The organism is Pristimantibacillus sp. Z349TD_6, from assembly GCF_056173205.1.
In genome coordinates, this window is sequence record NZ_CM149662.1 from 7,037,672 (window position 1) to 7,153,014 (window position 115,343).

The following is a 115,343-nucleotide window of genomic DNA, read 5'->3' on the forward strand; positions in this document are numbered from 1 at the left end:
CGTTAATTTACGTTTGCTCCCAATATTCAATTTCATCTATGCCGTCCTCCTTACGTTTTCTGTGAGGCAATATGTACTTCATGAAAAAGCTTTAAATAAAAGGGCTGCCGCTGGCAGCCCTTTATCTATTGCTATAATTTAATTTTTCTTAAGGAGCTTGCTAATGATAACGGCTGCTTGCGCTCTGTTAGCTATGCCTTTTGGAGCATAGGAGCCGTCCGTCATGCCGTTGATCACGCCTTGTTCTGTCAGAAGGGCAATCGCTTCTTTCGCATACGATGCCATTTTAGCTTGGTCGCTAAATTTACTTAAGGCACCCTCTACGTCACTTGCTGCTGCATCCTTATTGATGAGCTTCAAGGCGTTGGCAGCCATAATAGCCATTTCCTCACGTGTAATTGGTCGGTTAGGATCGAATTTGCCCTCTCCTACACCTTGAGCCAGTCCTGCTTTCACCGCTGCAGCTACTGAAGCGTAGAACCAATCCGACGTGTTTACATCACTGAATTCTACCGTGGCAGAAGCATCTGCTAGTTGATAAGCGCGAACAAGCATGGTCAAAAACTCAGCTCGCGTTACTTGTTTAAGCGGTGCAAATGATGTGCTGCTAATACCTGTAATAATGCCTTTTCCAGCCAACTCCTTAATTGCGTCTCCAGCCCAAGCCTCGACAGCTCCTAAATCTTTAAACTCAGGAACGGCAACTGGCGTTGGTGTAGGAGTCGGTGTTGGCGTTGGTGTTATAACTGGATCCGGTCCGCCGGTGCCTGGGTCCGGTGTTACAACAGGTCCCGTCTCCTCAGCAAATGCCGCTGTAAATATTGCATTGGCCACCACTCTGAACTGCTTTTGCGGGTGTGCTCTGTTCAGCAAATCATTCGCGAATAACGTGACATTAATTTTTCCTTTTTTGTAGGTGAAGCCAATCGTTTTACCTTTTACTTTATCATTTCCAGGCCACCAGCCTGCTTTAAAGAAGTCAGCATCCGTACTTGCCGTTGCCAACACCTTTGCATTTGCTGGAGTAGAAGTGATCCATGAACCCGATGCGGTGTAGAAGTATTCTTTTGTATCATACGCAGCCGTAATCAAATGCGTCTGATCCAGCTCTGTTTTGAACAAGCCTTCATGAGAGCTTCCTGTCGTTGCGAAATCGAATCCTGGCAGCAGCGTCGAACCCTTCATCGTGTTCATTGCCGATCTTCCGAATCCAATATAAGGCTTGCCCTCACCGATCAGGTTCGTGCTTGCTTGTCCGCTTGTGTTAATCAGTACATCGCTTGCCGCCATATCCGTTGTCACAGGGAAGCCCAAATCTTTTAGAACAAAAGCAGGGACTCCTGTTGCGGATACCGTCGTTAATTTCAACAGCGGCCCTTCCTTGCTGTTCTTATTGTCAAAGGCTATCACATCTAACAAATATTTTTTGGAAATAGACTGGAGATCCGCTTTGGAAACAAGGAAATCTCCTAATTCATAACCTGCAGCACCTTTACTCAGCATCGTTACTGCTTTCTTAGCTGCAAGCAATTCATTTACTGCTTTAATAGCCGCATTGCTTGTATTTCTAATGACATACTGTTCTGCGTCGCCTGGAATGGTCGTCTCTGGGATTACGACTCCAGTAACGCTCGTCGTTTTACCGGAGAAGGCTCCATCCTGACGTACCACATAACGATCAAAACCTCTCATATCAGCAAAACTTTGAACGATTTCGGCATACATTTCAGAGAAATCCGATACATCAAAGCCATCATACAATACGAGGTTAGCGTAACCCCTCTTCGCTTGCTTCATGTTGACAACGTAAGAGCCAATTGGATAAACGACCTCGCCAATCGTCACAGGTGTCGTGGTTTGTTCAACTTTGACGCCATTGCTCAGCAAGTACTGAACCATTTCATACGTTGCTAGGCGGTTTTTTTGCAATTCGCTTGCTACAGGAAGAACATAATAGTCTGGGAAGAAATTAGTTTCTGCACCGCGCGGTCTGCCAATCTCTTGGTCAGCAGCATTCGTCAAATATTTATCAACGGTACGGCTGTCTGTATTCTCGACTCCGCGTTTATAAACTTCAAGCTGGTTCAAAAACAATTTTTCTTTGTTTTCTACTACATACTTGGTTGCTGCAACGCTCGCATAGAAGAGAGCAGAAGTGGAATCCTCGTTAAGCTCTGGAATTTCCAGCGTATGGCCTAAAGCACCATGGTGCATCGCATAAACAGCTGTATATGCAGGAGATGCATCATCCCAGCCTGATTTATTTGGGCCATCGTTTTTTTGATGAGATTCATACGGAATTTCATAGCTTGTATATTTGGTATTAGCAATACCTGCTTTACCCATCGCATTCGCTTGCTCGAGCATGCTTCCAATCAATAGATCGTACTCGAAGTTCGGATCATGCGGCGGCGTACACGGCTCGATCAGGAAGCTGCCTACGAAACCGTGCATATCCAAGAAGGAAAGCGGCGACCATTTGGCAATTTCTTTCGTTACGATTTTTGTTTCGGGCTGCGTTTGATAGGAATTATCGCGGTTCAAGTCAAACGAGTTGGCATTTGCCCGCGTATTCAGGGAGCGTCCATCTGGATTTTCCGTGAAATTCATTAAGAAAATAGCATTTTCAAGCGCATCATTTACGTTTAACGTAACAGGCAGCGGATTAGCAGCATCCTCGTTCGTATTAAACGTGATGTTATCCTTCATCCCCATTTCCCGGAAGAAGTTAAGAATAACGTCAACGCCAGGCGCTTCATCCGGATGGATGTTGTTAAGCCATACTGGAACTTTATAGTCTGTGAACGTGCCATTTTTGATTTTATCCTGCAAGCCCTTCGGATCATTCATCATAGCAGGCATCGTTTCATTTAAGTATTTGTCTACAGACGCTTTGTCCTTTGCCAAAATCGTAAAATATATGTTTCTGCCCTGCACGGATTGGCCAAGAACCTGCGTTTCGACATAGCGATTATTTTTCGCATTAATTTCTGCTGTAATCGCGTCAATCTCTGGTTTAATTTCATCATACGAATGATAGCTGTCATACACATTAAGCTTAATTGGTGCTGTCGCGATGGTGCGGCCATTCTGATCTAGAACAGCAAAATCACGAGTACCAAGCATTGCCGGGTATCTGGAACGGTGAGAACCTGACAAGTTGGTTGTGTTGTAAATAAGGTCAAACGTAACTTGCGCTTTAACCGTCGTTCCATCCAGCACTGGCGTCCCTTCCAAATAGATGAATGGGTCTCCCGAATACGAGTTCGTGCCCCACTTTTTCCATTCGGTCAGAGGTTTCTCGCCATAGCTCCATTTCAGATCTGCAAGCGTTACGCCTGCCGGCAATTCGAAAGAAACGTCAATCGTTCTTTTTTCTGTTATGGATGCTTTATCTTTGCTTAGTTGAAGCTTCTCAGGTGCAAGCTCTTCTACTTCTAGAAGAATGCCTGTCAGCAATTTTGTAAATGTGGTTAAATGCTCTTGGATTCTTCCCGGGTAAGCAGATTCGATGTAATTAAGAGTATCTTTTGCTGTGTGCCATATCTCTCCATCCAGTGTAGTTTGCGTATAACCATCCTTGTCGCCAAGGGTCCAGTTCGTCGCTTCCAAGTAGGCATAAGGAATGCCTGCTTTCGAGAATGGCGCATGATCACTCCAGTCACCTGTTGTGCCAGCTGGGTACTGAGGATTTTCGCCTGGATTGGTAATGACGGAAAGATCAAGGCGATCAGCAATGCTAAGGCCTAGGTCACGAACGAAACCTTTTGAGCCTTTGCTGCCATAAATGTACATATTGTCACCGACAGCCACACTGTCGAGGTTAATCATCGCAACTGTGTTTTTCTTATCTTCTGCAGTCATTTGAGACACATAATATTGAGAACCTCTAAGTCCTTGCTCTTCCGCGCCAAACGCAATGAATTTAATCGTATACGGCGTAGCTAGCTTGGACACTGCTTTCGCTGATTCCAGCATAACCGCTACACCTGATGCATTATCATCAGCACCTTTGCCTGCATTGACGGAGTCATAATGCGCGCCTACGATTATAACCTTTGGCGAGGTTCCTACTTTAGTCGCTACGATGTTATTTGAATTAACCGTTGTCCCACTGCGAGTATAGCTGAACGGCTGAACCGCAGTATTAAAGCCTAATTTTTCAAATTCAGCCTTTACATAATTTCCGGCTTCAACCTCTTTCGCTGTACCCGCAACACGAGCACCGATTGTGGTCGCCATATAATTAAGATAATCATAAGCACTTTTGCCAACCGAATCTTCCGGCTCAGCAAATGCAGAGACGATCAGCGGCTCCGTATCCGAAGTTTCTTCCAGCCCCGTTGTTTCTGGAGCGACTGCAGTCTCCTCAGCAGGAACCGAACCTGTATCGGCACCTTCCCGCGCATATGCAGCACCAGGAGCAATGATAGAGAAAATGAGCATTAAGGAAAGCATGAGTGCGAGAAGCTTTTGAGAGATAATCTTCTTAGACATGTTCTTCCTCCTTTTTTGTCTAGCAATTAATCCAATAAACAGAGTGCAGCCAAATGACAGATTAACAATGCTATACTCATCACTCCCATTCCGCTTTTGCGTTAATCAATTTTGACTTAATCTAGGATGCGCCTTATGTATATGTGGGTAAAGCGTCAAAATTTGTATACAATATACTTCTTTACGTGAGATAGTGTAACATCAACATTCCATATAGACAATGATATTTTCAGAAATTCGATCAAAATTCAATAAAAATCAATCTTTTATGTTATTTTATATAACATTAAACCTTAAGAATACCGACCATTATTCATTCATAGTTTAATAGACGTAAGCTTAGCTTGCGTGAACAATAGCATATAATCATGTCCGCCAGCCTTTGAATCTGTACCCGACATATTAAATCCCCCAAAGGGATGAACCCCTACTAACGCTCCCGTACATTTACGATTAATATACAGATTGCCGCAATGCATTTCCTGCAGCGCTGCTTGAATACGATCCTCTTCCGCTGAGAAAAAAGCCCCTGTCAGACCAAACTCCGTATCATTGTAAATATGAATAGCCTCCTGCCAATCCTTCGCCTTAGCTATGGCTAGTACAGGCCCGAATATCTCTTCTTGCATTAACGAATCTTTTGGAGCAACATCAGCGAATACCGTTGGCTCTATGAAATAGCCGCCCTCTATTCCTTTTCCTCCGCCTACTATTAATCTACCTTCACTCTTGCCTCTCTCAATAGCATTCAAAATCTTGTCAAAAGAAGCTTTATCAATAACAGGCCCGATTGCCGCATTCTCTTCCGGTGAACCCATAACAAGCTTGCTCGTTCTTTCTTTCACTTTTTCAATTAGCTCATCATACACATCTGCTACAACAATGGCTCTTGAGCCTGCCGAGCATTTCTGTCCTTGAAACCCAAATGCAGATGCTACAATAGCATCAGCAGCAGCATCGATATTGGCCGTTTCATCTACGACAATACCGTCTTTCCCGCCCATTTCCGCTACAACTCGCTTCATCCAGATTTGTCCCGGCGCTTGTTCAGCTGCCAGCCTATTAATACGCAGCCCTATTTCCTTCGAGCCTGTGAAGCTAATGAATCTGGTCTTTGGATGGCTAGTCAAGTAGTCGCCGATTTCTGCACCGCTTCCCGGCAAATACTGAATAACATCAGCAGGCATCCCCGCCTCCACCATCAGCTCATAGAACTTGTAAGCAATAATCGGAGTTGTAGATGCAGGTTTCATAATAATCGTGTTGCCTGCAACAATAGAGGCACTAGCCATTCCAGCGCATATTGCCAGCGGGAAATTCCAAGGCGGAATAACAATCCCAACGCCCAGCGGAATATAAGTCAGCCGATTGTCTTCACCCGCTAGCTTAACCAGCGGTTTTAGCTCATTGGTTTCCGCTAATTTCAACATTTCACGTGCATAATAATCCATAAAATCAATCGCTTCTGCCGTATCCGCATCGGCTTCTGCCCAGTTTTTACCCGACTCAATTACGAGCCACGCCGAAAAATAGTGCTTCCGCTCCCGCATGAGCGCTGCGGCTTTCATCAAGCAGCTCGCCCGTGTCCATACCGATGTATGTTTCCACGTTTCAAAAGCAGCAAGCGCTGATTTCATCGCCTGTTCAGCTAATTCTCGGCTCGCTTTTGCCACTTCGCCTACTACTTCATCCGACTTTGCCGGGTTGCGTGATACGATATAATCAGAGGTATGAACAGCGTGACCTCCAATATGCAGCGGATATTGCTTGCCTAATTCCGTTCTCACATGAGCAATTGCTTCCAGAAAGGCAGCACGGTTCTCAGCATTGCCAAAATCAGTCATCGGTTCAGTAACAAATGGCGTTACATTCCATTCTCTCATTGTCATTCCCCTCTACTTCCACATATTTTTCAGTACAAACCAAACGTTATCAGGTCGTTCTGCCAGTCTTCTCATGAAATAACCAAACCAATCTTCACCGTAAGGAACATAGATTCTTTCTCTATAACCATCGCGAACGAGTTCATCCTGCAGCTCCTCGCAAATGCCATAAAGCATTTGGAACTCGAATTGCTCCACTGGAATTCCCTGCTCTTTGATGAACCTTTTTGCGGTCTCAATGATGGCACGATCATGGGTCGCTATCCCTGTGTAGCTGCCGCTCTGCAAATGCATCTTTATTAATCTCTCAAATGATTGATCGACATCCGTTTTCTGCGGATAGGCAACCTCTTCAGCTTCTTTATAGGCGCCCTTCACCAGTCTTAGGTTGGAACGATTAAGTCCTAGCTCATGAACATCCTGCTCCGAACGAAACAAATAAGCTTGAATAACGATACCTACATGGTCATATGACTCTCGCAGCCTCTTATATAGATCAAGAGCAGGCTGACAGTGAGAGTAATCTTCCATATCGATTCGAACAAAAATGTTCATTTTTGCAGCGGCATCCAATATCGTTCTCATATGCTCCTCGCACAGCTTGCTGTCCAGATCCAGTCCTAAGCTTGTAAGCTTTAAGGATAAGTTCGCATTTGCATTAGAAGCAGCAATTGCCTTAAGCGTGCGCAAGCACATATTTGCCGAATGGGCTGCCTCTTCCTTGCCTCGAACAAATTCACCTAAATGATCTAAAGTTGCCATTTTTCCTTGTTTATTAAGCTTCTTGACCGCTTCAATGGCGCTGCTTATTTCAACCCCAGCTACAAATCGGCTAGCTCCCAGCTTGAGCCCATATTTACGCGCCAAGTTCCCAATCCGACTGCTTTTTCCGAGAGTCAGAAAAAAGCTCCTCATCATTTTTTCCATAGCGAACCCTCGTCCCCTAACCGCCTAGATTCTATATGATTCGTTTGCCAAGCAGAGAGGTCGCCATCTCAACCGCAAGACGAGAAGTACGCATGCCTACATCCAGCAGAGGATTTACTTCCACAATATCCATAGAGGTTACGCGGCCTGTTTCAGCTAGCAACTCCAGCGCTAAATGCGCTTCGCGATAGCTTATTCCGCCTGGAACCGGCGTTCCTACACCGATAGCTTCCGCCGGGTCCATACAATCCATATCAAAGCTTACATGCACACCATCCGTACCGCTGCTCACAATCTCTATCGCCTTCTCCATGACTGCCTTCATGCCCATTCGGTCAATGTCATGCATCGTGAAGCAAGCGATTCCTTCTGAGCGAATAAGCTCCTTCTCGTAATGATCCAAATCACGCGCTCCGATAATCACTACATTTTCTTTCTTAATGAGCGGTCCAGCTCCCGGTATATCGGAAAGCTTAAACTTCCCTAGACCCATCGCTACCGCAAGCGGCATACCGTGCATATTCCCGGAAGGAGTGGTCTCCTCTGTATTCAAGTCGCCATGCGCATCAAACCAGATAATGCCCAAATTATTGTAATGACCAGTCAAACCAGCTAACGAGCCAATTGCAACACTGTGGTCTCCCCCTAATACGAGAGGAAAAGAGTCCGCAAGCACTGCGCGATAGACCTGTTCACCTACTAGCCCGCTCATCTCTTTCACTTCAGGAAAATATTTCATCTTGGGCTGCTTCGGATCAAGCACGCCATGCCTCGGGCAGCTGACCTCGTAGTTGCCAACTAAATCAAATCCCATGCTTCTGATTTGACGTGCAAGCCCTGATTGAATAATGCTTTCCGGTCCAAGCTCCGATCCTGCGCGGCTTCCGCCCATCCAGAACGGAACGCTTATGAGTCTCACTTTTTTGCTCGCCATAAAATCCGTCCTCCCCGTCTTGTTAAGATTCGCTTCCCCAATGCTTCCCATAGTGAACATCCCCTTCCTTAAGCTGTCTCCGTCCGCAAATTCATCCCTTATTCGGATTGAAGCACAAGCGCAATCCTTTCTATCGCCCAATCGATCTCTTCTTTCGTAATAATGAGCGGCGGCGCGAACCTTATGGTCGTGTCATGTGTTTCTTTGCACAAAAGCCCTTCCGCCATCAGACGTTCACAGTATGGCCTCGCTGCTGTATCAAGCTCCAAACCGATAAACAAGCCCTTACCGCGAATTTCCACAATATGCGGTGAACTAATTTCAGCTAATTGTTCTCGAAAATATTTCCCCAGTTCATCCGAACGCTCTGCCAGCTTTTCCTCCTCAATGACATCAATCGCTGCTGAAGAGACCGCACAAGCCAGCGGGTTGCCGCCAAACGTAGATCCATGCGAACCAGGCTCAAAAACATTTAAAATCGTATCGTTTGCGGCGATTGCCGAAATGGGCATTACCCCGCCGCCCAGTGCTTTGCCCATAATATAAACATCTGGTGTTACATTTTCCCAATCGCACGCAAAGCGTCTGCCTGTACGTCCAAAACCGGTTTGAATTTCATCGGCCACGAACAGCACATCATTTTGTTTGCACAAAGCGTAGGCTCCTGACAAATATCCTTCCGGCGGAATAATGATGCCCGCCTCCCCTTGAATCGGCTCAACGAGAAAGGCAGCTGTATTTGGCGTAATCGCCTGTTCAAGAGCAGCCAAATCGCCATAAGGAACTAGCTTGAAACCTGGCGTAAATGGCCCAAAATCCTTTTTGTATTCCTCCGTTGATGAGAAGGAAGTGACCGTTATCGTCCGACCATGAAAATTGCCTATACAAACGATAATTTCCGCTTGGTCGTGCTCCACGCCTTTCTCGCGATATGCCCAGCGACGAACCGCCTTAATGGCGGTTTCCACCGCTTCTGCTCCCGTGTTCATTGCCAAAATTTTAATTTTACCCGTGTAATTAACGAGCTTTTCATAAAACTCGCCCAGCTTATCATTGTGAAAAGCACGTGAAGTGAGCGTTACTTTATCCGCTTGATCCTTAAGCGCTTGAATTATCTTTGGATGCCTATGACCATGATTAAGAGCGCTGTACGCACTAAGCATATCCATATACCGATTGCCTTCAGGGTCGTTCACCCAGACACCTTCAGCCTCCGAAATGACGATAGGCAGCGGATGGTAATTGTGTGCGCCGTATCGATCCGACTGCTCCATGACAACCGCTGTAGATTTGGTAGATGTCATATCGATGAAATCACTCCCTGTAAATTTGTATACAATATTCAATTACTGTTATAAAAAAACCTGGATTGATTATTAACCACCAGGAATTTACAAACTAAACGACCTTGCTGCTATAAAACCTTTGCCAAAAAATCTTTTGTTCTCGGATGCTGAGGATTTTGGAATACCTTCAGCGGCACTCCCTCTTCAACAATGCAGCCGCCATCCATAAACAGCAGCCTATCGCCAACCTCGCGGGCAAAACCCATTTCATGCGTTACAATAACCATCGTCATTCCGTTTTGAGCAAGCTTCCGCATGACTTCAAGCACCTCGCCAACCATCTCAGGATCGAGTGCTGACGTTGGTTCATCAAACAGCATCACGCTAGGCTGCATAGCTAGCGCTCTCGCTATCGCAACACGCTGCTTTTGTCCGCCTGAGAGACGATCTGGATAGGCATCTTTCTTGTCTTCGAGCCCCACTAAGCGCAGCAGCTCCACAGCTTCTACATTTGCCTGCTCTTTGCTCAGCTTCTTTAGTTTACGCGGAGCAAGGGTCAAATTTTCCAAGACGGTCATATGCGGAAATAAATTAAAATGCTGAAACACCATGCCCATTTCTTGACGAATCCGATTTAACTCCGACTGTTTATTTATAATTTCACGATCATTCAGCTGAATATGACCAGCCGACGGCTCCTCCAATCGATTCAAACAACGAAGAAAGGTGCTTTTCCCTGATCCGCTTGGTCCAATAACAACGACGACCTCGCCTTTGCGAATTACCGTGTCTATCCCCTTCAATATTTCGTTTTTTCCATAAGATTTACGCAGCCCTTTTACGACTATCATCAGCTTCTCAACTTCCTCTCTAGCACAGCAAGCAGCCTGGATAATGTAAATGTCATGATAAAATATAAAGCGCAGGCAATTAATAACGGCTCCATCGGCGAGTAGGTGATGCTCTGAACCGTCCGAGCATTGTACATCAGCTCCGCAATGCCTATGACGGATATAAGCGAGGAATCTTTTATAATAATGATGAATTCATTGCCGATTGCCGGCAGCATGTTGCGGAAAGCTTGCGGTAGCACAATGTACCGAAGCGCCATACCTCTACTCAGACCCAAGGATCGAGCCGCCTCCGTCTGCCCCCTGTCGATCGCTTCGATTCCCGCTCGAAATACCTCTGCCATATAGGCAGAACTATTAATTGTGAGCGCTACCACTCCGGAAATGAAAGGCGGAAGATTTATACCAAATCCAGTCAGTCCATAATGAATAATGAAGATTTGCACGAGCATTGGGGTGCCTCGTATGATCTCGATATAGGTAGAGGCCAAAAACTTAACCGGCCAGAAGCGCGAGATTCGCATTAATGCAAAGAGTACCCCGAGCACTGTGCCGAGCGCCACGCCGAAGAAAGACAACTCCAGCGTGACCAAGGCTCCTCTCAAAAAAAACGGCCAATATTCTGTCAGGAAACCGAAGTTTAAATCCATATCCAACTACTCCGTCCGCTCTTTATTCGCCAACCAGCTCATTGGCCTCAACGACATAACGATCAATTTCGCCACTTTCCTTCAAACGAGCAATCGTTCCATCAATTTTATTAAGCAAATCTTGGTTGCCCTTCTTAACAGCTATGGATACGCCAGCTTCTTCTACGGGCTGCTCAATCTTCACTTCAGACACTGCAATATCCGTTTGGGCCACTGCGTATTGATCCGCAACCGGTTTTTCTAAAATAATGGCATCTACACGACCGCTCTTCAGCTCCAAAATCAGTTCAGGAATTTTAGCTAAAGCCGTTAGCTTCGCATCGGCGATTTCCTGTGCAATGCCTTCTTGAATCGAACCTTTTTGAATACCGATTTTTTTGCCTTTTAAATCATCCAATGACTTGAATTGCTCAGCTTGGTCCTTTTTCACCAAAACGCCTTGGCTAGTCAGGTAATAGATTTCAGAGAAATCAACGTTCTTTTTACGTTCTTCCGTAGGCGTCAGACCTGAAATAACCATATCTACTTTTCCTGTATCAAGTGCGAGCAGCAGACCATCAAAGTCCATATCTTGAATTTGGAGCTCAGCATTCATATCTTTTGCAATCTCTCTAGCAATTTCAATATCAAAACCTACGATCGTATCTTTACCGTCTATCATCTTATGGAACTCAAAGGGGGCATAATCTGCACTTGTACCCAGGGTAAGCGTTGTTTTCTCTACTGCTGGAGGATCTGTTGCCGCGTTATTGTTCGTTGCAGCTGGCGTATTTTCCTTATTGTTTTGACCACATGCCGAAAGGACGACCATAACCGAAATAAGCAGCAATGATAATTTCTTTTTCATTTCCATCTCTCCCAATTCATTATCTGATTTAGTCTAAAATCCCCCGAATTGAATACGGAGTTAAATCTGTATACAATATACATATATGATGGTAGTAATTATAACATCGGTTTCCACTATCTACAATGTTTTTTTATGAATCTATTAAAAATAGTTATTTCTATGTGAGTTATTATGACACCTTTCGACATATTCATACGCTTGTCTAATATCTGGATCAGATGATAAAATAGTGAAATCATCTACTGTACGAATGCATATTCAATTACCTAAGACATTTCTCTATCCCATATAAAAGTTAAACAGCAAACAACTTCACCTTATTAAAGTAAGTTAGAACAGGGGAACCTACATGCAATCACCTAAATACCAATCGTTAAAAGACCATGTTTACGAGTATATCGCTCAAAAAATCCAAGATGGCACATTACTGCCGAATCAAAAAGTTAATGAAGCTGAAATTTGCAAAAAACTAGATATAAGCCGTACGCCTACCAGAGAAGCATTATTTCAACTATCCTCCGACAATCTCCTAGATTATTTACCTAGACGCGGCTTCACGGTCAAAGCCTTCGATTCCAAGAAAAAACTCGATTTTTCCCGAATTATTGGAGTGTTGGATGCACTCGCTGCTACCTTGTGTATTGATTTGCTTCAGCAGCCTGACTTCACTGAAATGGAAAGGCTTGTCGACAAAATCGATCTTGATATTAGCAAGCTGTATTTTTCCGATTATCATATGGACCAATACAACTTCCATGATATTTATATAAAGAAATGCGACAACCCTGTATTAATTGAAACGTTGAATTCATTAAAAAACAGCTTTATTCGTCAATCCTATGCAAGTGAAGACAAACCAAAGCTCGCAAATGTGCTAAAGGAAGTAAATGCGGAGCATCGAAAAATTCTTAACTTGTTCAAAGCGAAGGATAAAGAAGCCTTGGAAGCTACGCTTAAGCATCACTGGCGCATTATTGATACTGAGATGCTCTAATGCCATACAAAAAAGGCTGCCAGCTTGAAGCTGGCAGCCTTCGTTTATGTACTTCCGAACCTATCACCTAGCGATTAATAGTTTATTAAACTCTAGCAATGGGAGCGGCTTATGATAGTAATAGCCCTGCGCTTTGTCGCAGCCAAGCTGCTTTAGCTGTTCATATTGATCCAATGTTTCTACGCCCTCCGCAACCACCTGCTTCTGCAGGTCATGCCCCATCGACACAATCGTCTTCACGATGGATAAGCCGCCTTGATAGGCATCCATATCAGTAATAAAGGAGCGGTCAATTTTGATAATAGCAATCGGCAGCTGCCTTAGCACACTTAATGAGGAATAACCTGTACCAAAATCATCAATGGCGATATGTATACCTAAAGCAACAAGCTCATCGAGCATCTTTCTAGCTACATTTAAATTATTAACGACCATGCTCTCCGTAATCTCCAAGCATAACCGATCAGGCTCAAGGCCGCTGCTGCGCAAAATCTCCTGAACCTTGTTTACGAAATCCGGCTGCATGAATTGTCTCGACGAAACGTTCACCGACAGCATAAAATCATTCCAGCCTTGCTCCTGCCACAGTTTACCCTGCTGACAAGCCTCCGCAATAACCCATTGCCCGATTTCATTAATTAATCCCGTTTGCTCCGCCAGCGTGATAAATTCTCCTGGGTGCACCATGCCAAGCTCTACCGATTGCCAGCGAATAAGCGCCTCCGCCCCTATCAGCTGTCCGCTTGCCAAATTAATCTGCGGCTGATAATGGAGAACAAATTCCTTGCGTTTCAGTGCTTTGCGAAGATGCTTCTCCAGCTTGACGTCCCGCTGTACTAGAGCAATCATCTCATTCGTATACAAACGATATTGATTGCCTCCGCTATGTTTCGCATTATACATGGCAATGTCTGCCCTCTTGATAAGCCCATCAGAGCTGTCATCATCAAATGGATGGACACTAATTCCAATGCTGCCGCCTAGGTAAAAATCTTGCCCTTGAAGCGTAATCGGCAGCTGAAAGGCTAAATGAATGTTTTCGGCAAGCGATACGATCTCATCATATTCTTCCGCTTCTTTAATTAAAATAATAAATTCATCTCCGCCCAGGCGGGCCAGCAAATGCCGATGGTCCACATTTTGGCGCAGGCGCTGAGCAACGTCAATTAAAGCCTGATCACCAAACTGATGTCCAAGCGTATCGTTTATCAGCTTAAAGCGATCCAAATCGATAAGCATGACTCCGAGCAGCGCTTTTGATGATTTCACAGCTTTCAACGAAGCTTCCAGCTCTCGATTAAAATGATAGCGGTTAGGCAGCTTAGTCAATGTATCGTGATGTGCCAAAAAATGTATGAGACGCGATTCTTCCTGCTGCTGCGTAATATCCCGAATGACCATTAACAAAAACCAGTCCTTACCCTCAGCCATCATTTCCGTATCAGCCAAAATCGCACGTTTCTGGCCTTTTCGATTCACTATGGTCAGCTCACGGTTTCTCCATGCATCCTTCGGAAAGGAAGCAGCAAAGGCTTCCTCCATGTCTTTGCGTTCGTTCATAACGATGAATTCAGATAAAGAGCGATTTTCCAGCTCCTCTTCCTTCTCAAATCCAAGTATACGAAGCGCACCAGGATTTACTTCTTTCATGATCATATTTTTGTCGATCATAATGATGGCGGTTGGGGAAAAATGATAAAGCAGCTCATATTTTTTGGATGTAGAAGGCAAGAAATCATTTTTCATATAGACACGAAGTGAAATACTCCATATTATCGTTGTCAAAAAAATGACTGAATCTGAAATATAAACATAAGGCGAGAAAGCAGTATATACAATTAAGACCCCGATCGTCGCCAGCTGGTAAAATAGATTGGCTTTAAACAGCACCATAAATCGTTTCCGATCAACGCTGTTATTCGCTTTATAATGGGCTATTAGACAAATAGCTACATTAAGCAATGAATACATGACCAAAAAACCATAAATAACAGTCATAGCTGGAGCAACTTCGATTTGCTTCCAAAAACCTTCTATCCGAACCCCTTCAAGCAAATATTCTCTTCCTCTTATGGCTAGAAGCAGAAAATACATTATAAATGGTATAAACGCTATGCCTATGGTGCTCCATCGAGAAAGCCGATGATAACTGTTTGTTGCCGTAAGATGAAGCAAAACGCTCATGCTTACCGCGGCTATAGAAGCCGGGTACACCATATAAGCAGAAATATTCAGTGCATACTCGGCAGATAACAGCTGCTCGAGGTATTGAAAAAAAATCATACTCGCCAGCAAACAAATGGTAAGGAAGGCAAGACGATTCTCAATATGCTTAGCGTTTCGTCTTATAATAACTAAAGCGGTGTCAATCATATACATGACGGGAAAGATAAAGAAGAGCAGAAGCATTATGGATTGATAGTCACTCATATGATGAAGCCACCTCGCTGAACATTATTCAAAAATACAATTCACATTTTTATCCAAGCAATAGTACCATTATAAAACTTAAATATCGGCAGGACAACGAGAAAAAGACGGTTAAACAGAGAGCTTCCCTGTCTAACCGTCTTTCGTTTCATAAGAGCGCCATGGCTCACCGCGCGGGCTGCTCTTTGTTATTTCTATTTTCTGCCCTTAGCCGCGCTTCCACCTTTAAATACGGTACTGCCTTTAGTCATGTTAGCGCTTTTAGCATTAGGCGTATTTTTATCGTCCGTTTTACCTTTTTCACCTTCAGCGCCTTTAGCACCTTGGTTTCTGCCAAATACCTTCTTCGCTAACTTCTTTTTTTCCCCTGCTTGCCAGCGATTCCAGCCTTTTTTGTCCGTTCCTCTGCCGGTTCCGCCTTTACCCTTTGTACTACTCATATTATCACTCCATCATGTCTTCTATGCCGAGTTAAACCTCATAAAATGCAGCTAAAGCATCTATCAGAATCTTGTTCCTCGTTATCATTACTTATCAGTATACCATTAATCCTGCACTTGGATTCTTATGATGGCTTTTAAATTTTAAATTTCGTTATGCTCTTCGTTTGTTATTCTTAATAAACATGAACCTTATCGCTCATGATTTTCCGAAGAATATTTTTATGTCGCTCAGCTCTAAGGACCAAAGCCTTTAGCGCAGCAAACGCTTCACCAGCTTGTTCGAGGTAATACTCGTCGCCAAAAAGCGTGTATAATCTCATATAATCATTATATTCATCCAGCCATTCATTGAAGTAAGAAGAGATCATTCCCATCACTCCCTTAATTCGATTATAGAGCAAGAACATTAAGATTTTATGAAAAAAATAGGAGGAAAAACATAAAATCATTCTAGCTGTTTATGTTCTTATCGTTTATAGTATATTTTAAAGTTTTCTGAATATTCCCAAAAATGTTTACACACCATTAACAAATGCTGCCCCAATCTATTTATCCTTCTCTATACTATTAAATAGGAAATAACAAAAAAGTTAAATAGAAACTTCAGTTATAATTGTTTCTTATTTTATGGCAGAATAAACAGCTGCTTATTGACCAGAGAATGGAATCCTTTGTATTATGAATTTGCTGACAAATAGAAAGCGCTCACAGCTATCCCGCTTCAAGACATGTTTTATCTTATGAAGACTAGTATTTGAACTCATTGGAGGTCTAAAAAATGACATTAATCGATCAAAACGCAATTGTTCTATTTCAAGGCGACAGCATCACGGATGCTGGCCGCAACCGAAATGACTGGGCAAATCTAGGATCGGGTTATGCAAATCTTGTAACGTCTTTGTTTACGAGCAAATATCCTGAGAAACAAGCTACGTTTCTGAACCGCGGGATATCGGGTGACCGTGTCATTGATTTGGAGCGGAGATGGGAAGTGGATTGTCTTGATTTGAAACCAAGCCTGTTGTCTGTTTATGTGGGCATTAATGATACTTGGCGCCGCTATGACAATAATGATCCACTTAGCACGGAGGAATACTATACCACTTACCGCCGCTTGCTGAGCAGAGCAAAAGAGCAGTTGAACGCTAAGCTTGTTCTAGTCGAGCCATTCGTGCTTCCAGTAAATGATAGCCAGAAGCAATGGCGTGAAGATCTTGATCCAAAAATTCAAGCTGTCCGCGAGCTCGCTGGAGAATTTAAAGCCATTTATGTTCCGCTTGATGGTTTGTTCGCACAGGCTGCAACGCAGACAGGCCCGGCTTATTGGGCTCCCGACGGTGTTCACCCGTCTCCTGCAGGTGCCGCACTCATTGCTGAAGCATGGCTTCAAGCGGTAAAAGCATAAGCGATTTAGAAGACTTCTGCTTAGTGGCAGCGATACTTATAAAGAAAGGAGTAGGCGCATACGCAGCCTACTCCTTTCTTTTACTAATTATTCATCAGCAGGATAACGAAGACCCCACTGCTTCCTGATCGTATCAAGCGTCTCCATGATTGCTAGCGTCTCATCCAGCGGAATGATTGAACTTTCGAGCCTTCCCTCACGGAGCGCATTCATCGCTTCCTCAGCTTCAAATGAATAACCCTCTGCTTCACGGTCGTCCTCGATCGACTCTGCAGCACCCTGTTTCGGGTGCAGATATGCTGATTTACCGAACAAGAAGTTTGGCACATGAATATGCCCCTTCGTTCCATAAATATAAGCATCATTAACCATTTCAAGCTGTACCGCTCCATTCAGCGATGCAGTACGTCCACCTTCATATTCAAATAACAATGAAAACTGCTCGTCTACTCCCGTCTCGCCAAGACGAGCACTGCTCATAATTTTGGATGGCGCCCCTCCGAAAATTAATGATGCGAAGGAAACGGGGTAAATACCAGCATCCAGCAGTGCCCCGCCGCCCAGCGCAGGATCAAGCAGACGGCTTTCCGGCGCCCAGCCGATATCAAAGCCAAAGTCAGCTTTAAGCATTCGCACTTCTCCGATTTTACCATCCGCAATCCATTCCATAACCTTAAGAATTGGCGGTAAAAACCGTGTCCACATCGCTTCCATAAGAAATACTCGTTTCTCTCTGGCTAATGTTATGATTTCTCTTGCTTCCGCAGCATTCATTGTGAATGGCTTCTCGCAAATGACAGCTTTGCCAGCACGCAATAAGGCGAGCACATTATCTTTATGGATGGGATGCAGCGTTCCTACATAAACAATATCGATCTCGGAATCTTGCGTCAGCTCTTCAATGCTGCCATAAGCGCGTGGAATATTATACTCTTTGGCAAAACGCTCTGCCTTCTCTAGGTTTCTACCACCAACTGCGACTAGCTCTGCGCCCTCTGCAAATGCTAAATCTTTAACAAACTTTGAGGAAATCCAGCCTGGACCCAAGATGCCCCATTTCATTGTTTGTACCGACATATCCTTATTCACTCCTCTGAATAAAAAATGTACATTTGTTGCTAGCTCCCTATTATCGGTCGCTTCCACCGCACCATTTCAAAGCCTGTTTTATCGTTGCTTGATACTCTTCCATCTGCAGCACGGATAAGAGATGCCCTGGTGTAAGCACGCAAACTCTTCCTTCGCCTTGCTCCCTTATCCAGCCTGCTGGCTGCGTGCCATGCTCTGACTCCGAAGTCATCAACACTTGAATGCGATCGTCGATAACCTCCATAAAATAATGCTCGTCATGTACTGTAAAGTCCTGTGCATGCGCCTTGTCCCATGGCGTTTCGTCCTTATGAACGATCGTAACGGAACAAGCGGCCGGATGATGCTGGAATACCCCGCCTACAAGCTCAAAGAAAACAGGCTCATCACGATAGCCCACCGTTCCTGCATGCAGCACCAGCAATCCTTTTCCTTGCTCAACATAGCTCTGGAATTGCAGCTGAATCTCCTCAGTGAGCCAAGGCGTTGTATCTGTTGCCGACACTTGGTTCGACTTGGCAAGCACAACCACATCCTGCTGATCCATCCACGCGCGCGACCATTCTGATGCATGCTGGGTATAATCGAGCTGAAAACCTTGCTTGCCGAGCGGCTCCAAGCCTTCCTTAATCAGCTTGCTCGGGTGCCAATAATCGTCGCAAATAATGCCGATTTTCATCTCTATCATCCTCTCGCTTCTATATTAGCATTACTCCTATAGAAATTGTTTTAAATTGTTAAAACTAATAGCCAAGCTCTCAAACGGATCACGTCTGCATACATCCTGCTCGACTACATACCACTCTACTCCAATCTCTCTGCATGCTTCAATAATCGCTTTGAAATTCAAGTTTCCTTCGCCAATTTCAGCGAACACTTGCTTATAGTCAACGATTTCCAAATCTTTGAGATGAACAACACCCATACGGCCTTTAACCTGATGAATCGCATCCACCGGGTTTACTCCGCCAACATGTACCCAATAGGTGTCGAGCTCGAATCCAACTGCAGCCGGGTCGCTTTCTTGCTGCAAAATATCCATTCCTGTTCTGCCTGCAAACTTCTGGTACTCAAACTGATGATTATGGTAAATAAACTGCAAGTCATGCTCCTTCAGCTTTCTTCCAATTTCTGTCGCTTGCTTCGCAAAGGTGGAATAGCCCTCCCCGCTAGTGCGGTACTCATCCGGAATAGAGCCTAACCCAACATACTTACAGTTCCACAGCTTATGCATTTGCACGGTATTGTCAAAGTCATTGACCATAGAATCAAGACTTACATGCGTTGCACAAATACGAAGCCCTTCGGCATCTGCTAATTGCTTCACTCTTTCTGGAGCAATAGGGCCTATTCCCGATACTTGAACCGCTTCATAACCGATTTCTCTTACCTTGCGCAGCGTCTGCTCCAAATCCGCTTCATTCTGGCAATAGTCACGCAACGTGTACAACTGTACTGCAATATTTGATAAGTTCATTTCTTCGCCGCCTTTATCATAGATTTGGGTTAGCTTACATGGTTATAGACTAATTGTAGCATTATTAATGAAAGCGCTACTTTACTGAGGTTAACCAAGCATACCCCGCCAATTGATTATAATTGACCAAAAGGACGCTTTTCTTTTAAAGGTGTTGAAAAAAGCGCAACAGGAGCTCCGCACTTTCGTGCTTGGAAACCCCTATTGCGCTTTGCAAACTATCTATTCGTTAACCTTCGATCAGCTTCTTGTATGCATCCATTTGGCGCTGCAATTCTGCAAGCACCTTGTCGTAGCCAGCTGTTTTCAGCTTGCTGCGGAATTGCTCTACGGCTTGAGCCGGGTCTCCTGCTTTACCATACGTAATCGCAGGCCCCATCTCGCCCGATACCTGTGTAATCGCCGTTAATTCAGCTTCTACCGGCGTTTTATCAAATACAAATTGGCCGTAAGGGTAAGGTTTTTTGATTTTGTCATATTCCGCGTACAATGTTTCTTCGAGCTGATCCCAAGTTGTTACGCTCGGAATTTCGAATTTGTCGACACGTCCACCCCAGAAATCCGAATAGAAGGAATCCTTAGCCTCGTTGTAGGCTGCTGGCTGCTGGCGTTTGCCGTCTTTCACTTCGTATTGAACGCCTTCCAAACCGTAGTTGATCAAATGATAAATTTGCTCGTCATTGCGAATTAAATCATAAGCCATGAGAGCGCGCTCAGGGTTTTTGCTGTGCGCTCCAAGCGATGTTCCTCCGTGCGTGATGGAGAGCTCCGTCAAGTTATTGCCGCCTGTACGAGCAAATGGGAACATTTGCAGCTCAGAACCTGGTTGATCCTTATCCATATTAACGCGCAGCCCGCCAAACGTTTGTGTATGATGCTGATCTAGTCCCGACAATCCAGCGCGCAGTGCGGAGCGGTTGTCGTTTTTGTTGTTCAGCACATCCTCGCGCCAGTAGCCTTTATCTGCCCATTCCTTCATTAACGTTGCGAAATTAAGAAATGTGTCTTCGAATACAGGGCTCACTACCGTATACTTCTCTTCAAATGATTTGGTCGTGTACACTGGCAAATAGCCCGTTGAAATTGGTAGCTCTAATTGGTCCGTGTAGGACGCTGCATACCCGCCAAATGTGCTTGTTGCTGCAACAGCATCCCAAGGAATAACGCCTTCTTTGTTATCTTTAATATATTGCAGGTATTTACCAATGCCTTCCCAATCTTTAATTGGATCCGTTATGCCCGCTTCCTTCGCCCAATCTCCACGATAGAAGAAGCCATGGTTAACCCACTGTGTGTAATCATTTTCTGGAATCAAAACGATATTTCCTTTATATTTGCTCTCCGACCAGTCCTCTTCAGGAATTGAATTCCAGGTTTGCGGCGCATATTGCGGCAATAAATCATTCAAATTCATAAACGCGCCACGCTGTGCATTGCCCCATGTATCAAGCCAGTCCGTACCAATCGTAATCAAATCCACCGCTTCGCCGGATGCCAGCAGCAGATTATATTTCGTCTGCCAATCTGCCCACTCGACCCATTTCCACTCCAGCTCGGCGTTGATTTTTTCCTTCATCAGTTTATTAACCTCAGCCAGTACCTTCTCGAACTGACCGTTTTTCGGCTTATCGCCAAGTACGACATAGCTGATTTTTACGAATTTGGACGTATCTGCTGCTTTATTGCCATCTTCCGTGTTCGTGCTCCCCTTATTGCCGCTTTCCGTGTTTGTACTCCCTTTATTGCCGTTTTCCTTTTTATCTCCGTTGCTGCCGGAACAGGCCGCAAGGCTGATGATCATCATTACAGCGATTAGCAGAGCGGAAATCTTCTTGAAGTTCGACATCTCACTTCTCCCCTTTGTTTTCATGATTCGGGCTTCGCCCTTTATGTGAAGAGACCCTTGCAGGCCTGCGGCACATCAGCCTTTTACAGCACCTACTGTAATTCCCTTAATGAAATACCGTTGCACGAATGGGTAGAACAAAATGACAGGGCCCGTCGCAACCACCGCGGTAGCCATCTTCATCGATTCCAGCGGCATATCACGAAGCTGCACATTAGATGCAGCGGATGAATTGCGGATAAAGTCAGCGCTGGTTACGACATTGTACAAAAACAGCTGAAGCGGCCTGTACTTCATATCCGCCGAAAGGAACAGCATTGAGTTGTACCACTCATTCCAGTAGCCAAGGGCGATAAACAGCCCGATGGTTGCTAACGCCGGCGTGGTCATTGGCAAAATCAGCTTTAGAAAAATGGTAAAGTCGCCTGCTCCATCGATCTTCGCTGATTCGGTAATGGCATGCGGGATTGAACGAACGAAGCTTTTCATCATGATGATGAGAAATGGACTAAGCAGTCCCGGAAGAAGAATAGCAAGATAATTGTCCTTCAGCGTCAAATATTGCGTCATCAGCAAGTAAAAGGGCACAAGGCCGCCGGAGAACAGCGTCGTGAAATAAATGAAAAACGAAATGCCATTTCGATAGCCGAAGTCAGGGCGCTGAAGCGCATAACCCGTCATCGCCACGAGAAAGAGACCAAAGACCGTTCCAACAATGGTGATTCCCATCGTGACAAGGTAAGAGCCAATAATGAGATCGGGGTTTTCAAACACGATTTTGTAGGCAAAGGTGCTAAAATCGCGCGGCCACAAGTTGAAGCCGTACTTTTTAATCGTGCCTTCTGCTGTCAGTGAGGTGCCAAGCACGAGCAAGAAGGGCAACAAACAGCATATCGAAAAACATGTAATGAAAAGATAACCAAAACCTTTGACGATGATGCCACTTATGTCTGTCCGAATGCTGCGTGATTCATCCCTATTTTCCATATGTGACACCTCCTAAAATAACGAGTTTTCAGGCGAAGCCTTCTTCACAAGCCAGTTGGCTGTTAAGACGACTACAAAACCGAACAAGGATTGATATAAGCTTACTGCGCTGCCAAGCGAGAAGTTGAAGTTTGTCATCAGGGCACGGAATACGTAAGTCTCGATAATATCCGTTGTTGGATATAGGGCTGTGTTGTTTGCGCCTACTAAGTTGAAAAACAAACCGAAGTTGCCTTTAAGAATGCCGCCGAGCGAGAACAGCATCAAGATGATGAAGGTTGGCTTTAACCAAGGAAGCACGATGTAAATAATGCGTTGGAAGGCGTTGGCGCCGTCAATCTCGGATGCCTCGATAATTTCATTGTCCAGCCCCATGATGGCTGCAAAATAAATAATCGAGCCGTATCCAGTGGACTGCCATAGGTAGGTGAGTACGATGATAAACGGCCATATTTTCGGATCAGAATAGGTTTTGACAGGCTCCATGCCTAACGATTCCAGCAAGCTGTTCAATAAGCCGTAGTCATAGCTCAAGATGTTGTAGGCGATAAGCCCGATTAGAACGGCAGATATAAAATGAGGTAAAAACATAAGCGTTTGCGTGATCTTCTTGAACCATTTGCGCCGAATCTCATTCAATAGAATAGCTACAAAAATTTGCATGACATTTCCCAGCACGATAAATACCAAATTGTAAGCTACCGTATTAAATGAGAGCCGCCATAGATCACCATTCATGACGAGAAAGCGAAAGTTGTCAAATGCAACAAACGGGCTTTTGAATATGCCATCGGAGTAGTTGTAGTTAATAAAAGCTAGATACAAGCCGGGCATCGGCAAGTAAGCGAATATAAGAAAGAAAGCGATGGCCGGCAAACACATGATTAATAACGTTTTGTTGTTCCAAAATCGCCTAAGCTTGCCGCTGCTCATTCGCTTCTGCTTCCTTTGGGGAGCCCGCTCGACTATGGTCGTTTCCATCCTTCTTCCCCCTTGTCGTAAATGCTAGACGGATATGAATTGAATTGCTTCCAAACGCCCTTGCTTCTCTTGATCAACCGCTTCCAGCAGTATCGTTAAGCTTCCTTCTCCACCTTCATACCAAGCTCCCGGCAAGTAAAAGGAATCCGGGCTTCCGCCTGACATGACCGGCCTGCTCGTTTGGCTTGGCAGCCATAGTCGTCCAACGATTCTTCCTTCCAGAAACACTGTCAGTTTAAGGCTAGTGCCGGAAACCTTCGCTCTCCAGCCTTTGCCTGCTTCCGAATTTCCGGTAGTCGCATACAGCCATGCGGTTTCTCCTGGCTCCAATGAGATGGGGAATTCGGTTGTTCCGCTTTGCGGCCGCAAGCTTTCCGCATGCTCCAGAAGTTCTTCCTCCTCTGCCGCATAAACTGTAAAGTTGTCCGCCTCTTGGCCTTCATACAAGTAAACCTGCCCGGATGGTAAACCGAGCACTCTCTCAACGAATACAGTAAGCTCTACGGATTGCCCTGCCGTCACATGCTCAGAGATATTAAAGTGTGGATCAAACGGATGCACCTCGCCTATTTCCTTTCCATTTACAAAGAGCCTAGCAAGCGATTGAATGCCTTGGAAATGCAGCGTCCACGAGTCTGCCGCTTCCGATGCATGGAATGTTTTACGGTAATATTCGAAAGCCGGATGATCAGGAGACATCCAGCCTCCAAAATTAACAATCGGCCACATGCTGCTATCGGGCGGCTCGATCAGCTCCTTGCGCAAAATCCGATCCGCAGCCCGGTAAACACTCCAGTTACGGCTAAGGTCTCTAACCTCTGTAATGGCTGAAAGTCCTTTAATCCCCTTCATCGCATGCAATCGAAGTCCGGGAAGCCTAGCATCGTCAAAGTTCGAATGTCCCCATATCTCCACTCTGGCAAGCAGCTTTCCATCTTGCAGACCATTATCTAGATGAAGGTAAGAGCTGCCTCCGCCAGACACTGCCGTTCCCGCGTATTCTCCTCCTGCATAAAGCGACACAACATCACTGCCTGAGCGAATGAGAATACCTTTTACCGCTTTGTCTTCAGGCAGTCGAACCGTCGCTTCATACCAAGCATACCCTCGGTAAATTTCATGCTGTTCCAAGTAATTTGCTTCTCTTGAAGCGGATGGGCCTCTCTTATCCTTTTTAATCATAGGTGATGCCGCATCAAAATGATTTAGGCGCCACTCAGCAGCTGCCAATTCAGTGCGATCCGAGTAATGGAGGGGCTGGCCATGATTAATGGTGTCGTCAGCATCGTTTAACCCTACGGAATAAAGCGCTTTCATTCTGTCGGTAATAAATAGCTTCAACGTATGTCCATCCGAAGTAATAATCGAACATACGCTATCTTCTTTACCTTCAAAGGCGATCCTGACCTTGCTTCCCTCTATCGTTTCCACAGTTGCATTCAGAGCTTTCATATCCACCAGCGCTGCATCTAGCAGCAATACAATTTCGCCATAACCTTCTGTATGAAATGCAAGACTTGCACCTGTATCATTTGTTTTTGCCATATATAGCTCAGCTGTCGAGTTCTCTAGTAATCCTTCGACACCCCAATGCTGTAAAGGAACTTGAGAAGGCAGCGCTAGTGACCTGCCCGATTTGAGCTTAAAGCTGCTCGCAGCTTTTGTATTCGTATCATTCTCCATCACGATGGCTAGTTCTTTATCTTGATTATCTAAATTCGTAACAAATAGGAGATTTCCGCCGCCCTTTAACTGCAGGGCATAAGGGCCAACAACTCTATCGCTTTGTCCAATCAGCTTCCAATCCGTGCTTAAGCCTTGGCTTGCAGCCTCAGCGAGCGGAGTGCCGTAAGCTGCAATCATCCGTCCAAGCAGCCTGCCCTCATACGCTTCCTCGCGGATATGCCCTTCAGGAGAAATCATTCCGCCAAAATCATAGTCCGACGTCATAAACGCTAACGGCTTACCCCAGTTGTTCGTCGCATTCGTGAAGCCAAAATCCGTTCCCGATACCTGCAAATACGGACCGAGCAGCTTGGCGCCGCAGGAGAGCAATCTACGTAGGAGGTAATGTGCCCGGTTCGTCTCCGTTACGAGCAGCGGATAACCTAATTTAGCTAAGGTTCCACTGTAGTGAAGCACCTTGTCTTCAAATTCGGCCTCTCGATTATCCGGATAGAAATTACAGGTCGGCACCACATCCTCTGCGAGTCCCGATGCTTGCAGCAAGCCGCCCTGACCGGCACAAGCGAACAGCGGTACGGTTATTCCGTGATCAAGCACCATATCGCGCAGTGCACTAATATATCCTTTGGGGTCATGACAATCATAGAAATCGAGCTCATTATCCAGTTGAACACCGATTACCGTTCCGCCCTCACCTGCTTGGTTCTGCTTTAGCAAAGGCAGGATGTGATCAAACCATTTGGAAACATAGCCGAGGAATTCAGCATCGTTATCGCGAAGCTTCAGTCCCTTCGTAAGCAGATAAGCCGGAAGCGCTCCGCCATCCCACTCCGAGCAAATGTAGGGACCAGGTCTTGCGACGACGTATAGCCCTACTTCGGCAGCCGTTGTTAGGAATGCGGCAATGTCACGCTCTCCGCTGAAATCCCATTCTCCTTCAGCTGTTTCATGATAGTTCCATGGAAAATACACATCGATGCTGTTATACCCAAATGCCTTCAACTGCTCCATCCTCTCCTTCCAAAGCGCGCTTGGAATACGGAAGTAAAACAGCGAAGCACATAGCAAAATATGAGGGGTTTCCTGAATCTTCACGGCATCCGCATCAAATCGCACGGCTGCTTTCGCTCCAATGTCCATGACCATGTCAAAACCTCCAACGAATTAGACTAAAAACCCGAAATGTGTAACCCGTTTCATGTAACCCGTTACATTTTTAGATAAAAATAAATACACGTCATGACCGGGATAAACAGAACGCAATTCTGTACGGTTCGCTGATGTGTATTTATGTGCTAGCTTCTGGAAAGAAGCGATCTCGCTGTAAATGTAACGGGTTACATTATTGTAGGTGACACCTTGTTATCTTTTCACATTTTGATTGTATTCAACATTGTAAGCGTTGTCAATAATTATTTAAAAACGCAATTTCAAGCATTATTTTGCTTTGAAGGTGGAGCTGTAGACTCTCTTACAACGAGCTCCGGCCTTAATTTGGTGCTCTTATTAACTTTATTTTTCGTAATCATTTGGTGGAGCAGTTCCGCTGCGTTCCGGCCTACCTCATAACATTTTAGAGAAATCGTCGTTAATTCTGGAATGCTGTTCGAGGCATAAGGAATATCGTCAAACCCAATCAGCGATAGGTCCTGCGGCACGCGTAGCCCTGCTTTGTGAGCAACTTTCATAACGCCGATAGCCACTAAATCGTTCGCGCAAAATATAGCGGTTGGACGCTCGGGCAGCTCCAGTAGTTGATGCATTAGCTTCTTACCCGCTTCAACGGAAAAACCGCCATCGCGTATCCATTCCTTGCGAGTTTGGACTCCGTTTTTCTCCATCGTTTTCACAAAACCGCGAGTACGCTGAATCGTATTGGACATGTTTTTGTACCCGCCTACAAATGCAATATCCGTGTGCCCTAAGTCAATCAAATGCTGTGTCGCAAGCTCTGCGCCCTCCAGCTCATCGGCATATACACGAGTCATCCCTTCACCGGGGAGATTGCCGTTAATGAGCAGCAGCGGCACGCGTTTACTAGCTTCAACCACTTCGCTTACAAGATCTTTGCTTGGCTTAGCAAGGTTAATTCGCCCGCCTATCATCACAATGCCGTCTACTTGCTTCTCCATCAGAATACTCAAATATTGCGACTCTCGCACATATTGATCTGCTGAATCTCCGTTCGTTGATACCGTATCGCATAGAAAAAAAGTGTAGCCTTTGCTTCGCGCTTCTTGATCCAAACCTGACAAAACCTCTGGAAAAAAAGGGTTCGTAATATCTGGCAAAATAACGCCTATCATTCCCGTTTCCTTCTTAAACAGGCTTCTTGCAATGGCATTCGGCTGAAACTGATGTTTCGCAATTAACTCCATAACTCGCTCTCTGGTTGACTTTTTTACCGGAGCCGTATTATTAATGACGCGCGACACAGTGGCTACTGAGACGTTCGCTTCCCTAGCAATATCATATACAGTAACCGGCTTGATAGCAGCTCACTCCTCAGTCCAAAGTTCTATTCTTCAGTAGAATAACAGACTTTTGTTTAAATAGAAACGAACATTTCCTATTATTTACAACGAAAGCCAAGAGGAACTAGAGCGCTTTCCCCTAGACTCCGCCTGGCTTGTGCTGCCTATTTATTCACTTTTCTCCGAGTTAAGCTCGGTAAGCTGTCTTCGTGTTCCCCATCTCATGTCTCCGCTTTATCCATACGCTCACGCCAGCTGCTGCCATAATCATCCCCGTGGCGACAAAGATCCAGTGGATGCCTAAGGCTAGGCCTAACAAACCTCCGATGAGCGGACCAAGCATCGCACCGAACTGATTCGCACTTGTCGTTAACCCAAATGATCTGCCTCTAAACTGCTCATCTGTGCTTTGGACAACCAGCGTATTGACGATAGGCGCTATGCCAGCCATAAACAAACCAAATATGAATTGCACGATAGCGAAAAGCCATAATTGTTGGACAAAAAACTGCATGCTAATGATTGATCCCGCGCAGAGCAGGCATACGACGAGAATCCGGTAGAAGCCCTTCTTTTCACCAAGCCTTCCCCAAACTGGCGATGCCAAAATGCCTGCTATTCCGATAAGCGAGAGCACAAAACCAGCTGACAGCTCCGCTCCTTGCAGCCCCCCTTGCAGCTTGGCAATATGAAGGGTAATTAGCGGCTGTATCATATTAATCGATAGCTGAACGATAACGAGCAGCAGCAGCATACTCATGAGTGCACGATTGCGAAAAGCCATCCGATAAGTGATTGGCTTTTCTTTTTTCTTTACGGTCGCTGCCCCTTCAGATGTGTCCGCTTTGCCTTCCCTCACCCATACAATAACCGCCACTGTCGCAGCTAAAATAATAAACGCAGCGACAACAAAGGATCTGCGAAGTCCAAATGCTTCAGCCAACAGCCCGCCGAATAATGGTCCGAGAATACCGCCAGTCATCGTACCCGCTTGCATCATGCCAAGGCTCCAGCCAAGCTTCTCCTTCGGTGCAACTGATGCTACGATCGACATGGATGCTGGAACAAATCCACCCACAAAGCCATGCAGCATTCTCACGCCGACGAGCTGCCATGGCGTTTGCACAAAAGCGATCAGCGCGTAAATAATAGCTAAGCTGAGTCCTGCTCGGATGACCATTTTTCGCTTCCCATACTTGTCTGCAAGCATCCCCCATAAGGGAGCCATCACTGCTCCGACGAGGAAAGCTGAGGAATGCACAATTCCAGCCCATAGGTTGACGGAGCTTTCCGGCACCCCCAAATCGAACAGAAATAGCGGCAGGAACGGTACGGACATCGTATAGCTTGAGCTGCAAAAAAGAACGCCGAACCATAAAATCCACATGGTACGCTTCCATGGTTCCATACTCGGCAACCTCCAGTCTGCCTTGCTTTGCAATTTCCGTGTCATTTACACTATTAACCACTATACGCCTCCTTTACCATTTGTTCAAAAACCACTATAAGGTGCAAAAACAAGAAAACCCGAGACAAACCACGTCAAATGATGGTTAACGAGGTTATTTGCGCTTAGAGGGGCAGTCTGGAAAATGGCATCTTAATACCTAGAGAGCGACCTGCTTTTCTAGCTGGCACCATTTTATCCCCAAAAAACAGAAGGGGCTGTCCCAAAAGTTAGAACCTATGCGTGCTTACAGCTCCATTTCCACCTCGAACAAACGCCGCCGCAACTCTGTAAGCGCATATTTGTTCTTACAGACAACAAACCTAGCCTTTTCTCTTGCTGTAAGAACCTATGCGTGCTTTCTGCTCCATTTCCCACCTCGAACAAACGCTGCCGCAACTCTGTAAGCACATATTTGTTCTTACAGACAACAAACCTAGCCTTTTCTCTCGCTGTAAGAACCTATGCGTGCTTACAGTTCCATTTCCACCTTGAACAAATGCCGCCGCAACTCTGTAAGCGCATATTTGTTCTTACAGACAACAAACCTAGCCTTTTCTCTCGCTGTAAGAACCTATGCGTGCTTACAGTTCCATTTCCACCTTGAACAAATGCCGCCGCAACTCTGTAAGCGCATATTTGTTCTTACAGACAACAAACCTAGCCTTTTCTCTCGCTGTAAGAACCTATGCGTGCTTACTGCTCCATTTCCACCTCGAACAAACGCCGCTGCTGCTCTGTAAGCACATATTTGTTCTTACAGAAAACAAACCTAGCCTTTTCTCTCGCTGTAAGAACCTATGCGTGCTTACTGCTCCATTTCCACCTCGAACAAACGCCGCTGCTGCTCTGTAAGCACATATTTGTTCTTACAGAAAACAAACCTAGCCTTTTCTCTCGTCTTAAGAACCTATGTGTGCTTACTGCTCCATTTCCCATTTATTTAAGCAAACATAAATAGACCAAAATAGAAAAATGGCGGCACTGGAATTAGTTCCTGTGCCGCCATTTTTTCAATATTCTTATGATTTTTAATTAAATTGAAGTATCTCTTCAGCGAGTTTAACTCTTTTTGGACACCCTCTTGCTGCTACTTAACCGACGCCGCTAAAATATCGCCATAAGCCCAGTGCTTGCTAGTAACATCCTTCCACGGGGATGAGGTTACGCCGACTAGATTGCCTCTGCCGAGTACTTTGTTGATCATGCTGACTGCTTCAGCACGTGTCAGCGCGTTATTAGGCTTAAAGCTTCCATCCGCATAGCCATTAGTGATTCCAGCAGCTTGCACATTTAGAATAGCTGCTTTTGCCCAATGGTCCGAAATATCCGTAAAGCCCGCTCCCGTTTTGGAAGCATCCCCAATTAGCGATGACACCAGCTTAGCCATTTCAGCGCGTGTCATTGCTTTTTCAGCACCAAACGTTCCATCTTCATACCCTTGCATTAAGCCCATTTTTGTTACTTTGGAAATCGCATCCTTCGCCCAATTGCCTGCGAGAACATCATGATAAGAAATGTCCGCCGCAGTTGCTTTCTGCTTAACGATTCTTGAGAGAATAACCGCCATCTCAGCACGGGTAATCTTGTTTTCTGGCCTAAATGTACCATCCTCATAACCATTCATATAAGCGGCATCCAAGCTAGAATCGGCTAAGCCCTCCACATGGACGAGTGAAAAAAGACTGAATTTATCGACTGTGAATTGAAGGCCCATCTCGCCCTTGTCATTAAACGGTACGATAATGCCCTTCATCAGCTGCTTCGTTCCGTCGCTGTGCTCGATATATACAGCCAGGTCCTCCCTGTCTGCTTCGCTCAGCTTCACATCCTTCAAAGGCAAAATGAGGGTTACATTGCCTTTTGGCATATTCGTTTCAATGCTCATCGGACGGCCTATTATAGATGCATCTATATTTCCTGCAACGATCCTTAACATCGCTTCTTTATTCGCTCGACCCGCAATTTCCTGCTTCTTTGCTTCCTCCTTAACCGGTGTAAAACGAATGAACAGATCCTCCAGTGATGACTGAAGCAAGCCGCTAGCCACCATTATCTTAACGTTTTCTGTCGATATACCTAAATCAATTTTTGCATCTGCGAACACTTTATTTGCTTCCTTCGGCAGAGTGACAGAAGTTAGTGTTACTTCATCCTTCGTATCAGGAATCGTGATATTAACCAATTTGTGTCCTGCTGCTGTGACGCTGTTTACAGCTTTTTGCGCTTGATCAACAGTAATCGGCACATCATCCGTTTTCTTGCCATCCGCTTGTGTCGTACGCGTGATTACAACATTAGCGGCATTTTCAACTTCAATCGTGATGAGCTCCTTAGCTGGAGCACTCGTGGTTATAGGTGCCGATGTTGGTGTTACCGACGGTGTTGCCGACGGCGTCGGCGCTATTGTTTCTTCCGGTGTTGCTGTTGGCGTTGCTGACGGTGATGCTGTTGCCGTTGGCGTCGCAGATGGCGCTGTTGTTGGCGTTGCAGATGGCAACGTCGCCGCATTCACCTCAAACTTCACACCATCCACCAACATATATTCGCCGGATTTTTTAACCGCCTTAATCGTATGAACGCCATTTGCTAGCCCAGATATGCTATATACCGCTTGCTGGGTCAGTCTGCTCGCATGATGCGCGCTTACTGTTTCCTTAAATACATCGTCAACGTAAATGTCTATGTCGCCTTGAGAAGCTGACTTCGGCGCAATTAATGTTATGCCGGTTCCGGTGAATGAATATTCAACATAATCGCCATCCGTCTCCGTAGCGTGCAGGTCATTTTGATAATCGCCTTTATAGGAAATGGCTAAGCTCAACGCTCCATCCGGCTGTGCGGCAAGATATTCTTTTTTAACTGTAATCACACTACCCGATATCGTGTAATCACTGCCCGCTGCAAGCGTTGCAGCACCATTCGCAATACCGAGTAGATTACTGCCATCAATGCTAAGCGTTGTCGTTACATCGGCTTGTGCTGTCTTGTCAAAGCTTGCAGCATCCGGACTAATCATATCTGCAATTCTAAACTGTAATTGGTCTAACAGCATATAATACCCGGATTTCTTAACGACCTTAATCTTATGTGTTCCTTCAGACAATCCCTCAATACTATAAACCGTCTGCCTAATTTGCCGGCTAGTATTGTACGTGCTGATCGTTTGCTTAAACACGTCATCCACATAAACTTCGATATCCCCTTGCGAGGAATCTTTCTCCGTTACGATCTCAATGCCTGTTCCCTCAAACCCATATTCAAAATAATCGTTGTTCGCCTCCGTGTAATGGACATCATCCTTGTAATCGCCTAATCCACGATTTCTGCCATGCTGCCATGCACCCTTATAAGAGATTCCGCTATCATCATTATTAATAGATACATAGCGGCCTCTAGACGTATCGCTTACTGCGATAGCCAGTATTTGCGCAGCTCCACCGCTAAAAGACAACGTCAGATTGGTCATTCCATTTGGCTTAGCCGCAAGGAATTCCTTCTTAATCGTAAGCTGGTCGCCTGACAACTGATAATCGACGCCTGCCTGCAAAGCCGCCGCACCATCAGCAATACCGCTCAAGCTGTTTCCGTTAAAGGTAAGCTTCGTCCAAATATCTGCTTGTGCATTCGCTCTTTTGTCGAAGCTTAATGCGCTTGGAACCATTGTGCTGTTCTGTCCTGTCGTATCGCTTACTGAGATGGACAAAGTCTGTGCCATTCCGTGATCAAAGCTAAAGCTTAGACTCACCATGCCGAGCGGCAATGACGCCAGATACGCTTTATTAATCGTGACTGTATCGTCCAAAACGATATAATCGGTGCCTGCCGCCAACGTCGTTGTACCATTCGAAATACCGACAAGCGTATTTCCATTCAGCCTTAACGTTGTTGCGATATCTGCCTGCATATCTGCCTTCTTATTGAAACTGGCTGTGACTGGGTTAATTGTGCTGTTAGCAGCAGATGAATCACTTACAGCAATCGCCAGCGTCTGCGTCGCTCCGCCATCAAAGGTAAAGATCAAGCTCACAGTCCCAAGTGGCTGTGCCGCCAAATATTCCTTTTTAAGCGTCACCACATTGCCATCAACCGTATAATCCGTGCCCGCTATCAAGGCTCCCGTACCGCCTGCAATACTGCTAAGGCTGCTTCCATCGACTGTTGTCGAAAGAGTAAAATCAGCCTGCTGCCCATCAGCCTTATCAAACATTCCACTGCTCGCGCTAATTAAATCCGGTACACTAATTCTCAGCTTATCGAGGAGCAGGAAGTAACCAGACTTCTTCACTGCTTTAAGCGTATGGGTTCCGTTAGTGAGTCCTGTTATGTTGAATACTGGCTGCTGTGCCAGCCTTCCGATGTTATAGGTGCTGATCGTTCGCTGGAATACGTTGTCCACATAGATGTCTATTTCACCTTGTGAAGGGTCCAGCTCGGTAATGAATTCAATGCCCGTTCCCGTAAACGTATACTCAAAATAATCGTTGTTGTTCGCCTCCGCATAATGCACATCATCCATATAATCGCCAAGTCCGCGGTTATAGCTGCGGTTCCAGCCGCCTGTATAGATAATAGACGGATGATCATCATTGATGGAAATTGACCCGCCTACAGAGGTATCCCTTACGACTAAGGAAACATGCTGCTCCGCTCCTGCACTGAATGAAAAGGATAACGCTGTCGTTCCAGTAGGAAGCCCCGCTAAATACTCCTTCTTAATCGTCAGCTGGCTTCCTGATACGGTGTAGTCCGTGCCAATTGCCAAAGGGGTTCCTTCATGCGCAGCGCCCGTTAATTCATTGCCGTTTAACGAGGTCGTCAGCGTAATATCAGCTTGAGTGGACAGCTTCTTATCAAAACTCACTGTTGCAGGGGTAACCCTGCTATCCCTTATCGTCGTATCGGTTACGGTTATAGTAAAGGTTTGTGATGCCCCGCCGCTAAACGCAAACGTTAAATTCGTGATGCCTGCCTGTCTTGCTGCTAGGTACTCTTTTTTAATCGTAACGGTATCACCTGATACGCTGTAATCCGTACCAGATACCAGTACCGTTCCATTGTTAGTGATACTATTCAGTGTATTTCCATTCAGCGTCATTACCGTCGTAGCATCAGCCTGCTCCGAAGCCTTCTTATTAAAGCTTGCCGCAGATGGGCTAATACTGCTGTTTTGCGCTGTGTTATCCCTTACATCAATAATGAGATTTTGCTTGTCTCCGACTAGCTCCTGCCCGCCGCCACGAACCCAGTGGCCCGAATATTTCATTCCGGTATCGTCGTCATTAGCAGCTGCTGTTCCATCCTGTGCCACTACTTTGAACAACCTCGAAGCATGCGAGGCCAAATTTTCATCACTGTATCCAGTCGCAAATAAGCCCAAATCCTCATGGCTCCACAGATCACGGACAGTGGCTGGACCGGTGATGCCAATATCACTCCAATTCACGTTCACCGTCGCAGCAGAATTGCCGAGATTAAAGAGTCCCACCGTATAGCTTCCATCACCATTATTCGCATACCACACCTGCTGCTCCGTCGCTGTCGATACAGGATGCCCCGGCCTGCCAGCCTGATTGACCGCGATTACTTCTTCATTCGTCAACAGCTCGATGCCGTAATCGTCCAAATTTGTCATGTCATTGCCGATGTATAATTGCGCCGATGAAATCGCCCAGAACGACATTGCCGTCATCCGCTCGTCCTTCGTGATGCCGTCCATTGTTCCGTTTCCGATATTCAATGAATCAAAATCATTCCAGCCGCCTGGACCTGCATGACGCCAGAACTGCTCTGCTTTCGGGAATAATCTAGCGATATTAGGCCAAGCCGTTAAACCTCCGTTGCCGCAGTAGCATTCGATGTCCCAGTCCACACGCCATCCGTTTGCATACTGCTTCCAGTAATCGATATATTTGATATCAAGCGCCCAGGAAAGCTCCAGCCAAATTTGGTGGGGGGCCAGCGCCTGCGACCAAGCCTTTACATCGTCACGCGCATCCAGCGAAAGGTCAGAAATGCCTGAGCCTGGCGTCACGCTGTCAAATTTCAAAAAGTCGATGCCCCATTCTCCATAAAGGTCGGCAATTGAATTTATGTAGCTCTGCGCACATGGCTGGCTGAAATCAATTTTGTAGCCAAGCCCCCAATAATCCGACTCCTGAATCGGCTGAGCCGCGATGTCCTTCATTGAGCAGCCGGGAGCGCCATAGATCGGCAGATCCTGATCATACGCTTGCGGCGATAAACCTGGAATGCCATACAAGCCGATCTTTTGCCCATTCGCATGGACGTAATCAATCACCTCTTGAAAGCCATTTGGATATAAAGTTGTACTCGGGATTGGCCGCCCATACTCGTCCATTCCGCCATTCCATGCCGCATCGATATTAATATACTCGTAGCCATATGGTTGAAGCTTCTCATGCATGGCATCCGATTGCGCTTTAATATTGTCTGCGTTAATCCACTGCCCATTGCCCGTATAAACCTGCAAGCTGTAGCTGCTCCAGCCCATATATGGCTTCGCAGCTAATCCATTATTCGCCGCCTCCGCAACATTTGTTTTTGGTATCACGATTCCCAGCTGCGCTGTAATCATCACAACGATTAGCAGCCACAAACGTGATTTCTTCATTATTTGCGTCATTATTTAGCTCCTTTGTTTATGAAATAGGATCAGGCTTTCATCTCGCAATAAAGAACCTGATCCTTTGAAATCACTATTATTTAAATGATTGGTCGTACGCTTTTTGCAAAATTTCGAGATAACGATCGATCTTCAGATCCTTGAGTCCCTTCACGTAACCGTCCCAATCTTTCTCAAGCGATTTGTTTCCGGTAATGAATTGAAGCGCATTTTGCTCAATAAACGACTTAATGTTTGTTTGCAAAATGCTTGCCTCATCGATTTCCGCTGAATCAATCCAAATTGCCCACAATGGGAAAAGCTCCTTCGGCTCGTGGCCTTGGTACAGAAGCGTCGCTTGGTACAATCTGCGCTCATAGTTGGCGGAATCATAAATATCCGTACCTTGAACCCAGCTGTCTCGGTATTCTCTAGGCATGTAGAAGTGAGCCGTTCCGCTCCAGCCTGCATTACGAGGGGCTTCACCTTCAACCGCAGGAATCGTTGCTACCTTCGGTGTAACGCCTTCTCCAAGCGCTACCTCGCCTTCCTTCGGCTTTCTCCAGTCGATGCCTTCCATGCCGGAAGCGCCGTTCGTTTGTCCTTCTTCTGTAAACATGTAATCAACCAATTTAATAAGCGCAATTTTTTGTTCTTCAGATGCTTTATTTGTGATTACAAATTTTGCTCCCGGCGCAACGCCGCCGCCATCATGAGTCGCGAACGAGCCATGTGGTCCTGTAAGCGGAGGTACGGGGTTGTAATCAGCTGAGTTTTTATTGCCTACATCGATATTTACGAAGATAGCAGGATGCATGCCGGCGCCAGCGCCCAAAATTTGAGCATCGCCATTTTCGCCAATCTTTTTGAAGGCTTCCGCGTTTTGTGCAAAGGCACCCGGATCAATTAAACCTTCATCGTATAACGATTTAATGTACGTTAAGCCTTCTCTCCATTCCGGCTTAAGCGCAGCCGACTCTACTTTGCCATTGGTTAGATTCAAGTAATTGCGGTCATCGTCATAAACAAAACCATTCATGAGGAATGGAATGACGCGTACGCCAAAGTCCTCGATTGAACCGCTAAGCGGCACTTCATCGGCAATGCCATTGCCGTTTGGATCTTGTGTTTTGAACGCTTTCAATACAGCCTTAAACTCTTCAGGCGTTTTGGGCATTTCCAGCTGCAATTTATCCAGCCACTTCGTATTCAACCACATTTTGTTCGGATACGAGCAGTGGAAGCACTGGCTGTAAGCGACAAGTCCGTAAATATTGCCATCGGGTGCCGTGTTGAACGCTCTTAAGTCAGAGTTATTTTCCATAGCTGCTTTGATGTTCGGCGCATATTGCTCGATCAGATCGTTCAGAGGCACCAACACCCCTTGTTTTCCATACTTCACTACATCAGCCTGCGTGAATTGATCAATATAACCAGGAAGCATATACGCATCCGGATAATCTCCGCTTGCTAATGAGATTTGACGTTTTTCCTTCGCGCCATCCGGTGGAGTCGTTTCAAATTTAAGTTTTATGTTGAATTTCTCTTCTACAAATTTGGTGAATTTATTCGTAGCCATATCGATATTCGGCTCTTGTACCGCAAATATCGTAATTTCAACCGGTGCGGTTGCTCCCGTCTCTTCCGATTGTGCCTTTGGCGTATTTGTTGCCTTATTCGTGTTGGAGGTTCCTTTATTATCCGAGCACGCGGCAAGCACCAAGCTGATCATCAGCATGATTGCGAGCAAACTTACGAGTCTCTTTTTCAAATGTATCGCTCCCTTTTTCGATTTGTGCCATACTTTTGTATTGCAATTACACTACAAATGAACCACCTCCTCTCATGCAAACCAGCGCAGTTACTAACTCTTTCCGGTTAGCCTTTGACTGAGCCAACAAGCATCCCTTGTACGAAATAACGCTGTACGAAAGGATAAATAATAAGAACCGGCAGCGTAGCGACTACGATCAGCGAATATTTAAGCAGCTCTGACAGCTGCTGCCTTTCCACTTGCTTCAAGGCATCCGTTACGCTTGCGCTGTTGTTCATAATGATGATGCTCCGCAGAACGAGCTGAAGCGGAAACAGCTTCGCTGATTTGAGGTAGATCAAGGCATCGAAGTAGGCATTCCACTGACCTACGCCGTACATTAGGAAAAGCACCGCAAGAATGGGCTTGGATAACGGAATAACCACGCTTCGCATAAATCGGATGTCGCTGCAGCCATCAATCTCGCTTGCTTCAAACAATTCATCTGGAATGGACGACTGGAAGAAGGAGCGTGCAATAATGACCTGCCATACCCAAACCGCATTCGGAATGAGCAGCGCCCACCGCGAATCGATCATGCCAAACTCCTTCACGACCATGTACGTCGGAATCAAACCGCCGCTGAAGAGCATGGTGAACGTAATGAGCATCATAATGACGCTGCGGCCAAAAAAGGATTTGCGCGACATCGGATACGCAATCATGACCGTAAGCGCTACGCTGATCAACGTTCCTGCTGCGGTATAGAATAGCGAGTTCCCGTACCCTCTCATAATTTCCGGCGTATCGAACAGAACCTTAAAGCCCTTAAAGGAAATATCAACGGGCCACAGCCAGACACGGCCGGAAGTAACGGCTGCCGGGCTGCTGATCGAGCTGCTGATAATATAAATGAGCGGATAAATAACCGCGATCAACACAACCGCCAATATGGCATAAATAATGAACAAAAAAATCTTATCGCCTGTTGAATCCTTAATCGTTTGTCTGATTGGTGCCTGCGATGCTATCTTCGTTGATGCCATAGGCGCACTCCCCTTTTACCAAATGCTTGATTTCATAAACCGTTTGGCCAAACCGTTAACCGTGAACAGCAGCAAGAGATTGATGAATGAATTAAATAAGCCTACCGCTGTAGCGAAGCTGTAATTGGCATTTAAGAGCCCAATTTTGTACACGTATGTGGCGATTATTTCGGAATTAACGATATTGAGCTGATTTTGCAGCAAATAGATTTTCTCGAAGCCAATCGCCATTACGCTTCCTACATTTAAAATGAGGATGATCGTAATCGTCGGCAAAATGCCCGGCAAATCTACGTGGACGATTTTCTGAAATCGCGATGCGCCATCCACTTTGGCAGCCTCATAAAGCGTAGGGTCGATGCCCGCAAGCGCCGCCAAATAAATGACCGCGGAATAACCAGCCGTCTGCCAAATATCCGACCAAACAAAGATCGATCGGAACATGCTGGCTTCACCAAGGAAGTTGACCGATTCCATTCCGAAGTAGTTCAAAGCCACATTCACAAAGCCAAGCCGCGGCGCCAGAAACATCATAATGATCGATACCATAACGACTGTAGATATAAAATAAGGAGCGAAGGTGACCAGCTGTACAAGCCGTTTGAAACGGCCATTTCGCACTTCATTAAGCATCAATGCCAAAATAATTGGAATCGGAAACCCCGCGAGCAATAAATAACCGCTGACGTATATGGTGTTCTTGACCAGCGTCCAGAACATCGGATTTTCAAAGAAAAGCCTAAAGTTTTTGAGCCCGACCCATTCGCTGCCCCAAATGCCTTTGATAACGTTGTAATCCTTAAAGGCAAGCACCGCATTCAGCATCGGGTAATATTTAAAAATAAGAAAAAACAATACAGGCGGTATAATGATAAGGTACAGCTGCCAATGCTTCTTGAAGCTTCTGCTCGCTTCATCTGCAAGGCTGCGCTTGCTCTTTTGCTTCAGCAGCTTGTTATTCAATACAATCTCTTTTTCCAGAACAATCCCCCCTAGGTAGCTAATGGCCGATGAAATGACAGCGCTTTCTATACGATGATCATAGTAGAAATCTACATTAGCCAAACAGGTACATTTGCGTCTTTTAACGTACAATAACCCCTGTTTTCAGGGGGCAAATCGCCGCAGCGGCGTACAATTTTCAGGATTGCTGCTTATAAACGCCAAAAAAACCCGACTGCCCCAAGCAGTCGGGTTCTTGCTTATGCATTTCTAGTGCATAGGTTTGTTTTGGTCATATGCTTTTTGCATGATTTCAATAAAACGATCAACCTGCATATTCTCCAGTCCGCTTACGTAAGTATCCCAATCCCTATCCAAATCCAAGTTGCCGGTAATAAATTGAAGCATGCTTTGATCGATGTAATTCATCAAATTTGTGCTCAGCATTCCCACTTCATCCGCTTGTGCCGAATCAAGCCAAATGTTCCACACCGGAAACATTTCGTCAGGCTCATGTCCTTCATACAGCAGAGTCGCTTCAATAAGCCTTCGCTCATAGCCGTCGGGCGCGTATATGTCTTTGCTTGCGACCCAGCTGTCTCGATAATCTCTTGGCATATAGAAATGCGCCATCCCGCTCCAGCCAGTGTTCTTTTGCTCAGTGCTTTCGATGGGGATCAGCGTTGCAAATTTGGGCTCCAGCCCTTCACCAAGCGCCGCCTCACCAGCCACCGGCTTTCGCCAGCCTATGCCTTCAAGACCCGATTGCGCTAGAGTTTGTCCTTCCGGCGTGTACATGTAGTCAACCATTCGAATTAAGGCAATTTGCGCTTCTTTGCTCGCCTTATTCGTAATGACAAATTTAGCACCCGGTGATATGCCGCCGCTGGCAAAGGTAGCATAGGAAGCATACGGCCCCGCAAGCGGCGGCAGCGGTGCATAATCCTTCGTTCGCTCACTCACGAAGATAGCAGGATGCATGGCTGCAGCAGCGCCGAGAATGTCAGCATTTGCATTGTCTCCAGCTTTTTTTAGCGCCTCGGCATTTTGAATAAAGGCTCCCGGATCAATTAAGCCCTCGTCATAAAGTGATTTAATATAGGCAATCCCTTCCTTCCATTGCGGCTTATTGGCCGCTGTATCCACCTTCCCATTATTCATATATAAATAATTGCGGTCGTCATCATAAATGAAGCCATTCATCAAATAAGGAACAATATGAACGCCAAAATCTTCCGTCGAGCCGCTCAGCGGAACTTCATCCATAAAACCATTTCCGTTCGGGTCGTTTTGCTTGAACGCTCTCAGCATCTCTTTGAATTCCGCTGTCGTTTTGGGCATATCAAGCCCTAACCGTTGAAGCCACTTCGTGTTTACCCACAATTTGTTTGGATAGGAGCAGTGGAAGCATTCACTATAAGCAACAAGCCCATAAATATTGCCATCAGGGGCTGTATTCAAAGCTTTAAGCTTCGGATCTTTCTCCATCGCAGCTTTAATGTTCGGCGCATATTGCTCTATGAGCTCATTTAACGGCAGAAATACGCTTTGCTTGCCATACTTCAACAAGTCGGATTGTGTGAACTGGTCAATGTAGGCCGTTAAAATATAAGCATCAGGAAAATCGCCGCTTGCAAGTGAAATTTGCCGCTTCTCTTTTGCGCCGTCCATCGAAATAATGTCCCAATTAAATTTGACATTAAATTCATGTTCAAGCAGCCTCGTAAAATCATTTGTTTTCAAATCGATGCTGGTATCCTGCTGGGCGAACACATTAATCTCGACCGGCTTGTCTATGGAAGCAAGCGAGGCTGCATCCGTATGAGCTGGCTCATTGCTCTGCGAGCATGCGGCAAGCAGTAAAACGACAAGAAATATAAGCGCAGATAGGCCTGCAATTCTTTTCTTCACTCTAAACCTCTCCTTATCGGTAACTGCGCTGAACGCTTACACTTCGATCGATTGTCGATATGAGCTTGGCGCAACGCCCATGACTCGCTTAAAGGCTCTGCGGAACGAATGAGAGCTGTTATACCCGACGCGAGCAGCAATTTCATCAACGGTATAAGCGTTCGTCCGTAATAAGGAGGAAGCCTGCTCTATACGAATCATCTCCAAATAGTCAGAAACATTAATATCCGTAACCTCTTTAAACAATTGTGAAATGTATTTCTCCGGCCGCTCCACCCGCTCTGCAATGCGGTATAAGGTCATCTCGGAGTCGCTATAAGCCTCAGCAATAAACCGCTTAATTTCCTCGACGGTTTGAATATGAGCATGATTTTTTTTGCTGTTGATGACGCTGCATAATGCTTCTACAATTTCGATGATCTCCTCCTGTATAGCCGCCATTGGATTAGAAGCTTGAATGCCGATGATTTGATTTTTCAACGCATGCAGCAAATCGGATTCCATGAACGTTTTCTGGTCAAGCAGCTTAAGCAGCGTACCCTTCAGCTCGCCGATCAGCTGCTGCTTCATCTCGATAGAGAGCTGCTTATTCTCCATATTAATATTCATAACCGAATGAATCATCCGCCTTGCCTCATCTGAATCTCCCGCACGAATGGTGCTAATCAGGCGCTGCTCAATGTCCATTGGATAATAATATGTCGCTGTTTCAAGCCTAGAGTCCGTAAACCATACGAAGCTTTTTTTGCTATTAAACTCGGCATACTCGATCGTTTGTTTCGCTTGCTCATAGGAATGGCTAACGTCAAGAATAGTCGTGAACGCATCTCCGAATGCTGCAGTGACCGAAATCTTATACTCCCTATAGGCGATATCGGACAGCTTCTCAAGAATATGACTCATTCGCAGCTTAGCTGCTTCGATTCCATACTCCCCTTCCATGGTCGTTATAATCGTCACAATTCGATCCGAGCCAAGATCCGTCATATGCAGCTGGCTGTCCAGATCGATTAACGCCTTTTTCAAAATGAGTCTTGCTGCATATAGCTCGTTCAGTATTTCTACGTTGTCCATGCCGGAGTATCCATTAATCTGCAAAATACCGACATAACCCTCATTCGTATCAAACCGCGTATCCGCCTGTACAGCCGCTGCCGTAATTTCCTCAGTGGTGTGAAACTCCCCAGCAATTAACCGTTTTAAGAAGCCATCTCTAACTAAAGGAAGCTGGCGTTTTAATTCCGTCTCCAGGTGGCGATTGCTCGTAATGATGCTCGATATGTTGCCCTGCAAAAAATCATATTCGTTTCGGCCCGTAAAGCCATCCTTTCCGAACTGCTCCTTCATCACCGTAAGCAGCCTATTCATTGGTGCGCTGTTTCGGTAGGACAGGAGCAGACCAGCCAGCAGGCCGAGAAGTAAAGCGATGCCTGTCACCAGCCAAGTAATGTGTTTAATTTGATTTGCGTTTTCCATCAGCACCTGCTTTGGAATTCCCGCTCGATAGGTCCAACCATTTTTTTCGGAATGAATCGTAATGACGAGATCATTATTATAAAATTGACTAACTTTGTCTTGGATGAGGCGTGAATCCGAAGACAGCAGCTTGGCATTTTCCTCGCTAATTCCGCGCAGTCCAACTGTATTCCCTTGCGCATCGCTAATATGAGCCCAGCCGCCGTAACGATCCTCTACTCCCGCGAGCAGGCTAGATATGTTTTCTTCATCAATCATGACGACCACAGTGGCAGGTGATGAGCCGCTAAAGCTGTCCAAAGGGAGCGACTGCATATACGTAACGACGGAGGATTGTTTGGCATTGCTAGTAAAGGAGCTAAGAGGCATAATTTCACTTCGGTGAGTTTTGTCCAGTACTGTTTCCTTCCATTCCGCGAGCGTAAGATCGTTATAATGAAAGTTCTGATAATAATGTTCGGGACGGAAATAGGCGGAGCCCTGCGTAAAGATCACATCATAGTTATTTAAGTAGATAAAATAGTTTTGCAAAAAATCATTTGTCTGGCTAAACGGCGTTACCTGTCTCACCATGCTCCAAATGCCATAAACGTTGACGATGTCGCCTTTTTTCTGCTCATTCATTAATTTATTTAAATCAGGATTCAAAGCGAGCTGCCTTGTGAAGCCCTCAACCTCAACCATCCTTCTCTCCAAAATATCTTGGCTCCGCTGCAGCAATGTGACGCTATTCTCAATGGAAATGGATTGTGTCACCGAGATTGAAGTACGATAGGAAACGTAGCCCGCTATGCTTGGAATGACCAAAATAATAAGATATGAAATGAGAAATTTCCGAAAAATGGTTGAGTACTTTGGCACGGTCAACCCACCTCCTTTGATTGTTAGCGCTTACATAAGATAGGCAGCACAGAAGCCTAGAAACAACAAAAGAGCTTCGCTCATTTATAATAACTTACTGACGCGAAAAGACAACTACTATTAAAAACAAGTAGTTGTCTTATTCACTAACTAGGCACATTCCGTTTAAGCTTCTTGCTGTACTAGAGCTTTCAAGTCTTTATCAAATCGATAGACGCGGCCGGGAATCAAAGAAACTTGCACTTCCTGCTCACCGAATCTTACGACCGTTTCCCCTGCAGAGAAAGCTTGAATCGTCGCTTCAGTCAGCACGCCATTTTCCCATGAGACGTCAACCTCTACATTTCCTTTGGCACGCAGTCCTTTGTATGAACCTTTGTTCCAGACAGCGGGAAGCGCTGGAAGCAGGTGAATTTCGCCCGGCTGGCTCTGAAGGAGCAGATCCGCTACCGCCGCAGTTCCGCCATAATTGCCGTCGATAACAAAAATATTCGTCTCCGCTCCGGCTACACCCGCCTTGGAATAGGTCAGCATATTATCGAAGCACAGCTCTCCAATTAAATGAGTGATATGCTTTAGCGCGCGATCTCCTTCGTACAATCTAGAGAAGCCGGTGGCGAACAGTACCGCTGTAAATTCAATATCCTCCAGCTCATCGGTCTGCATTCGGCCAATCAACGTTTGCTTAGCGGCAGCACTCAGCTCCGGCGTCTTCCGCGGCGTAATTTGATTGCTCGGGTATAAGCCAAATAAATGAGCAAGGTGGCGATGCTCCGGCTGCGCCTCCTCATAATCCTCGAGCCACTCCTGCAGCTGTCCTTTTTTCCCGATCATGAGAGGCGGCATCAGCAATAACGCTTGCTCCAGCTTCTCTTGGAATTCAGAATCCATTTGCAGCAGCTTCGCCGACTCTAGGCAAAAGGTGAACAAATCCCATATCAGCTGCTGGTCCATCGTCGACCCCATCGACAGCTGCTGAGCTTCATCCTTGCTGCCGTTCGGATAAAAGCTATTCTCCGGCGAATTGGACGGTCCGGTTACGAGCCAGCCATAAGTAGGGTGCACAGTCATATAATCAAGGAAGAAGATCGCCGATTCCTTCATAACGGGATACGCCTGCTTCATTAGGAAATCGCGGTCCAGCCCATACTCATAATGCTCCTTCAAATGCATCGCAATCCATAATCCGCCTGTTACATTCAGTCCCCAGCCCGTCTCCCAGCCCGGAGCCGAGAAACCCCAAGCATTCGAGAACACATGCGCCACCCAGCCCTCGCTTCCGTAGAAATCCTGAGCTGCTTGCCTGCCCGCAACAGATAACCGTTCAATATAATTCATCAAAGGCACATGGCATTCTGCCAAATTACTTATTTCCGTCGGGTAATAGTTCATTTCCGTGTTGATATCCAAGTGGTAGTCGCAGCTCCAAGCCATGCGATTCGCTTCGCCATCGTTCCACACGCCTTGCAAATGCAGCGGCAGCGGCGAATCCTCGCGCGAGCCTGCAATCGTTAGATAACGGCCATATTGGAAAAATAAAGCGACTAAATCCGGATCATCATACTGCCCGTTCCGAAGCTGCTTCATCCGCTCGTCTGTTGGCAGCTTCGCACTCGCCGTATCGCCTAAATCAAGAGTCACACGAGCGTACAAATCGCGATAATCTACAATATGATCCGCTCTTAGTCGCTCATAACCTTTGGCAATAGCATCTTTAATTTGCGCATGGCATTCCGAAGCCCAATTCTCATTTGACCTGCCATAATCCGTATTCACCGCGAAATATATAAACGCCTCATCCGCTTGCGATACCTTGATTTCATTACCAGCGGTTTCGATAATGCCGCCCACAGCAACGACCTTAACCTTGCCCTCGCAGAACACACCACATTTTCCGTTGCTGTGCACATCTTCCGTCGCTTGCCCGCGGAATCCAATTGCATCGTCATCCGCAGCTGATGTTGCAAAATCTCCGGTTCTTCCTTGAATGCTCAGCGAGAAGGATATTGCCCCTTTTAGCTCACTCTTTATGCGTGATACAACAATACCATCGGCATGCGTAGCGAACGTCTCACGTGTTATTTTGCCGCCAGCGCTTGTATAGGAAGTTTGTACGATTGCCTTTTCCAAGCTTAACTCACGTACCAGATCTTCCCCTTGCTGCTCGAAGCGCAAATTGATATCGCACACAGATAGGTTTGTGCCAAAGTTTTGCTTCTTCGGCTGCAGCCCTTGCTTAGCAAGCCGGTCTCCCTCGCTATAATTGCCCTTGAAAAACTGCTCTCTCATCTGCTCCAAATTGGCTTTCGGGTTTCCGTTTCCTTGAATGCGCTCCACTTGACCCGACCAGTAAGTAATTTCTGTCATGCTCCAGGTTTCGCTTTCTATTCCACCGTGAATGACCGCGCCTATTCTTCCATTCCCTATCGGCAGTCCTTGCTTCCAATCGGCTGCTGGCCCTGAATACCAAAGCTTTGAATGATTCATGCAGTCCCCATCCTTCAGTTATAAGATTCGTATAACAAATGATTTGTCAATTTCCCTGCTATCTATCGAATACGGAATTCATTAAAATATTTAGGAATGATTTCAGTGGAAGCGCCCGGCAGCTCCGGCAGCACATATTGTCCATTCTTGACGGTTGCCGGTTCAACAAAGATCGTTCTGATCCAAGGGATATACTCAAGCATAATTGCCCCCGGCGTAGCCGCCACCAAATGCTGGTGAATTTGTCCCATATCGCCGACATGCGGGCAAATTGGTATGTCGTATGAAGCAGCCAGCCCCGCGACCTGCAGCCACTCCGTAATACCCGCAACCCGCGTAACATCAACCTGACAATATTCGATAGCGCCTTGATGAATATAATCACGGAACGCATATTTCGAGTACACATGCTCACCGAGTGCAATCGGAACATTTAGTGCATCTGCCAGCTTCTTGTGGCCTAGAATATCATCAGGATTAAGCGGCTCCTCCAGCCAAAATAAATCAAATTCCTCCAGCTTCTTGCCCCAGGTCATCGCCGTATTAATATTCCATTGCTGATTAACGTCGATCATAAAGATCACCTGATCGCCAATCGCTTTGCGCACCGCCTTCACTCGGTCATAATCTTCATGTGGATCGGACTTGCCAACCTTAATCTTCACCCCCGTAAACCCCTGCTCGACAATGTCCGTGACATCCTTCAGCAAACGCTCCTTCGACCAGTTCAACCAGCCGCCGTTCGTGTTATAGGCTTTGATGCCTTTTGATTTATGTCCGCCAAGGTACTGCCATAGAGGCTTGTTGGACGCCTTCGACATAATGTCCCATAACGCTATATCCACAGCAGCAAGCGCCATATGCGTAATGCCAGCCCGTCCGATCCAGTGCATTTTGCCATACCGCAGCGTCTCCCAAATCTCCTTTACCATAAAAGGGTCCTTGCCGATCAGCTCCGGTGCGTAGTAACGTTCAATCGTGTCGACGATCATATCATCGCCATGGGCGCAGGTTCCTGTGTAGCCGTATCCGACGTAGCCTTCATCTGTAAAGATCCGAACGCCAGACAGCCCCCAATGCGTCGCCACATTAATCGCATCCGTTATTGGCGGGTCGATGGGGACATGAAGAACGAATGTTTCCACTTTTGTGATTTTCATCGTTTGTACTCCCTTCCTTTTGTTTAATAGCCTAGCGAAGCTCCGCCCTCAACCGGAAGAGCTACACCCGTTACGAAAGCCGCTTGCTGCGAAGCCAAATATAGTACCGACTGCGCGATCTCCTCCGAGGTTGCCGATCGGCCAAGCGGATGCATCGCATTCAGCGCATCCAGCGCTGCTGCTTGATCAGGCTGCTGTCTCAGCCAATCTTCCAATAAAGGCGTCATCACACCCGCCGGACACACGCAGTTGACTCTTACACCATCCGCTGCAAAATCGAGCGCCAATGACTTCGTCAGCGCAATAACGGCACCTTTGGAAGCAGCATAAATCGGATTATTCCGCTGCCCGATAAGACCGTTCAGCGAAGCCATATTCACAATCGCGCCTTTGGTTTGCCGCAATAGCGGAATCGCATGCTTGATCATCAAATACACGCCCTTCACATTTACCGCAAGAACATGGTCAAATGACTGCTCATCGATTTCCTCAAGCGGCTTTGGCAGAATAACCGCTGCATTGTTATACAGAACATCGAGCTTGCCGAATGTCTGAACCGTTTCTTTCATAAGCGCTTCAACCGCACTCTCATGTGATACATCCGTCTGAATTGCCTGCGCACATATATATGGAAGCCCTTTCAAAATTTCTTGTTGTTTATTGATTTCATCAACCACGCGCTGCCCTTCATGCTCATTCCAATCCGCTATGACGACTTGTGCGCCCTCTGCCGCGAACAACCGTGCGCTTTCCTCGCCGATACCAGAACCGCCGCCGGTTATAAGCACAACCTTATCTTTAAATCTCAAAGGCATTCCTCCATATACACGCAATCGTTAAGCTAGCTAAAGAAAAGATTTATGTTGTTAATTGATCCACATCAGCTATTGCTGTTCATTCCCTAATATTTTTGTTATTGTATCATCTATACAGGAACGTGTATTTGATCAGACATCCATCAAGTTGACAATTCATCCGCTAAATTTTATATGAATATACCAAAGAAAAGGGTGTTCGCTTGAAGAAGCTGAACGAGATCACGCCTCATGTCGGAGATTCCATGTATTACCTTTACGATGGTAGCTCCAATGAGAAGCTGCGCATTTGCAGCGTTTATGCCTTTCATTTATTTACTGATGGTCCCGGAGAAATGGAGATTGACGGCAAGAAATACCCCATCAACAATCGTACGCTGATCTTTCTTAGGCCAGAGCAGCCTCATGCCTTCCATATTTCATCCGACCATCCGCTGTCCTCCTATAATCTGTATTGTGATCTTTGGAATCAGAGTGATCCCGTCTCTACCAATCGAACGTTCATCTACGCCCCGGAGCCGTTCGAGCTGAATACCGTCGCCCCTTCCATGGCATGTGATGAACTCGACACCCTGCCATGCGTATTTTCCTTGCAGCCTTATCCAGAGCTGTACGATTCCTTCTTAATGCTCGCTAAGCTGTATAACGATTCGCAATTTTATCGAACAGAGATGATGAACAGCTTGCTCTATGCTTGGATTCTGAACTGGTATAATACGATTCATACGCACCAGCCTACCGATTATCGCATCGTCCGCTTGCTCACGCATCTAAACGCTCATCCTGAGAAACGCGAGTCCGTCGAGACATGGTGGGAATTTTGTGGGCTGAAGCGAACCTACTTTCATGCTTTGTTTTTACGAGAAACCGGACTCACGCCAAAAGCCTACCATCACAAGCTGCTCATGAGACGCGCTTCCCATCTTTTGCTCGAAAGCGAGCTGAGCGTGACTGCCATTGCCGAGAAGCTTGGTTATGCCTCTATCCATCCTTTTACACGCCATTTCAGTGCCTTCTATGGCACCAGTCCAAAGCATTACCGCATGCAGCCTCAGTCAGAGAAATGACCACCCCAGTGTGCAGCAACAAAAAAAAGCTGGAAGCACGTATATGTGCTTCCAGCTACAAAACAGTATATGTTGCTCGTCCGTAAGCACACATACGTGCTTATTACGCCAATTCGACGTGTGCGCAACAACGAAAAATGGCTGTAAGCACACATTTGCGCTTACAGCCTCAAAATAGCCTATGTGGCTCGTCCGTAAGCACACATACGTGCTTATTACGCCAATTCGACGTGTGCGCAACAACGAAAAATGGCTGTAAGCACATATTTGCGCTTACAGCCTCAAAATAGCCTATGTAGCTCGTCCATAAGCACACATACGTGCTTATTACTCCAATTCGACGTGTGCGCAACAATGAAAAATGGCTGTCACGCCTCTTATTTGAAGGCGGTCAACAACGACTTTGCTTCCTCATGTTCGGGCTCCATCGCCAAAACTTGATGCGCATATTGTAATGCTTCTGGCTCTTCGCCCTCTTCATAGCAGCAAATCGCCAGCTTGTAGAGTGCATCCACAGTCGTCTTGCCAGCCTCCATCGAACGCTCCAAATATATCCTCGCATCCGCATACAGCTCCAGCTCATAAAGCAGACTTCCGCATGTCAAAGCCAAATGGTGCTGCTCATTCATCGGATAATAGCCAGCCCACATCATGTGCATGCCCTGCCGAAAATCATCGGCTTCTTCGTCGCTGCTATCTGGCAGCAGCGACTGTATGCGCTCAGCGCTTTGAATGAACAATTGCGCATCGTAGCGGCTGAGTCGCCAGAAAGCTAAAATAGAATAAAGCTCTAGCGATTCCAAATGCTCATCAAACCATAACTTCAAGCTAAAGAAATCATCCGGTCCAAAACGTTCGACAAAACGACGATAAGCTAAGCGTGTGTTCGCATAGGTCGCTGGCTTCTCCAGCATGATGATGCAGCCGACATTCAAATTTTTATAATGATGGTTAGTAAAATAGGACAATGCGCCCTTTTGTTCAAAAACATGCTGTATCGCATGATAATTGGCCGTGAGCGAAAAGCTGCCGTGATGAATCAGTTCGGGCGGCTCAGCAAATGCCCAGTTCTCCATTCGGTGATCGCCTTTATCGGATGTAAGCAGCACAAATCCCGCTTGTGATAACCGTCCAAGCCTTTCAAGACAATCCATCCCAATCTCCGGGAAGAGGATATGCGAATCCTCAAGCTGCTGCTTATACAGCTCAATCACATTCCGATAAGGGTACGATTGCTCTTCATATTCGGCTGCTCTACGGTAATGATACTCGGGCTCTATGCTTACCAGCATGTCCGAAACATCTATGCCATCCGCCTCAGCAGCAGGTACCGTGAAGGACACCTTACATTCAAAAATATGACCTTCATCCACATAAATGAGCTCCTGCGGAATGCTGTCAAAAAAATAATTGGCTACAAGCAGCAGGGGCTGCTTCAGATCTGCCTGCTTTATCGTAACACCCGATTCCGTCAGTTGAAGCTCTGTATCACGTACTGCGTCAAACTTAGCGAAATCGAGTATTCCTTGCTGGACAAATGGCTGCAAGCGTTCATGCTGCTGCCAATAGGCAATATTTTTGACTGGCAAATCACTCATGATGTAACGAAACGGCGGAAGGTCCATACCAGCAAAATCTATCAGCTCACATAACGCCGTCAGCACTTGATAGGCTAGACGACCCGAGCCTGCTCCTAGCTCAAGGATCGTAACCGGTTCCTCCGATATACCACCTAACCTTGCTCTATCCTGTAAAAATCCAAATATGATCTCCGCATAAGCAGACGCGATCACAGGATTGTTCGTAATGTACTGCGGCACTTCATCATTTTGCCATGCCTCGATGCCCTGCTCTTCAAAATAAGCGCGCTGCAGCTCCCAAATCGGCGCTTCGCTAAATCGATAAATCGGCTGATCGCTATTATTATTCATTCTTTTAAACCTACTTTGCTTAATGTAATAAAAGAATTAAACTGGCCTTATCCAAATATCCTAGGTCAAATCCATCCGCTTTAAACCTAGCATCTGTATGCAGCCTTGTCCACTCTCACCTTAATGAATCAGCGAAACGGTTTCACCTGCCATACACAGAAAGAGAAGACGAGCCTGCAGGCTCGTCTCCTCTTTTGGCTATATTAGACGAATTAAAATACCTTCGTCGTCCATGATTCACAGTTCCATGTATCGGTTACAACATCGCGGTAAAATTCTGGTTCGTGAGAGATAAGCAAAATGCTGCCTTTGTACGCCTTAAGCGCACGTTTCAGCTCGTCCTTCGCGTCGACATCCAAGTGATTGGTTGGCTCATCCAGGACTAACAGGTTCGTTTCGCTATTGATCAGCTTGCAAAGGCGAACCTTCGCCTTCTCGCCGCCGCTAAGCACCGCAATTTTGCTTTCAATATGCTTGGTCGTCAGCCCGCATTTCGCGAGTGCCGCACGTACTTCGAATTGGGAGAGTGAAGGGAATTCCTTCCACACTTCCTCAATACACGTATTGTAGTTTGCATCCTTAATTTCCTGTTGGAAATATCCGATTTGCTGATGCTCCCCGCGCTGTACCGTACCCGATATAGCTGGAATTTCGCCTAAAATACTGCGCAGCAGCGTCGTTTTACCAATACCGTTCGCCCCTACGAGAGCAATCTTCTGACCGCGTTCCATACGAAGATCAAGCGGTCTCGACAATGGACTGTCATATCCGATAACAAGATCCTTCGTCTCGAATATGAGCTTGCCGGAGGTTCTTCCGTCCTTGAAGTTGAACTGCGGCTTCGGCTTTTCCTTCGCAATTTCAATGACTTCCATCTTATCGAGCTTCTTCTGTCTCGACATCGCCATGTTCCGCGTCGCTACGCTCGCTTTGTTGCGTGCTACGAAGTCCTTCAGATCAGCTATTTCCTGCTGCTGACGCTTATAAGCCGATTCAAGCTGCTGCTTTTTCATTTCATGAACCTGTTGGAAGTATTCATAGTCGCCCACATAGCGGTTCAGCTCTTGATTCTCCATATGATAAATGAGGTTAATTACACTGTTAAGGAACGGAATATCATGTGAAATGAGAATGAATGCATTCTCGTACTCTTGCAAGTAACGCTTCAGCCATTCGATATGCTGCTCATCGAGATAGTTCGTCGGCTCATCGAGAAGCAAAATGTCCGGCTTCTCCAGCAGCAGCTTCGCTAGAAGCACCTTCGTCCGCTGCCCTCCGCTCAAATCATTAACGTCCTTATCAAGACCAATATCCGTAAGGCCAAGACCACGAGCCGTTTCGTCAATTTTCGCGTCGATCATATAGAAATCCTGATTCGTCAGCGTATCCTGAATCATTCCAACATCCTCAAGCATTTGCTCGAGTTCCTCTGGTGTCACATCGCCCATTCTGCCGTACATATCGTTCATTTCTTGTTCCATATCGAGCAGGTACTGAAAAGCTCCCTTCAGCACATCCCGCATCGTCATTCCTTTACTGAGAACCGCATGCTGATCGAGATAACCTACGCGCATGCGCTTCGACCATTCAACCTTGCCGTCGTCAGGCTGCAGCTTGCCTGTAATAATGTTCATAAAAGTGGACTTGCCCTCGCCGTTAGCGCCGATGAGTCCAATATGCTCGCCTTTAAGCAGGCGGAAGGATACGTCGTTGAAGATCGCGCGATCTCCAAAGCCGTGGCTTAGTCGTTCTACGTTTAATATGCTCATGAATGACACCTTTTCTTTTGGAATATTATCGTTTTATTATAAACGTTATAGGCCCTACAACTCAATGTAGGATTCATTTCTAAATGATTTTCGACCAGATTCAATACTTTCCTTATCATCCGCTATTATTTTACCATATTCCAGATAAGGCAGTGTCTTCGTGAGTATTAGCCTGCCATTGACAATCGAAAGACAAACGGGTAAAATCGATCCATAAAACTATTTTAGTTTTTTTAGTTTTCTCTAGTCTAAAAGTTCTCTCTCTGGGGGTCTGTTCTTGATAGATCGAATTATGAAAGCATTTATCGAAGAGATTCATGATAAAGGAATCAAATTTACAATGGACGATTTGGCCTCTCGGCTAGGGATTAGCAAACGGACATTGTACGAGCATTTCCCTTCTAAAGTAAGTATTTTGGAAGCACTCATTGCGCAAACTTTAGGTGAATTCGATGAGAAAACAGCTCTGATCACGCAAGACGCAAGCTTATCGATTATTGAGAAAATCAGAGGTATTGTAACCCTTCTGACGAAACATTATGAATTATATGATATACGGATTTTGGAGCAAATGAAGCGTTACTATCCAGAGCAATGGAAAAAAATTGATGACGCGCTGACCGATGACTGGGATGCATTGCGCAGCGTCATTGAACAAGGCATTCACGAAGGTATAATAGTTAACAAAAATATATCTGTCATCATGAAGCTAATGATCGACGCAGCAAACTCAACACTCGATCAACGCTTTTATCAAAAAAATGAGATTACGCTTTCCGAAGCTTTATCCACCATTGTTGATATTATTCTATTTGGACTAGTGCCTAGAGCTGCAAAGGGAGAATAAAAGCCAACGCTTTTATTCTTTTTTTAAACAAGCAGAAAACTATAAAAACAAAAATAGTTTCATGAGTATTAAAATTTACTGCAACAGAAAGAGAGTGAACAGAATGAGTCTTCATTTTTATGAAGTAACAACAGAAAACTGGCGCGCTGTAGCCGCATTATCGGTGTCCAAGGAGCAGCAACCATTTATCGAAAGCAACGCCTTTTCTTTAGCCGAATGTTTATTTGAGAAAAACGCAACTTCGCTTGCATTATATGATGGCGAAACTTTAGTCGGCTATGCGATGTACGGCTGGCAAAACAACGTGAACAAGAGTGTGTGGCTTGACCGCTTTATGATTGATTACCGATTCCAAGGAAACGGATATGCCAAGCGGTTTATTCCTATACTACTCGAATATTTACAGCACTTATATGAAAGCAGAACCATTTATTTGAGCCTCCATCAACATAATTCGCGTGCACAACGGCTATATGAACATTTTGGATTCCGCTTAAACGGTGAGATTGATGCAGACGGGCCGGTTGTCGGAATGGTCATGGAATTAAATTTATAGAAACATAATAGGTGAAACCATATGAAAACATTATTTAGTAATCGCGTTTATTTATTAGTTACCGCTTCTGATTTATTGCAAAATATAGGTACATGGATACGGAACATTGCTTTGCTCTTTTTTGTATTGGAAAAATCAAATAATGACCCGGTCGCTGTGTCGATGCTGACGGTTATAGAATATTTCCCTATCTTCGCTGTTGCCCTTGTAGGCGGGGCGCTCGTTGATCGGTGGAATCCCAAAAAAACGATGATTATAGCTGACTTATTAAGTATCGTATCTATTTTGCTCATCATTGGCGTTTTGGATCTAGGCTTCTGGCCAGCTATTTATATAGCCACTTTCGTATCAACTATTATTACGCAGTTCTCTCAGCCATCATCCATTAAGCTCATTAAACGTTATGTCGAACCGCAGCATGTTGGAGCAGCTGTTGGTTTAACGCAAAGCATGAACTCGATTTTCATGATTGTTGGGCCTGTCATCGGTACCGCTATTTACGTTAATTTTGGACTTAAGGTATCCTTATACAGCTTATTGATTCTATTCTCCCTTTCTGCCTCCTTTCTTTCGTTTCTTCCTAAACAGACCCGTGAAGAGAAAAAAGAAAACAGCTCTGTTCTGAAAGAAATTAAAGAGGGCATGATCTACCTTCGTCAAAATAGAATATTGGTTGTTATAGCTGTATGGTTTGCTATTGATGGCCTGTCTTGGGGACTTATTCAACCGCTCGATGTATTTATATTGACGGAAAGACTGCAATTGCCGAAAGAGAATTTGCAATGGTTCAGTATGTTATACGGAGTCGGCATGCTAGCTGGGGGATTAATAGCTGCATCTATTGGCAATCGTTTTGAAACTCGGAAAATATTTACCGTTGTTATTATTGTAACGGCGACGGGAGTGCTCGTTCAGGCGCTTTCCACTTACGTTTGGTTGACCGCATCATTCCATCTGCTGGTCGGTTTATTTTATACCGTGCTGCAAGTACTGCTTAATATGCTATTTATCAAATCCGTACAGGATGAATACGTTGGCCGGGTTAACGGTGTGATGGTTCCTGTCTTTATCGGATTTATGTTATTCGGTACGTTTTGCTCAGGGTTTCTGAAAGAAGCGACCTCTTTAATTTTTGTGTATGGGACTTCGAGCTTCGTACTGCTGCTAACGCTGCCTATCATCGCTAGATTAAAGCCAAAGCATTTGAGCAAAATGAAGCACTAGCCGTGATTTAGGGATTAAATCAAAGAAAACACCCAACTATTCTCGCGAAAAAGCGAACTCGCAAGTTAGATGGGAGATTAGATTAAATCGCTATGATTAACTTTTTTTTATTGCTTTTAATAAAAGGATTGCTCTACGTTACACTATCTGTTTTTTGTCGTGCGACGCGAAGTTGCGGCTGTCCGTGATTTTGCGTCGTATTTTTTATTTTTTATTCTTGCTGGTTTCCTGGATAGATTGCTGACGGTTGCCTTTGGTCCAAAAAACGAACCAACTACTTTGAAAGTAGGAGGGATCTGTTGAACGAAGCCAAACAACTGCTGCATTCTTCCCATCATGGACATGATTCCATCAATACCGCCGATTCGACTAAACATAGACCCTGCTCTTTCAAAACCAGGCTCAAAAGTAGAATCAACCGGTTGACTAAAGTCATTAAATGGTTCATCTACAGTAGGAAGAATTGCGCTTATACGAGCTCTTTTTCTTCTTTCCACTTCGAATCACATTCCTTTTCTTAGTAATGTTGAAATAGGTCTACTTCAAACTATGCAAGTACATCTCTATCGGTATAGTTAGTCATCTATAAAGCTCAAATTTGTACCTTATCTTTTTAAAATATGTTCCCAGTTTGGCGGTAAATCACCTTTCTGCGGGCCTTTTATATGCTTCCAGCCTACTAGCTTTACTTGATCAGGATTCATCGGCGATATATCAAACGTCAATCGGTCCTCTCCGACTGAAATGTGCGGACCAACTACAGGAATGACATCAAGTGTGATTGAAAAATGAAATCCTCTAAAACCATTGACGCGCTGAACCTGTTCGACCTCGACAAAATACGGATATACCAGTGGTGATTCCGTTAATATATCCGAATAAATCTCAGCAATTTTCATATTGATATGCGGCAGCAAAAACAGCATTAGCATGTCCTGGAACATAAGCTCTCTCGACTCTTGTGGCCGCTCGTCCATCTTAGCGGTACTCGGTTGCTGCGTTAATATCACCATGGCAATGACTAGAACAATAATTTTTTTCATAGAGCAGAGTCTCCTTAGGTGTACGTTGTGTAAAGTATGCCTAATGAGACTTATTTTATGTGAATGAATTGTATTGGTCTCTTAAAAGCGGCCCCTCAACCAAAACGCGAATAAAACAGAATTAACATGAATAAAACAGATTGACAAAACTGAATAAAACAGAATAATATGGAATTGTAACTGGTTATAAAATCCAGAGGAGGCGATTCGATTTGTTTACCGATGAGCGTCGTGACAAGATTATTGAGCTGCTACAAAAAAACGGCAGAGTACTCGCCAAGGAACTAGCGGATATGTTTGAATTGTCGATTGATTCCATCCGAAGAGATCTATCGATTATGGAGGAGAAAGGGCTGCTCAAACGTACGCATGGCGGCGCAATACCAGCTTCTAAAGTGCGCAGCGCCCCGCTCCCGCCAGACCTTCGTTATAAAGAGGCTTCACCGCATCAAGATGCCATATCGAAATTAGCAGCTTCTTTTATACAAGAAAAGGATACTGTATTTATAGGCAGTGCAGGCATCCATTACGGCATGTTAAAGTTTCTTCCTGAGGTACCTTTTACGGTGGTTACGAATGCAATCAGAGTGGCTGATGTGTTGAAGGATCGTGAAGAAATTGATGTTTATTTGATAGGCGGCAAAGTGAAGAGTTCCGGAAACATTTCCGATACACTCGCTAATCAGTTTCTTAGACAATTCACTTTAGATCTGTGCTTCGTTGCTGGGGGCGGAATTTCCAAAAACGGGGTAAGCACCTCTTCTCCAGAAGTAGCTTCATTAGGACGAACGGCGGTCGAAATTTCTAGAAAACGAATTTGTCTAGCTCCTCATGAGAAGCTAGGCGTCGATTTTTTTGCAAAAGAAGGCCCCATTACCGATATGGATCTATTAATTACCGATAGTGAAGCCAGCATAACTGCTATTGAGGATATTGAGAACAAAGGTGTCAAAGTGTTAATTGCTCAGATTCCAGAGGTATCTTAATCATTCTTAAATCGGGGCTGCGGCTGCAGCTCCGTCTTGCTATATCGCGGTTGCTTGTATCCGAGCGTTAGGGAAAAACCGAGAATGCTTGCGCCTATACTAGGAGCTAAGACATCAATTAATCGCGATTACCACACTTTTGTTTCGCTTCCCGCTTGTCGCTCTTGACGGTAACGCTGCACCCATTGCTCTGCCACATCATCTGCTAACTTATCGAAAACTGGCGGAGCAACCTCCACCGATTCCGACTGAATGTTCAGAAAATCCAGCACCCTCAGCACTGTTCCCTCATAATCGAGAATAAAATCTTCATAAACGATCGTAAGTGGAACGATCCCTTCTTCCGTAAAAAAGTCCTCCATCGCCGCTTCCCGAAGCGAGCTTTCGATGAACAAATGGTTGATTGCATCAAAATTATAATTATCGGCAATATCATGCTCTTGCGGTTTTTGGCCATGCTGCCGATGCCACTCTCCGGATACGATGGCCCGCCACCAAGACACGGCTAAACGGACTTTATTTCTTCTCGTCATATAAATATGTTTATCGCAATTCGGAAAAGCTGCACGCCATACGCTTGCTTTTGTCGCCGTTTCTGGCAATTGAAAGATGTTCCGAAATGCAGTAATCCATTCGCTATTCATACTTGTTTTCAAGCCAAAAACACCATTTGACGAAGTACCTTCCCGCCACATCTGCTCCATTTGCTCCAGCGTCATCGTCTTGGGGTCCTTGGAGAGCAGCCATTCCCTAGGATCTCCGGCCACTCCAGTTGATGAAAGAGCTTCGTTCAGCAGGGTACTCCCTGTACGCTGTGAAAACCATATCGTATAGCTTTTTTCCGGTCTCATTCATATATCCCCCCCCTCTCTAGTCTAAATATTGTTTAATCGGGATTCGATGTACGCAACAAGCGCATTTATAGCATCTGCTTCGCCATACTTCTCCGTGTCAATGATCATATTAGGTTGTATCGGCGTCTCATAAGGGGAATCAATGCCCGTAAAATCCTTTATTTCTCCTGCTCTCGCTTTGCGATACAAGCCCTTGGGATCACGTTGTTCGCATGCCTCCAGTGAGCATTTCACATACACTTCAGCAAAATCATCCGGCCCAAACCGCTGCTTGATCTGCTTTCGGTACGATTCATAAGGGGAAATCATCGGTACAAGGACAACAAAACCTTTCTCTAGAAACATATCCGCAATCTCCATTGCACGGCGCATATTTTCCAGTCGCGCCTCTTCCGTAAATCCAAGATCCCGATTCAAGCCTTGCCGCAATCGATCGCCGTCAATGATGATGCATCTGATCCCACGCCTCAGCAGCTCACTCTCCGCTCCGCAAGCAAGCGTCGTTTTTCCTGAACCGGACAACCCCGTTAACCAGAAAATAGAACCATTATGACCATTCCACTTTTCCCAACTCGTCCTTTGCATAGCCGAAGCCTCCTTTCGATGTGAAGCCGAAGCCCACCATGACATCTGTTTGTTTTTAGTATAAAAAATTGGGATGGATGCAGGCAAGGTAATGATTCATTATAGCTGTTTGTGGGGGAGCAACTCTTGCACCATTTTTAAGCTTAACTGAAACAGCGCGCACCGATTGAGATCGGCACGCGCTGTTATAACTCTACATTTCCTTCCAATTTGTTGATTCCTTTTTGTTTAATAACTGCAGCTGAATTATGATTCTTTTTCCGTCTCCGCTTCCCACTTGGCAATTTCCTCTCGGACCCGCGGCGCAACCTCTGTTCCTAACAGTTCAATGGCTCTCATCACTTGATCATGCGGCATAGTACTTAAAGGCACGTACATCATAAAACGCGTAACGCCTACATGTTTCCGAAGATGAATTATTTTTTGAGCAACGGTTTCCGGATCACCCACATAAAGTGCTCCTTCAAAGCTGCGCGCAGCATCAAAGCTGGAACGGTCATAATGAGCCCAGCCTCGCTCTTTCCCCAGTTTATTCATGCCTGCTTGCGTGGAAGGAAAAAATGTATCTGCTGCTAGATCCGTATTTTCTGCAACAAAACCTATGGAATGAGACCCCACTTTAAGTCGCGATTCATCATGGCCGGCATGCGCAGCCGCTTTCTTATAAAGCTGTACAAGTGGTTCAAATTGCATCGGGCTTCCACCAATGATCGCAAGCATCAATGGCAGCCCGAGCAGTCCAGCACGGATTGCAGAGTCCCGATTGCCTCCGCTGCCTACCCATATCGGCAACGAATTTTGAACAGGCCGAGGATATACGCCTAAATCATGAATGGCAGGCCGATGCCCGCCCTTCCAGGTTACTTTTTCGGACCCTCGTATTTTTAAGAGCAATTCCAGATGTTCCTCGAACAGCTCGTCATAGTCATTCAAATCATAGCCAAACAGTGGAAAAGATTCGATAAAGGAACCCCGACCAGCCATAATCTCCGCACGTCCATTTGAAATACCATCGAGCGTTGCAAAATCCTGAAAAACACGTACCGGGTCAGATGAAGAAAGCACCGTTACTGCACTCGTTAGCTGAATCCGTTTCGTCTGTGAGGCAGCCGCAGCTAGCACAACTGCAGGTGAAGATGCTGCATAATCCTTCCGATGATGCTCACCTACGCCAAATACATCAAGTCCCACTTGATCGGCAAGGACAATTTCCTCGACAACCTCACGCAATCGCTGCGCATGACTTATTACTGCACCAGTATGAATATCCGGCTTTGTTTCTACAAACGAAGTTATTCCTATTTCCATGGTCAATCTCTCCTGTTTATATTATTTATTTTCATGCGGCAGGGGCAGTACGCCTCGTCATTGCCCAAAACAGAAGAGCGAGTGTACTAACCGATGCTCCGAGCAAACATACTCCGTCCCAGCCGTAATGGGCATAGGTAAGCGTCGATGAGATCGAACCAACGGCACTTCCAATGGAGTAAAAAACCATGTATCCCGCTGCAAGCCGGCTGCGAGCCTCCGCTTGTAATGCAAAAATCATGCTTTGATTCGTGACATGTACCGCCTGCACAGCCAAATCAAGAAGAACAATGCCAATAACCAAGGCGAATAGCGACTGATCTGTATAGCTGATTAACAACCATGATAGGAGCAATAGAATCAGAGCTATGCCCGTCGTTTTCTGTCCATAACCTTGATCGGCAAGCTTTCCCGCCCTTGCAGCAGCTAACGCTCCAACAGCTCCCACGAGGCCAAACGCCCCAATGGCAGTGTGAGAAAGAGACCATGGCGGTGCGCTCAGGGGCAGCACTAATGAAGTCCACAATATACTGAAAGCCGTAAAAATCAGCATAGCCAGAACTGCTCGGATACGCAGAACCCTCTCTTGTACGAATAACATAAACACCGACTTAAGCAGCTCGGGATAGGACAGTGATTTTCTTTCCCGCTTCACATTTGGCAAAACTTTAAATAATGCAAAAACCATAAGAAGCATCAATGCTGCAGAAAATAAATATACGGAACGCCAACCCGCTATATCTGTTAATACTCCTGCAATCGTTCGTGCAAGAAGGATGCCAATGACAATTCCACTTGTTACCACGCCAACGACACGTCCTCTTTCGGCAGGGGCAGCCATGGTCGTTGCAAATGCTACTAGCGTCTGGGCTACAACAGCAAGCAGTCCCACCAAGGCCATGCCTGCGAAAAGCATCAAGCTGGAAGAGGCAAACCCAACGATAACTAGAGCGATTACGGAAAATAACATCTGACCGATAATGAGTCGGCGCTGGTTCAGTAAATCTCCAAGCGGTACCAACAATAACAATCCCAATCCATAAAAAATTTGGGTGATCGTAATCAGAATGCCAATGGTTGAATAGTCAATGCCAAACGCTATCGACAGATTATCGAGCAGCGGCTGTGCGAAATAGATATTCGCAACAGACATCCCGCAGGCAACCGCAAACAACAGTGTGACAAAGCGAGACATCGAGGAACCCCGAACCGAATCGCGATCGTTATTTGTTCCCTGCGATGAATTCATCCTTACATTCTTATAAACTGCTGCTTTTTCTCTAAGCTCCTCCATTTCAAACACACCTTTTCTTTATTCATTTTAAAAACAAAAATATTATGTACCGAACGGTACGTTATATTGCACGGTAAATATAGCGCATAAAAACGATCTCTGTCAACGTAAAAATGTTTTCACATAGTTTTAGGTCAAAAACCAAGATTATATTGTGATTAACGGATCTTTCATTTGACATTATAAATCGCAAATTATAAAATAATACTATACCAATTGGTACGTAAATAGACGCGATTGTCTTTTGCATTTGATTCATTCACTAGAAAATAAAGAGTACCGAGAGGTTTGACTATGGGAAGAACCCGCGAATTTGACGAAGAAAAAGCATTGGATGCAGCTATGCAGCTGTTTTGGGAGAAGGGCTATGAGGCTACCTCACTAAGCGATTTAACTTCCAGAATGGGTATTCAACGACCTAGCCTATACTCAGCTTTTGGTGACAAAAAAGAATTATTCGAAGCTGCACTGCGCAAATATACGATGTCGCGTGCTGCTCTCGTTCGAACCAAGCTTCAGAGCTATTCCTCTGTTAAGGAAGCCTTTCGCCATTATTTTGAAGGGGTTGTTGCTGAGGAATATGGAGAAAATCGCAACCGTGGATGCTTTAGCATCAATACGATAGTCGAGCTTGCGCCGCATGATGAAAAATTCGAAATTCTCACAAGAGAACATCAAATGTACCTGTCCGTCATATTTCTAGAGACCATTGAACGGGGCATACAATCAGGTGAGCTCGAAATTTCAGTAAACGCGAAGGCTTTATCGCAGTCGCTAATCGTATCGTTAATTGGGCTAACGGTAATATTGAAAGCACGTCCCGAACAATCATTTATTGATAATACGATAGAAATCATACTTGCACAGCTTAAAGAAGCACCCGCTCACGGTCAGTAATTCAGTAGAAGAATAAACGTTATTTCCATCTATGCACCACATAAAAATAAAGCCCACTGACCTGTTGGTCGGCGGGCTTTATCCGTTTGTCTCATTCTGTAAAAAATAATAAAATCAATGAGGCTGACAATATAAGAATGAGACCTATTAAATTTGAAGTACCTTGTTTCTTCTTTATACTTAAATAAATTAAATATAAACATACTAAACTCAATAATCCCTCTAATAATTTCAATATATCCATCCGTTCACCTCCAGTAGCCTTGCAGACAGAAAACTGTTTGTGTTGGACGACACGGTTTGTATTGAAACTACACCGTTTGTGTGCAGACATTAAGGTTTATATTACTTTGCCTCAATGCTCATGAGAAAGAATGTTGATAAGCTTACCGAATGGGTCCCGTACATAGAAACGCCGAACACCCCAGGGCTCCACAGCGATGCCATATTCGATTGGAAACCCAGCATTTTTCATGCCATCAAATGCAGCTTGGAGATCATCGACTTCAATCGACATATCAGGCACAGGCGTGTCAGATCCCCCTTGTGTGGCAAAACTAATTTGTATACTCATCTCTTCGCTCGAACCGTAAGTTCTAATCCAACCATGATCCATCAATAACTCAAGACCGAGTACATCCTCATAAAAGCGTTTTGCAGCGGTAATATCCTGCGTTTCAATATTCGTGACGATCCGTTTGACCCTCATCATAATCCTCCCATCATTATTCGATAATTACTAATGCTTCTTCTCGTTTATAATTCGATTAAATGCTAGTGACAACCTTTTCAATGACAAGGATAATAAAGATAGAAAGCAAAATTTCATTTTACTAGAGGTGAGCTAATGACGGAACGACTGCCCTGCCAAACAGAAGGCTGCGTAGCAACTATTTTACCAGCTACCGCAGCCAAGACAGGCGGAATATGTATGCCCTGCCAACAAAAAAAGCTTCGATTGGAAAAGGAAGACTATATTGCCCGCAATCGTAGATTTGTCGATCCTTATAAAGATGTTACCGAACCCGTTGAAATTCTTAAAATCATGCATACACCTAAAAAACATGATCCGCTAGAGGTCCTTCTCTCCTACCCAAAAAGCGAACAGGAACTCTATCATAACCTCACTCCAAAGGAAGTCGCTCAAATGGAGGCGTATGCTGTACAACTTATTGAAGAGGGGGAACTTGATCAGGCCGAAGAAATTTTGTTATCGCTCGTTTGCTTCGCTCAGGCAACCATCCATCTTGGCTTGGATGCGTTAATACAAAAAGAATGTTTTTATCCAGGGATTCTTTTCAAAGATGCTCTGCCTTCCACTAGAAACAAAATCATGGAACGGATTCATCACGATAAGGAGAATCGCAACCATCTACTGTCAGCCCTTGCTTGGATAGGAGATGAAGAGATTGTATGTCAGTTTGATAGCTGGGCGAAATCAGCTCCAAGCTGGGCTAGCGAACTTTATGTATCCCCTGAAAGCTATACTCATGAAGCTGGTTGGGAGCTGGATGATGAGGGAAATAAGATAACATTATTCTATTCGGTTCGCTATGCATTTAAGGATGAAGATCAATTTACTGAAAATAAAGCAGTGCTTGCGCTTAAGGACAGTAATCACACCTGCCCATGGTGCGACGGCCCAATAGAAGTACTATTTGATTGCAATCTCCTCGACCCGGTTCTGCAATTTCTGAATCTTGAAGGTGAACGTTTGCGATTGGCTGCATGTATGCGGTGCGCTGCTTATTATGGTGTGCAGTTCATGGAAATTGATTATCAAGGTCATTTGAGCTGGAGTTCCTATAATCAGCTGCCGAAGCATTTTTCTCGAGAGATTTATGAGGATACAGAGCCTGTCCATTTGCTACACATGGTAGACCAGCCTAGAGGCAGTTATGAAGCTTCGTACTGGACCCTTGAAGTACCTGCCACACAAATTGGAGGGCATCCGACTTGGATTCAGGATGCTAAATACCCGTCTTGCCCTAGCTGTACGCAAACAATGGTATTCATTGCCCAGCTGGACATGGAGCAAGTCGGAAATAGTGAAGGTATTTACTACACCTTCCTATGCCGTAGTTGCCAGTTGTCAGCGACAAGCTTCCAGCAGACATGATTTGAAATCGGAGAAGAGACCCACTCAGAGTGGGTCTGATTACCTCAAAGAGCTCTCCGCGCTTACGATTTGACGAATGTTTTCTTTATCGCCTCTAAATACCCGTACCCGTACAAATCGTCCGGCAACAAATAACTCGTCTCTGTCCACTCATTCCAGCTGTTCACCGTAATGAGCGGAGGTTGCTCTGGATGTGTGTCCGCATATTGCTTCGCTTGTTCAAACGCCCTCTGAACGTTGTCTGGCGTATTGTTCTGAACAACAAGCGGAACACGTTCCTTAAACCTCGGATTATTATCCCAGCCAACCGAGATGTGCGGATAATACGGAATGTCGTATGTTGCGTCAATGCGGGACCACTCTTGAACGACATCCACCATGATTTCGTTGTAATCACGGTCTACGTTCACGAAATGAACGTACTGATAGTGGGTCAAGCTGTCGAAGCCAAGCAGCTTCACAATCTCTTTCGCCGTTACCTTTTCCCCGCCGTCAACGCCGCTGAGATTGAAGTTCTGCTCTCCCCACAAAGTGAGCTGCAGGTGTAAGCCAGGCAAGCCTTCTTCGACGCATTTGGCTCTGAACCAAGTGAATGCATCCTTCGTTTCTTCCGCACCGCCCAAGCCTCTCATCAGATTGGCTAGATCGTAAATATTAAAAATTGGTTTGCCATCAATCGTGTAGTAAGACGGATGCTTAAAATATAGCTTAATCACACGATCGGCGATGATCTCGAATTCTTTGCGATCGACCGCACCATCCCAAATCATGGCGCCTTCCATATCATGCGACAAGCGGATATCCCACGTATTATTCACGCTATGGTTAGCCCACATCAAATAAAATTTTACTTTATCGTTGTTTCTTGCCTTCAGATAACCGTCGTTGAGGCAATTTTCCAAAAAAGGGCGCTTGTCGTACCAGTACCAGTCGTAAATAAATACATTGACGCCGTGGTCCGCCGCCGCGTTGATCTGCATCTCCATCACATAAGGGTCCGCTTCGTTGCAGTAGCCCCACAGCGGCTTGCGCGGCCAATTATGTTTAGGAAACTTCTTGACGGCGTTCTTGACAGATTGCCACTCCCCCATCCCCTCCGGCCAGAACATCCTAGTTCTTGGTTCGTCCCCTGTATAAGCCGGCCAGACATAAGCAGCTACATCATAGTTATTCATGTTCTTCATGCGAAGCCCTCCTGAATAATAGTACGAAATGCAATCCAACTGACGTCAAACCTTCGGGATAATTAGTAGATTTTCCACAAAACTATTCATTGCTTAATTATTCCCAATAATACTCTATGATCTATTGAGCGACAAGCATTTAGGGCATGAACTCTAAGACAGAGATCAGGCTGGGTGCACAAAAAAGAGCACCGCCCAAGGGCAGCGCTCTGCTTTTACAACTACTGCGATTCCTAATTTCCCTCTAAATTGTTGAACAAATTGAGCACAAGCTGAGCGGCCTCCGCGCGAGATGCCTCCCGCACAGGGGCAAAGCGGTTATTGCCTAATCCTTTCATAAGCGAAGCTTCGGACGCTGCAGCAACATAAGGCAATGCCCACGTTGGGATTTGATCCTTATCCGCGAATGAGCTATTCGAGCCCTCCTTGATGGATTGCCCTAGAGCACGGACAGCCATAACAGCCATTTCTGCACGGGTAATGGTTTCATTCGGTGCAAAGCGGTTTGAGCCTCGTCCCGATACGATTCCTGCCTTAACGGCTGCTGCTATGGAGTCTGCATACCAAGCATCTGAAGCAACGTCATCAAATGTTGACTTTGCACCGTCCGTCTTAAGCTGCAGCGCAGCGACTAGCAAAGCAGCGAACTCCGCACGGGTCGTTTTGCGTTCTGGATAGAACAACAAGTCTGTTGTTCCATTAATGATGTGCTTAGCTGCAAGAATTTGCAGCGTACGCGCTGCCCAATGTCCTGAAGGGACATCAGTAAATGCCTTTTTGTATTTGAGTACAGCATACGTCCCCAGCTTATCCATGGCAAAGTTTACTTGTTTATTGGCTCGGCTTACTTTTCCGCCAACGTACTTCCACTGCTTAGCAGCCTCATCGTAGGTATATATTCCGATAAGCTCCTGATCAACTTCGCCGGAATTGTAAGGAAGCGAAAGCGTTACACCTTTTGAACCTTGCTCTGTTACCGCAGTTCGTTTGTCAGCAGTTAGCAAATAGATGCCAACTTCGTACTGCGAGCCTGCAGCTTTTAATTGAACGTTCTGCTTACCGGTTGTAAGAGGAGCTTGCGCCGAATCCACAATCGGGTTTAACAGCACCTCGACCGAAGCGCCTACAGCGTTTCCAGCCTGCGCCTTCAGTGCGTCCCATATCTCCTTGCTAATTGTAACCGAAGCATTGTCTCGTTGTACGCGAAGCGGTGCACTACTTACACTACTCAGCAAAATGACTGCTTTCTTATGGTCAACACCTAGCTCCGCATAAGCAACCCCATCCTTCATCTGTACTGTCCGTACAATGGTAGACTCCGGCTCTGTGCTTGGATTCGGATTTCCGTTTCCGTTTCCGTTTCCATTACCATTACCGTTGCCACTATCAGAAGGCACTATCACAGACAGCTCCTGTGAAAGGTGGCTTTCACCGTAGGAATTGTACGCCTTCACCACAAAATAATAAGTTCCCGCCGCAAGCCCAGCAACGTTAAATTCCGTTACATTTCCAGCGTTTAATTGTTTCGTATACACACCGCTTTGTGTACCATATTGAACGCTGTACCCTGTTGCACCTGCCGCAGCAGACCAGTTCAGCTTCACCTTTTGATTGGAAATCGTATGGCTTAGGTTCGACATCGTGAATGGCTGCTCGCCTAATATCAAATAGCCGAATTGAACAGGGTCTTTGACTGAGCCAATACCGCTATTGTACTCCATCAATCCGTTTCGGGCATCGCTGTTACCTGAAGTCGGACGAGTGCCATCGCTATAGTTAGCTAGAGCAGACAAGCCCAGTGCAGAACCTGCCTGAATGGAGACGCCCTCTGGCAAAAGCTCCGTCCACGGTATAGCAATCTCATAACTGGTTTTCTTAGTCGCTTCATCGCGTGTAATGACGAAGGAACCAGCCGTAAACGGACCCGCAGCCCGTCCAGCGACGGCATTGTAGCGATAACCAAGCATTTGACCTTCGTTGGTCAGGCCAAACGCAAGCTCGGTGTAGCCTTTAGCGCCGGGAGCGCTATTTCTTTGCGGATCAATCGCAAGCTGAATGCTGGAGCCTTTCCACAAGTCAGCCGCATCCGTAATCGGCAGGTTGTGCTGATCCTCCGTTACCTCCATGGCAAAATATAGGTTATCATGATCCCATCTTGTATACCCTGCGCCTGATAGCTTTTGAGCCGACCATCCCTCTTCAAACCCGCTCACAATGCCTCTAACCTGAGCCAGCTGATCCATTCGAAAATCCGGTGAGGACCAATCGGCAAGATTGCCGTCAATAGTCGGACTATCCGTTGTTAGTACACTTCGCAATGCGTTAACTTGCTTAACGATTCGCGCCACACTGGACTCCGTCACGGCTCCAGACTGCTCGTAAACACGATATTTTAAGCGATGTTCCCCATTGCTTAGCCCTGTCACTGTAGTCGCGTAAGGATGCGTAGTCATTTCTTGCACCTTAACGTCATCCACATACAACTCAACCTTTTGAATATTCGTAAACCCGGCTAAAAAAGGAACTACCGGCAAGTCGGCCACGCTTAACTGATTCCCATCACGCAAAATAGTAAAATCAACCTTCTTATAATTTACTGGTGCCGACAAGACTGTTCCCGTTGTGACCGCAGCGGGTGCTGATGCAGCACCTGTGTTGCCGCTTTGGTCTTCGGCCTCTACTTTATAATAGTAGATCGTGTTCGACTGCACCCGCTCCCGATCCGTAAAGGATGTCTGCTCGGACTCGCCTATCATATTTGCATAAGAAGGAGTAAACTCGGCAGTTGTGCTGCGATAAACATTGTAGTGTGCAATGGTGCCGCCTTGATCGGCTGCGGCTGGCCAAGTTAGCTGAACATCATTTGTAAATGTGGCCATGACGTTTTGAACAAGCATTGGTGAAGCAGTATCCAGAGCATGCACCTGAGATTGCTGATCGTAATTCGTACCCGCCTGCCAAGACGCCAAGCTGGTATATGCTGTACCATAGAGACTCGCACGGAAGTCAGCTTGTTCACTGAATACGCGGTTGTTATTCATTACATCCAGCAGCGTATCGTTGCCGATATTGAACACAGAGGTGTTCGGAACTCCCGCTTTCAGCACAATGTTGTTGTCATGAATGCTATTTCCTGTCCATGTCCCATATGGATTTGAAGCGCTGTTAATGCCGGAAGTACCTTCAACATCTACGATGATCGTGTTTTTCGCTACTTCTATATCGTGAAGTCCCGTCGATAGATCCGGTCTGCCTGTGAAGCTTCCTAGAGCAATTTGCCCTCTTCCATTTCCTTGCTCTCCCTTATTGCCTTTCACTTTGTTGCTCAGTATTTTAGAGCCGTAATTGCTCATGGTGGTGAAGCCATTTCCTTTATTATCATGAGCATAATTGTATTCGGCCGTGATGTTGTCGCAATACCAGTCGATATTGATGCCCGCTCCGTCATAGCCGGAACTGGAATCCTTCATGTTATACACCTCGTTGAAGCGAATAACGGAGTCCCGCGAGGAAATATACCACAAGCCGCCTGGTCCATAGTCGGAGGACGCTTGGCCACCGTCATGAACAACGTTCCATTGAATAGCTGAGTTATGAGCATTTTGCACGACAATCCCTTGACTGCCCATATTATAGACCTTATTGCTGAGCACATTCAGGTTGTCGTAAGTTAATTGAGAGCGCAGCTCTTCTTGCTTTGCGATATCCCAGCCTGATGTCGTTATGCCATACCAGCCTAAATCATGCACATCATTGTTGGATATGACAATGTCCTTTGCTACTTCTTTGTAATCCGTCCCAGGAACATGTGATGAAATAACGATCCCGTTCGTATTGGTGTTTGGACTCGAGCTGTACACTTCATTGCCGTCAATCGTCAGTCCCGTATGAAGCCGCGAGTTATCGTATTGTACAATGATGCCGTTCGTAATGTTGCCCCAAGAAAGCGTTGCTGAAGGTATAGCTTCGACCGCTAACCCTTGAATAAGCCAGTGGCTCAAGTTGTAACCCGTTACGACACCGCCGCCTGTTGGCGCATTCCATGAAATAACTGGCTTGTTTCCGGTTCCATAAGAAGTAATCTGAATAGGCTCCTCCTCGGTACCCGAACCCCTCAAGATTAACTGCTCATTCCAGCTGTCTCCCGATTTCAAAAGAATACGATCTCCGGGCAGGAACGTTGCTGCATTGACAAAGCTCAGCGTTTTCCACGCAGCAGCTTCACTTAAACCATCGTTGTCGTCATCACCTGTGCTGGAGCTGACGTAATAAGTCGTATTTCCGGGAGACACAACCGGCATGGCAATGCGGGTTACGACCACGTTGTCGAAGCTTGCCGTCGCTGCGGTTGCTAGCAATGAAATATGACCCGTGGAGAATGTATTATCCACTGCTGACAGCAACTTGGAAGCATTAATATAAAGCTCTAAGTCGTTTCCGCCTGCAACCCCTTTAAGGGTATAGGATTTTCCGGGTTCTATTTGATAAGGAGCTTCCGCAAGAATCGCCTCATTCTCGCCCTCCTTTTTTACAATTTGAATATTTCCGTTGCCATTATAACGCATGACATAGCCATCTCCGTTATCTTGTCGACGCAAAGAAATACCGACTGTGCTTGTTTCTTCAATCGCAGTTGGTCTCACTAGCGCTTGCATAGAATACGACGACCAAGCATTGTCACCAGCATACGATTCCCCGCCATTCGCATCCAATTGGCTATAAACCTGATTCGATGCAGGTTTCGTTACCTTAATGTTGTCAAATTCCACGACAGTTGCCCATGTAGCAAGTCCGATTTTACCCGTCAGATAGGGATCAGACCCATCTTCATCTGTAGTAGACAACACCTCTTCACCTTCCCGGTAAACCTTAATTTGATTGCCTGTTGTTTCAACCTTAATGCGGACAAAATTCGAAGGAGAAAGGCTTGGGCCATTATATTGCTTCAACCATACCTGGTTGGAACCATCCTGCTTCATGATTTTAATATAGTTATCACTCATATACAGGAAGTAATAATGCTGGCCGTCCATATAACGAAACTTCAGCATGGCCCCTGTACCGCTTATTAACTTAACATCCGCTTCTAAGAAATAATCCGACCAAGAAGCATCTCCTGTTATCAGATCGGAAGCATTGTTGTCATTGCTCTGCTTGTAGCTATGCGATGATCCGTTTTGAACACTAGACCATGATCCGGCGTTGTTCGCCCATCTGACAGCGTTTTCATTTTCAAAATCTTCAAAAAATAATTCCACACTTTCCTCATTCACCTTGTTCCATGTACCGCTGACCGAAGTCCATGGCAGGTTGTCTGTACCCTCGAAATCCTCTTGTAGTAGAACCCGATTGGATTCTGCGGCCGACGTAACCGTCATAACCTGTGGAACGCTCATCATCGCCAGCAAAAAAGCCATCACGATCAAAATAAATCGATGTTTGATTGCGCTCTGCATCTTCATTTTCCTCCATTCAAAGTGTAATTAAAATTATGCTTTTTTACTTTCACCAATATAGCACCTCGAACTTTTACTAGGACATGTATTAACCATTTAACATATCATGTGTTTTTAAATTTTTCTGATATGCTAATTACGAAATATAAAAGGCCTGCGGCTCCTAAAGGAGCAACGCAGACCTTTGCATCATCATTTTGCAACAAAAGCTTATTTTTCAACTGAAATATTTAGAACTGGGTAATCCTGCAGCAAGACGCTTGGGTCTTTACAGCCATGCAGTTCGAATAAAATAATTTCATTTTTCCCTTTTCGCAGCAGCGGACCGGGAATATACATTGTCCCTTGTGGACCGATTTCCCAATAGCGCCCTAAGTTGAAGCCATTAATAAAGGCAACGCCCTTGGTCCAGCCCTTCATATTTAGGAAGGTATCAGCAGGTTCATCGATCATGAATTCACCGGAGTAAAAGGCTGGCTGAACATCTCCCGTTTCATCAAGAGGACCGAATGAAAGCTTAGATAAATCATTTAGCGGGAGCGGATGGATCACCCAATCGTACAGAAACTGTTGACCAAATCGAACGCCTTCCGTAATCCCCTTGCAATCCTTCATATGCGGTCCATAATTTATCCGCCCCATATTTTCAACCAGTATGCTTACAACTACACCCTCCGTCGGAACGGAAAACTGAATATCATGCTCTTTGTCCGAACGATCGATAACCCCTTTATACACCCCGTCAACAAAGATCAGCGCGCGGTCATGCACTTCTTGTAAATTCAATCTGCTTTCCAGCCTTGGTCCCGTCAGCTTTGTCGAATACATAATAAAGCCGTAGTTTTGTCCGAGCTGCTCCATCGCCTCTGGGCATGTGCTTTGCACTGACGTTGACAGCTTGTCGAGCGAAGCGAACAGCTTAGCCTGAGCAGTCATATTAACCGTTCCATACCTTTTTTTGGCGATGGGGGCAGGCAGCTCCAGCGGACCCAAATCTGTATATTTACCAATGACTTCTCTCACCGCATGGAATTTCTCCGTAATATCGCCGCATTCACTAACCGGCACATCATAATCATAGCTTGTAATGGTCGGACCCAATTTGTCCTGAAAGTTCGCACCATTGTAAAAACCAAAATTGGTGCCGCCGTGGAACATATAAAAATTGACCGATGCGCCGGCAGCAAACATTTCGTCCAGCACATTCGCTACATCCGCTGCGTCTCTGGTATGATGCGCTGTCCCCCAGTGATCGAACCAACCATTCCAGTATTCCATGCACATCAACGGCTGATCCGGCTGATACTCATTTAGCTTCTCAAAAGCTTCCGTCGGGCGGGACCCAAAGTTAACGGTAGCCCATACGCCCGGAACCATGCCTCCCTGAAGCATAAAGTCCTCCGGCCCATCCGATGTAAACAACAGTACATTTACCCCGCGCTGGATTAGCGCTTGCTGCAAATAGATCAAATACGCTTTATCATTGCCGTAGCTGCCGTACTCGTTCTCGATTTGCATAGCGATAATCGGACCGCCATTTGTCGATAAAAGTGGCGTTAACCGTGGAATCAGCTCATCATAGTATGCATCGACTTTGTCCAAAAAGGGCTTGTGATAACACCGCAGCCGCATTCCCGGATCAGCAAGCAGCCACGCAGGAAGTCCGCCAAACTCCCATTCTGCGCAAATATATGGACTTGGGCGCACAATAACATAAAGGCCAAGCTCTCCAGCAATGGTGATAAACTGCTCAATATTGGCCATTCCTTCAAATACAAAACGCCCCTCGTCCGGCTCATGAAAATTCCAAGGCACGTAGGTTTCAACCGTATTAAATCCGCAAGCCTTCAGCTTTTGCAAACGGTCACGCCAATACTCAGGTACAACTCTAAAATAATGAATCGCCCCGGATATAATCCGAAAAGGATGCTCGCCCAGCATAAGCTCTTTGCCTTGAATAGAAAGTTGGCTCATCATAAAAACCTCCCAAATCAACTTGTTATGCTTCTAATAGTAGCGGCTGCGTCATCTTTCGGACAATGCACAAAATCCTCATATACTTAACCTTTTGTGCCAAAAGAGACGTTTGAAGCTGGGAGCTTGTGCTATAATCTAACCACATTAATTATAGGGCGGGGGCAGTAACAATGGACATGATAATCAACTTTCAAAATATGATCAACACGCTGCAAATTGTCGGCTGTCATTTCGGCATTAAGCCGGCGGCTTGGTCGTATAAGAAGCACCATCATCCTCTATACGAATTGCTTTACTGTATGGAAGGGGCGGCAGTGCAAGAGATTAACGGGGAAAAAGCCGTTCTAAACCAAGGCGACTGGATCCTGCTGAAACCAGGGGTTAATCACACTATCGCCAATCCGTACCCATCGCCATATGCTTTTTTCAATATCCACTTTGACTTGGACGACCTCGATATTCGAAGCAGGCTGGGAGTCGCGCCCTTTCAGTTGATTCCCGCAGCTCGGGCAAAAGAAAGCAAGCTGCCCCATCTGGTTCCAGAGCTGGAGCAATTGATGCAGCAGGAGCTGCTTTCCGATAGTACCTTGTTTTCTCCCGACGTTATACAAATCTCTTTGCCGCTTCACCAAAGGCTTGGTCTTCAAGCTTACGTATTGCTGATCATTCAGGAAATCCTGCTCATGCTGGAAGTTCCTGCGGCTGCGGATGACGTTTACCCGCGCAACCAAGTTTCCGCCTATGAAGCCGACGTGGCACACTCCATCGAGGAACGGCTCACTGTCGATTTTGCAGCCAACCCGTCTATTACCGCCATCGCATCCGAAATGAATATAAGCCGCAGCCAGCTCTCTAAAATTTTTGCCAAAGTATATGGCGTATCCCCGCGTCAATATATAAGCAGGAGAAAATGGACAAAAGCAAAGGAGCTGCTTGTCACCTCCAACTTAACCGTCTATGCGATCTCCGAGCAGCTCGGCTTCCGCTCCGTCAATCATTTCTCCAGACAATTCCGCAAATGGGCCGGACTTTCGCCAAACCAATATCGCCACACGCCTGTGAACGATGCGAATAGGTGAGTTTAGCTATTATCGATGGGTCAGGAAACGAAGGAGAATAGAATATCAAACAGCTGGCCATTGAGGAAGGCTAGCAACGAGGAAAACAAAAAAAAGCTATATCACGCTGTTAGGCGAGAATAGCTCGTAGGTAGGTAACCACTTGTTTATAAAACGGGGAGCCGAGAGAAATCTCTCCTATGACAACGGCATTCCTCGCGCTTAGGTCTAGTGACTTCATGTGATCAGTCAAAACAACACCGTTCAAGGTTGTATATGGTACTCCAGCTAAGGAACCGTCGATAGCAATTCCGGCAGGTACAGGTATATGGAAGGGATAACCCGGCTTTATTGGACTTGTAACAGGAACGACAAGGGCTAAGTTAGAGTGTGTTGGATCAATGAGTCCATCAGATATTACAATTGCTGGGCGATAACCAGCCTGTTCGTTTCCGCTTTGAGGATAGAAGTTCAACCAGACTACGCTCCCGCGTGCAACAGTTCCTGTAATAGCCATTAAATCATTTCATCCCCCATTGGCTCGTAGAGCTCTTCTTCTTGACTCTTTACACCATCTGAAGCAGAGCCGCGAAGCGATAGAAATAATGCACGAAGCCCCTCTTGATCATCAGCTGCAGGGTATAATGGTCGAAGCACAACTTCTCCTTCACCTGAAATATGGAATCCAACTTCTACGCCTTCGCTTAACGCAGCGAGTTTTAATACTTCAGTTGGAAATCTAAGCGCAAGGCTGTTTCCCCACGGACGAAAAGTAGCTTTAGCGATAGGAGCAGCGGGTATCGACACATGAATCAACTCCTTAGGTGTTTTATGCTTCAATTTTAACACCTCCTCCTTACACTGTATATACATATGTATATACAAAAAAGAAAGATCTGATACATTCAGTAATAAATTCAATCAAAAGACAGCCCTGCCGCAAACGATGCAAGCAATGGCCGTTTTTTTGTTCCATGAATGAAAACTTCTACACCATTCCCTACCCTAATACACCCCCTGCTCAATTCGGCTCCTAGCTTTCACCGATTTCGCGTATTCAGACGGGTTCATTCCGCTTGCGCGCTTAAAGGCTTTAGAGAAATAGTGGACGCTGCTAAAGCCTAGCTGCCGCGATATTTCGGTAAAGTTATAATGGTCCTCGCGAATCGATAGCTTAGCTTTTTCAATTTTCATATGCGCGTAGTACTCCATAATCGTCTTCCCAGTGTTCCGCTTAAAGAGCTCCTTCAGCTTTGTACTCGCGATATGCAGGGCATGGCTGATTTCTGTTAGCGATAGCTGCGTGGATAGCCGTTCCTCCATCAGAGCGACAATGGCGGACACCAGCTTGTCCTCATCCTTCTCCTTAGGCAGCAGCAACGGGGCACGTCCATTGTCAATCGATGCACCCTCGCGCAGGAGCAGAATGAGAAAGGTCTCTAAATAACATTTGACCAGCTGCTCACAGCCAATGGGCTGGCGAAGGTTGCGAACGAGCGGATAATGAAATGGAAAAGTGAAGGCGTTAGCGCCCTCGCTAATAATACGAGCCATTTGGTTTCGTTGCTCATGATCAAGCTGAAACACCTTGTCCGCAAAGCTCTTCATCGCATTGGAATCACAATCAAACGTAATGACGATCACATTCGGAGCTTTGCCATGCAGCGCCGTTAAGCTATGAAACTCATTCGGCTGATGAAAAATAAGGCTGCCCTGCTTCAAGCTATGACGCTTATTATCAGCCCGCACCTCGATTTCGCCTTTGTCGACGTAAACCAGCTCCCAGAAGTTATGCCTCTCACCGGGAAAATAATAATCCTTGCCAAACTCAAAATAAAACATCGTAATGATGCTGCGTATATCCAAAACTAAATTCAAATGAGTTCGCTCTAAATCAATCATCATGTCGATCTCATCTCCTTTAAGCATGTCATCTTCACCTTCTCTAAATGACAAATAATGCGTCTATGAGAACAAAGCCATAGGTGGTCGTTGTTATTTATAATGTAACCAGTTCAACAACCACGAAAGGGGCATTGATCATGAAGCTTGGCGTCATTGGTTATGGGTCTCGCATTCAGCATGTTATTAATGAAATGATAAAAATTGATCCAACCTGCAACGTATCCGCCATTGTTGACCCGCAAAGTCAAATGATACAGGAGAAGCACCAGCAGCAGGTAAAGGATACGGCGTTTTATGGAACACCGGAGGAGATGCTTGCTTCCGCCAGTCTTAACGGTATACTCATTGGCACAAGATGCCATCTCCATACGGAAATGGCTGTAAAGGTGCTCCCCACACGTATTCCGTTGTTTTTGGAAAAACCAGTCGCTACGTCGATGGAGGATTTGCTTCGGTTAAAAGCTTCCGCAGACAAGACAAATGCACCTGTCACGGTCTCTTTTCCTCTGCGAGTATCCATGATCGTTCAGCTCGTTAAGGAAATCGTTGATTCAGGTAAAATTGGCACCATCGAGCATGTACAGGCTGTTAATAACGTTCCTTACGGCTCCGTTTACTACCACAACTGGTATCGCGATGAGAAGCTGACCGGAGGTTTGTTCTTGCAAAAAGCAACGCATGATTTCGATTATATTAATCATGTTCTGCAGCTCGCGCCCATCAGCGTCTGCGCGATGACATCCAAACAAATTTATAAAGGCGATAAGCCTGCAGGGCTGAAATGCGTCGACTGCACGGAGAACAAAACCTGCCCTGACAGCCACGCCTTCGATGAATCCTCGCAATGCGTATTTGGTACGGATACCGGGAATGAGGATTCCGGAAGCGCCTTAGTCTACTATGACAGCGGTATGCATGTCTCCTACTCCCAAAACTTCTATGCCCGCAAAGGTGCTGCTGCACGCGGCGCACGTTTTCTTGGCTACAAGGGCACAGTTGAATTTGATTTTTACACCGAAACGGTGAAAGTATTTATGCATCATACGCAGCGAGTAGAAACCTATGAAATCAAATCTGATGCTAGCCACTTTGGCGGCGATATGGTGCTTGCCCGCAACTTTATTGAAGTTATGCAAGGAACGAATACATCCATCAGTCCAATTGAGGGCGGTCTGCTTAGCGCACTTCAATGTCTGAAAGCGAAGCAATCCGCTGAGACAAGAACATTCCAAAACATTTCATGGGACTAGCTCACCATACTTAGAATGAAAGACGATCGGTATTCTGCATATAGCAGAATCCGATCGTCTTTTTTTTGCTCACAGGCAATGGTTTATTAGACCATTGCCTGCACATTTTCTTTTCAAGCAGCATTAAAATCTCATGCTTAACGACCTTCTACTGTAGCTTGCTTGTTCGTTTCTTCGATGACTTTTGTGCCGCCTTTGCTCATCCAAGTTTCTTTGAACTTGTCAAAATCTGCTGTGACATTTTTGGAGTTGACGATCATTTCAATGACCTGCTCATTAACAAAATCGTTAAGCTGGCCAGTAAGGCTTGGATCAAGCGCTTCCTCGCTAACATTTAAGAAATCCAAAGGATTAGGAACAGCATAATCACCCGTTGATTTGGCGATAGCCAAAATATCTTCTTTGTTAGGCGTATTGTCAGGCAAATAATCGCTATTCCACGATACCAGCGTTCTGAGTGTAAAGCCTTTGTCCTTAGATCTTTCCTCTTCGCTCATAAGCGGGACAATCTTGTCTCCCTCTTTCTTGTAATGCACTCCCTCGATACCATTTAGCATGAGGTCCTGACCTTCAGGGGACAGCAAGTAGTCCATCAGCTCCAGCGCTTTTGTCCGTTTTTCTTCGGAGAGATTAGCGTTGATAGCCGTTTGGCACCAGAAGTTATTGGAGCCGTCCATACGCTGGATTCCTGTCTTGCCCTTCAGCGTACCTACCCAAGTGAACATCGATTTAGGGTCCTTATTTGGATACGCTTGCTGAAGCTTCGTGGAAAGATCCTTATAAGCAGCTGCATTAACATTATGAACCATGATGCCGACTTTACCCGTAACGAACTTTTCAAACTTCTTCTCATCGGTATTGAGCATAAATTCAGGATCAAGAATTTTCTCTTTGTACATTTGGTTCAAGAAGACTAAGGTTTGCTTCGTCTCATCTGAGATAACCTCCGGCATCCACTTGCCGTCCTTCTTCTCCCAACGCTCCGTACTTGTATCAAAAGCATTGAAAATCGGATATTGCCACCACACGCCGCCGGAGCTGGATGTGTAGCCATAAGTATCTTTCTTCCCATTGCCGTCTGGATCATTTTCTGTAAAAGCTTTGGCTACCGCATAAAAATCATCGATTGTCTTTGGCACTTCCAAGCCGAGCTTTTCCAGCCAATCCTTGCGAACCAAAATGTTATGCCCATTAATGGATTCCTTGTTGTTGCCGGACTCATTATAAATAGGTAGTGCATAGTGCTTGCCGCCTGTTGTTTTGGCAATCATCTCGAAATTCGCAAGCGAATTTTGAATATTAGGATACTGATCAGCGTAATCCGAAAGCGGAAGAATTAATCCTTCCTTAATCCACTGGCGATACTGAATCGGTTTACCGATACCGTTCGAGACAAACAAGTCCGGCATTTCGCCAGAAGCAATCATAACGTTAAGCTTCTCTTCCCAGTCGTTCCATGAAGAAGTAATCGGCTTAATCCGAATATTCAATTTCTCTTGCAGCCTCTTGTAAATTAACGAATCTGGCGCGTCCGCACCCTCCCACATCCAACTGAATACGGAAAGCTCAACCGGCTCTGCTGCTTTATTAGGTTCTTTTTCGCTATTTTTGGCAGGCGTCTCGCTATTATTATTTCCACAGCCAGATAGAACGCTTGCAAGCAACGAAACGACTGCCAGCAAGAAGATAAGTTTTTTTCTTCCAAACATGTACGTCCAACTCCCCTAGTTTTTAATAGATTAAATCGTACGGACAACAGGGTCAACTTTTAATAGACCCGATCATCACCCCTTTCACAAAATGTTTCTGAATGAATGGATAAACAATAATGATAGGAACGACGGAAACCATGACCACTGCATTTTTAATCGTATCCGCTAACATGAAGTCTTCGCTGACATAGCTCACACCATGCATCAAAGCCATATTATTGTTTATAAGGATATCTCTTAGCACCATTGCCAGTGGCCACAGCTCTTTATCGTTCAGAAACAGCATGGGCTGGTACCAGTTGTTCCATTGCCCTACAGCAATAAACAAGCCAATGGTAGCAAGCGGAGGAATGGATAGCGGCAAAATAATGCGAAAGAAAATGGTCATATATCCTGCGCCGTCCATTTTGGCCGACTCTTCCAGTTCAATCGGGATATTTTGAAAGAACGTCTTTAACACGATCATGTTGTACGTGCTAAGCGCAGCTGGAATGATCATAACTGCAAGATTATTCACGAGCCCCAAGTTTTTGATCAACAGATAATAGGGAATGAGGCCTCCCGAAAATAACATTGTAAAAATAATAAACAGAAAAATGGTCGTCCTGCCTGGGAGATCCTGCTTGATTAGCGGATAGGCTGTAATTGCCGTAATGAACAATTGGTACAAAGAACCCGCAATGGTAACGAACACGGAAACAAGCAGCGATTGCACAATCGTATTTTTATTGAACACGTACTCGTACGCCTCAAAGGAAACTTTTTTGGGAATCAAGTTAAAGCTTGATTTGATCGCTTCTTCGTAAGGCAGGATAGAACCTACAAGCACATGCCAGAAAGGGTATAGCGTAATAAGTGCCAAAAATAGAAGAAACACGATGTTCGCTGTATCAAAAATTTTGCCGGAAATACTAGTTGATTTCATCGTTGGTTCACCACCTTTAATAAATGCCTTGGCCGCTCAATTTCTTCGCCGTATAGTTCACTACAATTAATAGAACAAAGTTAATGATGTTTAGGAACAGCCCGATTGCAGTAGCAACGCTATATTGGCCTTGCGTTAATCCAATCCGATAGACATAGGTATCGATAACGTCGCCGCTCTCGTAAACCATTGTGTTATATAGGTTGAAGACTTGGTCGAAGCCGCCGTTCATCATACTGCCAAAATTCAATATGAGCAAAATAGATATAATCGGCAGCAAACCTGGCAATGTAATATGAATGATTTGCTTAAACCGATTGGCTCCATCGACAGTTGCCGCTTCGTACTGATCCGGGTTAATGCCCGATAGCGCTGCGAGGAAAATAATCGTACCCCAGCCAACTTCCTTCCATATGCTAGAGATTATCAGAAGCGGTCGGAACATCCCATTGCTAGTCAAGAAATTAACGGGATCTGCCCCAAAGAGTGCAACCATTTTATTGATCGGCCCTTCAAGCGAGAGAATAGAAAATAAAATGCCCGCTATCGTTACCCATGAAATAAAATGCGGCAAATAAATAATCGTCTGAATGGAGCGCTTAAAAAACTTTTGGCGTACTTCATTCAGTAAGATAGCCAATATAATCGGAGCCGGGAACCCAAATAACAGCTTCAACAGGTTGATTTCAATCGTATTGCGAAACACCTGCCAAAATTTATTGGTCTCGAACAGCTTCTCAAAATGTACAAAGCCGACCCATGGGCTTCCCATAATCCCCTTTGTAATCCAAAAATCCTTAAATGCAATCGTTGCCCCATACATCGGAATGTAACTAAAAATGATGAGGAACACGATGGAGGGGAGCAGCATGACATAGAGCATTTTGTAACTAAATATCCGTTTTCGCAGCTCGCGCCTAGCGCTTAATTTGACCGTGTTTGATTTTACCACGCTTGCTTCCATAGCTCGCTTCACCTGCTCTCTTTTGATGTTAAGAAACACGCGGATGTCCAACAACTCGGGTCCTATTTCGAGCGGCGTCATCCTGCTTTGTTTCATTGTGCCACATGCTGGCGAAGGGTTATATGTACTCACATTGGAAGCTTAGATGTAGTTTGTTACGATGTTTAAACAGCACAGAAAAAAGCCCCGCTAACCAAACAACGGGACTTCATCGTATAGTACGAATGAACAAGGTGGAACCGCATACAGAAAAGCTGAAATATTCTCACGCTTTCTTCTGCTGCTTATATTCCAAGGGAGACATGCCGAGATGCTTCTTAAACAATTTGCTAAAATGGGCATAGTCATCGTACCCGACCAGCTTGCCCACCTCATAAAGCGAAATATCCTTGTCCAGCAAGGAAACCGCAGCTTCAAGCCTTTTATGGATGAGGTAATTGATGAAGCTTTTCCCCTTCTCCTGCTTAAATAAATGACTTAAATAGTTCGGACTGATAAAATACTTCTGCGCCATCTCCTTCAATGAAATACGATGCGCAAACATACGGTCGAGGTCTCGCGTAATCTCATCCACAATTAGAAGTGCATTCAATTCACTAGGCTTCCTCTTGTGCTCTTCTATTCGCATAGCCATTTCTTCCAACAAATCATGTGGTTTATTGTAATAGACAATGAGATCCTGAGCTGTAATAAAATCCTCTGTATCTGGAGCCCCGTGCGACGAGGTTAAGTTGTTCATAGAGATAACGAATAAATTATAGAGCTCGGCAAGACCACTGAGATGGATACGTCCCTTTTGTATTCCTTTATGCATATCGTACAACGCTGCTTCCAAGTGCTCCATTCTCGACGCACTGCCTATTTGCGCTTTTAACGACGGAACCGCAGCATTCACATGAGCCTTATGCCGATAGACGCCACGCCTTCCGTTCAAGCTGGACGTGTCTGCCATTCTATTCGATTGGTGATATAAAAAGTATATTCGATCATCGGCTGATCCCATGCTGCTAATGCCGACGTCCCACCCGTGAGCAGCTGCCTCCCGCCTTACTTCCCTATACAGCCTTCCGGCAGCTCTGCCCATTATTGCAGGGAAGCCCAAGAGATAGGTCCATTTGAAAGGACTAATCCGGCATTTAAAAAAAGAAAGCCCATATGACGTAAGCAGTCGGTCAATCGAAAGCAAATCTACATCCGCCAATGACTCTGTACTCTTTACGGTTGCAAAAGCATAGTTCTTCCCAGTCTGAAATGCAGCTCCAGTGGACGCTAGCCGACTTGAAATTTTCCGAATCGCGACGTCGCTCTCCACCCATTCAAGCAGCATCATGGATTGGTCGTAGGCTTGCTGCAAACCGCGTTCCCGTTCCCGCTCCTCCAAGCGCCTTGAGCACTTTTCAAGCGTTTGCAGCAGCTCCTCTTCATTAACCGGCTTTAGCAAATAATTAAAACAGCCCTGCTCAATCGCTTGCTTGGCATATGCAAACTCACTATATGCACTCATAAATACGACCAATGTAAGCGGCGATACCCGGTTTACGAACGACAGAAGATCAAGCCCCGTCTTGCCCGGCATTCGAATATCGCTAATGACTACGTCGATAGGCTGGCGACGCAACAAGCTCTCCGCTATGTTCACGTCATGAGCTTTGGCCACAATACGAAATCCAGCCTTGTCCCAGTCAATAATTTGCTCCATATCTTTCAGAATCCAAGGCTCGTCGTCTACAAGAAGCAAGTTATACATTGCGAGTGGCCTCCTTGGCCCCTAGAGGGACCGTAATGGTAACTATTGTACCCGTGTCTTTCCAGCTTTTGATCGATAATCCGTAAGGCTCGCCGTAATAGATTTGAATTCGCTTGTGAATATTAACCAGCCCGATGCCTTGACCGATTGAGCTATTATCTTTGGCAACTGAACTAGAGAGACCAGCAAGCTCGGCACGCAGACCGGCTAGTTTCTCCTCATCCATGCCCGCTCCGTTATCCATAACCTTAATGCGCAGCCGATCACCCTCCACAATAGCCCTAATTTGAATAATCCAGCGTCCGCTTTTCTCTTCAAGTCCATGGACGAGCGAATTCTCAACTAATGGCTGCAAAATCAGCTTAACGATGGAATGGATGTTCAGCGACGGGTCCATAGCCACCTTGAATTGCAGGCGATCCCCAAACCTGATTTTTTGAATGGCGATATATCTCTCCAAATGCTCCAGCTCTTTGTTCAGTAGGACATATTCATCGGTACGGGTAATATAGCGGAAGTAGGACACTAAATTATCAATGGCCATGGCAACTTCCTTCTTCGCATTGGAGAGCGACATGCCCCTGATAGAGTGAAGTACGTTATACAGAAAATGAGCGTTAATCTGGCTTTGCAGCCCATTCAGCTGAAAAAGCTGCTTATCCATCTCCGTCTGATGCAGCTGCTGCTGCGACTGAAGCAAATTTTCTGTCAGCTTCTTAATTTGGTTAAGCATATTGTTAAAATGATCCTGAATGACGGTAATTTCGTTCTTGTAGGTAAATTTCAACTTGGCATCCAAATCGCCGCTTGCCGCCCAGTCAAATGCATCCACTAGTCTGGTAATAGGGTGCGTCAGTCGGAAATTAAAGACAGCTGCAATCCACACCACAATTAAAATCATAATGGCAACAAATGCAATGACCAGGTACTGAATATCGGTTGCTTTTTCCAACAGCTTGTCTTTATTTATTAGGGCTACGAACTTCCAATTTAAGCTTTTAATCGGGATGGACTGATAGAGGTAGTTTACTTTGTTTAAGCGAATATCCGATACACTGTTGTCTGGCCGATCCTTAATAAGCGTTTGAATTTTGGCAAAATCCAGCTGATTAGTAGAGGAGCCGATAAGATCGCCGACTTCATTCACAATATACAAATTTGCCTTGTTGCCCAAATTACCCGTCTGCAAAATCTGTTGAATCCACTGAGTATCAAGCAGCATAATACCAATATAAATCTCTTGCAAATATCTATTCTCATTAATCGATTTAATTTGCCTATAGGCAAGCAATCCCTTTTTCTTATCTGAACCGTCCAGCGGGGGAGAAATTTGTATTTTAGTCGTAATCGCTTTTTGATAATTTTTTGTATAAATATATTCTAACTCCTTCGCACCAATTAACTGCCCGGTTGAGATAACCCGCAGATCCTCGGCATTGACGAGGCCAATGGACTTAATCGTAGGATCTATCGACATAAAAGAGTTTAAATTTTTTAGCAAAGCATCGGATTCCTGCCACGATTTATTTGCAACTGTGATCTGCTGAATGCCGCGGTTGTAAAATATAGACTTCGATAATTGATCAACGCGATTAAAATATTCATCGAAGCGATTGTTTGTCTGGACAACGAATTGCTCCATGTTTTCTAGTGCATTCTCCTTCATCACTTTAATATAACCAAAATACCCAATCGTCCCTAAAAGGATAATAGGCAATACAGCGATACAAATATTGGTCACGATCATAAGGTAACTGAGCCGATATTTCAGGGTGTATGCGATTATTCGTTTATACATTCGGCCCTCCATAGACAAAATGATGTTAACGTTTACAAAAGAGTATCTATCATAATAGCACATCCACGATGGAGCATACATGTGTTTTTTCACTCTAAAAAGATGTCGTTTGTTCAGATTTTGTTTCTCTTTTCTGTAAGCAACTATTGAACATAAAAAAACGAAAAACACCTAATTTATCTAATAGGTATTTTCCTGCTTCTAATCGATAAAGAGGCTGCGGAATTCGCAGCCTCTTTAGGTGTTGCTTAAATGAATTTAGCTTTTTGAAGCAGCCTTTGGATAATGGCGGCTGTTTCAGCCCTAGTAATATTTTTCTGAGGCTGCAGCTCCCCATTATATCCGCCGATAACACCGAATTGAATCGTTAATGCCGCGGCTTGGCGAGCCCATGCTGCTATTTTTGTATTATCTTTAAAACCATGTAGCAGATTTTGCTGCTGTACATTGCCAAGCTCATTATACAAATCTGCCAGCTTCATTGCTCTCGATAAAATAACCATTGCTTCCTGTCTAGTAATCTTCTCGTTAGGCTTGAATGAACCGTTGCTGTATCCATCAACCAATCCGTACGAATACGCGATTTGAGCTGCTGAATGATACCAATCCTTTTCTGATATATCTGTAAAGCTTACAGATTTAGCAGCAGAGCTTAAACCTAATGCCCTTATCATTATAGCTGTGAATTCTGCTCGAGTTATTTCGTTATCCGGTAAAAAACGCTGCTCGTCAGAACCATTAATGATAAGTCTTGATGCCAGATCATTGATGCTTGTTTTGGCCCAATGCGTTGCGACATCGCTAAATGATTTTTGATGATAAATGAGACCGTACATGCTGTTAGTCATGCTGCTCAGGACAGCGTAATAACGTCCATCTTCTTCTATTACCTTAGTAGGAATATGAATGAGCGATCCGTCCGCAATTAACTTTACTCCCGTCGTAATACGCTTAGGATCTAATCCTTCAGGCAATGCAATGCGTCTCTCTACAAAAGTATCAAATTGATTCAGCTCTATTTCCTTGCCCCCAAAGTGTGCTTTCACTGAAAATCTCACAGGAGGAGCGATAAGTGTAATTTGTCCGTTATCCATATCCTTATAAACAAATTCTGAGTTAGGAGCATGAATGATTTCCATCTTGAGAGTTATATCCTTCAGTGAAACATTAGATCCGAATTGGTTAAGCCATTCATCAATATCAACTTGATTCATCGGAAAGCTATAAGACGCTTTTTCAGACATTAGTTGAATAACAGCGTTACTGCTTTCTAAGACTGAAAGAAGCCCAGCATTTATTTCCCAATTCACGATATCAGATTGATTATGGACCGTAATCGTAATAACAGGTTTATCGCCTGCTCCCTTCAAAAGCTCTTTAAGCTGAGCCTCCTCAAAGACCACCGTCGTTACTTTTTTACCTTCTATTGTCCTTACAGTTGCCTTAATCATTTGTTCTGACTTGTTTCCTATGCTAACTGTGATATCTGAATACGTTTCTGTATTACCACCGCCATTGCTGGAACCGCTGCTTGCTTGGTATTCAATAGATGCTGTATGTGCCACACTACTATTACCTGCCGCATCTCGGTATTGAACGTATAGCTGCTTAGATCCATAATTTCCATCCAAAACCCAATTTTTGGTAGGAAATACATTCTCCCAAGCTGACCAAGTCAACTTATCGGCAGAAAACCGCATTTCAGTAACACCACTACCATCGCCATCTGAAGAAGTTAGAGATAGTTTCACTTCCTTGCTACTCGTTACAGTAGCTCCGCTATTGATGGTAATCATTCCTGTTGGTATCGTCTGATCAAGTTTTATTTTATCTTGAATAACGGAATGACTTACATTGCCTGCCTTGTCTTTAAACTGTACGAATACTGATTTCTCCCCGTCGCCCGCTCCAAAGCTCCATGCCTTCGTTGCAGCGGAAGGCTCCCAACTACTCCAATCCGTCCCATTGCCCGAGAAGCGCATTTCGACAACGCCGCTTCCTTTACTACTGTCATCGCTAGTAAGAGTCAGGGTTGTATCCGCAACATTCGTCCATTCCGAACCACCTTGATCAATGGTTAATGTACCCGTTGGAGCAGTAGTATCCACTAGGAAAATAATCGTAGCAGCATTACCCGCTCCATCCGTTACGACAAGTGTATAGCTACCGTCTACAGTAATCTCCGTACCGCTTGTAAAAGCAGTTCCATTTAATTTTGCTGTTCCTTCATTGAAGTTGATCGTGACCTTATCCTTGTACATTCCACCATCCGCAACTCCTGTTACGATTGGTGCTACTGTATCAATCACAAAGTTCACCGTTGTTACATTTCCAGCTGCATCCGTTACGACAAATGTATAGCTACCGTCTACAGTAATCTCCGTACCACTCGTAAAAGCAGTTCCATTCAATGTTGCCGTTCCTTCATTGTAGCTGACCGTGACTTTATCTTTGTACATTCCACCATCCGCAACACCTGTTACGATTGGTGCTACTCTATCAATCACAAAGTTCACCGTTGTTGCATTTCCTGCTGCATCCGTCACGACGAGCTTATACGTTCCATCCTGAATAACATCCGTACCACTTGTAAAAGCTGCTCCATTCAATGTTGCCGTTCCTTCATTGAAGGTAACTGACACTTTATCCTTGTACATTCTACCATCCGCAACTCCTGTTACGATTGGTGCTACTGTATCAATCACAAAGTTCACCGTTGTTACATTTCCTGCTGCATCCGTTACGACGAGCTTATACGTGCCGTCTTGAATGACTTCAGTCCCACTTATAAAAGCAGTTCCATTCAATGTTGCCGTTCCTTCATTATAGCTAACTGTCACTTTTTCCTTGTAGATTTCACCATCCGCAACACCTGTTACGATTGGTGCTACTTTATCAATTACAAAATTCACCGTTGTTACATTTCCTGCTGCATCCGTTACGATGAGCTTATACGTTTCATCCTGAATAACATCCGTACCGCTTGTAAAAGCAGTTCCATTCAATGTTGCTGTTCCTTCATTGAAGCTAACTGTCACTTTTTCCTTGTACATTCCACCTTCGGTTACTCCAGTTACTACTGGTGCTACCTTATCAATCACAAAGTTCACCGTTGTTACATTCCCAGCTGCATCCGTTACGACAAGTGTGTAGCTACCGTCTACAGTAATCTCCGTACCGCTTGTAAAAGTTGCTCCATTTAATTTCGCTGTTCCTTCATTATAGCTAACTGTCACTTTTTCCTTGTACATACCACCATCCGCAGCTCCTGTTACGATTGGTGCTACTTTATCAATCACAAAGTTCACCGTTGTTGCATTTCCTGCTGCGTCCGTTACGATGAGCTTATACGCGCCGTCCTGAATGACTTCCGTACCACTCGTAAAAGCAGTTCCATTCAATGTTGCCGTTCCTTCATTGAAACTAACTGTCACTTTTTCCTTGTAGATTCCACCATCCGCAACACCTGTTACGATTGGTGCTACCTTATCAATCACAAAGTTCACCGTTGTTGCATTTCCTGCTGCATCCGTTACGACAAGCATATAGCTACCGTCTGCAGTAACCTCCGTACCGCTTGTAAAAGCTGCTCCATTCAATGTTGCCGTTCCTTCATTGAAGCTAACTGTCACTTTATCCTTGTAGATTCCACCATCCACAACACCTGTTACAATTGGTGCTACTCTATCAATCAAAAAGTTCACTGTTGTTGCATTTCCTGCTGCGTCCGTTACGATGAGCTTATACGCGCCGTCCTGAATGACTTCCGTACCACTCGTAAAAGCAGTTCCATTCAATGTTGCCGTTCCTTCATTGAAACTAACTGTCACTTTTTCCTTGTAGATTCCACCATCCGCAACACCTGTTACGATTGGTGCTACCTTATCAATCACAAAGTTCACCGTTGTTGCATTTCCTGCTGCATCCGTTACGACAAGCATATAGCTACCGTCTGCAGTAACCTCCGTACCGCTTGTAAAAGCTGCTCCATTCAATGTTGCCGTTCCTTCATTGAAGCTAACTGTCACTTTATCCTTGTAGATTCCACCATCCACAACACCTGTTACAATTGGTGCTACTCTATCAATCAAAAAGTTCACTGTTGTTACATTCCCAGCTGCATCCGTTACGACAAGTGTATAACTACCGTCTACAGTAATCTCCGTACCGCTTGAAAAAGCAGTTCCATTCAATGTTGCCGTTCCTTCATTAAAGCTAACTGTCACTTTATCCTTGTATATTCCACCATCCATAACACCTGTTACGATTGGTGCTACTCTATCAATCAAAAAGTTCACCGTTGTTACATTTCCTGCTGCATCCGTAACGACAAGTGTATAACTACCATCCGCGTCAATCCGCATTCCACTAGCAAATGCTGCTCCATTCAACGTCGCCGTTCCTTCGTTAAAAAACACCGTAACCGGGGCTTTATAACTCCCACCATGTGTTACTCCACTTACAAATGGTGCAGTCTTATCTATCTCAAAGCTTACTGTTGTTACATTCCCTGCTTGATCAGTTACGACAAGCGTATAAGTACCGTCTATTGTAACCATTGTTCCACTAGTAAATGCTGCTCCATTTAATGTCGCCGTTCCTTCATTAAAGGTGACTGTCACATTCCCCTTATAGATTCCACCATTAGTTACACCTGTTACAACTGGTGCAGCCTTGTCTATTTTAAAATTAACCGTTGTTGAATTCCCTGCCGAATCTGTTACGATCAGCGTATAAGTACCATCCATAACAATCTCTGTCCCGCTATTAAAGGGGTTACCATTCAATAGCCCACTACCTTCATTAAATGTGGGGGCTATCGCCTTGTTATATGTTTTATTATTCTCTACATTTGATATAACTGGTGATATGGTATCTATAGTAATCGTGCTGCTTATAGTTCCCATACTCAAATTCCCGACCCTATCTTTATATTGAACATATATCGTTTTAGCGCCTTCTCCTGCTGGGAGTACCCACGACCTCCCATTCAAATCAGAAATATTAAACCAACTCGTTTGCCAACTACCACTATCATTTGAGAGCCGAGCTTGCTCAACTCCCGAGCCACTCCCGTCGGAATAACTTCCGCTCAAAGTCACGGTGTAGTATTTAGTAAATGCAGCATTATTATTAATGATAAGAGATCCTGTTGGAGATGTCTGATCTAATAGTATACTCTGGGAAGATGTATTCGAAATCCCATTTTGGGAATCCTTTAATTGCATATAGATCGTCTTAGCCCCGTCACCGCCAGCTAGACTAAATGTTGCTGAATTGCTAAAAGGCAACCAAGATGCTGCCGACAAACCCGCAGAACTATTCGAAAATCTCATATGCGTAACACTATCGCCTGCGTCAGCGTCAGATCCCGTTACAGATAGATTAGCAATTGACGAGCTTGTAGCTGCGCCTTCATTTATCGTAAAAGAACCTGTCGGAATCGTATTTGCAGGTCCGGTCTCATAAGTAACCACTAGTTTAGGATGATACGCAGCATTTGCAGCTTCCATGGAATAAAATAGAAATCTACCGCTATCAGCATCTGACTCATTACCATTCAGAATGAAGGTTAGTTTACGATCAGAGCTGTCCGTAAATGCATCTACAGCTGATTTTACGTTAAGAGTAATCGTTTGATTCTGAAGATATGTACCCATAGGCACTTCACTAGTACTCTTTGCTGTAAATTTATCCGCATAAAGGGTGTTCGTATCCATTGGCGGAAAGCTTACAAGGTTCAAATCATTCGCTGTAGAACCCCTAACTTCCATATACAAATTATGACCAGGGATTCTAAGGACAGTAGCGACAGTCAAGACCAGCTCTGCTGATACAATAGTTCCTTCGGGTACACCTAGATTAAACATAGTTGCCATTCTATTTCGGACATTTACGAAGCCGTCATTATTACTCATACCAACATAAAGAAAACCATCCCCATCATTATCATATATGCCGTCATATTCCTGCTGACCTCTCAACTCCATCGTGTCCGCAGAGGCAGCGTAAGTTTTTGTAACTGTACCCCCAGCCGCATCCGCTCTATTAGGTACTAGTCCAGGTGAAATAACTGATAATAAAATAGCGATGACCAACAAAAAAGATTGTTTCCTCATCCTTCATTCCTCCGCTTTCTTGTATGGAACCATAGTTAATCATTGATAATTCATGAGGTCTTTAGCTGCCTTTTTACCATGGCTTCAACATGATCCTTATAAAAATTCTCATCATTAACTACTATAATTAAAAGGGAGGTTGTCTTATAGTGACCGCTGTCATCAATTCTGTCATATGACAATTTTTTTATGTAGTACAAAGAATGAGGATATTTCTCGGGTCGATACGCTGTATCCATATAAAATGTAATTTACATTATTCAAGGCCGCCGTCTGTTCTAAGGAACATCGTTGCTCCTTTATCACCTTTCATCGCGTTACCTTTGGCACTGAGTTTAGTTTCAATCGCTTCTGCCAATCCACTTGCGCTCGAAATTACAGCTGATTTTTCAAAGAAAATGAAAGCAAAGAAATAACTTTAATAACATTAAAAAAGAACCGTTATAGAACGGTTCTTTTTTAATCATTAAGTAGGTTTAGTATATGACCATTGATGCTAACACCGAAAATACGCAAACTTATCGTGTGTTATGACTCTATATCCGAAATCACACGGCAATCTGCCAACACTTCCGGTTTAAATTGCATACTGTCCGCTTGTGTGATCTGGCGAATTACTCTGCATGGAACACCCGCAGCAAAGGAGCCTGCTGGGATATCTTGAGTCACCACACTACCTGCTCCTATCACGCATCCGTCTCCAATGGTAACACCGCCGCATACCGTTACATTGGCTGAGAGCCACACATCGTTTCCGATCGTGACAGGCTTGGCGTAACACAGCGACTTAAGATCACCATTTTGATCAAGCATTTGCCTACGTTCAGAGGCGATGAACGGATGAATAGGTGTAACAATCGTTACATTAGGCCCAAAACTGACATTGTTCCCAATGGTAATCTTTGCGTCGTCCTGTACGGTAAGATTGTAGTTGGCAAAGAAGTGTTTTCCGATTTCTGTGTGAACCCCGTAATGAAAGAAAATAGGACCCTGAATGAAGCTGTGTTCCCCCATCCTGCCAAGCAGCTGTTCAAGTATCTCTTTGCGTTCCACTGTCTGATCCTCAAAAGTGCGGCTATATTGACTGCTAAGGTTATGTGCACGGAGCTTAATAGCCTTTAACTCGGGAGCACCTGGACTAAATAAAATCCCCTTGAAAATTCGTTCCTCTTCCGTCATATGTTCATCTCCAATGTATCCGGCCGAAACATATGTCTCAAAGCCTTAGGATGATTGTCTTACAAATTGCTCATAGCACGCTTTTAATGTGCTCACTATCATCATCTAATATCTGACTAGTAAGGGTAAATATCACTGGTTAAAAGTATTCTTAATACTTAAAATGCTGTTTTACCACTCTACCTGATCAAAACGCATGTTTTTGTAATAAAAGATTTTGTCTTGATCCGTAATCTCTCGGAGCACCTTGCAGGGATTACCGACTGCTATTACATTGGCTGGAATATCTTTTGTTACAACACTGCCGCCCCCAATAACGCTTCCCTTTCCGATTGTAACACCCGGTAAAATGATAGCGCCGCTGCCGATCCAAACCCCATCTTCTATAACGACCGGCAAGGCAAACATTCCGCCTCCTTTGCGCATGACCGGGTGCACCGGATGGTTGGTCACAGCGATCGTTACATTTGGGCCAAACATCACGTCATTTCCAATCGTAACCTTATAGTCATCGACAACCGTTAGATTAAAATTGATGTACACATTGTTGCCTACCGTAGTATTCGAACCGTAGGACATACGAATTGGCGGCTCCATCCATACATTTTCACCCATGCTCCCAAAAAGCTGTTTCATCAGCAATTTCCGTCCATCCAAATCATCGGGATGCAATTGATTGATTTCATAGCACAGAGCTTTGCCACGCTGGCGCGCACGAGCTAGAGCAGCAGCTTCCTCTGGGTAATTAGAATCGTGATCGGTAAACAATTGACCGTTTTTCATTCGCTCTTGAATATTCATGCATTAGTCTCCTCTGGACAAAATTTATATTTTTCATATATATGAAATGGGTATAAGCCACTTTCTTTAACTAACTTGTTCAAAGTTTCTTGTAATATTGTTCAACCATTTGTATTGACGATAACGGATATAAGTAACAGGAAGCTTAACGACCTCATCTAAGCAAATTACGATATACAGTACGATGGGAGGTACGTGGTAAACAAAAGCACACAAGTAGCTGAGTGGTAATATTATGCCCCACATCACAACCGTATCGCACCAAAATCCAAATTTAGAATCGCCGCCAGCCGTAAATATACCCGCAATGATCGTGGCATTCATCGACTTCGCAATACAATAAAAAGCACTGATATACAGCATGCCATCCAAGTAATTTTGTGCAGCAGTGTTCAAGCTCACGACAGAGAAAACCAGTGGTTTTAGCAGCAAAATCGTGAATCCTGCAATAACTCCAAAAATCAGAGCGTACAGGCTCATCTGTTTACCCGCATGTTTCGCTTTCTCAATTTCTCCCTGCCCTAAATATTTTCCAATTAGTACAGATCCACCGCTGGCTATGCCTCCACATAGTACAACAGCAAGGTTCTTGACCACGGATGCCACAGAATTCGCTGCCACCATATCAGAGCTTACATGACCGATAATTGCGGCTGTCGCAGTTAAAGCTATGCCCCAAACAATATAATTGCCTTGAACAGGCAAAGTGTATTTCCAGAAATCTTTTAACAAATGACGCTGATTGCCTTTAGATGTAGGAAGTCGGAAGCGAATCGGTCCTCTGGTAACGGAGTGTACAATACAGCAGGCAAGTTCAATGAAACGAGCTAAACCCGTTGAAAGGGCAACCGACGCAACCGCGAGCTCCGGCTTCGTTGGAAAGAGAACAAAGATGCAGATTGCATTGAACAATATGTTCAAAATTAAGCATATAGAGCTAATTGAAGCACTCAGTCGTGCATTTTCCATGCTTCTGATTACGGTGAGATACATTTGCGAAAGGCCCATTGCAATATACGAGAACGAAAGCATTTTTAAGAACCTTGAACCATACTCTATCAATTCGTTATCCTTTGTAAAAAGTCGCATTAGCGTCTCCGGAACAAAAAACGTAACAGAAAAAAATATAACAGAGATAAATAACGAGAACATGCAGGCAATACTGAGCACGCGCTGTATCGTTTCTAAATCTTTCTTGCCCCAATACTGCGCAGTAAGAATACCTGCTCCTGTTGACATTCCCATGTAAAACAAGGTCAACGCAAAGGTAATTTGGCCTGCGAGCGATACAGCCGACATCGCAGTTTGGCTAATCATGCCCACCATGACCACATCTATTGAAATGACCAAAGCTGAGATCAGATTTTGCAATGCAATGGGAATCACGAGCAGCATAAGCTCCCGATTAAAATCACGGTTCATGGGAGATGTTATTTGCATACGATTTCTCACCTTATTTTCTCCCCTCTCCTTCCTGTTCAATTGAATGATATCAATATAGAACAAAATTATTGTCCAATCCATTAAAATTGACTATATTATTATAAGAATCGTATATAGTTCAAAGGAGAGTTCCGTTTGACTAAAAATTTAGAAGTGTTTTCGGATTTATCGGAACGCTTGGATTATAATCTTACTGATTTACCTCTTTATATTCGTCAAGGAAGTCTGCATCAATTTAATAATTATGCTGCTACAGCTCATTGGCATTCAGATGTAGAGTTCATTTATGTGCTAAAAGGATCCATGGATTTTTCTGTTAACGGACATATTACTCGCATAGAGCAAGAGAATGGAATTTTCGTGAATAGCCGCCGATTACATTTTGGTTTCTCCCAAGATCATATCGATTGTTTATTCATTGTTGTTGTCATTCACCCCGCCCTTCTTGGCGAAGGTGCATCCCTGCTTCAAACCTATTGGGACGAAAAATTCAATCAACTAACGGACGACTTTGTATTGCTTACAAACCAAGTTGCATGGCAACAGAGCATATTGCTGTCTCTTCAAGCGATCTATGATGAAATGCACGAAAGCAATTTCCCAAATCCGCTTCGCCTCACTTCACAGGCTTTATCTTTACTTGCTTTAACCGGAGATCACCTGCAACCGAAGGTTGGGCAACCTGAAGACATACAATTGTGGACAAATGTTCAGAAGATGACCAATTTCATCCGACAACACTATGATCAAAAAATAACGCTTGAAGATATAGCATCGGCGGGAACTGTTTGCAGGAGTCGCTGCTGTACATTGTTTAATAAGTATGTAGGTCAAACCCCTAACACGTATCTCACTAGATATCGAATTCAGAAAAGTTGTGAGATGCTGACGGAAACAAAACGATCCATAAGTGAAATTGCACTGGCTTGCGGTTTCCAAAGCGGCAGTTACTTTACATCTATTTTCCGAAAACAACTGGGTTTAGTTCCACAAGATTATCGAAAACAGACAAAAAGTAACAATATATATTGCGGAGATTGACCATGACAAAATACAGTTCAACCGATGGATATTGTCAGCTCGTCAGCTCGTCCGAGATTAAGGCCAGATATGCTCCCCAAATAGTGGACAGGTGAAATAATATAAAACCTGTTGCTATGAGGGGAGCTTTTCTATCTCTAAAGTTATATTCCGCATCAGAAAGACTACCATTATCGGAGAGTACATAAATAAAACAACCAGTTACCCTCGAAATCGAGAATAACTGGCTGCATTTGACTGTATTTGCGATGGTATCTATTAGGCCCAAGCTCTACTTCTTCGCCATTAAGTACATAAAATACGGCGCCCCGATGATCGTGACGATGATGCCAGCGGGAATGCCGCTTGAACCGAGCAAGGCTCTGCCAATCGTATCGGCAATCAGCAGCAGGGCTGCTCCAAGCATGGCAGATACGGGGAGAAACCGCTGATGGCGCGGGCCAACGAGCGCTTTGGCGATGTGCGGTGCCATCAGGCCAACAAATGCGATTCCGCCGCTTACTGATACGGAGGCGGCCGCGAGTGCTACGGCAATGATAAGCAGTAATCGCCGCTCCTTAGCGACATGGACGCCTAAGCCGACTGCAATATTTTCATGCAGATTGAGAGCGTTGAGCACCTTGGCCTTTGCAAAAACAATAGGTAAGAACAAAATCAACCAAGGCAGCAGTGCAAGGACAAACGGCCACTCATCTCCCCAAATCCGTCCCGCCATCCAATTCGCAATGAACAAATATTGCTCGCGATCAAAACGGGTTGTTAGTGTTAATGTAATGCCGTAAAGTACAGCTGCCATCCCGACGCCTACAATCAACAGTCTTGTTGGCTCCAGACCTTCGCCTTTCCGATAGGAGAGGAGATAAATAAACGCAGCAGTCAACAAGCCGCCCATTAAGGCGAACAGGGGGAGTATATACAGAAAGCTAGTCGGTTCAATCGTAAAAAACATCACATAAATAACGACCATTAATCCTGCTCCGGCATTTATTCCTAATATCCCGGGGTCAGCAAGAGGGTTACGGGTCACGCTTTGTAAAATCGCTCCTGATAGGGCGAGTCCCATTCCGGCCAAAATGGTAATCAAAATTCTCGGAAAGCGGAAGGTGTATAAAATAAGCTCATCCTTGCTTGTTCCTTGGCCAAGAATCGTTCGCCATATTTGAGAAGGCGACAAGGACACCGGGCCTGTGGCCACACTAATAACGAAGATGGCGATTAGCAGCAAAGCAGCCCCAATCACAACAACACGAAATTTCGACAACTGCGAGAAGATCATCACTTTCTTCCCACCCTTCTGGTCAGGTAGAGAAAGCAAGGAAAACCGATGATTGCTACAATAGCGCCTATAGGCGTCTCGTAGGGTACATTTACTGTTCGTGCAGCTGTATCGGCAAGCACCAGCAGTACGCTGCCGAGCACAGCCGAGCATGGGATGATTAAGCGGTAATCGGAACCTACAATCAACTTGCAAATTTGCGGAATCATTAGTCCAACAAAAGCAATCGAGCCGACAATGGAGACGGAAGCTCCAGCTAGAAGAAGGACAATGATCATCAGGATGCTTTTGAGCAGGATGGTACGCTGTCCAAGCCCCTTAGCTACATCCTCGCCAAAGCTTAAAATCGTCAGCCCTCGCGACAGCATGAAAGCTACCAAAATACCCCCGATAATAATCGGTGCAGCCAGCTTAAGCTGCAGCCAATTTGTACCCGATACGCCACCAGCCACCCAAAAAGCCAAATCCTGCGCCAGCTTAAAATGAAGACCGATGCTTTGTCCCAAAGCCGTTAGTAAAGCCGTAACTGCAGCACCCGCTAATGTAAGGCGAAGCGGACTCATTCCCTGTCGATTTAAGGATCCAAGGCCAAATACCATTCCGGCACCAACAGCTGCACCTGCGAACGAAACGAGCATAATGACGAGATAGCTAACCTCCGGGAGGAATGCAAAGGTACATGCCAAAGCTAGGCTAGCACCGGCATTCAAGCCAAGCAAGCCTGGATCTACTATTGGATTGCGCGTCAAGCCCTGCATAATGGCTCCGCTGACGGCGAAGCCTGCGCCCACCAAAGCTGCTCCCAGCTCTCGTGGCAGCCTGATTTGCATAATAATTTGGTTTGATTGTACAGAGCTATCGTAGGCCCAGATAGCCTGCCATACTGTAGCCAAATCAATATCGGCAGCACCGACCGCTACGGACAGTAGAATGGAAAGCGTCAGAAACACGCTTCCTGCAACTACAGTAATCACACCAGCTAACGGCTTGGCTTGAGCCTTGTTTTGCGTCATATCTGCCTGTTTCATCTTCATCCTCGTTTGCACTTCTTATAGGTTGTCTTTACTTCTGCTCAGTTAAAGCTTTTACGATATACGTGAGCTCTTTCTCCAATGAAATTGGATCGTTGTAAGCGAAAGAAGTGGCATCAAAGCCGATGACCTGATTGTTTTTGACTGCGGGAAGGCCTTTCCACACATCGGTATCCATAAATGAGTTTTTTGTCGTAGAGCCGCCCTCTCCCATGAATACGTAATCGCCTGCATACTCCCCAATCGATTCGGAGGAAATAGCTTTATATGGAGGCCCGTTTTCTTCAATTTTCAATGAAGGAGGTGTTTTCATGCCAAGCACCTGATACAGAATCTCTGTACCGCGGCTTCCGTTTTTAAAATAAATGTACGTATCTTTTCCGTAGCTCTCCATGATAGAAACAGTCGCATCCGGGCTGACTACTTTAAATACCGTTTCTTTGGCTGCTGCTGCTTTGGTTTCCCACTCGTCGATCCAGGCCTGCGCTTCAGCTTCCATGCCTACGAGCTTGCCTATTTCAAGATGCTGCTGCTTATAATCGTATTTGTCATAGGACATCACGACAGTTGGCGCGATCTCTTTGTATTTGCTAATGTTTTTGTCGCCTGTATACGTGACGATTACATCGGGATCAATCTCAACGAGCTTCTCTACATTGTCAGCCGTAATTACTTCAACCTCATCAAGCTTGCCTTCATAAAATTTGTTCTCTTTCGGATATTCGTTAATAGCGACAGGAGTAATGCCCAGCGCTAATAAATTTCCAGCATAAGTATTCGTAAGCATCGCGACTTTCTTCGGATATTCTGAAAATTCAATGTCGCCCTCTTCACCGCGATAAATAATCTTTTCAGATGCTGCTTCAGGAGAAGCCGATGCTTCGGTATTGCCGCTGTTGCCTTTGTTGCTGCTTTCCGGCTGAGCATTTGTTCCACATGCAGATAGAACCATGATGAGGATGAGCGCTACTGCGCTTAGCATCCATTTTTTCGAGTGTGCAGTCAAATTCCTCTACCCCTTATTATTAATAATAATATTCATTCTCAATAATGAAATGTGAGTTAACGTCGGCCGTGCGCTTTTGCCCACAAAAAGAGTGTATCATAAAAGGGTGACAAAAACTGTCACCATTCTGTATGATAATGATGATATTTTTATAAATAAAAGGAGGAAACTTCGTTTGAAAAAGCCGCAAAGAATTATCTCCTTGCTTATGACCATCAATACACGCCAAAAATTCACGCTTAAGCAGCTAGCAGACGAGCTTGGTGTATCTCGGAGAACGATCCTACGGGATTTGCAGGAGCTTAGTCAAATGGGGGTCCCGCTATAGGAGCTAGGTATGTACGGAGGCTACCAAATGCTGCGCGAACGGAAGCTCCCTCCTGTTTCTTTTTCGGAGCACGAGGCTTTTGCTTTGTTTTTTATAAGCTTGTCCCTAAAGAGCTATCAATCTCTTCCTTTTGGCTCCGATGCTCCCTTTGCTTTCAAAAAATTTTATCATATACTCCCAGAGGATCGGAAAGAACAGATTGATGAGCTGCAAAAGCGTCTTCACTTTTGGGTGGCTCCCCGTCAATACGAAACGCCTTACTTGCAAACGCTTTTGCAAGCTTCAATTAAACGAACTGTTCTAAAGGTGACCTACGAATCGCTGCGCGGCGTTAGTGAGCTGAGCCTGCAGCCATACGGCATATATACGTTAAATGGATCATGGTTTTGCATTGGAATGAACTATGATACCGAACGGGTTTATACTTTTTTGGTGGAACGATTCAGATTAGTTGAGGAAACGTCTTTGCCTCTTAAAAAGCATAAAGCGCTGGATACGATGAGCATTGTGGAGATGATCAATTGGTCCGACAACGAGCCGCTAGTTGATGCCATTGTTCAGTTAACCAAAAGAGGTGTGCTCCAGTGCCGCTCCGATGTGTGGCGACCAGGAGAAATCGTTGAGAATAAGGACGGAACAGGGGTGCTATGTTTTAAGATGCTGCCTGCGCTCGTTAACAAATATGCGGGATATTTTCTTTCTCTAGGCCGAGAGGCTGTCGTTAAGGAGCCGCTTATTCTAAAAGAGTCCATACAGAAAAGCTTAAAAGACATGGTAGACCAATACAGCGATTGACTTCAGAAGAGTTCTAAGTGGAACAATTTGTTTAAAAAGGGGCTCGGCCCATTATTAATATCTTATTCACGAGTCCTTTGCATATTATCTGACTAACCGCCGAGCGAGTTTAGTTAGTGATTGCTCATCACTCTAATTGGCTTGCAACCGTCTGGCTGCGCTTGCCATAACGAAGTAGAACGGTAATGACGAGCTCAAGATTCCCGACAAGTGTGCTCCAGCCAAAATAAATAATGCCAATAAACGTTTGAAATAGTCCAAAGCATAATGTAAAAAAACTGTTACTCGCATCCAAAAGGCAAGCTTTTTCCAAAACTTTCTGAAGCTCTTGCTATAGAAAGAAAATAAAATATTAGTGAATCAGCGGCAGCCGCTCCTTTTCTTTTTTAAGCTAACGGAAAGGATTGCTTAGGTTCAGAAATGTTTTAATAGTCGTGAAGTATGGGAGAGTTGATGTATTAATGAGTGAAACGAGAATGTTACCTGAACCTCATAAGAATGCTGTTTGTGCACCAGAAGATATGCCCCTAAAGGATTTTTACAAGGGAATTTATGATGAAGTTTTTGTTTTTTACCATCCATTCATTAAACCAAAATCAATTGATTATGAATTATTTGAGCCAGAAAACTATCTAGGTAAGAATGAGATAATAGAAAAGTGCGAAATGATTACATGGAAACAGTTCTTATCAATATCAGGAATCGAAAGTTACAGCCATTTAGACATTGGATTAAGAACCCGAATCTTGGGATTAAAGAAACAATTTGCAAACGAAGAAACCTCTAAAAAGATTCAAGACACTTGTGAGAAACATCAGATAATTGCTCCGATTGAAGGTTTTTTTCCAGAGTTTCTAATGAATAAGGTGCTTTTGTCAATAAAACAAGAAGGACATGACTGGATATGGTCTGGAGATGAATTTTGTACAGAGCGAAAGTTAGAATATATTGATGATTTAATCAAAGATAACACAGCTTTTCGAAATCAACGCTTGAATTTATTTACCCATGAAAATGAAATTTTACTTACAACCCATTGGGATAGCCACTTTTCAATACTTTGTTCAGACAAAGATACAATCAATAAAATTGTTAGTTTTGCTGATTTGGAAGGTTTTTTCTGCAACGACAAAACCGAAATTTATTGGAGTTTACGAAACACATCATTAATCTAACGAGTAACGTTAGCTGAATAAAGCGCCCTATGTAGGGCGGTTTTCTTTAGGTTGAAAATTAACATTAGGATTTAACATAACCTGTCTATAAAGGCATCTGCCCATTAGCAAAGACTTATTTCCTTGTCTAAAGCTTTATTTTCATCGTCTAACACTAATTTTCTTACTACACACTAGTCGCGAATAACTTCATTGTATATATCACTTTTGATATAAAAAAGCCTGCATTTCGATGTATGGGGAAAATAAAGTATTAGACCGGAGTTGTTGATTTGACGCGGTTTGCCGTTTCGAAAATCGTCAGGTTTTAAAAAATAAGTTTTAGACTGTGACATCGAGCGAGTGCTCAAAATAGAATCAAATCAGATAATAAGTATTAGACTGAGAAGCATCGAGCGTATCGAGCTGCTGCTGGCAATCGTGACTGGCTTCCGATCGCTTACCGAGTCTAATACTTTACCTTCTTGGGGAAATGCAACATGTCAAATCTACTTATCAATAATGCGCAGATCGTAACTATGAACGCAAGTGAGGACATTATTACTGGTGACATTCGAGTCGTGAAAGGTCGAATATGTGAGATTGGCTCAGACCTTGAACCAACGAGCGGAGAGAAAGTACTTGATGCTACGAATCGTACCGTAATCCCTGGTTTTGTCCAAACTCATATTCACTTATGTCAAACCTTGTTTCGGGGAAAGGGCGATGAATTAGAACTGCTTGACTGGTTGAAAAAACGGATCTGGCCACTAGAAGCTTCTCATGATGAAGAATCCATTTATTACTCGGCTATGCTTGGTATTGGTGAACTGCTGCAAAGTGATCAACAACGATCGTCGACATGGAGACGGTGCACCATACAGACTTCGCATTTCAATCTATCGCATCCACCATCAGCGAACGCGAGCTTGGAACCAATCTAGCCAAAGGCTTCGTGCTATTGCTCATTCCCTTGGCACATGCGAATCAGAATTTATTGGAACTTGAAGCAACCACTTTAAATCGTATTATTGTAATGTTACGTCAGTTCTTTGTTGATGGACGGGCATTTCCTGTATTTGTTCTATTGTTTGGCTATGGCATGGTCCAAATATTACAGAGCAAGGTTATGATTGGCCCTACATTCGTAAACGGTTACGCTGACGGGGCTGGTGGCTCTCAGCAGCGACATTATCGCCTGGCTTGCTTGAATTACCTCCATCATTATTGCCGTGTTCTTGCATCGTATTAACTACTCTGATCCCGCGAAGAAACTATTACGTCGATTGACTTATCGAAAACCGCAGGGCTAATATTCTATCATCTGCAAACTGAACATATAGTATGATTTTCACCTTTACTTATTCTATAGCTTTGTCTATACTCTTGGTGCAGAGGCCATCTTACATAATTAACTAATATATCTAATAAAAGGAGATGTAAGGATGAAGAAAGGTATATTTTCCCTCTCACTTGTTTTAGTCATGCTTTTGAGTTTTGCAGCAACAGCATTCGCTGCGTTTAGTTACACTAGCCCGAACGTCACAATCTCAAGCGGAACCATTAAATTTGGACATGGCGTTATTGTTAACACGGGTAAATACCGTGATACTTTGACGATTAATGTTTATCGCGGGAACACATTTGTTGCTTCCAAACAAATCACGTTGAACCCTCAAGAATGGACTTATCCGGGTTCTACAACCACACCATTATTAACAATAGCAACTGGACAACCAGCTGGCGAATACCGTTATACGTTATCAGCTCAAGGGAGCTGGCATGTTATGGCAGGTTTTGCGAGTTAATAGCGACTAAATAGTAATTATCATTAAAACCTCTCGTCTATGACGAGAGGTTTATTAAATTATTAGGACGTAAAATGCGAAAAAAAGAGCGAATCCCAGGAGGAATTCCTGAAATCGCTCAGCTTGACTGTGAGTATTTTAAATCCATCTTGTTTCTTGGATGTATACGATGTCAAATGAACATTGGGGTATAACAAATGATCGCTGCCGCAGCATTCATCTTCCCGCTTCAGCAGTTCAGCGTTTCTTCTTCAAGCGTCAAGCGGCGTGGTCGGAAGCCTACTTGGCCCTGTGCGGCTTCGAATTCAAGAAGTTTAAGCATGTTCAACTTTACTTGATGTTCAAAGAAAATAAAGTATTAGACTGAAGTTGTTGATTTGACGCGGTTTTTGAGTTTGAAAATCGTCAGCTTTTGAAAAATAAGTTTTAGACTATTGGACCCAGCAAATTGAAGAAGAATTTAATTCTGAAAAATAAAGTATTAGACTAATCTTGTTATACCTTAAGTTCTCCTTGAATCAATTCTGCACAATGCTTTGACGTTATCTCATACTTTATTTCACTAGGAGGAGAATTAAACAATAGCTTTGATGGCAAGAAAATGCTTGTATTCTGTTTGAGGTATTCTTGCTTGTAGCATAAAATGTCATAGTCATCGTCTTGAAAGAACTCATAGCAAAATATAGTTTCAATGTTGTGTGAATATTCATTTTGATCCTGTTCTAATTTCTTTTCAGATGAATACTTGCCTAATAATCCTAAAGGTAGTGCTATATTGTTATTAAACTCTGCATATGCATCATACTCAGCAATAGAAACAGTTCTCTCAGGCTTGAATATCCTGTTAAAAAGGTGATTTATAGTCTCAAGTATATCGTCGCCCGGGAAAGGAATATCCCTATCAACTTTGCACAAATATCCTTTTTTAATATAGACTTTAATATCAATATCTTCATCAAAGCTGGTTCCATTATTTGAAACTGCAAGCTCGAGGAAACATTTCGAATCAATGATCGACAAATACTCCTCAAATTGTTTATATTCTTCTATCTGCCAATATAGATCCTTTATTAGTTTGTATTTTTGCTTTTCATCATCTGTTCCAACTAGAGAGTATGAAGGGGAGAGTCCATACGTCCCACCGCCTGTAAATTGCTGCTTTTTCATTAATTCACCGGTATTAAAGAATTCATCTACATTATTTAAGTTAATGTTATTCTCTTGAACATATCTTTCGATTGTTTCCTTGAATATTACATTAATTTCAACTAATGAAGAAGGAAATAGCGAATCGAATCCTCTCTTCTGATCCTTAAGAATTGATGATATTTTGTCCATGTTTTGTTTCATTTCTAGAGTTAACAAAGAACTTTCATTATCTATCTGCTTCTCCGGCTGAAGTGTTTCAACAATTGACTTTTTTGGAGGTAATATAATATTTTCAATTTCTTTAAACATCACAGATATAGCGTTCGTCTTTTCTTCCATAAACTTTGAGTTTATATAATAACTCTTATTAATTTTGGGTTGTTCCACAGCTTTCCCAGATTGAACTCCCTGAATTGAAAGCTTACTCTTGGCTGTAGTATTAGTAGATCCACCATTTAGTAGCTTTACAAAGTATAGCGAAAGATGATTCAGAAAATCCTTTTTAAATCCCGCGATATTGGAATATGATGAATAAATGCCATTATCCTTATACTTATTACGGAATGCCAGAACCCGTTGATACTGATCATGATCCACCGAGGAAGGATTTATCGCGCAATCGCTAAAATATAGAAATACTTGCTTCCCACTTTTAATAAGTTCTTCAATTTCTTCTTCGGTTCCGGAATCATAACTCTCTGTAGGTGTACCGAATCTTGTCCAAAAAACCGCAACTGCTGCGTCACAATCAAATACAAACTGCTTATTCAATAAATGTTGCGGGTGGCCACCTGATTCAGGATATGAATCAGTTGACCAATGCTTCACATTTAATGAAGCATTATTAGTTGCACCAAACATTCTGTTAAAGTTTTCTACTGTTTCTTTTATTATATCGAGTTCTTTTCTTACATCTGAAGGACATGAAATTAATAAATCAAACTGAGTTACCTGTCTTGCCAAGTTTATCCCTCCGATCGACACTCTTTGAGTTCATAGGGTACTTATCGGAACTATAATTCTATCTCTAGCTACGCAGACTCCATTAAAGATAAGATAACATTCGACAAAGTGCTCTCCCCGGAAATCAGATGATTCATTTTTTATTTGCCTTCCGCTATCTTTTACAATTTGTCCTCTAATGCAGTTTCTTCTAATGGCTTCATCACCGCGGTTCAATACTTTCCAGTATACTTCGTATTCAATTTTGTCCTCTTTATCTTCAACTTTCGAATTGATTTCATCAATTTCATTTTCTTCAATGAAAAACTTAAGTTTTTTCTGTGGTCGAAGAAATTTCGTCCTCCGCAAAAGCTCATTCCTAAAACCATTTTGAGACACTTCACAATCAATCCTGAGCTGATATCTAATATCTACTGCGAATATGTTTGGAATAAACTGTTCTGTTTTGTTATAACTAATTGAGTTTAAAGCAAATGATTTGCTTACGGACTCTGACAAACTTTCAGGTGCCTTAAATGAATCACCAAAGATCTCTTGAAGTGTGCTGTAAAGCAACTCATCATCTTCAGTAAGATCCTTAATTTTGTTGTACGCAGTATTTGCCTTTTTGACGAATTTGCATTTTTTGTTGTACACTTTCTGATTACTACCTAAGGCGTACCAAAACTTTCTATTTTCATTTTGATTTTTGAGATACTCAAATATTTCTTTGAAAAATCCTAAATATCCTCCATATTCAACCTTTTTTCGTTCAGAATCTTCGTTAAAAAAATTATAGACAAGTGTATCAATCAAAAGACCGCCAAACTTAAATCCTTGTTCATTTTTCCAAGCTCTAATCATATTGCTGATGTGTCGATAGTGATCGTTAGATTCATCAATTATTATTTCACTTTCGGCTATTTCAGGTATCGGATCAGTTTTTTTCCAACTTCCTCCGTTATTTGAATCAGGATATGTAAAACTTCCGTCACTCTCTGCAAAAACAGGACAAACTTCTGCAACATAATTGATGCTTTCAAATTTGACTACCACAACCTGACCATCTCCACGCACCGTCGTACGAGGGTATCTTTTTTTAATCTCTTTTTTTACAGCTTGTAGTAATTGGGATTGCTTATTCCCTTCCTTTGAGTTGTATTCTGTGTAAACTGAATCAGGGAGTACGAAGAGCATATCCAAATCACTTACACCATTTATTGCTGTATGTCTTCCGAGAGAACCTACCAGATACCCGTGTTCTTCTTCATCCTCGATATCCCAGTACGATTTATTTAATCTTTTAACAATTTCAGAATAGCGATTTAAAATGCTATCCATATTGTCTATTTCTAACCCTTTACAATAGTCTTCAAATGCTGTTGCAAGCAAAGCGTCTCCTCCTTAACGATTACTTTTTCTAATTTGCCTCGGCAAGAATTTATCGATTTCTTCATCAGAGAAAGTCATTTCTTCCATCTCTTTTAATGACTTGCTCGCTGCAGCATATGCCTTATAACTGGTTCTAGGAGCTATTTTGTAAATTTCCGACAATTCATTTTGTAATTCATCTCTTTTTTTCTGAAGTTCACTAATCTCCGGAGTACCAACTCGAATATCGGTCAGCACAGAGAGATACTTTTCTCTGGCAACCCACAATTTGTTAGCAGAATCCGAAAATTGTTGCGCCTGCTTCCCCAGGTCATAATTCTTCAAAAATAAGTTAATTCCTAAAGATACAGCTGAAAGAATGGCGCTAAGCACAGTTGCATAGATCGCATTTCCAAAAAGAGACGCTACCAAACTAGATGTTACGGCTGTAGAAATGATAATCTGCCAAATTTTTATTCTGTTCCAATTCTTCATCGTGATATCAGCAGATTTCTCATGAGTTTTATGCGTGTAAACTAATCTTCCATAGATCTCTCTTATTTGATCTTCTACTACAGACAAATCAGATTTATATTGGGAATCTTGTTCCATAAATTTCTCTCCATTTCTTTTTAGCAGTACTTTCATAACCATCTTTTTGTTTCTGTATAGCTTCTTGAGATATGTTATAACACTGAAGTGCTTTGTACTCAAATTTTCCTTTACGATACACGTAGTCCCCACTTCCAGGAGCAAGCCAATAATTTTGATTGGGGCTTTGATTCTTCAAAAATTCAAAAAAATCTCTGCTCATCCAGTCATAATAAAGATAAGACTCGTTTCGGTGTTTCCAACTTTTCAGGAAGTTATATGCCAATGTGTCAATGAGGAGTCCACTGATTGGAACATCCCAATAATACTTCCATGATCTTGCCATTCTGCAAAGTCGCTTTAAGTTTTTATTCCATTCATTATTTTTAGAATTAAACTCATTAATCTCTGCCCGAGGATTAGTTTTTTTCCAACTACCACCATTGTTTGTATCTGGATATGTATAACTTATTCCATCTTTATTAATAAAACCCGGTACGATTTCAAAACTTACTCCATCCGAAAAATCCACCTTAACTACCTGTCCATCAGCACGTTTGTAAGACTTATAGGTTTTTTCAATTGAAACTTTAACCTCTTGGAGCAAAGCCGATTGACCGTTTCCTTGATACTTATTGTATTGTTCATACTTCGAGTATGGTAATTTAAGGAGAACATCAATATCGCTCACATAAATATCCGTCCCTCTCCCGTACGAACCCACTAATAGACTATTGGCTGTCTCACTTTCATTGCTCCAGAAGTCCTTATTTATTTGCTTAGTGATTCGCTTGTAACGATAGGAGATATTATTCACTACTTCAGTATCCATTCTAAGATTCTTACAAAAGGTCTCGAATTGTTCTGCAACCCCCACCGCTCATCCTCCTAGTAAATAAAGACTTATGATAGCATTTGAAATTATGAAGGTATATCACATTCATAGCTGGCTCCACTTCGACAATACCTGGAAAAATTGCGTTACATCCATAGTCCCACAAACAGACGTTCTCGTCAATTCAATGATTTTATCCTATTCTGGAATAGTATCCTTTCATGTGCAGGAGGTAATAAAATTACTTTAAACAAAACAAAAAACGTTCACATCATTGACTGAGGAAGGGTTCCCCAAACAATGACATGAACGCTCGCCTTTGACTTAATCTCTATAGAGCAGATTCAATTTCTTGTTGATTTAGAGCAATTGTCTTAAATTCAACAGAAGTTATATTAGCTCTAATCTCATTAAATCTAGAAATTAAATCCGTGTCGGACATAACATTCAGCACCTCTTTTTTTGGTTTGCTGGCCAATTTACTAAATAGAACATCTACACCAACTACTTTCTTTATGGCATTTGCTCTTGCCTCTCGTACAGCCTTACTCAACAGTCGTTTCATAGCGTTAAATAGATTAACTTTGCAATCAACAAGGTATGTTAACTGTTCGGTTCGATTATTGTTCTTAAAAATAAAGCTATCTACCTTGAGAGAAAGCAGTACATCTATCATAAATTCAATCAGGTATTTATTAATTTGTTCGGATGTCATTTTCCCTTGGCTTACTAAGGCGTCTCCAATGATTTTTATGATATCGGAAACATAATTTAAAGGGACTGACAAACCATTATACTTTGAATATTTAGAACTATCCAAGTCAATTACAATATTTATGTTATCCTGATTTGACAAATACTCAATAGCATCTGCGTAAGCATCGTTAACAAAATAGAATTCACGACCAGGAGAAACAGGCTCGCTTTTCCCCAAATCAAGTAAGCAGCGCTTACTATAAGTATCATCCAAGTCAACATATATATCAGCTGTAAACGAAAGCTCTAAAAACTTACGTTTAATTTGCTCATAGTACGCTCTCTTTGAATTTGACTTAATAGTATCGATTTTCTCATTTAACATTTTGATTAACAAAATTGATGCAACTTTCCGATGACCACCGTCCCTAATGCTGAGAATGTGATTAACACAGGGGATATGAAGGTATCCATCTTTCAGAAGATTCTCTTCAGATATGCCATTCTCTTTGAGATTCAGATTAAAAACAAAACTGGACTGGAAGGGCAACTCGTGATTCTCGTCGCTCTCTTTTGTTAAGATGTTAAAATAGTTTTTAGCAATTTGTTCTGCACGTTTCAACTTCACAGTACGTTGTGCAGTCTTATTTGAAAAGAGATCTAGATCCGCATTATTCAAGATGTTGTAGTCCAGCACTGTTGTAAAGCGGTTTCCATATGCAGTCTTGGTACCGATAGCTGGTTTAACCAAAAATTTTATAGTTTCAGATTCGGTGACGTTTGATTCTTCGAACATGAGTATATTCACTCCTCTAGATGTGTTTTAGTCACGATTAGCTGTGCTTTTCGATTTCTTCTGCTACTTTTAAGATATCTGCTTTGTTGTAACAGATGAACAGTACCTTCTGATATTTATTCAGGTTTTCTTTAATTCGATGAATGTCTGAAAGAGAATCTATCCACTCACGACGATCAGCTTTAGCTGCAAGTGTTGAAAGTGTAAATGTATCTTGAAAATGTACGACACGATGTTTAGTTTTTGGTTCATCTTGTCGTTTAATAACTTCAATTACATTTTCAGAAGAGTTTGTGACTATCGGCGGGAGGGTGTTATGTGCCTTCAGATATTCATTAAGCTTCTTTTGTTCAGCTTCTTCACGAAGGAGCTTCGCATCATTTTCTTCCGATTTTTTCCGTTCTTGTTCTTGTTGTAATCTCATTTTTTCCAGACGCTCACGTTCTTGTTGAGCTTTTCGTTCTGCATCGATTCGTCTTTGTTTTTCTTGACGCTCTAACTCTTCTTGCTTTCGAAGCAGATTCAATCGTTCTACATCTTCTTTTGCCTTCTTCATTTGCTCAAGAAGCTGCTGTCGTTGGCGTTCTGCTTCTTCTTCACGTTTTCTTCGCTCTGCTTCCTGTTGTTTCATTAAAGCTTCTTGACGCTGGCGCTCTGCTTCCAATTGACGGAATCTCTCTTCTTCACGTTTCTTCGCTTCTTCATGAGCTTTTCGTTTCGCTTCTTGGACTCGTGATTCCGTTTCATATTTGTTGTACTCAATTTCGATATTAGAGGCAGCACTGTTAGGGCTTTTATCTCCTAGTTCATTGATGAATCGATATTGCCAAGGCTCAGGTAACTTAGACAATGTTAGGTAAGTCGATTTGTTTACCGGAATTTTCTTTTCTATTTCAAGTTTTTTTAGATGACTGACGACATTTCGATCCAAATTCAAAATAACCTTTTTGTAATCCTCGTAGTCTCGATTATCGATTTTCAACCTATCCAAAATGCCTTGATAGGTCATAATATCATCCAAGTAAATGCGTATTTCCGCAGAATCTGTACTTTCCAAATTCTTTTGTTCCTTAATCATTAGCGATACTTTTCGTACGTTCTGCTCAGCACGCTCAATGAAAGACAAGGTTTGACGAACGAGGTTTTCGTCAATTTGCTCGATATCGTTTTTATAAGCATCTTCATCTGTCAAAAGAACCGGAACGGTTGCGTAGTTCAGTTTTGCTAACGCTGTTAATCTATGGAGTCCCGAGACCAGAACCCCTTTGCGTGTCACAGTTAGTGGATTTTTCAAACCCACTTCTTCAATACTTGCTTTCAATTGTTCGACGATATCCATGTTCAAACTTTGATATCGCGTCCCATCAATTATGATCTTTTCGATAGGCATTTCTGTAATCTCTGCTACGTAACTCATTTTCCAAATCCTCCATTCTAGTTTCCCAGCCATTTTTTCGTACTATATCAAGCAACTCAGTTGATGTAATCTCATTCCTATCATGTTTTTTAAGTAATTTTTTTATATTACTTCCGCAACGGACACACCTCTCACGGAAAAAAACATATCCCGACATATACTTAGCTGGTGTAATATTATAGACATAACCACAGGTGTTATGTCTGACCATTAAAGAAGTCGCCCCGTTAATGTATTCTTCTATTGGGGCCACATTGTTTGATTCTAACTTTCTATAAAGTTTTTCTGCTGCTGCTACTCTGTCAGAGTTCGAACAACTTGGACAACCTCTATATCCTGAGTACAAGTCGAAAGGCCTTGTCCAAAATTCTCTGCCACATACGTTACACCGAACTAAGACCAACTTCTTTGAATTAATGAAATTCGTTAACGGCGTATACCTTGTCCCAGAAGTTAGAGCTTCCCATTTTCTCTTTGATATTAATTTTGAATTTTTACTGCATACTGAGCAATTGTAATTTTTACTCATAAAGTCAGTAGGCCTTACCCACCATAGATGCTCATTTTCACATTTAACTAATACTTTAACCTTTGCTCCCTTATATGTCCCCATCACAGTGTAATTCCTCTGCTTGCAAAAAAAGTAAAACCTTTCTGCCGCTTTTACCACCGTTTGTCTTATTAAACAGCACCTCGCTTGGGAAGCAGATTTTATGTTTACATTATGATCCAAGAAAAATAAAATCATACACAATTTCCAAAAGAAAAAACTGTACAGTATTGAATTTCACCTGTTAGACACGACACAAAAGAATGAAATACGCTTAGAGGATAAATAAGTACGAGGAAAACAACACATCACTCTTAAATTTTGAGGTGATGTCAAGTTAAAGGTCGTTAATGGGGCCGAGAGTACGTTGAGATCTAACAATAAACTATGGATAATTTTGTAATAATTATACCTTGGTTGGTTCTGACTACTATAATAAAATCCCTCACTTTATCGAGTAATTATTTAAATAACTATACCAATTCCAACTACCGAATTACTAAATGAGCTATAAGGTAGTGTGAAACATGCCAACCAACTAAAATTTTATATCAATATGTATACACTAGTTAAATCATATGTATGGCGATTTGTTTGTCATCTAGTGTCTAAATGAACTGAACTAAGGCAAGCTTATTTTCAGTTAATTAATAGATTGCTCTACTCACTAAACGACTTGCCCAATCCCGAGGGTTATCACTCTGAAAATGTTTAACTTTTTCAATGTTTAATTTATTACGCCGCTCCAAAATATCCTTATCCCAATGGCCACTTTTCTGCACTAGGCCGTCCAAAAGCAGCTTAATTTCATTTTCAATTACCTTGAGCAACATGTCTTGATTCGGACTCAGAATAAGTGTCGATATCGACCAATCATCCGGCCGTGCGACCTCTACAATATACTTAGTGAACACAGCGCTTGATACCTTAACAATAGCACAAGTCCGGCGTGCCCCACTCGGGCAGATCGAAAAGCGCTTGCCTGGAGGAATACGGACTACAGACATCCGAATTGAATACGAAGTCATTTCCTTCAGGATATTAATCATCTTGAAGAAGTCTTCTAATCCGATTGCTTCGGTGTTTAGAACCATCTCTAACGTTTTAAAATCGATGGGCGGCGAATCGCCACCTACAATTGAATCCTGAACACTGACTTCCCTTGGTTCTCCTGATTTTTTGCCGCTTCTACCCGAACTAACAATGACGTCGTTACCTGCATTTGTTCGCCTTACGCTCTTCTTTCGCGTTCTTACAACCGGATAATTAACGAACTTCATAAAGGTAGGAGGCGCTTCCAAGACATCCTGATTTGTATCCTCTTTGGCATTTTCGCTTTCATCATTTATGATGATGTTATCATTTTTAGATCGAGACGTTATCCTCAATCGCCTGTCTCCAAAAACGGATTCCTGCCGCTTTTTGGAGTAGTGCCAGAATTCAATTTCATTGGCTGGATGCGTGAACCCCGTGAATCCCATAATCTCTTTCACCAAGATCATATTTATAAATTTATCGCCGCGAACAATCAGCTCAATCGAACTTGTGGGCGGCAGCTTTACATCAAGAGGAACTCCTTTTCTTAACACCTTTGCTGGATTTAGAGGAGATTCGGCAATTGCTCGACTGAATAACATTTGATAAATCGAATCCCACATAGCTTTCATTTTAAAGTCTAGATAAATCCAAGACATATGACGGGCATTGCTCTCAGTAGCCATTGTATTTGGAACACGAGGCCCTAAATAAAAATGTAGAACATTTTGTTCAAACTCACACTGGTCAATAAGTTGTTCTAAGCCATGCGGCTGCAGCAACGAATACGCCATCAGTTTCGAATTAATAAACATCGCTCTGACAAGCTCGATAACAGGAATACATAAAGTTATATCTCCAATGGTATACTGAACGATTTTCTGAGTGCCCAGCTCGGGATTCTTGCCAAAATCAACAAGACGCTTCGGCAGTTGGAAGGCGTTAACCACAATGCCAGTATCAAGCGATGGTATGGTAAATGTATAAGACGATCCACTCATTGGGCGGACTTGATTATATAAACCATTCGTATAAATCTGACCTATTCGCAATAAGGGAATTGCTCCCCAAGCACACGTCAAGATTTTAATTTCACCGGATGCTCTTCTAAAGGCAATACGAACTCTCCAATCACCCTTATAATCGGTGTACGGCGAACCAAACCAAATCAATTCCACATCTTCATTCTCTACAAACTTCCAATGGCGGAATTCTATTGAAGCCACTGTGTCGTCACCTCACCTGCGAAGTTCAAAGTATGCAATCCATGACCGCTATAATAATCTAGAGATTCGGAAACTACTTTAGAGTACCCCGGCCGTATCCCAGCCTTTCTGATTAATCTCCATCTTTTGATGGGAAACTCATCCTTCATTTGTTCCACTGCCCATCGAACTCTTCGAATTTGAATTTGATCTCTTGATTCGAGATAGTTCGTCAAAGTCCCTATGGAGACAGGAAGCTTCTCTTTATGTTTCTCAAGCAACGATAGTCTTTCAATACGCTTGCCTATTAAAGCAATAGTGATTCGAACAGGCTTATTTCCCCTTTCATCAAGCAGCGTTTTACAAGCCTCTTCAACCTCCCAGCTTAATGCGAGATCACGTTTTTCCCAATCTATTCGAACGTAATCCGCGGTAAGCCCCTTTCTTGGATGCTGTACTTTTATAGATTTTTGAGACGGTGGAGACTCTTCAGGACATGCTTTCTGAATTACCTGATCATAGCGTGCATATTTAATGATTGTTTTCGTATCAACCCCTAATCTCCCGGCTGTTGCCCGATATGATAAACCATTTTGCATATGATCCTTTAATTGATTCATCCAAACATGGCCAAAGGCTTTAATACGACCTATCCGTAAACGATCCTCAATATTATGATCTGGTCCTCTTCTGGAATATGAAAAACCACATCTGCATGTAAATGTGCCAACCGGATTACCTGTGTCCGTGCAACGAGTAATCCATATATCTTTAATAATAGATTCTCCGTGATGATCTGCAGCCTTATTGAGACATGGCCACGGACCTTCTCCGAAAGGGGAGTATACTGTCTTCATTTGCCCCAAGAAGTCCGAGAAGGATCCATATAGAAAGTGTATCAGTAATAGATGTCTCAATGGATGAACAGCCCTACGAGCTTTCCTAGCTGCTACTGCCAGCCATGAATAATGCTCCCCATAAATCCCACAATCTAGCATTTCAAGTAATTCCTGACCGTAATAGCCCATGATTTGCTCTTCAAGTTTACGTTGCCGAATGTGTTTACCTGGCGTCAAACATCCGCGTTCGTTTAATTTATGAAGTAAAGACTCACGGAGATTATAGAGCTCAAGCGAGTTTCCTACGCTTATTAGCCGTTGAACATCCAGCGCAATATCAAACAACTTTAATAACAGCTTCTGTGGTAGATTCTTGTGAATCGGCTCAGACTTAAATAAATATCTGGAAATAGGCAGCACCGTTAAACCGTGTCGCTCCGCCACAGGATATATTATTCGATGCAATACAACGCAGTGGAACGGACAAACCATTACACCAGTAATCTGATGAATGCGATGCCAGTATGGCTCTCCAAACTGTTTAATATTACCCTCGTAACAATCCGGACAAAACTTCAATTCACAGCTTCGATCAATTGTGCTAGCCGTAATACCAACGAACGTATGAATACCTGAGCCATCGTTGCTTTTCATCAATTGTTTCAGTCGTTTACCGCGTTCAGTCGGAAGAAATGGCGCATAGAACGGATATAGCGTATGCTCATCAATCCACTGATCGGAAGACATTCCTGTTTGTGAACTCCGCTCGGTGACATCATCCAAGTGACTGGGAAGATCCAATGTTGGAATAACACTTTCCGTACCATATACTTCTCTTAGCGTCCATTTTGGACTTGAGTTGTTCATACGTAGATGATAGCGAGTGATTACGCCATACAACAATTCATCTGGGTAGGGGAGAGGTAAGCTACCATATTCGTTCATTTAATCACCACCTTATCCAAGAAACTCCATAGGATCTTTAATATACCCAGCAGTCTTAAGTGAATCGTAGGCTGGTAGCTTCTTCTTTTTCCCTTGGGTCACAATTACTCGCAAATCATGAGGTACTGTCGGTAACACCTTAGGCGTACGTTTACTGCGTTGCGCTGCGGCTTCACTCGTTACTTTCCTCTGCTTCTGCAATGCGAGCTTTAGCGCCTCTTTGTGAAGATCAATGACATCTAACTCATGCATATGTGCTTTTGTTACCTCATTTGCAGACTGTAGTGCTACCGACTGCTCTACGCCTGCATCCATTAACCAA

Annotated in this window: 83 protein-coding genes and 2 pseudogenes (2 of these 85 running past the window's edge); 18 read left to right on the top strand and 67 right to left on the bottom strand. The window is 44.1% G+C overall.

Annotated features, from left to right (window positions below; genetic code table 11):
• The 9 genes from AC0VYE_RS30535 to AC0VYE_RS30575 all read right to left on the bottom strand — a co-directional run.
• Positions 1–36, bottom strand: partial view of a methyl-accepting chemotaxis protein gene (locus AC0VYE_RS30535; protein ID WP_475444526.1) — the beginning only. It extends 1,671 nt beyond the left edge of the window; 36 of the gene's 1,707 nt are visible here — the first part of the coding sequence; it begins with the start codon at positions 34–36; the stop codon falls past the left edge of the window.
• Positions 37–138: 102 nt separating this feature from the next.
• Positions 139–4,497 (bottom strand): M20/M25/M40 family metallo-hydrolase, encoded by a 4,359-nt coding sequence (locus AC0VYE_RS30540; RefSeq protein WP_475444528.1) that lies wholly within the window; start codon positions 4,495–4,497, stop codon positions 139–141.
• 317 nt (positions 4,498–4,814) lie between these two features.
• The gene (gene pruA / locus AC0VYE_RS30545) at positions 4,815–6,380 is read right to left on the bottom strand and encodes an L-glutamate gamma-semialdehyde dehydrogenase (RefSeq protein ID WP_372239026.1); all 1,566 of its coding nucleotides are present in this window, start codon (positions 6,378–6,380) and stop codon (positions 4,815–4,817) included.
• 12 nt (positions 6,381–6,392) lie between these two features.
• Positions 6,393–7,307, bottom strand: a complete 915-nt coding sequence (locus AC0VYE_RS30550; RefSeq protein ID WP_076270369.1) for a proline dehydrogenase family protein — start codon at positions 7,305–7,307, stop codon at positions 6,393–6,395.
• Between the two features lie 31 nt (positions 7,308–7,338).
• Complete coding sequence (gene rocF, locus AC0VYE_RS30555) at positions 7,339–8,241, bottom strand: arginase (RefSeq protein WP_076270426.1); 903 nt, start codon at positions 8,239–8,241, stop codon at positions 7,339–7,341.
• A 98-nt stretch (positions 8,242–8,339) separates the two neighbouring features.
• The gene (locus tag AC0VYE_RS30560; protein WP_475444531.1) at positions 8,340–9,545 is read right to left on the bottom strand and encodes an ornithine--oxo-acid transaminase; all 1,206 of its coding nucleotides are present in this window, start codon (positions 9,543–9,545) and stop codon (positions 8,340–8,342) included.
• A gap of 110 nt (positions 9,546–9,655) precedes the next feature.
• Positions 9,656–10,378, bottom strand: coding sequence for an amino acid ABC transporter ATP-binding protein (locus tag AC0VYE_RS30565; RefSeq protein WP_076270367.1), 723 nt, complete (start codon positions 10,376–10,378; stop codon positions 9,656–9,658).
• Positions 10,378–11,028, bottom strand: coding sequence for an amino acid ABC transporter permease (locus AC0VYE_RS30570; protein WP_475444534.1), 651 nt, complete (start codon positions 11,026–11,028; stop codon positions 10,378–10,380). The genes AC0VYE_RS30565 and AC0VYE_RS30570 overlap by 1 nt, the downstream gene beginning before the upstream one ends.
• A gap of 22 nt (positions 11,029–11,050) precedes the next feature.
• Complete coding sequence (locus AC0VYE_RS30575) at positions 11,051–11,875, bottom strand: transporter substrate-binding domain-containing protein (protein WP_339205203.1); 825 nt, start codon at positions 11,873–11,875, stop codon at positions 11,051–11,053.
• Positions 11,876–12,227: 352 nt separating this feature from the next.
• Between AC0VYE_RS30575 and AC0VYE_RS30580 the strand changes: the two genes are divergently transcribed.
• Positions 12,228–12,872, top strand: a complete 645-nt coding sequence (locus AC0VYE_RS30580; protein WP_076270364.1) for a GntR family transcriptional regulator — start codon at positions 12,228–12,230, stop codon at positions 12,870–12,872.
• A 63-nt stretch (positions 12,873–12,935) separates the two neighbouring features.
• Here AC0VYE_RS30580 and AC0VYE_RS30585 read toward each other — a convergent pair whose 3' ends face one another.
• From AC0VYE_RS30585 to AC0VYE_RS30595, 3 genes and pseudogenes are all read right to left on the bottom strand, one after another.
• Positions 12,936–15,302: a putative bifunctional diguanylate cyclase/phosphodiesterase gene (locus AC0VYE_RS30585; RefSeq protein WP_475444537.1), complete on the bottom strand. Its 2,367-nt coding sequence runs from the start codon at positions 15,300–15,302 to the stop codon at positions 12,936–12,938.
• 355 nt (positions 15,303–15,657) lie between these two features.
• Positions 15,658–15,742, bottom strand: a pseudogene (locus AC0VYE_RS30590) (DUF3934 family protein); the annotation flags it as partial.
• A 176-nt stretch (positions 15,743–15,918) separates the two neighbouring features.
• On the bottom strand, positions 15,919–16,113 hold the full coding sequence (locus AC0VYE_RS30595; protein WP_475444539.1) for a hypothetical protein: 195 nt from the start codon (positions 16,111–16,113) through the stop codon (positions 15,919–15,921).
• A 410-nt stretch (positions 16,114–16,523) separates the two neighbouring features.
• Here AC0VYE_RS30595 and AC0VYE_RS30600 point away from each other — a divergent pair, with 410 nt between their 5' ends.
• Positions 16,524–17,150, top strand: coding sequence for an SGNH/GDSL hydrolase family protein (locus AC0VYE_RS30600; protein WP_441884424.1), 627 nt, complete (start codon positions 16,524–16,526; stop codon positions 17,148–17,150).
• An 87-nt stretch (positions 17,151–17,237) separates the two neighbouring features.
• Here AC0VYE_RS30600 and AC0VYE_RS30605 read toward each other — a convergent pair whose 3' ends face one another.
• From AC0VYE_RS30605 to AC0VYE_RS30690, 18 genes are all read right to left on the bottom strand, one after another.
• Positions 17,238–18,227 (bottom strand): Gfo/Idh/MocA family protein, encoded by a 990-nt coding sequence (locus tag AC0VYE_RS30605; RefSeq protein WP_076270359.1) that lies wholly within the window; start codon positions 18,225–18,227, stop codon positions 17,238–17,240.
• Positions 18,228–18,279: 52 nt separating this feature from the next.
• A complete protein-coding gene (locus AC0VYE_RS30610; RefSeq protein WP_475444542.1) occupies positions 18,280–18,918 on the bottom strand; it encodes a ThuA domain-containing protein in 639 nt (212 codons plus the stop codon).
• A gap of 36 nt (positions 18,919–18,954) precedes the next feature.
• A complete protein-coding gene (locus AC0VYE_RS30615) occupies positions 18,955–19,716 on the bottom strand; it encodes a sugar phosphate isomerase/epimerase family protein (RefSeq protein WP_475444544.1) in 762 nt (253 codons plus the stop codon).
• Positions 19,717–19,945: 229 nt separating this feature from the next.
• The gene (locus AC0VYE_RS30620; RefSeq protein WP_475444546.1) at positions 19,946–21,562 is read right to left on the bottom strand and encodes an ABC transporter substrate-binding protein; all 1,617 of its coding nucleotides are present in this window, start codon (positions 21,560–21,562) and stop codon (positions 19,946–19,948) included.
• Between the two features lie 75 nt (positions 21,563–21,637).
• Complete coding sequence (locus AC0VYE_RS30625; RefSeq protein WP_076270355.1) at positions 21,638–22,549, bottom strand: carbohydrate ABC transporter permease; 912 nt, start codon at positions 22,547–22,549, stop codon at positions 21,638–21,640.
• A 12-nt stretch (positions 22,550–22,561) separates the two neighbouring features.
• Positions 22,562–23,482: an ABC transporter permease gene (locus AC0VYE_RS30630; RefSeq protein WP_076270425.1), complete on the bottom strand. Its 921-nt coding sequence runs from the start codon at positions 23,480–23,482 to the stop codon at positions 22,562–22,564.
• 72 nt (positions 23,483–23,554) lie between these two features.
• Positions 23,555–26,362 carry a beta-galactosidase gene (locus AC0VYE_RS30635; protein ID WP_475444548.1) on the bottom strand — a complete coding sequence of 936 codons (2,808 nt, stop codon included), beginning with the start codon at positions 26,360–26,362 and terminating at the stop codon, positions 23,555–23,557.
• Positions 26,363–26,646: 284 nt separating this feature from the next.
• Positions 26,647–27,708: a LacI family DNA-binding transcriptional regulator gene (locus AC0VYE_RS30640; protein WP_475449782.1), complete on the bottom strand. Its 1,062-nt coding sequence runs from the start codon at positions 27,706–27,708 to the stop codon at positions 26,647–26,649.
• Positions 27,709–27,877: 169 nt separating this feature from the next.
• A complete protein-coding gene (locus tag AC0VYE_RS30645; RefSeq protein ID WP_475444550.1) occupies positions 27,878–29,098 on the bottom strand; it encodes an MFS transporter in 1,221 nt (406 codons plus the stop codon).
• 1,129 nt (positions 29,099–30,227) lie between these two features.
• Positions 30,228–35,783 carry a X2-like carbohydrate binding domain-containing protein gene (locus tag AC0VYE_RS30650; protein WP_475444552.1) on the bottom strand — a complete coding sequence of 1,852 codons (5,556 nt, stop codon included), beginning with the start codon at positions 35,781–35,783 and terminating at the stop codon, positions 30,228–30,230.
• A gap of 76 nt (positions 35,784–35,859) precedes the next feature.
• Positions 35,860–37,533 carry an extracellular solute-binding protein gene (locus tag AC0VYE_RS30655; protein ID WP_475444554.1) on the bottom strand — a complete coding sequence of 558 codons (1,674 nt, stop codon included), beginning with the start codon at positions 37,531–37,533 and terminating at the stop codon, positions 35,860–35,862.
• A 107-nt stretch (positions 37,534–37,640) separates the two neighbouring features.
• Positions 37,641–38,561, bottom strand: a complete 921-nt coding sequence (locus AC0VYE_RS30660) for a carbohydrate ABC transporter permease (RefSeq protein ID WP_441913403.1) — start codon at positions 38,559–38,561, stop codon at positions 37,641–37,643.
• Between the two features lie 15 nt (positions 38,562–38,576).
• Positions 38,577–39,431 (bottom strand): ABC transporter permease, encoded by an 855-nt coding sequence (locus AC0VYE_RS30665; protein WP_441962810.1) that lies wholly within the window; start codon positions 39,429–39,431, stop codon positions 38,577–38,579.
• A gap of 342 nt (positions 39,432–39,773) precedes the next feature.
• Entirely contained in the window at positions 39,774–41,414 is a 1,641-nt protein-coding gene (locus AC0VYE_RS30670; protein WP_475444557.1) for a type 2 periplasmic-binding domain-containing protein, read from the bottom strand.
• Between the two features lie 36 nt (positions 41,415–41,450).
• On the bottom strand, positions 41,451–43,751 hold the full coding sequence (locus tag AC0VYE_RS30675; protein WP_475444559.1) for an AraC family transcriptional regulator: 2,301 nt from the start codon (positions 43,749–43,751) through the stop codon (positions 41,451–41,453).
• 165 nt (positions 43,752–43,916) lie between these two features.
• Positions 43,917–46,238, bottom strand: coding sequence for a glycoside hydrolase family 95 protein (locus AC0VYE_RS30680; protein ID WP_475444561.1), 2,322 nt, complete (start codon positions 46,236–46,238; stop codon positions 43,917–43,919).
• A 62-nt stretch (positions 46,239–46,300) separates the two neighbouring features.
• Positions 46,301–47,398, bottom strand: coding sequence for a mandelate racemase/muconate lactonizing enzyme family protein (locus tag AC0VYE_RS30685; RefSeq protein ID WP_475444563.1), 1,098 nt, complete (start codon positions 47,396–47,398; stop codon positions 46,301–46,303).
• Between the two features lie 23 nt (positions 47,399–47,421).
• On the bottom strand, positions 47,422–48,207 hold the full coding sequence (locus tag AC0VYE_RS30690; RefSeq protein WP_475444565.1) for an SDR family NAD(P)-dependent oxidoreductase: 786 nt from the start codon (positions 48,205–48,207) through the stop codon (positions 47,422–47,424).
• A gap of 209 nt (positions 48,208–48,416) precedes the next feature.
• Here AC0VYE_RS30690 and AC0VYE_RS30695 point away from each other — a divergent pair, with 209 nt between their 5' ends.
• Complete coding sequence (locus AC0VYE_RS30695; protein WP_475444567.1) at positions 48,417–49,280, top strand: helix-turn-helix domain-containing protein; 864 nt, start codon at positions 48,417–48,419, stop codon at positions 49,278–49,280.
• A gap of 377 nt (positions 49,281–49,657) precedes the next feature.
• Here the strand turns inward: AC0VYE_RS30695 and AC0VYE_RS30700 are convergent, their stop codons facing one another.
• Both AC0VYE_RS30700 and AC0VYE_RS30705 read right to left on the bottom strand, forming a co-directional pair.
• On the bottom strand, positions 49,658–51,211 hold the full coding sequence (locus tag AC0VYE_RS30700; RefSeq protein WP_475444570.1) for a tetratricopeptide repeat protein: 1,554 nt from the start codon (positions 51,209–51,211) through the stop codon (positions 49,658–49,660).
• A 212-nt stretch (positions 51,212–51,423) separates the two neighbouring features.
• On the bottom strand, positions 51,424–52,980 hold the full coding sequence (locus AC0VYE_RS30705) for an ABC-F family ATP-binding cassette domain-containing protein (protein ID WP_475444572.1): 1,557 nt from the start codon (positions 52,978–52,980) through the stop codon (positions 51,424–51,426).
• Positions 52,981–53,272: 292 nt separating this feature from the next.
• On the opposite strand from AC0VYE_RS30705, the gene AC0VYE_RS30710 reads away from it, so the two are divergent.
• The 3 genes from AC0VYE_RS30710 to AC0VYE_RS30720 all read left to right on the top strand — a co-directional run bounded on the left by AC0VYE_RS30710 (position 53,273) and on the right by AC0VYE_RS30720 (position 55,607).
• Positions 53,273–53,827: a TetR/AcrR family transcriptional regulator gene (locus AC0VYE_RS30710; protein WP_475449785.1), complete on the top strand. Its 555-nt coding sequence runs from the start codon at positions 53,273–53,275 to the stop codon at positions 53,825–53,827.
• Positions 53,828–53,930: 103 nt separating this feature from the next.
• Positions 53,931–54,383 (top strand): GNAT family N-acetyltransferase, encoded by a 453-nt coding sequence (locus AC0VYE_RS30715; protein ID WP_076270339.1) that lies wholly within the window; start codon positions 53,931–53,933, stop codon positions 54,381–54,383.
• 21 nt (positions 54,384–54,404) lie between these two features.
• Positions 54,405–55,607 (top strand): MFS transporter, encoded by a 1,203-nt coding sequence (locus AC0VYE_RS30720; protein WP_475444574.1) that lies wholly within the window; start codon positions 54,405–54,407, stop codon positions 55,605–55,607.
• 143 nt (positions 55,608–55,750) lie between these two features.
• On the opposite strand, the gene AC0VYE_RS30725 is transcribed toward AC0VYE_RS30720, so the two are convergent.
• The gene (locus AC0VYE_RS30725; protein ID WP_076270337.1) at positions 55,751–56,104 is read right to left on the bottom strand and encodes a hypothetical protein; all 354 of its coding nucleotides are present in this window, start codon (positions 56,102–56,104) and stop codon (positions 55,751–55,753) included.
• Positions 56,105–56,212: 108 nt separating this feature from the next.
• A complete protein-coding gene (locus AC0VYE_RS30730; RefSeq protein ID WP_076270336.1) occupies positions 56,213–56,650 on the bottom strand; it encodes a DUF3888 domain-containing protein in 438 nt (145 codons plus the stop codon).
• A 212-nt stretch (positions 56,651–56,862) separates the two neighbouring features.
• Between AC0VYE_RS30730 and AC0VYE_RS30735 the strand changes: the two genes are divergently transcribed.
• A complete protein-coding gene (locus AC0VYE_RS30735) occupies positions 56,863–57,636 on the top strand; it encodes a DeoR/GlpR family DNA-binding transcription regulator (RefSeq protein WP_076270335.1) in 774 nt (257 codons plus the stop codon).
• A 128-nt stretch (positions 57,637–57,764) separates the two neighbouring features.
• On the opposite strand, the gene AC0VYE_RS30740 is transcribed toward AC0VYE_RS30735, so the two are convergent.
• The 4 genes from AC0VYE_RS30740 to AC0VYE_RS30755 all read right to left on the bottom strand — a co-directional run bounded on the left by AC0VYE_RS30740 (position 57,765) and on the right by AC0VYE_RS30755 (position 61,632).
• Positions 57,765–58,487, bottom strand: a complete 723-nt coding sequence (locus tag AC0VYE_RS30740) for a Stf0 family sulfotransferase (RefSeq protein WP_475444577.1) — start codon at positions 58,485–58,487, stop codon at positions 57,765–57,767.
• Positions 58,488–58,511: 24 nt separating this feature from the next.
• A complete protein-coding gene (gene cysC / locus AC0VYE_RS30745; RefSeq protein WP_475444579.1) occupies positions 58,512–59,075 on the bottom strand; it encodes an adenylyl-sulfate kinase in 564 nt (187 codons plus the stop codon).
• Positions 59,076–59,321: 246 nt separating this feature from the next.
• A complete protein-coding gene (locus tag AC0VYE_RS30750) occupies positions 59,322–60,383 on the bottom strand; it encodes an LLM class flavin-dependent oxidoreductase (RefSeq protein ID WP_076270332.1) in 1,062 nt (353 codons plus the stop codon).
• A 31-nt stretch (positions 60,384–60,414) separates the two neighbouring features.
• A complete protein-coding gene (locus AC0VYE_RS30755) occupies positions 60,415–61,632 on the bottom strand; it encodes an MFS transporter (protein ID WP_076270423.1) in 1,218 nt (405 codons plus the stop codon).
• A gap of 339 nt (positions 61,633–61,971) precedes the next feature.
• Here AC0VYE_RS30755 and AC0VYE_RS30760 point away from each other — a divergent pair, with 339 nt between their 5' ends.
• A complete protein-coding gene (locus AC0VYE_RS30760) occupies positions 61,972–62,574 on the top strand; it encodes a TetR/AcrR family transcriptional regulator (RefSeq protein WP_076270331.1) in 603 nt (200 codons plus the stop codon).
• Between the two features lie 355 nt (positions 62,575–62,929).
• On the opposite strand, the gene AC0VYE_RS30765 is transcribed toward AC0VYE_RS30760, so the two are convergent.
• Positions 62,930–63,283 carry a VOC family protein gene (locus tag AC0VYE_RS30765; RefSeq protein ID WP_475449787.1) on the bottom strand — a complete coding sequence of 118 codons (354 nt, stop codon included), beginning with the start codon at positions 63,281–63,283 and terminating at the stop codon, positions 62,930–62,932.
• A 138-nt stretch (positions 63,284–63,421) separates the two neighbouring features.
• On the opposite strand from AC0VYE_RS30765, the gene AC0VYE_RS30770 reads away from it, so the two are divergent.
• Positions 63,422–64,693: a DUF1963 domain-containing protein gene (locus AC0VYE_RS30770; protein WP_475444582.1), complete on the top strand. Its 1,272-nt coding sequence runs from the start codon at positions 63,422–63,424 to the stop codon at positions 64,691–64,693.
• Between the two features lie 62 nt (positions 64,694–64,755).
• Here AC0VYE_RS30770 and AC0VYE_RS30775 read toward each other — a convergent pair whose 3' ends face one another.
• The 3 genes from AC0VYE_RS30775 to AC0VYE_RS30785 all read right to left on the bottom strand — a co-directional run bounded on the left by AC0VYE_RS30775 (position 64,756) and on the right by AC0VYE_RS30785 (position 73,307).
• A complete protein-coding gene (locus tag AC0VYE_RS30775; RefSeq protein ID WP_475444584.1) occupies positions 64,756–65,877 on the bottom strand; it encodes a glycosyltransferase WbsX family protein in 1,122 nt (373 codons plus the stop codon).
• 233 nt (positions 65,878–66,110) lie between these two features.
• A complete protein-coding gene (locus AC0VYE_RS30780) occupies positions 66,111–71,333 on the bottom strand; it encodes an S-layer homology domain-containing protein (protein ID WP_475444586.1) in 5,223 nt (1,740 codons plus the stop codon).
• Positions 71,334–71,543: 210 nt separating this feature from the next.
• The gene (locus tag AC0VYE_RS30785) at positions 71,544–73,307 is read right to left on the bottom strand and encodes a glycoside hydrolase family 35 protein (protein ID WP_076270326.1); all 1,764 of its coding nucleotides are present in this window, start codon (positions 73,305–73,307) and stop codon (positions 71,544–71,546) included.
• 173 nt (positions 73,308–73,480) lie between these two features.
• On the opposite strand from AC0VYE_RS30785, the gene AC0VYE_RS30790 reads away from it, so the two are divergent.
• The gene (locus AC0VYE_RS30790) at positions 73,481–74,389 is read left to right on the top strand and encodes an AraC family transcriptional regulator (protein WP_076270325.1); all 909 of its coding nucleotides are present in this window, start codon (positions 73,481–73,483) and stop codon (positions 74,387–74,389) included.
• A gap of 109 nt (positions 74,390–74,498) precedes the next feature.
• On the opposite strand, the gene AC0VYE_RS30795 is transcribed toward AC0VYE_RS30790, so the two are convergent.
• The 3 genes from AC0VYE_RS30795 to AC0VYE_RS30805 form a co-directional block, all read right to left on the bottom strand.
• Complete coding sequence (locus AC0VYE_RS30795; RefSeq protein WP_076270324.1) at positions 74,499–74,885, bottom strand: type II toxin-antitoxin system PemK/MazF family toxin; 387 nt, start codon at positions 74,883–74,885, stop codon at positions 74,499–74,501.
• Positions 74,885–75,208, bottom strand: coding sequence for an AbrB/MazE/SpoVT family DNA-binding domain-containing protein (locus tag AC0VYE_RS30800; RefSeq protein ID WP_076270323.1), 324 nt, complete (start codon positions 75,206–75,208; stop codon positions 74,885–74,887). Before AC0VYE_RS30800 ends, AC0VYE_RS30795 begins: the two co-directional genes overlap by 1 nt.
• A 165-nt stretch (positions 75,209–75,373) precedes the next feature.
• Positions 75,374–76,297 carry an AraC family transcriptional regulator gene (locus AC0VYE_RS30805; RefSeq protein ID WP_256711024.1) on the bottom strand — a complete coding sequence of 308 codons (924 nt, stop codon included), beginning with the start codon at positions 76,295–76,297 and terminating at the stop codon, positions 75,374–75,376.
• A 113-nt stretch (positions 76,298–76,410) separates the two neighbouring features.
• Here AC0VYE_RS30805 and AC0VYE_RS30810 point away from each other — a divergent pair, with 113 nt between their 5' ends.
• Positions 76,411–77,523: a Gfo/Idh/MocA family protein gene (locus AC0VYE_RS30810; protein WP_076270322.1), complete on the top strand. Its 1,113-nt coding sequence runs from the start codon at positions 76,411–76,413 to the stop codon at positions 77,521–77,523.
• 137 nt (positions 77,524–77,660) lie between these two features.
• On the opposite strand, the gene AC0VYE_RS30815 is transcribed toward AC0VYE_RS30810, so the two are convergent.
• The 9 genes from AC0VYE_RS30815 to AC0VYE_RS30855 form a co-directional block, all read right to left on the bottom strand.
• Entirely contained in the window at positions 77,661–79,232 is a 1,572-nt protein-coding gene (locus AC0VYE_RS30815) for an extracellular solute-binding protein (RefSeq protein WP_076270321.1), read from the bottom strand.
• A 52-nt stretch (positions 79,233–79,284) separates the two neighbouring features.
• A complete protein-coding gene (locus AC0VYE_RS30820; protein WP_475444591.1) occupies positions 79,285–80,160 on the bottom strand; it encodes a carbohydrate ABC transporter permease in 876 nt (291 codons plus the stop codon).
• A 16-nt stretch (positions 80,161–80,176) separates the two neighbouring features.
• On the bottom strand, positions 80,177–81,220 hold the full coding sequence (locus AC0VYE_RS30825) for an ABC transporter permease (RefSeq protein WP_256711023.1): 1,044 nt from the start codon (positions 81,218–81,220) through the stop codon (positions 80,177–80,179).
• A gap of 169 nt (positions 81,221–81,389) precedes the next feature.
• Positions 81,390–82,871 (bottom strand): response regulator transcription factor, encoded by a 1,482-nt coding sequence (locus AC0VYE_RS30830; RefSeq protein WP_475444594.1) that lies wholly within the window; start codon positions 82,869–82,871, stop codon positions 81,390–81,392.
• Positions 82,864–84,669, bottom strand: coding sequence for a sensor histidine kinase (locus AC0VYE_RS30835; protein ID WP_475444596.1), 1,806 nt, complete (start codon positions 84,667–84,669; stop codon positions 82,864–82,866). Before AC0VYE_RS30835 ends, AC0VYE_RS30830 begins: the two co-directional genes overlap by 8 nt.
• Before the next feature lie 248 nt (positions 84,670–84,917).
• A complete protein-coding gene (locus AC0VYE_RS30840) occupies positions 84,918–90,788 on the bottom strand; it encodes an S-layer homology domain-containing protein (protein ID WP_475444598.1) in 5,871 nt (1,956 codons plus the stop codon).
• Between the two features lie 528 nt (positions 90,789–91,316).
• Complete coding sequence (locus tag AC0VYE_RS30845) at positions 91,317–91,967, bottom strand: sugar O-acetyltransferase (protein ID WP_475444599.1); 651 nt, start codon at positions 91,965–91,967, stop codon at positions 91,317–91,319.
• Positions 91,968–92,138: 171 nt separating this feature from the next.
• Positions 92,139–92,768, bottom strand: a complete 630-nt coding sequence (locus tag AC0VYE_RS30850; RefSeq protein ID WP_475444601.1) for a DapH/DapD/GlmU-related protein — start codon at positions 92,766–92,768, stop codon at positions 92,139–92,141.
• A gap of 66 nt (positions 92,769–92,834) precedes the next feature.
• Positions 92,835–94,220: an MATE family efflux transporter gene (locus tag AC0VYE_RS30855; RefSeq protein ID WP_475444603.1), complete on the bottom strand. Its 1,386-nt coding sequence runs from the start codon at positions 94,218–94,220 to the stop codon at positions 92,835–92,837.
• 126 nt (positions 94,221–94,346) lie between these two features.
• On the opposite strand from AC0VYE_RS30855, the gene AC0VYE_RS30860 reads away from it, so the two are divergent.
• On the top strand, positions 94,347–95,252 hold the full coding sequence (locus tag AC0VYE_RS30860; RefSeq protein WP_475444605.1) for a helix-turn-helix domain-containing protein: 906 nt from the start codon (positions 94,347–94,349) through the stop codon (positions 95,250–95,252).
• 271 nt (positions 95,253–95,523) lie between these two features.
• On the opposite strand, the gene AC0VYE_RS30865 is transcribed toward AC0VYE_RS30860, so the two are convergent.
• From AC0VYE_RS30865 to AC0VYE_RS30875, 3 genes are read right to left on the bottom strand one after another with little or no spacing between them, the layout of a single operon-like run.
• Positions 95,524–96,528 carry a FecCD family ABC transporter permease gene (locus AC0VYE_RS30865; RefSeq protein ID WP_475449789.1) on the bottom strand — a complete coding sequence of 335 codons (1,005 nt, stop codon included), beginning with the start codon at positions 96,526–96,528 and terminating at the stop codon, positions 95,524–95,526.
• The gene (locus AC0VYE_RS30870; RefSeq protein WP_475444607.1) at positions 96,528–97,562 is read right to left on the bottom strand and encodes a FecCD family ABC transporter permease; all 1,035 of its coding nucleotides are present in this window, start codon (positions 97,560–97,562) and stop codon (positions 96,528–96,530) included. The genes AC0VYE_RS30865 and AC0VYE_RS30870 overlap by 1 nt, the downstream gene beginning before the upstream one ends.
• Before the next feature lie 28 nt (positions 97,563–97,590).
• On the bottom strand, positions 97,591–98,565 hold the full coding sequence (locus AC0VYE_RS30875) for an ABC transporter substrate-binding protein (RefSeq protein WP_256711097.1): 975 nt from the start codon (positions 98,563–98,565) through the stop codon (positions 97,591–97,593).
• A gap of 175 nt (positions 98,566–98,740) precedes the next feature.
• Between AC0VYE_RS30875 and AC0VYE_RS30880 the strand changes: the two genes are divergently transcribed.
• Positions 98,741–98,893, top strand: a complete 153-nt coding sequence (locus AC0VYE_RS30880) for a helix-turn-helix transcriptional regulator (protein ID WP_475444610.1) — start codon at positions 98,741–98,743, stop codon at positions 98,891–98,893.
• Between the two features lie 27 nt (positions 98,894–98,920).
• Positions 98,921–99,688 carry a helix-turn-helix transcriptional regulator gene (locus AC0VYE_RS30885; RefSeq protein ID WP_475444612.1) on the top strand — a complete coding sequence of 256 codons (768 nt, stop codon included), beginning with the start codon at positions 98,921–98,923 and terminating at the stop codon, positions 99,686–99,688.
• 127 nt (positions 99,689–99,815) lie between these two features.
• On the opposite strand, the gene AC0VYE_RS30890 is transcribed toward AC0VYE_RS30885, so the two are convergent.
• Positions 99,816–100,001, bottom strand: coding sequence for a hypothetical protein (locus tag AC0VYE_RS30890; RefSeq protein ID WP_475444614.1), 186 nt, complete (start codon positions 99,999–100,001; stop codon positions 99,816–99,818).
• Between the two features lie 148 nt (positions 100,002–100,149).
• Here AC0VYE_RS30890 and AC0VYE_RS30895 point away from each other — a divergent pair, with 148 nt between their 5' ends.
• The 4 genes and pseudogenes from AC0VYE_RS30895 to AC0VYE_RS30910 all read left to right on the top strand — a co-directional run bounded on the left by AC0VYE_RS30895 (position 100,150) and on the right by AC0VYE_RS30910 (position 103,017).
• Positions 100,150–100,863, top strand: coding sequence for a DUF2711 family protein (locus tag AC0VYE_RS30895; protein WP_475444616.1), 714 nt, complete (start codon positions 100,150–100,152; stop codon positions 100,861–100,863).
• Between the two features lie 479 nt (positions 100,864–101,342).
• A pseudogene (locus AC0VYE_RS30900) lies at positions 101,343–101,755 on the top strand (amidohydrolase family protein); the annotation flags it as partial.
• A gap of 532 nt (positions 101,756–102,287) precedes the next feature.
• Positions 102,288–102,650 (top strand): hypothetical protein, encoded by a 363-nt coding sequence (locus AC0VYE_RS30905; RefSeq protein WP_475444618.1) that lies wholly within the window; start codon positions 102,288–102,290, stop codon positions 102,648–102,650.
• 169 nt (positions 102,651–102,819) lie between these two features.
• A complete protein-coding gene (locus AC0VYE_RS30910) occupies positions 102,820–103,017 on the top strand; it encodes a hypothetical protein (RefSeq protein ID WP_475444620.1) in 198 nt (65 codons plus the stop codon).
• Positions 103,018–103,145: 128 nt separating this feature from the next.
• On the opposite strand, the gene AC0VYE_RS30915 is transcribed toward AC0VYE_RS30910, so the two are convergent.
• The 9 genes from AC0VYE_RS30915 to AC0VYE_RS30955 all read right to left on the bottom strand — a co-directional run.
• Positions 103,146–104,762, bottom strand: a complete 1,617-nt coding sequence (locus tag AC0VYE_RS30915; RefSeq protein ID WP_475444622.1) for a hypothetical protein — start codon at positions 104,760–104,762, stop codon at positions 103,146–103,148.
• A 30-nt stretch (positions 104,763–104,792) separates the two neighbouring features.
• On the bottom strand, positions 104,793–106,133 hold the full coding sequence (locus AC0VYE_RS30920; RefSeq protein ID WP_475444624.1) for a nucleotide-binding domain-containing protein: 1,341 nt from the start codon (positions 106,131–106,133) through the stop codon (positions 104,793–104,795).
• A gap of 12 nt (positions 106,134–106,145) precedes the next feature.
• Positions 106,146–106,724, bottom strand: coding sequence for an SLATT domain-containing protein (locus AC0VYE_RS30925; protein ID WP_475444626.1), 579 nt, complete (start codon positions 106,722–106,724; stop codon positions 106,146–106,148).
• Entirely contained in the window at positions 106,702–107,580 is an 879-nt protein-coding gene (locus AC0VYE_RS30930) for an SMODS domain-containing nucleotidyltransferase (RefSeq protein ID WP_475444628.1), read from the bottom strand. The genes AC0VYE_RS30925 and AC0VYE_RS30930 overlap by 23 nt, the downstream gene beginning before the upstream one ends.
• Positions 107,581–107,869: 289 nt before the next feature.
• The gene (locus AC0VYE_RS30935; protein ID WP_475444630.1) at positions 107,870–109,030 is read right to left on the bottom strand and encodes a hypothetical protein; all 1,161 of its coding nucleotides are present in this window, start codon (positions 109,028–109,030) and stop codon (positions 107,870–107,872) included.
• 37 nt (positions 109,031–109,067) lie between these two features.
• Positions 109,068–110,447, bottom strand: a complete 1,380-nt coding sequence (locus AC0VYE_RS30940) for a ParB/RepB/Spo0J family partition protein (protein ID WP_475444632.1) — start codon at positions 110,445–110,447, stop codon at positions 109,068–109,070.
• 1,197 nt (positions 110,448–111,644) lie between these two features.
• The gene (locus tag AC0VYE_RS30945) at positions 111,645–113,258 is read right to left on the bottom strand and encodes a Tn7-like element transposition protein TnsE (RefSeq protein ID WP_475444634.1); all 1,614 of its coding nucleotides are present in this window, start codon (positions 113,256–113,258) and stop codon (positions 111,645–111,647) included.
• A complete protein-coding gene (locus tag AC0VYE_RS30950) occupies positions 113,246–115,021 on the bottom strand; it encodes a TnsD family Tn7-like transposition protein (protein WP_475444636.1) in 1,776 nt (591 codons plus the stop codon). Before AC0VYE_RS30950 ends, AC0VYE_RS30945 begins: the two co-directional genes overlap by 13 nt.
• Positions 115,022–115,033: 12 nt before the next feature.
• On the bottom strand, positions 115,034–115,343 hold the final stretch of the coding sequence (locus tag AC0VYE_RS30955) for an ATP-binding protein (RefSeq protein ID WP_475444638.1). It continues 1,361 nt past the right edge of the window; only the last 310 of its 1,671 coding nucleotides appear in the window; the start codon falls outside the window, past its right edge; it ends in the stop codon at positions 115,034–115,036.

Bases quoted from the DNA above. Each gene is read 5' to 3' on its own strand.
- AC0VYE_RS30765 (WP_475449787.1), bottom strand. From the start codon at position 63,283: ATGAGGGTCAAACGGATCGTCACGAATATTGAAACGCAGGATATTACC.
- AC0VYE_RS30560 (WP_475444531.1), bottom strand. From the start codon at position 9,545: ATGACATCTACCAAATCTACAGCGGTTGTCATGGAGCAGTCGGATCGA.
- AC0VYE_RS30865 (WP_475449789.1), bottom strand. From the start codon at position 96,528: ATGATCTTCTCGCAGTTGTCGAAATTTCGTGTTGTTGTGATTGGGGCT.
- AC0VYE_RS30805 (WP_256711024.1), bottom strand. From the start codon at position 76,297: ATGCTTAAAGGAGATGAGATCGACATGATGATTGATTTAGAGCGAACT.
- AC0VYE_RS30830 (WP_475444594.1), bottom strand. From the start codon at position 82,871: ATGTATAACTTGCTTCTTGTAGACGACGAGCCTTGGATTCTGAAAGAT.
- AC0VYE_RS30615 (WP_475444544.1), bottom strand. From the start codon at position 19,716: ATGAACTTATCAAATATTGCAGTACAGTTGTACACGTTGCGTGACTAT.
- AC0VYE_RS30630 (WP_076270425.1), bottom strand. From the start codon at position 23,482: ATGAGCAGCGGCAAGCTTAGGCGATTTTGGAACAACAAAACGTTATTA.
- cysC (WP_475444579.1), bottom strand. From the start codon at position 59,075: ATGCAAAGGACGAGTTGGGAAAAGTGGAATGGTCATAATGGTTCTATT.
- AC0VYE_RS30845 (WP_475444599.1), bottom strand. From the start codon at position 91,967: ATGACGGAAGAGGAACGAATTTTCAAGGGGATTTTATTTAGTCCAGGT.
- AC0VYE_RS30760 (WP_076270331.1), top strand. From the start codon at position 61,972: ATGGGAAGAACCCGCGAATTTGACGAAGAAAAAGCATTGGATGCAGCT.
- AC0VYE_RS30700 (WP_475444570.1), bottom strand. From the start codon at position 51,211: ATGAATAATAATAGCGATCAGCCGATTTATCGATTTAGCGAAGCGCCG.
- AC0VYE_RS30625 (WP_076270355.1), bottom strand. From the start codon at position 22,549: ATGGAAAATAGGGATGAATCACGCAGCATTCGGACAGACATAAGTGGC.
- AC0VYE_RS30795 (WP_076270324.1), bottom strand. From the start codon at position 74,885: ATGGCTATTACAGGAACTGTTGCACGCGGGAGCGTAGTCTGGTTGAAC.
- AC0VYE_RS30715 (WP_076270339.1), top strand. From the start codon at position 53,931: ATGAGTCTTCATTTTTATGAAGTAACAACAGAAAACTGGCGCGCTGTA.
- AC0VYE_RS30905 (WP_475444618.1), top strand. From the start codon at position 102,288: ATGAAGAAAGGTATATTTTCCCTCTCACTTGTTTTAGTCATGCTTTTG.
- AC0VYE_RS30785 (WP_076270326.1), bottom strand. From the start codon at position 73,307: ATGAGCCAACTTTCTATTCAAGGCAAAGAGCTTATGCTGGGCGAGCAT.
- AC0VYE_RS30825 (WP_256711023.1), bottom strand. From the start codon at position 81,220: ATGAAACAAAGCAGGATGACGCCGCTCGAAATAGGACCCGAGTTGTTG.
- AC0VYE_RS30815 (WP_076270321.1), bottom strand. From the start codon at position 79,232: ATGTTTGGAAGAAAAAAACTTATCTTCTTGCTGGCAGTCGTTTCGTTG.
- AC0VYE_RS30645 (WP_475444550.1), bottom strand. From the start codon at position 29,098: ATGGAACCATGGAAGCGTACCATGTGGATTTTATGGTTCGGCGTTCTT.
- AC0VYE_RS30550 (WP_076270369.1), bottom strand. From the start codon at position 7,307: ATGGAAAAAATGATGAGGAGCTTTTTTCTGACTCTCGGAAAAAGCAGT.
- AC0VYE_RS30870 (WP_475444607.1), bottom strand. From the start codon at position 97,562: ATGAAGATGAAACAGGCAGATATGACGCAAAACAAGGCTCAAGCCAAG.
- AC0VYE_RS30705 (WP_475444572.1), bottom strand. From the start codon at position 52,980: ATGAGCATATTAAACGTAGAACGACTAAGCCACGGCTTTGGAGATCGC.
- AC0VYE_RS30585 (WP_475444537.1), bottom strand. From the start codon at position 15,302: ATGAGTGACTATCAATCCATAATGCTTCTGCTCTTCTTTATCTTTCCC.
- AC0VYE_RS30685 (WP_475444563.1), bottom strand. From the start codon at position 47,398: ATGAAAATCACAAAAGTGGAAACATTCGTTCTTCATGTCCCCATCGAC.
- AC0VYE_RS30620 (WP_475444546.1), bottom strand. From the start codon at position 21,562: ATGTCGAACTTCAAGAAGATTTCCGCTCTGCTAATCGCTGTAATGATG.
- AC0VYE_RS30755 (WP_076270423.1), bottom strand. From the start codon at position 61,632: ATGAATTCATCGCAGGGAACAAATAACGATCGCGATTCGGTTCGGGGT.
- AC0VYE_RS30885 (WP_475444612.1), top strand. From the start codon at position 98,921: ATGCTGCGCGAACGGAAGCTCCCTCCTGTTTCTTTTTCGGAGCACGAG.
- AC0VYE_RS30610 (WP_475444542.1), bottom strand. From the start codon at position 18,918: ATGAAAATCGGCATTATTTGCGACGATTATTGGCACCCGAGCAAGCTG.
- pruA (WP_372239026.1), bottom strand. From the start codon at position 6,380: ATGAGAGAATGGAATGTAACGCCATTTGTTACTGAACCGATGACTGAT.
- AC0VYE_RS30925 (WP_475444626.1), bottom strand. From the start codon at position 106,724: ATGGAACAAGATTCCCAATATAAATCTGATTTGTCTGTAGTAGAAGAT.
- AC0VYE_RS30940 (WP_475444632.1), bottom strand. From the start codon at position 110,447: ATGAGTTACGTAGCAGAGATTACAGAAATGCCTATCGAAAAGATCATA.
- AC0VYE_RS30850 (WP_475444601.1), bottom strand. From the start codon at position 92,768: ATGAATATTCAAGAGCGAATGAAAAACGGTCAATTGTTTACCGATCAC.
- AC0VYE_RS30895 (WP_475444616.1), top strand. From the start codon at position 100,150: ATGAGTGAAACGAGAATGTTACCTGAACCTCATAAGAATGCTGTTTGT.
- AC0VYE_RS30635 (WP_475444548.1), bottom strand. From the start codon at position 26,362: ATGGTCATGGACATTGGAGCGAAAGCAGCCGTGCGATTTGATGCGGAT.
- AC0VYE_RS30730 (WP_076270336.1), bottom strand. From the start codon at position 56,650: ATGAAAAAAATTATTGTTCTAGTCATTGCCATGGTGATATTAACGCAG.
- AC0VYE_RS30910 (WP_475444620.1), top strand. From the start codon at position 102,820: ATGTCAAATGAACATTGGGGTATAACAAATGATCGCTGCCGCAGCATT.
- rocF (WP_076270426.1), bottom strand. From the start codon at position 8,241: ATGGCGAGCAAAAAAGTGAGACTCATAAGCGTTCCGTTCTGGATGGGC.
- AC0VYE_RS30600 (WP_441884424.1), top strand. From the start codon at position 16,524: ATGACATTAATCGATCAAAACGCAATTGTTCTATTTCAAGGCGACAGC.
- AC0VYE_RS30580 (WP_076270364.1), top strand. From the start codon at position 12,228: ATGCAATCACCTAAATACCAATCGTTAAAAGACCATGTTTACGAGTAT.
- AC0VYE_RS30780 (WP_475444586.1), bottom strand. From the start codon at position 71,333: ATGCAGAGCGCAATCAAACATCGATTTATTTTGATCGTGATGGCTTTT.
- AC0VYE_RS30810 (WP_076270322.1), top strand. From the start codon at position 76,411: ATGAAGCTTGGCGTCATTGGTTATGGGTCTCGCATTCAGCATGTTATT.
- AC0VYE_RS30575 (WP_339205203.1), bottom strand. From the start codon at position 11,875: ATGAAAAAGAAATTATCATTGCTGCTTATTTCGGTTATGGTCGTCCTT.
- AC0VYE_RS30790 (WP_076270325.1), top strand. From the start codon at position 73,481: ATGGACATGATAATCAACTTTCAAAATATGATCAACACGCTGCAAATT.
- AC0VYE_RS30770 (WP_475444582.1), top strand. From the start codon at position 63,422: ATGACGGAACGACTGCCCTGCCAAACAGAAGGCTGCGTAGCAACTATT.
- AC0VYE_RS30840 (WP_475444598.1), bottom strand. From the start codon at position 90,788: ATGAGGAAACAATCTTTTTTGTTGGTCATCGCTATTTTATTATCAGTT.
- AC0VYE_RS30835 (WP_475444596.1), bottom strand. From the start codon at position 84,669: ATGTATAAACGAATAATCGCATACACCCTGAAATATCGGCTCAGTTAC.
- AC0VYE_RS30570 (WP_475444534.1), bottom strand. From the start codon at position 11,028: ATGGATTTAAACTTCGGTTTCCTGACAGAATATTGGCCGTTTTTTTTG.
- AC0VYE_RS30935 (WP_475444630.1), bottom strand. From the start codon at position 109,030: ATGTTCGAAGAATCAAACGTCACCGAATCTGAAACTATAAAATTTTTG.
- AC0VYE_RS30710 (WP_475449785.1), top strand. From the start codon at position 53,273: ATGAAAGCATTTATCGAAGAGATTCATGATAAAGGAATCAAATTTACA.
- AC0VYE_RS30605 (WP_076270359.1), bottom strand. From the start codon at position 18,227: ATGTCGGTACAAACAATGAAATGGGGCATCTTGGGTCCAGGCTGGATT.
- AC0VYE_RS30775 (WP_475444584.1), bottom strand. From the start codon at position 65,877: ATGAAGAACATGAATAACTATGATGTAGCTGCTTATGTCTGGCCGGCT.
- AC0VYE_RS30750 (WP_076270332.1), bottom strand. From the start codon at position 60,383: ATGGAAATAGGAATAACTTCGTTTGTAGAAACAAAGCCGGATATTCAT.
- AC0VYE_RS30595 (WP_475444539.1), bottom strand. From the start codon at position 16,113: ATGATCTCTTCTTACTTCAATGAATGGCTGGATGAATATAATGATTAT.
- AC0VYE_RS30650 (WP_475444552.1), bottom strand. From the start codon at position 35,783: ATGACGCAAATAATGAAGAAATCACGTTTGTGGCTGCTAATCGTTGTG.
- AC0VYE_RS30740 (WP_475444577.1), bottom strand. From the start codon at position 58,487: ATGAGACCGGAAAAAAGCTATACGATATGGTTTTCACAGCGTACAGGG.
- AC0VYE_RS30565 (WP_076270367.1), bottom strand. From the start codon at position 10,378: ATGATAGTCGTAAAAGGGCTGCGTAAATCTTATGGAAAAAACGAAATA.
- AC0VYE_RS30820 (WP_475444591.1), bottom strand. From the start codon at position 80,160: ATGAAATCAACTAGTATTTCCGGCAAAATTTTTGATACAGCGAACATC.
- AC0VYE_RS30950 (WP_475444636.1), bottom strand. From the start codon at position 115,021: ATGAACGAATATGGTAGCTTACCTCTCCCCTACCCAGATGAATTGTTG.
- AC0VYE_RS30660 (WP_441913403.1), bottom strand. From the start codon at position 38,561: ATGGCATCAACGAAGATAGCATCGCAGGCACCAATCAGACAAACGATT.
- AC0VYE_RS30720 (WP_475444574.1), top strand. From the start codon at position 54,405: ATGAAAACATTATTTAGTAATCGCGTTTATTTATTAGTTACCGCTTCT.
- AC0VYE_RS30680 (WP_475444561.1), bottom strand. From the start codon at position 46,238: ATGAATCATTCAAAGCTTTGGTATTCAGGGCCAGCAGCCGATTGGAAG.
- AC0VYE_RS30540 (WP_475444528.1), bottom strand. From the start codon at position 4,497: ATGTCTAAGAAGATTATCTCTCAAAAGCTTCTCGCACTCATGCTTTCC.